Genomic DNA, 103,416 nt, shown 5'->3' on the forward strand with positions numbered 1-103,416 from the left:
GATGAAAACGGGAATGCAGCTATTTTATATACACCTACATGGAGCGAGTTCAAGAAAAACGGAGGCGGACCAGGCAGCGGCCTTGGTGAGTTTGACGAACCCTACGGCGTTGCGGTAGATAAGCAAGGGAATTTATATGTAGCGGATAGCAACAACCATCGCATCCAGAAGCTATTGATAGCAACAAATAAATGGAGCAAGTGGAGCAAAGACTACGACGGTCCAGATGTTCCCGATAATGGTTACGGAAGCGACCTCGGTGAGTTTGATTATCCAACGGGTGTTGCAATCGACCACATGGGCAATGTGTATGTCGCCGATTACAACAATCATCGTATCCAGAAACTAGCCAAATATATGCCCCTCTCAGCAGGCGGCTTTCATTCCGTCGCTATTCAAACAGATGGCAAAGTATGGACGTGGGGAGCGAATAGTAGTGGTCAACTTGGACTCGGAGATGCTGGGTTTGAAACCAATCGCAAAACTCCTGTGCAAGTAATGAAAGAGGACGGGACTGGTTTCATCGCAGTCCAAGTTGCCGCAGGAGGCTCTCACACTGCAGCATTAGATCCCGATAAGCATGTATGGACCTGGGGGAGTAACACAGACGGTCAATTGGGAAGTGCGGGATCAAGTCGAAACAAACCTTACAGGGTAGACAATATAGCTGATGTAACTGCAATTGCAGCAGGTACGTCTCATACTGCAGCTCTGAAGGGAGACGGCACTGTATGGACGTGGGGATCCAATGGAGAGGGTCAATTAGGACTTGGAAACCTAGAGGTTCGAGCGGCTCAACCTAAACAGGTCATGCTAGCAGATGGAACAACCCCGTTAATCGCCAAATCCATATTTGCTGGATACAACCAAACATTAGCCATTGATTTGAATGGTACGCTTTGGATGTGGGGTTCCCAAGGTGACAGTGCGAATACATATTTGCCCGTGAAAGTAACTCACAGTGATGGTTCGGACTTTAAAGCTGTGGCTGCTGCAGCTGGTCTGAAATTTACAGTTGCTTTAGACGATACCGGAAAGGTATGGGTGTGGGGATACAACGGCACTGCAGGGGCATTGGGAATTGGCGTAGTCGACAATGGTACAATTCATTATCCACTCACACAAGTAAGCGGACTTACGGATATAATAGCGATTGATGCAGGCTCTATGCATACACTCGCTTTAAAGCAAGATGGTACAGTCTGGGCTTGGGGAAATAATGAGAATGGTCAGGTGGGCAATCTAAGCAACGTGAATAGTTCTGTACCTGTCAACGTGCTCAATCAAGACGGGAACATCTTTCGCAATGCTGTTGCCATATCCGCAGGGGGGGATAATACGGGGCATTCCCTTGCAATGAAGAAGGACGGCTCGATCATCGCCTGGGGTACTAATGAGGCTGGGCAATTAGGAAATGGTAAGAACGTTGGTAAAAATTATGCAGAAGTTGTTGCAGGATCAACTTTCACCGTAACCTTTGATTCGCAAGGGGGTAGTGAGGTAGTACCTCTATCCGAGATTACGAAGAATACAAAGATTACAGCGCCAGATGCTCCGACAAGAAAAGGCTATTCATTTGCTGGTTGGTATACAGATTCAGGATACAATGTACCTTGGGTTTTCGAGGCAGATACCGTAACGGCCAATCTGATCTTGTATGCCAAATGGAAGGACCAAACCTACTCAATTACACCAATTAGTAATCAGACGTTATCGGAATTAACTGTTGGTTACGCGAGCGGCACCCAGGAAACGAAGTCAATTGCGATCACTCGTACTGGAACTGGCGTCCTGGAGAATGTATATGCAGCTATAAGTGGAACGAATGCAGGAAGCTTTGAAATTACGGCACCTCAGGTGACCAAGCTGGATAATGATACGCCATCTACGGCTTTCTCAATAAAAGTAAAAGATGGATTGGCAGCAGGGATCTACACGGCGACGGTTACAGTAAAAGCAACGAACATGACCGATGTTGTGTTTAACGTAACGCAAACGGTAAAAAAATCATCGGATCCTGATCCAATACCGACCTATACAATTGCACCAATTAATAATCAGACGTTAACGGAGTTAACTGCTGGTTATCCGAGCGGCAGTAAAGAGACGAAGTCGATTACGATCACTCGTACTGGAACTGGCGTCCTGGAGAATGTATATGCAGCTATAAGTGGAACGAATGCAGGAAGCTTTGAAATTACGGCACCCCAAGTGACCAAGTTGGATAAAGATACGCCATCTACGGCTTTTACGATAAAAGCAAAAGATGGATTGGCAGCAGGGATCTACACGACGACGGTTACTGTAAAAGCAACGAACATGACCGATGTTGTGTTCAACGTAACTCAAACGGTAAAATCACCTACCCATTCGAATCCTGATTCAACGCCAACTACAGGTTCGCCTTCAACATCAACCAAAGAAGAGATCGTGGTGGATGTACGGGCAGGAGAAGGAGATGTCATATCCAAAACGCCGATCACTCGTACAACAGAGCCGAACGGCATGGTGAAAGACGAAGTCATCCTTACCTCGGAGCGTGCGAAAGAAGCGGTTGATCAGTTAAAGAATAAAACGGATAAAACCGCACGTATCGTCATTCCCGACGAAAAGGACAAAGTATCGCAGATTGATGTGAAGCTTCCTGTTAATGCAATAGGTACATTGGTGGCTGGGCAAGCAAATTTCGAAATCTACACGAACAATGTCCGTATCGTGATTCCAAGAGAATCTTTGGATAACTTCAATAAGGACCTCTACTTCCGTCTTGTACCGATTAAGCAAGATAGCGAACGGAAATTAGTTGAGGAACGGGCGAAGAAAGAAGAGCAGATAAGGGAAATTGCCAAGGGACAAGAAATTAAACTCTTAGGCCGTCCGATGACGATTGATACTAACATGCAAAGCCGTCCCGTGGCGCTTGTTCTTCCGCTGAAGGACAGCTTGCCGCAGAATGAAGCCGAGCGCCAAGCGATCTTGGATAATCTTGTTATCTTCGTTGAGCATAGCGACGGCACCAAAGAACTGATTCGCGGCGAATTGGTTGCGTACAAGCAAGGCGAGAAGGGCATCCGATTCAGCATTAACAAATTCAGTACGTTCTCCATGGTCTATATGAAAGGCATAGGAACGCATAAACCGTATATTAATGGGTTTATTGACGGCACTTTCGGTCCTGAGAAAACCGTAACCAGGGCTCAAATGGCGGCAATGCTCGCACGAAACCTTGAAACGGCGTACAAAGGTAATGGAACTTCGTCCTTCAAGGATATCGATGTGTTGCATTGGGCATTCCAAGACATGGAGATCGTAAATCAGGATGGCTTAATGCAGGGCTACACAGATGAACGCTTTGGCCCAGAGGAAGGTATAACAAGAGCGGAGATGGCTGTCATTGTGGATCGCTGGATGGCGAAGCAAGGCAAAGCGAGCGGCAGCCCAGATCACGACACGATCTACACGGATCTTACCGATAAGCATTGGGCATATCAAGCGATTATGCATGTTCGCGGTTATAGCATTATGGAAGGTTATCAGGGCAATGCCTTCGCTCCGAACCAAAAGCTTACCCGCGCTGAAGCGGTGAAAATATTAAATCGCCTGTTCAATCGCGGGCCGCTGTATGGCGTCAAGTCACCAAGTTTTACGGATGTGGCTAGCAGCGATTGGGCATTCTATGAAATCGAGGAAGCAGCCAAAGCGCATCAATGGGTGAAGGACGACAAAGGCAAAGAGATTGAAAAATAATAGAATTAATCAATAGGTAGAAGGTTATTCTTCAAACATAACATTGTTTGAAGAATAACCTTCTATTTCTTTTAAGGATTAATGGCTCTCCTTCGCTCTGTCTGCTTTCTTTGTAAGCCCAAATTGCAAGTTGGAAAAAACAACAGCCACCCCTACCAGAAGCGCCGTACATCCAATAAGCAATGGCAGGACGAAGGTAAAAGCTTGTTGCATTGGATTAATTCCAATGCAATCTAGTTTGAAGAGCTTGAAGGAAGGTTTCATTGGATAAACTCCAATGCATAATCTAAAAAGCAGGCTTTTTTGAGGTTTATGAATATTTCATTGGATTATTTCCAGTAGAAGCTTGCAATAGGGCCTATAATGGCTGATTTCATTGGACAAATTCCAATGCGAAGAAGAATTAATACCTGTTTCCGAAACGGATAAGCAATAAAATTCCACCCCGCACAATAGAAAGCATACCCTCAGAGTTTAAGAAAAATTTTATATTTAACCCCACTTCTTTTTAAATAGTTGTCCTTATCCTAGAGTAAATGAACGATTAGGAGGACACTAAAATGAAGAAGTGGGTTTTTGTGCTTGTTATTCTTGTACTGGCTGGCTATGGAGTTGCTCAATATAAATGGAAAGCCGTTAACGAGAAAACACAGGAAGAAACCAATCCAGCTCCCAAAATGACTCTTCAAATGAAAGATCTTAAAGTGACAAAAGATCAGATTTATAAAGGCAATTTGTTGTTGGTTAATAAGGATTATCCCGTGCCCTCAGGCGGCGATGTGTCCGAAGCGGTCACTCTGCTTGAGCATAAGGAACTGCTGAACGGATTTATTGTGCTGGATAAAACGATACAGTTGTCGCCGGACTTGGTGAAAAAATTCTCAACAATGATTGGAGCCGCAGCAAAAGATGGGGTTAGCCGATTTCTAATCAGCAGCGGTTATCGGAATCATAAAGAACAAAATAAGCTCTATCAACAAATGGGGGCTAAATATGCACTGCCAGCTGGCTATAGTGAACATAACTTAGGTCTATCGCTTGATATTGGATCTACGCAATCAGAAATGAGTCATGCTCCAGAAGGAAAATGGCTGATAAAAAATGCATGGCGTTACGGGTTTATCTTACGATATCCGGCTGACAAAACGGCAATTACAGGTATTCAGTTTGAGCCATGGCATTTCCGTTATGTTGGTTTGCCGCACAGCGCAATTATGCAGGAAAAGAATTTTGTTCTGGAGGAATATTTGGATTTTTTGAAAGAAAAGAAGACCTTTACGACTGTAGTAGATCATCAAACCTATGAGATTTCTTACTATCCTGTCGCCCAAAACAAAACGATCCCTGTGCCAGCGAATGGCCGCTATCAGATATCAGGGAACAACGTGGACGGTGTCATTGTAACCGCGTTTAATTAAACAAAAGTGATACAGGGGTGGAACGAATGAAGTCGATCACAATTCTAATCGCAGATGATGAGCCAGAAATTGCCGATCTGATTGAATTGCATTTGGAGAAAGAGGGCTACTGTTGTCTGAAAGTACCTGATGGGCTGGAAGCTATTGCTGCTATTCAGAGTCATGCCATTGATTTGGCGATTTTGGATATTATGATGCCTAAACTGAATGGTTTTGAAGCAACAAGGCAAATTCGGGCTCAGTACCATCTGCCTATCATTTTTCTAAGTGCGAAAGGGACTGACCTTGATAAAATTACAGGCTTAGTAAGCGGAGCGGATGATTATATGACCAAGCCTTTCAATCCGATGGAATTGGTTGCTCGCGTGAATGCTCAGCTGAGGCGTTCGAAGCAGTTGAATCAGCCTCCAGCCGCAAATAAAACTGTTTTGGAAGCAGGTGGCATGTTTATTTATCCTGAACAACGCACGGTTAGCCTATATGGTGAAACGATTGAAATAACTCCAAAAGAGTTTGATATTCTTTTCCTGCTGGCCAGTTATCCGAAGAAAGTTTTTAGCGTTGAGAACATTTTTCAGCAAGTGTGGGGCGAAACCTACTATGAAGGCAGCAATACGGTCATGGTGCATATTCGCACCTTGCGGAAGAAGCTTGGCGAAGACATTCATCAAACCAAATTGATCAAAACCGTTTGGGGTGTGGGGTATACATTCAATGGCTGAAATAACCCAAAGCTTTCGATTCAAAATGATTCAACTTTTTGGTTTAAGTATGCTTTTCTCCGCTGCCATTACTTATATGTTCTATAAAGTGCTCCAGTTCTACTATTATACGACCAAGTTCGAAAATCCATTGACTAGAATCCGGTATTTGATCAGAGATATTGGGGACATTAACTTCTTTTTGCTTATTTTCATACCACTCTCGTTTTTGTTTTTCTTTCTCCTCACCAACCGATATGCGGCTTATTTCAGTGAAATATCCCGTGGAATCAATCAGCTTGCGCAGGGTGACTTCAACAGTCGTATACATATTCCGTCCAAAGATGAATTCGGGCATATTGCCAGAGACATCAATTTGGCCAGTGAGCAATTGCAGCAGGCCTTGGAGAGAGGAGATTTTGCAGAAAACAGCAAGGAACAATTGGTCTTGAATTTAGCTCATGATCTGCGTACGCCGCTGACTTCCGTTTTAGGTTATTTGGATTTCATTCTTCAAGACGATCAATTAACGGCAGAACGAATCAAGCACTATACGAGCATTGCCTATGCCAAGTCTCAACGTTTGGAAAAGCTCATTGACGAGCTATTCGAAATCACTCGAATGAATTATGGCAAGCTGACCATTGAAAAAAAGCAAATCGATCTGAGTGAACTGCTCATCCAGCTTAACGAGGAGTTGTACCCTGCCTTTGAGAAAAATAACGTAACATCCCGTTTGAATGTGACTCCGCATTTGACGGTATGGGGTGACGGTGATCTGTTGGCGCGCGTATTTGAAAATCTGCTGACGAATGCGGTGCGCTATGGAAAAGAAGGCCAGTTTATTGATATTAATTGCCAAACTGACGAAGAAGAGCTAGTTGTTCAAGTGGTCAATTATGGGTATTGCATACCTCCGGAAGAGCTTCCCTATATCTTCGATATGTTTTATACCGGCGATCAGGCGAGGACTCATCGTGAAGGGAGCACGGGCCTGGGCTTGTCCATTGCAAAGAACATTGTCGTGCAGCATCAAGGCACAATTACGGCCAAGAGCACTGTCATTTGCACGCTTTTTGAAGTGCGTCTTCGGCAAGGAGGAAGCGGAGAATGAAGAAGTGGCATTTATGGCATGGCGTTAGGGTGAAGAAACAGATAAAGAAATGGACCCGAAAGGATGGATCCGCGGCTTTGATGTTTCTCATGCCGAGCGTTTTCGGATTTGGGCTATTTTATCTGATCCCTTTTGCCGTTGGCGTGTTCTATTCTTTGATGGATAGCACGGTAGACAGCCATTTCGTCGGATTGGCTAATTACCGCGAGCTGCTCGCGAGCCAATCCTTCCGAAAGGCGGCATCCAATACGTTCTATTTCAGTGTCATCAGTGTGCCGCTAATCCTTGTCCTGTCGCTAGGCTTGGCGATTCTGTTGAGTAAACAAATTTACCTGCGAAAATGGCTGCGAACTGCTTATGTGCTGCCGCTTGTCGTTCCCGTCGCCTCGATCATTCTAATCTGGCAGATGTTGTTCGATTGGAACGGCTCCTTGAATGCTTGGCTAAGCGGCTTTGGATTCGAACGTGTGGATTGGATGAAGACCGATGCGGCTCGAAATGTCATCATCATCGTTTATTTATGGAAGAACATCGGCTATAACGTGATTTTATTCTTGGCAGGTCTGCAGCAAATCCCGAAGGATTATTACGAAACCGCGAAAATTGAAGGGGCAGGGCGTTTATGGCAGTTTGGCCGCATTACACTTGTCTATTTAACATCTACACTGTTTTTTGTTGTTATCATGTCGATTATTAATTCGTTTAAAGTATTTCGGGAAACGTATTTGATCGCAGGCGATTATCCGCATGACCGTATATACATGATGCAGCACTATATGAACAATATGTTCACGTCGCTTAATATTCAGAAGCTGACTGCCGCGGCGACCTTGATGGCCGGCTGTATTCTTCTGATCGTCATGGGATTGTTTGCGCTTGAACGCCGATATCGGCAGTTCATGGAATAGGGGGAAGGCTGTGTCAGTTGCTAAATTATTGCAAAAAAGTGTGTTAACGGTGGTCATGGGCGCTATAGCAGTCCTGTTATTAATGCCCATTGTGATTACTTTCACAAATTCGTTCATGACAGAACAAGAAATTGGTATCAATTATGGACCGATAGGCCAGATGAACAAAGCGGCTGAAGGAAGGCCAAATCCCTTTGTAAATTTAAAAATCGTGCCGGATCAAGTGACCTTGGAGCAGTACGGCAAGGTGCTCATAGGCAGTCCGAGGTATCTGGCGATGTTCTGGAATTCGGTATTTATGGTGGTGCCGATCATCGCAGGACAAACCCTCGTAGCAGCGCTTGCTGCATACGCGTTCTCCAAGCTGCAATTTCGTGGCCGGGACCATTTGTTTCTTGTCTATGTCATGACAATGCTCATGCCATTCCAAGTGACGTTAGTGCCGAATTACATGATGGTGGATAAGCTTGGGCTGCTGAATAGTACGAGTGCGATTATCTTGCCTGGCATCTTCGCAGCTTTTGGTGTGTTCATGCTCAGACAGTTCATGCTGGATATTCCATATGCCTATATCGAAGCGGCTAAGCTGGATGGAGCAGGACATTTGCGAATTTTCTACAAGATTATCTTGCCAATGATTAAACCGGGTATGGCTGCACTTGTTATTCTCTTGTTCGTCGATTATTGGAACATGGTGGAGCAGCCGCTTATTTTTCTGGACGATCCCTTCAAGCAGCCATTGTCGGTTTATTTATCCAGGATAAATGGGGAGACGGGGATTGCATTCGCTGCATCCATGCTCTACATGGCTCCGATGGTACTGTTGTTTCTGTATGCAGAAAAGTATTTCATAGAAGGCGTTCAATTGTCTGGCATTAAGGGGTGATGGTGGAGTTGAGGTTTTTGAAGCAAATCGTATTCATTGTTTTTATAGGATTGTTATTATTTTTTACGCTGTTCAGCAACACGCTGCAGTCATTGACTTTGCCGAAAGTGCGAACAGAAAAAGCGGCTGGCGGCAGTCTTTTATTTACGATTGAAGGCCATGGCAATCTGTATCCGATCGCCGAAGCGAGATTATCGAACCCAGCAGGCTGGAAGGTTCTCCAGATTCTTGTGAAAGAAGGTGATCGTGTGAAGAAGGGGCAAAAGCTAATCGTTTATGATAGCAAAACGGCCGAACGAGAATTAGAAGATGAAATAACGAACTTAGAGAAGCAGAAGATTGAGTTGGAAATTGTTCAAGATCAGTTCATCCAGTCGACCGCGCAAGGGGATGAACTTAAGATTCGGGATGCAAGACGCAATATCCAAACGCGTAAACTTGATCTAGGCACGCAGGAACGAAAAATCAACGAGTTAAAGGATCGACTGACTAGGCAGCAGGAAATAACGGCACCGTTCGATGGCATTATTAACAAAGTGAATGCGATTGAAGGCGTAACGTCAGCCAGAGAACCGGATGTTCTTATCTCGAATAGCAGCTTAGGGTATCGATTGGATATTCCTTCCAATTCAAAGTTAATTGCCAGCTTAGGGATTTCGAGCGGAGAAAAGATAGAGGTCAAGGTACATACAGCAGCAGATAAAGACCAAGAACAACAAATGCGTATGATCGATGGCACGATTGATGAAGTGGCAAATTTACAACCTCGCACCGAGAGCTCATCTGGTGAAGGAGCTGAGCTCTCTCCAACGATTTCGCAGAAGGTTCTGCGTATAAAGGTCAATGATTCTGAGCTGAAAGGGGGTGAGAAAGCAGAGATCAAATGGGAGAAACGCTCACACCAAGAGGGGCTTGTCATCTCCAATGAGGCGATTCATCAAGACCGTGACGGCATGTTTGTTTATAAAATAGACGAGCAGAGGGGGGCTTTAGGCAATGTCTTTGTTGCTCGTAAAGTCCGAATTCAGTCCAGTGAAGCGAATGGCAAAGAAACAATGATTCAAGCGGATAGCCTCTATAAGGATGACCTGATGATTATGGAAAGCAGTGAACCTTTACAAGACGGCAACCGTGTACGCTTGCAATAGATATAACTCAAGGAGGCATTTATTCGATGAAAAAGTGGATGTATATGATTTCAATTGGTATTTTAGCAACGTCAATGACCGCATGCAGTTCTGGAGGCAGCGAGAAATTGGCAAATACGGAGAAACCGGCAACCAAAGAGGGGAAAAAGGTCGTTACTTTAGCGATGCAGCTATGGCCTTCAACGATGCAGGAATCGAGCCTATTTTACCAGACATTAGAGAAAAAGTTTGAAGAAAAGTATCCGGATATCGATCTGCAAATTCAGATTTCAGAGGATTATGAGAAATACAAAAAAACGACGAATACAGCCTTGCTTGCAGGGAAAGGCCCGGATATCTTCGAAATAAGCAGTTTGCCTATCGACGATTATGTGAGCAAAAAGCTTCTTCTGAACATGGATGAGACGATGGCGAATGACAAAACATTGAATAAAAACGATTTGCAAACGAACATTCTGGAGGCATTGAAGCAGAGTGGCGGTTTGTACGCGATGCCTATCGGGTTCTCCCTGCGTGCTTTCGTAGGCGACGGGGACATCCTTAAGAACGCAACTGTCAACGATAAGAATTGGACCTGGACGGAATTTGCAAAGATCTCGAAGAAACTGGGGGAAAGCAGTAAGGAACGCCGGTACGCTTTAGCGAATGATCCTCCTGAGCTCCTTCTGCAAGAATTGATCGTGGATAAATATTCAGAGTACGTTGATCATTCAACGAAAAAGGCAAAGTTTGATTCTCCCTCGTTCGTGGGCGTGATGCAGCAAATTAAGAAAATGTACGATGACAAAGTCATGACTTCAGAACCGGCGGATATAGGCAAACAAATGTTCTATTCTACTATTCTGCAATCACCAGAGAACTTTATTAATGGTCTGCATCAAATCTTTGCAAATCCGAAACTGCTGCAAAAACCAGAACAAACAACTCGTGCGAGGATTATCACGGATTCCCGTTTCGCCATTCAAGCTAAATCTACGGTGAAAGAGGAGGCTTGGAAGGTGATTGCCTTCTTCCTATCCGAAGAAGGACAATCCCTGCAAGGAAGACATGGATTTTCAATGCTTAAATCAGTGAATGAGAAGCAGTTGAATGACATTCAGAAACAAGTTAAAAGCGGAAAGTATATGCTTCCTGACGGAAAAGCACCCAAAGTGTCAGATGAAGAATTTACGAAGTTCAAAGAGTTCATTCATACAGCGAATAACTATTCGGATGCAGACGGTAAAGTGATTTCCATGATAGGAGAAGAGTCGGCTTCCTTCTTTAGCGGACAAAAGTCTGCGGAGGAAGTAGCCAAGCTGATCCAGAACAAGGTGACCACTCTCTTAAACGAATAGCAAACATAGAAACTGAAGCAGCGCACCTCTTGCGCTGCTTTTTTCAAGTTGTACCCCAATTAGGGAACCAGAAGAAGGTCTGTCTTACAATTTAGATTGTTTGCGGTAGCTTAGAGGCGAGATGCCCGTTATTAATTTGAACGTCCGTCCGAAATGCGAAGCATGATCAAATCCGACCATGCCTGCGATTTCCGTAATATTATAGGAAGAGCTAACAAGCAGCTCACGTGCTTCTTTGATTCGAATGTTGTTGATATATTCAATGAGTGTAAAACCGATTGCATCTTTGAAGGTTCGGCAAAGGTAGGAAGAGCTTATGTCAAATTGCTGTGAAATATCACAGAGCTTAAGTGGCTCCATATAATGAACGTTTACATAACTAACGATATCCAGCACTTTCTTGTGCGTTCGGTTGGATTCAATCACCACCCTAGTTTCGTCACTGTCGAATATTTTGCGATTCAGATAGAGAAGTAATTCCACCAACAAGAGGTGCTGATACTGTTCATATCCGCGAGCTTGCTTCTTCCCCTCATGAATCATCTTCTGAAAAAGCTGTTCAATGAAGAGCTGATCCTTCCCAATCGTCTTCAAGGCATGGTAATCACTTGTGAAAAGCTCAAGCAGTTTCTCACATTGACCGTCGGTGCAGAAATGCTGTAGAAACTCTTTTTTGAATAGTAACGTGACTCGTTCATAGGTATTGTTGTTAGAATTTACTAACTTATGGATTTCGTAAATATTCATAAACAATAGAGTTCCCGCCACAACTTGATAAGTTCTCTCACCGATAACATAATAAAAATCCCCGGATACTAAATACAAAATCTCATAGGCATCATGGTAATGTCTCGAAGGCATGCTGGTATACATCTGTTTCTTGCGACTGATCTCGAAAGAAGTAGATTCATAATATACGGGATTCATAAAGCACCTCCTAAGAGAATTGTAGACTTAAAATTCAATTAAAAGCAATATTTGTATAAAAAATTAATGTTCGCAAGAATATATGTGCTGTTCGGCCAAATGTTCTGGGATATACTCTAAGTGTATTTGCTAACGGATAGCAAAGAAAGGGGGCATTTAATAATTCGATATGAAGATATTGCAAGCTGAATAGGTTTTACGGACAGGTTTACAGCGACGATGATTGGAAACTCAAATGAAGAATGAAGAGAGGGATGGACGAATGCCTAGCAACCAACCGTATCTCAAGATCAGATGGTCCTCTATTACCCGTGTCGCGCTTATTTGTTTGCTGCTTGCCATGGATATGATAGGTCTTGTCTCGAAAGCTGAGAACGCGTATGCAGCTCAAGAAACGATTGCGCAGTGGATATTCAATAACAAGGGTACAAATGGCGTATTTCCTGCTACTGGCGGTGTTTTCCAGACGACTTCATCCTTACGCGACGTAGGTACAAATACGAACGAGTACGCTTACGAGTCCGGCGAAAACAGCGTACGCAACCAAGGCTGGAATAGCGGAATAGGCACCAAATATTGGCAAGCAACCGTTTCCACAAAAGGCTACGAAAATATTCTGCTCTCCTCCCAACAAACCTCATCTAGTACAGGCCCCAAAAATTTTAATGTGCAATACAGCACAAATCAACAAAATTGGTTAGATATTCCGGGCGGAGCCCTAGTTCTAACGCAAAATAATTTCAACTGCTCTAACAATTCCTGCAAATTGACAAATCTTCCTTTGCCTTCAGGAGCTAACAACCAAGATGTGCTCTACATTCGGTGGGTCGTTAATTCCACCACAAGCGTAAGCGGAGGAACGGTGCAAAGCACGGGATCCAGCCGGATTAAAGATGTCAGTATAACCGGAACACATAGTGGCGGGGATCCAGGCAGCACGCCTACGCTTGACGTAAGCAAAATTCCTGCTTCTGGGGCTGTAGATATCTCTCTCACGACCGACATTACCGTTAAATTCAACAAATTGATTCAGCTGGACACCACTTATCAGGCTGCAATCACAGATAATAATGTGCCGCTTAGCGGTGTTTCCGCCTCACTTCTTGGCCAAGATACAGTGAAAATCAGTCATCCAAGCTTGGCTGCTGGCAAAACCTACAAGGTGACCCTCCCTAAAGCACTCATTAAAGGAGCAGCAGACGGTTTGACACCGAGCAATGATATTGTTTGGAGCTTCAAGACGAAATCTCCCGATACGGGAGCTAAAACACCTACGCTGCTTAATATGACATTTAATGGGGACCCAAAGACAAGCATGGCTTTCGACTGGTATACGGTGGAAACGGTTAAAGGTACTACCGTCCAAGTTGTTGAATCCACGCAGGTCATTGACAACCAATTCCCTGAACAACAGGCTGTTTCGTTCGCAGGCAGTGCAACTGTCATTGATACGTTAATGACGTCAAGCGATAGAAGCTCCAAAAATTATAAAAAATTCGCCAGCCACAAAGCGATTGCAAGCGGGCTCAAACCTGGAACCAAGTATACTTACCGGGTTGGCAACGGCGATGCGGATGGATGGAGCGAGTTGGGTTCATTTACAACGGACACAGCAACGAATCAGAACTTTCATTTCCTCTATGCGACAGACTCGCAAGGTTCAACCAAGTCGAATTTCGATTTGTGGCAGGATACGTTCAAGCGAGCGATTGAGAAAGCCGGTGATCCTAAGTTCATGCTTCTCACAGGAGACTTGACGGACGACGGTGATTTGGAGCAGCTCTGGCAATGGTTCTTAGGCGCACCCAAAAAGGAATTTGCCAACGTGCCCTTTGCTCCGGTTCTTGGCAATCACGAGGTAGAGGATTATCCGAATAATAACTTCTTCTACCACTTTAATTTGCCAAAAGATGTTGGAACGGGTGCACATGATGGAGCGGTGTATGCGTTTGAATATGGAGATGCGCTCTTTATGCAAATGGATGCTCAATATGAAGGCCAGGTTAATCCCTACCAAGCAGATGCTCAATTCACTAAGCAATTGGAGTGGATGCGGAACCAAGTGGCGAAGTCTGATAAGAAATGGAAGTTCGTCTCCATGCATAAGGGCGCTTATTCTTCTGGGGACAATGCATCGGCAGAAAACGAACGGGTTAAATTTTACCGTAAATATTTGATTCCCGTTTTTGATGAGCTTGGCGTAGATATGGTATTTGAAGGACATGACCATATGTATATGAGATCTTACCAAATGCTGAATAACGCTAAGGTTAATAATGTCATTATAGATGAGCAGGGCAATGCAGTGAATCCTCAAGGATCGGTATATTTGATGGGCAACTCAGCCGCTTCTAAATTCTATACGCTGAATCCCAATGCAGATACGTTCTTTGCAGCAAAAAACCTTCAGCCAAACAAGAAAATGTTTGTGGATGTTTCCATAACAAGCGATGTATTGAAGTTTACCTCATATACGGCAGTTAAAGATCAACCTCTCGCTGTTTACGATGCTTACAGTATCAAACGGTCGGATGGAAAACCTAATCCAGTAGTCAATTCAGCTGCGGTAAGACAGTCTGGCAACCGTGCCGCCATTACGTGGAATGCTCCTGCAAGCAGCACAGAACCGGTGAGAGGCTACCGCATTTATGAGAAAAACGAGAAAGTCAGCACCAATTGGAGTGTCTATGTGCCAGCCGTAAGTGGACAGAACAGCTACAGTTTTACGGTTAATGGGATAGATCCTGCCAAATCTTATAATTTTGTTATTAAGGCAGTTGGCACAAGGAATAATTCGCTGGGAACTGAAGCAGGATTTCCGTGATACCATCTGAAAAGTAGAAATAGTCCATATTTTAGTCGAGATTATTAATGGGCATGAGTTGTCAATCATTATATGATTAGGCCAAAGCTGCTTGAACGCAATGGATAACAGTGTTTCAGCGCTGCGGAGTACCCCTTGGAAGGAAGTCTCCGCAGCATTGAATGCGCTTTAAAATAGTCACTTTTATCCTAAAAGTTTAATCGCTTTAATTTGCGAATGGCATGAAAGGGGGGACAGTGACACCGCATCATTTCTGAATGATTCGAATCGTAGGGAGAAAAATAATCAATTGGAGGTATTAACATGAATATGACCAAGGTAAAACCCGCTAAAAGCACGTTGAAATTGTGCTCTATTGCTGTGCTTTGCTTCACTTTTATTTCGGCACCGTTGCTTTCACCTGCATTAGAGCAAAAAGCGGCTGCGGCTGGTGAGCAAAAACCTTTTCCACAGCAAGTAAGTTATCCTGGCATTACAAAACCTAATCATGTCACACAAGCCCAATTGAATACAGATGTCGCTACTTATTATAATTCGTGGAAGGCCAGCTATTTGAAAAACAACTTGTCCTCCTTGCCAGGCGGGTACTATGTGAAAGGGGATATAACGGGAAGCGCAGATGGGTATAAACCACTCGGCTCCTCCGAAGGTCAAGGGTACGGCATGGTGATAACTGCGTTAATGGCAGGTTATGATGCGAATGCCAAAACGATCTACGACGGTCTTTATAAAACAGCCAGAGCTTATAAAAGCTCTCAAAATGCGAACTTGATGGGTTGGGTGGTAGCGGATGCCGCAGGCGCTCAAGGGCATTTTGACTCGGCAACCGATGGGGACATCGACATTGCTTATTCCCTGATTCTAGCCCATTATCAATGGGGGTCCGCAGGTACGATCAATTATTTGGCAGAAGCCAAAAAGATGATTACAAGTGGGATCAAAGCCAGCAATGTTACGGACAACAAACGACTAAACCTTGGCGACTGGGATGGCAAAAACGTCTTGAATACGAGACCTTCGGATTGGATGCTCAGTCATTTAAGAGCCTTTTACGATGTTACCGGTGATCAAGTTTGGCTAGATGTTATTAATAATCTTTATTCGGTTTATACTTCATTCAGTGCTTCTTACTCGCCAAACACGGGGCTGATTTCTGACTTTGTCGTTGGCAATCCTCCCCAACCAGCGCCGAAAAATTATTTAAATGAGTTTCCAGAAACCAACGAATACAATTATAATGCGGCTCGTGTTCCTACAAGAATTGTTATGGACTATGCGTTATATGGAGATGCGAGAGGCAAAACGATTGTTGACAAAATTGCTACTTGGATTAAAGGGAAAACAAGCAACAATCCAAACAATGTGAAAGATGGCTATAAGTTGGATGGAACGGTGACAGGTTCCGCTAGTGGACCTGCAGGTGTTTTCGTCTCGCCATTCATTGCAGCAGCCGTATCGAACAGCAGCAATCAAGCATGGATTAATGACGGCTGGGACTTTATGAAAAGCCATAAAACTGGCTATTACGACGATAGCTTTACGATGTTGAACATGCTTTTCATCTCGGGCAACTGGTGGAAGCCAGCAGCTGGAGGAACAACTCCCGATACGCAAGCGCCTACAGCACCAGCGAACTTGACAGCAGCCGCTTCATCCAGCAGCCAAATTAATTTAACTTGGTCAGCTTCAACTGACAATGTTGGCGTTACCGGATATCAAATTTATCGTGCAGGCACACAAGTTGGAACTTCAACAACTACTTCTTACAGTGATACTGGACTCACTGCTTCCACCTCATACAGCTATACGGTCAAAGCTATTGATGCAGCAGGCAATCTTTCCGGGGCAAGCAATACAGCAACTGCTACTACCAACAGCGGAACGACACCGCCATCGAATCTAGCTCTGAACAAGACAGGTGTATCGAGTTCAAATGAATCAGCGAGCTATGCTGCGGCAAAAGCCTTCGATGGCAACGCAACAACCAGATGGGCGAGTGTCGAAGGGGTTGATCCTCAGTGGATCTATGTGGATCTTGGTTCTGTGAAGAAGATTAGCCAAGTGAAACTATCTTGGGAAGCTGCTTATGGGAAGAGCTACAAGATTCAAGTATCTACAGATAGCGGAACTCCTACGAATTGGACCGATGTTTTTTCGACAACTACGGGGAATGGTGCGATTGACGATATTTCAATTGCCCCTCAGAATGCCAGATACGTAAGACTGTATGCTACAGCTAGAGGGACTTCCTACGGATATTCGTTGTATGAATTTGAAGTATATGGGACAGATTCCTAAGTCAGAAATATTTCAAAACAAAAAGCGTACTCGATCAGATCTGATCTGATCGAGTGCGTTTTTTGCTGTTCACTCAAGGAATGATCGGGTTATTTGAAAACAAGAAATATGAAACGAAAAAAATTCTCTTTTTTAATCGGGACTTCGCCTTTATTCTTGATTAAGACAAAAGAGCAAGTTTCAATTGCCGAGTCGTACGATTAATTGAGAAGGAGATCAGATTCATTGAAACCACTCATTCAACTACTGCATTTTGGCTATCATCAGGCGATGAGCTGCATTTTTCCTGTCGCGATATTTGGAACTTTAGCTCTCTCGAGTGTAATAGAGGTACCTTTCATTCATCGATATGATGCCATTCTACTCATCCTGCTTGGCGTGCAATACTTCATGTTCCGCAGCGGATTAGAGACACGTGATGAAATCAAAGTCATCTGTATTTTTCACATCATTGGCTTGCTGTTGGAGATGTATAAAGTATGGATGGGATCGTGGTCATATCCGGAACCTGGGTATACGAAATTGCTCGGTGTTCCGCTTTATAGCGGATTTATGTATGCAAGTGTAGCAAGTTTTATGTGCCAGGTGTGGCGGAGACTGCGGATGGACATGACTGGCTGGCCTGGGCTCAGAGCTTCGGTGCTGCTAGGAGGAGCCATCTATCTCAACTTTTTTACGCATCATTATATTCCCGATTTTCGTTGGTGGTTAACAGCACTTGTGTTTATTGTCTTCTGGAAAACATGGATCCTATACCGGGTACGGACTACAACTTATCGTATGCCCTTAACTCTCGCTTTTTTCATTGTAGGCTTTGTCATTTGGTTAGCAGAAAATATAGCCACTTTCTTTGATGCCTGGCAATACCCTAATCAGCACGAAGCTTGGCGGCTCGTTAGTTTCAGCAAGATCAGCTCATGGTTCCTTCTGGTAATCATTAGCGTCATCATCGTTGCTCAACTTAAATATGTTAAAGCTAATCGAACAAGGGATACGCATACTGGTAAAATTACACAAATGTAATGATTTGGAAGAGTAAATAACGTATAATTTAACAAAAGGCTCCGGCAGCTGAAAGGGGGAACCCCAATTGAGAGTTATTAAACATGTAGTTAAAAATCCTTCTGGCATAAAAATCATTTCGTTCATGATTATAATGATTTTAGTTTCGTTAAATAATACAATTAACTTATTACATAATAAAGAGAGCGTAATTCTACTCTCCGTGTCGGTAGCGGTATTACTATTGTGTTTAGTTACTTTGTTATTGTCATTGCACAGAACCTTTAAGAAACCGGCAGAGTTAACCCTATATAATGAAAATATTATTTTAAACGGGCGTACCATTCAAGCGAAGAAAATTAAGGTAATAATGAAGATGGGATACTTTAAATCTATTATTGGAATAAAGCCATATGGGAGAAGTATTGTCCCAAGCAATATGTGTTTTAGATTTTCAAAAGAAGAAGAAATAGGCATTGCGGATATAAGTAATTGGGCACAAAAAAACAATGTGGAGATAGTAAACAAATCTTTTCTTAGATGGATATAAAATTGGGCAGGAGTGGTAGCAATGGCGCGCGTTTTATTTATTAATGGTGGATCAGAAGGACATATTAATCCTACGATTGGAGTTGTGCAAGAACTTATTTCACGTGGAGAGGAGGTCGTGTACTTTTGTATTGAAGCATTCCGGGAGCGTATAGAGAAGACGGGAGCTTCCGTACGGACATTTGACGATCACAAATTTATTAAAGCCTTTATCTCAGGTGGAAGAGATTATTTACTCGAAAGAATCAACGGTCTTTTGCTTACGGCAGATATCGTCATACCAAGCGTTCTTGAACAGATCAAAGATGATGAGCATTTTGATTACATCATTCATGATTCCATGTTTGGTTGTGGACATTTACTTGCGCAAATTCTTAAGCTTCCCGCGATCAATTCCTGTACTTCTTTTGCTCAGACCAAAGAATCATTCGATCAAATGTTGGAACAGCTTTCTCTAAAAATTCCTGCAGAAATCGTTAAACCTATATACGATAAATTTCAAAGCCTGACGGTTATGGTGAAGGGCAAATATGGTGTGGAGATCCATTCCCCTTACGAAGTGTTTTGTAATCCTGCACCACTTACACTCGTTTATACAACTAGGGAGTTCCAACCTAAGGGAGAAGCATTCGACCAAACTTACAAATTTGTAGGCCCATCAATCTCTTCACGAGTAACGCAAGAAAACTTCGACCTTTCTGCCATCAAGGAGAAAAGCCCGATTTACATTTCACTGGGTACTGTCTTTAACCAAGCAATTGATTTCTATAAGCTTTGTTTTGAGGCATTTGGGAATACGGATCATGCCATTGTCATGTCTGTTGGGAATAGAACCCAAATTTCTGATCTAGGGGAAATCCCTAAAAACTTCATCGTAAAAAATTATGTTCCACAAACGGATGTCCTGCATTTCGCTAAATTATTTATTACACATGGTGGAATGAACAGTACTCAGGAAGGCCTCTACTACGGGGTACCGCTAATTGTAATCCCACAAAGCGCGGATCAGCCGATCATAGCCGGCCAAGTCGCCAATATCGGAGCAGGCATTAAATTACAAATGGAAAGCTTGACTGCCAATCAACTACGTGAAGCCTCAGATCATGTGTTAAGCTCCTCATCTTTCAAGAATGCTGTTGCGAATAGTAGGGAATCCTTGCGAAAATCAGGTGGGTATCATCAAGCTGTTGATGAGATTTTGGAATTTACAAAACAAAATCCGAAGTACAAGCATTGAAAACAATAGTGCTGCCCCAAGCGGCCCGGATTATATTTAAAAAAGTAGCTCTAGACATTTGACTGAAGCAGGCGCCGCGGCGACCTGCTTTATTTATTGAAATAACGGCAGAATAGGATAAGGTAATACTTCTGAAATTAGCCAATACAACACCCTTAATATGTCAATATTGTATACCGACTACATTTTATCATCGCTTATAATAGTAAGCATAGTCCTCAATAATAAAGAGGGAGTTGTCCATAATGAAGATATTAATCATTGATAACGAACAACACTCTCGTGAGGCAATTAAGTTGTTAGTTAATTGGTGTTCCTATGGAATCAAGGAAATTTTTGAAGCATCAGACTCATTAGCAGCTGAAAAAATTACTATTGAAAAGCGCCCCCATTTAATTATTTCTGATATTGAGAGACATAATGAAAATGGTCTCCTTTTTTTGTTGTGGGTTTCTTATAATTATCCTGAAACGTTAATTATCATAACAACGGGACATGTTGGATTAAATGTTATCAAACATATAAAAAATGTATTTGGAGTTATCGTCAAACCAGTGGATCAAGAAACTATAGTCAAAATGATTGTGAAGGCTGTAAATGTAGTCAAAAAGTAAACACCACTTCGTTTCAAACTTTAGATGAGTTTGTTCTTGTCTTTGAGTTCAAAGTCAATTCCTTCAAGCTATTCCAATTTGCAATTACGGTTCCGGCGATAATCGTCAATACACCCGCTGCAGTAACCCAAGTGGTTGTCTCCCTATAAAATAGCATACCAACGATAACTGCAATTGGCGGCGATATATAGAGCCAAGTTGATGGAAAGAAAGGATTCGTCTTAGCCACAAGCCAATAGAATAGACTATGTCCAACCATAGAGCCAATAACGATTAAGTAAAGAAGAGATCCGGTTACTTTAATTGTTAATAACGACATGATGTGAACGTGTTCTGTGAATGAAGACAACACAAGAAGAAGTAGGCCCCCATAGATCATTTGGGCGGCATTTAGCGCGATGGGCGATTCCTGCGAGAAGCGTTGAATGACTCTTTTGGAGTACAAGGCAGATGAACAATAGCAGAACTCCCCGATTAATATGGCCATGCTGCCGATCAGCCACCATAGATTAGATGTTACTGTAAGGTTCGGAAGAAGCAATAAGACAACTCCACAAAATCCGATTATACAACCTAATATGGTTGTAGGTGTCGTCTTTTGCCGCATCACAAAGGTCTGTATAAAGAGTATCATGATCGGCCCCGTAGCTGACAGTACGGCAGCGATGCCAGAGGAGACATATTGCTCCGCCCAGTATAAGGTGGAAAAAGTAGCAAACGTCATCCCGAGTCCTGTAAAAAACATTTCTTTGCGGAATAGCATAGAGAAGCTGGCTTTCCGCCTACCTGCCATCCAACATAATAAAATCAAACCAGCGACAAAAAAACGAACCCCCGCAGAAAAAAAAGGTGGTGCGGATGCATCAACACCGATTTTAATCGCCAAAAAGGTTGTGGCAAAAATCAGACATACGACTAAGTAATTAAAAATAATCATGGATGTTCCCCCTCATAGTTAGTATCATACTAGATAGATAACAGAACAGATGAAGGGAGTAGAACAGATGAATGAAAAGGGAATGGCGGCAGATGACGGAAAACGGCTGTTCAAACAAGTGTATGATCACGTTATCCATCGCATTGAGCATGGAGAATGGAAGGCACATGAGAAGCTGCCTTCCATTCGTCAACTTGCCGAGGAGCTAGGCGTACACCGACTAACGGTATTTCGGGCATATCAGATGCTGAAACACAACGAGAAGGTCTATGTGAAGGAGAAATCCGGTTATTATGTAAATCCGAATGATCCTGATCGAGTTGTATTGGAGTATGGGGAGGATCAACCGATTGTAGCCTCCGGGAAGCTAATAAACTCCTTATCTGACATACAACGAGTATCCGCAGCCTATCAGTTCTCCCAAGCACTGATCGATCCTAATTTGCTTCCGAATCTTTTCCTTTCTGACTATGTAAAGAAAGTGTTTGACCTGTATCCCAAATTAATGGGCACATACTCTACCGTTCAAGGGGACGAGGAGCTTCGCGAAGTTCTTAGCCGCTATATGATGCAGAATCACCATACTCAGCTCCAGGCAAGCGATATCATGATTACAACTGGAGCGCAGCAGGCCATTGATTTATTATCACGGATATTCATTAGCCCGATGGATGCTGTTATGATAGAGCGTCCGACGTATAGTGCAGCGATTGATATTTTTCGCCAACAGCGAGCACGGTTTATTCCTGTCGACATTCACCACTATGGCTATGATATAGCGAATGTCGAGAGGTTAATGAAGCAGTATAAACCGCGATTTTTCTATATGAACCCCACCTTTCATAATCCGACGGGGTATACAGTTCCCTCATCCCAACGAAAGCAACTTGTTGAATTGGCAGAACGGTACCGGTGCTTGTTAATTGAAGACGATGCATTTCACGACATGCATTTTGATGGACCGCCTCCACAGCCTTTGTTTACTTATGATACTGAGGGATGGGTCGTTTATCTCCGCAGTTTCAGTAAATATGTGGCGCCAGGCTTGCGGATTTGTGCTATTATAGCGAGTCCAACTGTAATGAAACTGCTGTTTACTGCAAAATCGCTAGCAGACAATGGATCACCGTTAGTCAATCAGAAAATCTTTCTCCACTATTTTCAATCGGAGCGATTGCAGCAACACATAGAGAAGCTGCGTATTGCTCTCCAAGTCAGAAGGGATATTATGGAGAAGGAGTTGACTCCTACCGGTTGGAATTGGGTCAGCCCAAGAGGAGGACTTAATTTATGGATAAAATTACCGGAAGCTATTCCTGTTGAACAGTTTTTGAAAGAATGCATGCAGCAATCTATCTCCTTCGTCCCAGGTATCATTTGCGATCCGCTAAGGAAAATGCGTTCTCAGATTCGCTTGAGTTATTCCTTTATCAATGAGAAGCAATTGCAGCAAGGTGTCAAAAACCTTGTAACCGTTGCTGATCGCTATAGTTAACCATACCATAGAGGCGGTCTAGAAGATTCTGCTAAGGGACAGAAAAATAGTGCAACCATTTATAATTAAAATCGTCTAACAGTTATACAAATAATGGAATTATGTAGGGGGTAAGATGCGACTTAAATTAAGCCTGCTTTTTGCTTTTTTAATTTCTTCAAGTGTATTTGTCGGTAGTGTTTCAGCAGATTGGGCAAATATGTTTGTTGTCAATGACGGAAAAATATTCATTATATCCGAAGAACATTTAGCTCCAAAACAAATTGGTTTGAGAATAGGCAAGGTTACAAAATATTCCGATCGAGAAGGTACGTATTCCGGAAACTTTTCCAATCGATATGCAAAGGGAACTGGATATTATGAAATTATTGGCGTTGAGGTAAATGAAGCAATTGCGATTAAAGATGATAAGGGTTTGTATATTAAAGCAACTTATGGCGGTGAATATGCAGGGGACAGGTATACTGGGATAGACTTTTTTCCATATGTTCTCGCGGTGCTCTTAGTGTTTATTAGTGGTTATTTAATAAGGAAGAAAATTAAACTTTAGCTGAATAAACGACAATTCAAGGCTGCCGGTCATCGGTAGCCTTTTCGTACGAAAGGGCAGCATTTTCATGCTGCTTACAATTGTGTTCGAACTATTATAGAGCGCTTTCACGATGAATTCAATGGACAAAAACGATTCCTTGTTGTGGACTTTTTTCACTATGAATAAGCCTTGCAAGTTGATCCTTTTTTGTGTGAAAATCAGTTTACAGGCGGTATGAAAGAAGGGGAGGATGGTGTCGATGCTAAAGTTCAGGTCCATTCAATTCAAGTTATTCGTAACGTATTCCATCCTCATCACAGCCATCGTAGCCATTGCAGCTATTTCATTTTATTACTATGTCTCGGACATTTTAAGCAAAAGAGATTCGGAATCTATTTTTCAATCGACGACTTATATTTCCACACAGCTCGATTCGCTCATTCAGAACATCGACAACGCTGCTGTCAAGGTCATTTTCTCGGACGACATCAAGCAATTATTTTTTGAAGAAGATAATCCGGTCGACCCAACGATTTCCTCTTACAATGTTAGAAAAATGAACGATTATATTTTTTCGATTATGGGTCCAATTCAATTGGATTGGCAAATTAATCTTTTTGATATGAATGGGCGCTTTTTTGGTACAGGCAATAATTCCGTCAGCAAGCTTTACCCAGGCGGGAAGATGAACACTATTACATGGGTCAAAGATACGCTTGCTGCCGACGGTGCGAAGGTGATTTCACCTCCTCATTCGGATGAATGGGACAGTTCGGGCAAGACGGTTATTTCTTTGGCTCGCGTCTTCTCGTGGGCTTTGGGCGGAAAGCAGCAGGGCATCCTGGAAATTCAACAAAGCTACACCGTTATGGCTAATTTGATTGGAAAGCTTATGGCTGAGCCTAATGGCGGGGCTAGTGTAAATAAATCGATATATATTTATAATCAGGCAGGGAATCTGATCTATCCTTATAGCAATCAGCCCAACGCATATCCGGAGTTCTATTGGAAGCAGCTGCAAAGAGAGAATCTGGCAACTGGCACATCAACGATTAACAATCCGCTTAATAAGCAGCGTGAAATTATGGCTTATACGCATTCGAACTACACCGATTGGATTGTTGTGGCCGTAGAATCAGAAAATGTGCTGCTGCAGCCTGTTGAGACGTTTCGCAATTCGATGTTTATCGCTGTGTTCGGCTTGCTGCTGGTTACCTTAATCGTCTCGTTCTTCGTTGCGAGGGGGTTGACGCTGCCTATTAAGGAAATGCACAAGTCCATCCGCGCACTGCGGGTCGATACGCTGCTGCCGTCATCACAGATCGAAAGCAATACCAGCTTGAATGAACTGGATATTCTGAACACGTCGTTCAAGCGAATGTGCATTCGACTACAGGATTCTATTGAAGAAGTCATCCAGTCGCGTTCGCAGGAAATGCAGGCCCGAATGGTTGCCTTGCAGTCGCAGATGAATCCTCACTTTCTCTATAACACGATTACGCTGATCAGCATCATGGCCGAGGAGAAGGAGGATCATGATATCGTAAAGGTATGCAAGCATCTTTCGAAAATGCTGCGCTACATCTTATCCAATCATGCGAGGAACGTAACCATGTCGGATGAAGTGGCATATGCCGCGAGCTATTTGACTTTGATGCAGATTCGATATGGCGAGAAGCTAAGATTTCAAATTGATGTCGATCCAGCCATGATGGAGGTTGCCGTACCGATTCTAATCATTCAACCGATCGTGGAAAACTGTATGAAATATGGTATTCATGTTGCTCCGCCTTGGAAGATCGAGTTGACTGGAAGAACAGATGGGGAGAAGTGGACGATACATATTCGCGATTACGGCGGAGGCTTTACCCCTGAAGCGCTGCAAGCCTTGTCCCAGCCAAAGCTGAATTTGTATGCTCAGGAATCGCAGGGAAAAGGGTTGGGACTCAAAAACATTGCTGAGAGACTACAGCTTTTGTACGGAGAAGAAGCCATTTTCGAAGCCTCCAACCACCCGGAAGGCGGGGCATGGATAGTGATAGGCGGCTTGATTCAGCAATCGGACCAAGATTCTAAACCATCAGAGGAGGAGCTGGCAGGATGAGAGCAAACACGAAGGGGTCCTACCGAATTCTTATAGCGGAAGACGAACCCCTGATCATGAGAAATATCGCCGCGAAAATTGAAAATGCCACGGATCAGTTTGAAATTCTGTATGCTGAGAACGGAAAAGAAGCTTTGGATGTGATTGAAGCCTTGCGGCCGCAGGTGCTTTTTACGGACATTCAAATGCCGCAGATGAACGGAATTGAATTGATTAAGCAGGTTTCCAGCAAATATCCACGCATTCAGATTGTTGTCATCAGCGGGCATGACGAATTCGATTACGCCCAGCAGGCGCTCCGCTACGGAGCCAGAGACTTCCTGCTTAAGCCGCTCGATGCTGATGATATTAAAAAAACGTTATCCCGCTTATGCGCTCAGCTAGATCAAGAAAAAGCATTTTCCCAAAAGGAACAAGTGCAATCCGCTCTTCAAACAGGAGAGATCCTTCCACAGCATGCAGCTTTGCAAGACAGTGTTTTTCAGCTTTTTCTAATTCAAATCGGGCATTTGGCGAATGCTTCGTATTCGTCTGGACTAGCTGGATTTTTTGATCATTTATGGATGAAGGTGAACAGAAGCAAAGCCATTCCAACCCTGCTTGGAGACGCAGAAGACTGGTGGCTGGTGGACCAACTATCCTTCCACGGCAAGTATCTTGTGATCAAAACAGAGGAAGCGGTCATGCAGCAACCTATTGTTTGTGCTGATGCTTTGATGGCAGCGGTTCGCGAGCAAGTAGAGCCTTATCCCGTCACCATCGTTTATGCAGCGGAGCCTGCAAAACTGGAGAAATTGTGGAGCACCTCACAAGGATTGAGAGTCGCCATGGAAAAAGGGCTCGCTCCCGGTAGGTCGGCTATCTTCTCGAACACCGGCAAAGTAAGGGATTTACCGTCGGCATGGATCGATCCCAACACCCAGCACAAGCTGGTCTCTTTCATCCAAGGAAATAAGAGAGTGAACTTCAACAAGGAGCTGTGCAGCTTATTCGAGCATTGGACCGTGGAAGCTTACCCGCAAAAATGGATCGAGAAAAAATTGCAGCATCTCATTCAAATTGTCCATCAGCAGGCGATTCATTTCTCTGATGAGGAAATATTCCATCTGGAGTACGATATGCTGAATACCCTCTATACGGCTGCCGATTTCCCGAGCATTTCCGAGAGAATTCTGACCCTTTTAGTAAACACAGCCTTTCTAAATGAGGAGCATCTTTCGGAAGGAGCTGAGGAGTTGACCCATTCAATCGAGAGCTACTTAAAGACAAACTTTGCCCATCCGATCACGCTGGAGGATATTGCGGCCAAATTCAATTTCGACTCCTCCTACTTAACGAAAATTTTCAAAAAATACAAGCATATGACACCAATAAAATACTTAATCTCGCTGCGTATGGACGAGGCCAAGCGCTTGATACAGCAGCATCCAGAGTTAAGCTTTAAAGAAATTGGGGCGATCGTTGGTTACCCGGATTCACATTATTTCAGCCGCATCTTCAAGAATATGACTGGACAAAATCTATCGGACTACAGTGAGGGAATGAAGCTGCAAGGTGAATAATAAGGTGAAAAAAGTCCATCGCAACTAGCGCATTTTGTGCATCGAAGACAAAATGAAAACGCTTTATAATTCAGAGGCAGACGAAAAATAGTCTGAAAAAAGCTTAGGGGGAATGAACATTGAAAAAATCTCTTCTAGTGATGCTTACCTGTATCTCGACATTTTCACTTGTGATCTCAGGCTGCGGCAGCAGTTCCAAAGATGCAGCAAGCTCAGTGAAACCAGCAGAAAGTACAGCAGCAACGCAAGCTCCAACAGCAAAGCCGGAGGCAGCCAAAAAGGATGTAACGATTACAGTTGGTGCTTCTCAAAACTGGATTAAAGACATTGACCGTAAGCTTGCTGATCAATTCACACAAAAAACCGGCATAAAAATTGATTTTCAGGTGAATCCGGATGATCAGTATATCAATATTCTCAAAACCAAGATTGCGACGAAAGAAGCGCCGGACATCCTCTATATGGCGAGCGGCATCGGAATTGACAGCTTTCAGCCGGAAAAGAATTTTATGGACTTATCGAACGAGCCTTGGGCAGCCAATTATACAGACTGGGCCAAAGCGGGAGCAAGCATTGGCGGCAAGATCTACGGATTCAACACATGGTCTGTTGATGGTTGGGGCTTGCTTTACAATACGGATATTTTTGCCAAGTACAACTTGCAACCGCCAAAAACGTATGCAGAGTTTACGCAAATTTGCGATACGCTTCTAAAGAATGGCATCACACCGATTTTCGAAAATGCCAAAGATGAATGGCATCTGCCAATCTGGCTGCAGGAATTGGCTGGAGCTGCGGTCAAAGAAGATCCGGGATTCATCGATAAATTGAATAACAATACAGGGAAATTTGCCGACAGCAAAGTGTTGGCAACCGGTCTGGGTCAATACAATGAGATGAACAAAAAGGGGTACTTCGGCAAAGACGCTTTATCGAACGAATGGACCAAAGGCTATGAAGCTATGGGGTCCGGAAAATACGCGATGGATCTCGTCTATACGACCTATCAACAGGAAGTATTGGCGAAGTTCCCGAACTCGGGTGCGGATAAATGGAAGATGTTCCCGGTTCCAATGGGGGACAATACAACATTTGGCCATTCTGCCGGAGGGATTATCCGCGTTGTGAATAAAGAAACGAAAAACATCGATTCGATTCGTCAATATTTCGCTTTCCTATCCAGTCAGGACAATTTAAAAGCATACTATACGGAGCGCAAAGATTTAGGCCCGATTTCTTTTAAAGGAATAGTAGTTGCACCTGCAACGCAAGCTCTGCAAAGCGTACAATCCATTGCCAGCTCTCAGCTTATTGATTTAAACGATTCCGTCAAATTCTATGGGGATTCAGGGGCTATCATCGCCAAGGCGATGCAAGACATGTTGTTTGGCAAATTAACACCGTTAGATGTCTTGAAAAAATTGGACGACAACAGAGAAAAATCTTTCAAAGCAACTGCCAAATAATTGGATGGACATCAAAGCGGGTTCGCCGGTGAGCAAAAAAAGCATATTCTAGCGTTCACCGGCGCCGCTTGTCCTTCTGACTTTACTGACATATGGCTAATAGGAAGCAGGGGCGATATGAATACTAAGAAGATTTACCCATTATATTTTCTAATATTACCGGTAGGCATTTATACACTTCTGTACTTTACCCCAAGTTTATTCAGCTTTTACTACGCTCTGACCGACTGGAATACGTATAACGAAAACATGCGCTTTATTGGGCTGGATAATTTCAGGGATATGTTGAAAGATCGCGCGCTTTACTGGGAATATATTTCACATACTTTTGAATTTGCACTTTCGACTACACTGTTGAAAAATTTGCTGGGCTTATCTTTAGCTTTGCTGTTGAACGAAGGACTCCGCACGAAAAATGTGCTCCGATCGATCTTTTATTTGCCCGTAACGATCTCTCCTCTGATAATCGGGTTGATTTTTTCCTCGGTATTCGATTCGAGCCATGGCTTAATCAACAATTTCCTAGGCTATATTGGACTGGAGAGTTGGAAGCATGCTTGGCTGGTAGATGTAAAATTCGCCATGCTTTCCGTTGTTTCGGTAGAAACATGGAAGTTTATCGGCTTTAATATGATTATTTATTTGGCCGGCTTGCAAACCATCTCGCGCTCTTATTATGAGGCGGCTTCCATAGACGGTTCAAGCAAATGGCAGCAGCTCATTCATATTACACTGCCCCTTATCATGCCTGCGATTACGATTAATCTGATATTGAATCTCATCAACGGTTTTAAGGTATTTGATCTCATCTTTGTCCTTACCAAAGGTGGTCCCGGCAATACGACAGAAGTTCTGAACACCGCTGTTTTCAGAGAGTTTTCTTCTGGGCGCTACGGCTCAGCGACAGCCATTGGTATTATCCTGTTTTTAATGACCACCTTGATTGCGCTCTCTACGCTAAGCCTGCTGTCCAGGCGGTCGGAGGTTAGCGAATGAAAATTTTCAAAGAAGTTTCGGTATGGTTGCTCACGTTAGTCATTTTGATTCCTTTATTTTTGGTCGTTATTAATTCAGTGAAAACATCGGCGGAAGCGGATTCAATGAATCTCAGCTTTCCCAAACACATTCAATTTAATAATTACGCGACAGTTATAAAAGAAGGGAAAATGATCCGCGCTTTTAAAAATAGCATGATCATTACCGTCGGTTCGGTACTGCTTACGAATATCGCGTCCGCCATGGGGGCTTTTGTTCTGTCCAGAAGAAGAACACAGCTCAATAAAATGCTGTATTACTATTTTATTGTTGGCTTGATCGCACCTGTCAATATGATACCGACGATTAAGATTATGCAATCCTTGCACATCATGAATACGTTTCAAGGAATCATCTTACTTTATTCGGCATTGATGATGCCCTTTACCGTCTTTCTCTATTACGGATTCATTCATTCCGTCCCAAGAGAAATGGATGAATCGGCGGTGATAGATGGCAGCAACGCTTGGCAGCTTTTTTTTCGAATTCAATATCCGCTGCTTATGCCGGTGACGATTACTTCGCTGCTGATTAATTTCATGAATGCTTGGAATGACTTTATCCTGCCCCTATATGTATTTAACAAATCGACGAATAACCCGATGACACTGGCCGTTTATAACTTTTATGGCACCTATATATCCAGCTGGAATCTAGTATGCGCGGCAATCGTGCTGACCACGCTGCCGATTGTCATCGTGTATTTATTTGGGCAGCGCTATATTGTATCAGGCATGCTTTCAGGTGCGGTGAAAGGCTGATTCCATAGGAGTAGAGTGTCGCAGCGGAAATAATTGTCCATAGGAGGGAAATCAATGGAATCAATGGATGCAAGGGAGCGCCTCAGTTTAAATCAAATCACAACGGAGCGCTGGAGCTTGAAGGAAGCGGTCGAGGGAAGCGCCCGAGCGGGAATTCCTTGGATCGGCTTATGGCGCACAAAGTAACCGAAACAGGTCTTGCTGAAAGCAAGCGGTTAGTGCGTGACGCTGGATTAAGTGTATCCAGCCTATGCCGAGGGGGAATGTTTCCGGCGGCTAGCGCGGATGAGCGCCGGACCAAACTAGACGATAATCGCCGTGCTATCGAAGAGGCTGCCGAGCTGGGTGCTGAGGTGTTGGTGCTGGTTTGCGGGGCTGCTCCTGACCGGGATATAGACAGCGCACGGCAATGGGTGGAGGAAGGCATTGCTGAGCTTGTCCCTTATGCTCAGTCTCATGGAATTCGATTGGGGATCGAGCCGCTGCATCCGATGTTTGCCGCAGAACGATCGGTGGTCGTTACTTTAGCCCAAGCAAATGCTATGGCCGAGAAATTTACGCCGCAGCAGGTTGGCGTTATTATCGATGTGTTCCATGTATGGTGGGACCCCGACTTGTATCCTCAAATTCAAAGGGCAAGCGGACGAATATTGGGCTTTCACGTTTCTGATTGGATCGTACCTACGCCGGATATGTTGATGGGACGGGGGATGATGGGGGATGGCGTGATTGAGCTGAGACGAATACGCAAGGCGGTGGAAGCGGCAGGGTACCAAGGGCCGATTGAGGTAGAAATATTCAATCAAACGATTTGGGATCAACCGGGAGACGAGGTTCTGGCTTTGCTGAAAAAGCGTTATGCAAGTCATGTCTGATGATTCGGGAGGAACGCCGCAATGAGCAATCGTAGAGTGATCGATCTCTCCATCCAAGGAATTCATTTGTATGAGGTCAAACATGAAGAAGGGGATGTGATTATGGAGCATGACCATCCTTTCCATGAAATTCTATATGCATTGGATGGCGAGGGTCAAATTACACTTGACGGAAAGCAGTTGGATTTCAACAAGGACCATGGCGTTGTGATCGTCCCGTTCTCGCCGCATGCGGTAGTATCCGATTCCAATCTGACGATTCTCGTGCTCGCCTTTGATGCACAACTGCTGGACATCTCTGTACAAAAAGAGCTGCTCGCCGTCTTTTTCAACGTTTCCAGCTTGATCCGCTTGAATCCATTTCTCGGCAGCGAGCTTCGGCAGCTGCTGCGGAAAATGCTGTTCGAGCTGTCTCGCGGAAATCCGCTGAATTTTTTCGCCATGAAGCTTAAATTATCCGAGCTGCTGCTTGTGCTTGCAAGGGCGCAGCAGCCTTCGCACGTTATTGACGCGGACAGCTTGCGTGCGGAGAAGCTGCGTCTTTATATTGATACGCATTACTTTGAAATTCTGCATTCGAACGATATTTCCGTCAAATTGGGCATGAGTACCAGGCATGTTACTAATATTTTTAAAAAGCAGTATTCGATTACGCCGATTCAATATTTGACTGAGGTCCGAATCGAAATGGCCAAAAAAATGCTTGTCGAAACGGACAAGGAGATTGTCTGCATTTGCTTTGAGGTGGGTTTTGAAACCTTATCCAGTTTCTACAGAATGTTCAAAAATTATATCCAGATGTCCCCAAACCAATATCGGGTCGTCCATCGGGTGCGGTCCAGAAATGAACAGGTTTTAGTATGAATGGTGATCGATAAAACGTGCACTGTTTTTAGTAACAAATTTCTGATTTTCGGAAGCTTAATTTTTTTATTTAACCTATTGTTAAATAAGGGAGTTCTTATCTCGTTTAATTGCCAACGCTATCTTAGAAGAACTTCCCAAAAATTAATTAGGAGGTGCTTTAAGAATGTCAACGTTCAAATCAAGACAAAAAGGCTATGTCTGGGGGTTATTGTTGGTGTTTGTGTTGTCGGTTGCACTACCGACAGGATTAAGTGGTCCGACTACAGCGTTTGCTTCCGAGCAAGCGGATGACTGGGCGGCGATTCAGAGCCTGCTCTCTGGCATTTCACCAACCGTTACTACACCGATTAGCGGCGTGCAAACGAAAAATTACTCGCCGGGTCAGCTTCTAGGTAACGGGAATATCGGTGTGGTGGCCGGCGATACCGTCAGCAGTCAGAAATTTTATTTTGGCAAGAACGATTTCTGGGGGAATGCCATTAAGAATCCGACGGATACAGCCAATTCTCCTTCATGGCAGCCGTCAATCTTGTCCGCCGGCGGACTAACGATCAATTCTCCTACTGCTGGCACGAACCCAGCTTCAGTCTACAGCATGAAACAGGATATTCAGAACGCCCAAGTCATTACGAACATGCAGTTCGGCAGCACGACCGTAACGATGAACTCTTGGACAGCAGATTCGGACGACGTGTTCGTTACCGAGTTATCAAGTCCAGCTGGGAGCAGCGCTGTCACGATAAACGCGGATTTATGGGTGCCGGATAAAATTACGATATCCAACGTCTCACAGGACAATAACAGCACGTATCCGTATTCAAGCGGGATTACGAGCGGAGTACTTTGGGTCTCGCGCGAGAACAATTTGAATGGCGCCTCCGACTATAAGTCGCGAATTGCCGTAGCGACTAAGCTGTTAGGGGGCTCCTTCAGCGGTACGACGGACGGCACAGCGGATGCCAAAGGAACGTTTACTTTGAGTCCGGGGACAACCGTGCAGCTTATTACGACTATCAAAAGCGGCATCGGAATCGGCAGTGCAGCCCCATCTTTAACTACCGTGAAGAATAATGCAATCAATGGCGTGAATGCCTTAACCGCAGCGAATATCACAACGCTGAAAGCCGAACACCAAACCTGGTGGAAGGACTTCTGGATGAAATCCTATGTGAACCTGAATGACAGCGTCATGAATAAATTTTATTTTGGCGCGCTTTATGTGTTGGGGGCTTCCAGCAGAGCGAACAGCGTTGCGCCGCCATCGATTTGGGGCAACTGGATAACCAACGATATACCTAATTGGGGCGGTAGATATTTCTTGAATTACAATGCGGAGGCGCTGTATTATGGAGCTTTCTCCAGCAATCGCTCCGATTCGGTATTGCCTTATAGCAACGTGATTGTGAAAGAATCGCCATTTCAGCAAAATAAAACGGCTTCGGCGGGTTATAAAGGTATTTTGTATCAAAGGAGCCTTGCGCCTTACAATTTAATTACAACTCCGCCTTCCATTAATACACCCGCTTCATCCAAGGATTGGACGAAACTTCAGGACCAGAAGTCCGATGGCAGTTTCGCGGTGATGCCGCTAATCTGGTATTACGAGTACACAGGGGATAAAACCTATTTGCAAAATACGTTATATCCGCTTGCCAAAAATATTGAAGCGTTTTTTCTCGATTATGTAACGAAAGTGGATCTGGGCGGCGGGAATTATAAATATGATATCCAGCATAGCTCGGCACATGAAGGCGGAGACGATTTGAATCCTGCCATCGACATTGGCTTTATCAAAAGATATTCCCAATTCCTGATTGATGCGAGTCAAACGTTGGGTGTGGACGCGAACCTAGTAGCTAAATGGCAGGATTTGCGCGATCATATCGCTGCTTACCCTACCCAGAATTTCACGGTGAACGGTGTGGCGAATACACCAGTTTATGTGTTAATGGAAGTTATGGGACCTAACGATGCTGCTCCCGCATACATCTACGTTGATGGACAGCCGGTTCAATTGGAAGGCTCTGTTTTTCCAGGAGAATCTTATGTCAGCACCGACACGGCATACAAACAAACCGCTACAAATACGCTAAGCTATATGCATCCTTGGACTTTAACGGGATACAGCAACCATAACGGCTTCCCGAAAGTTTGGCCGATTGCGGCAAGATTAGGCTGGCCTGCAGCGGATCTGTTGAGTAAGTTCAAGGCATCTCTGACGAACACGACTTCGACCAAGCTGTGGAGAGCAAGCAATGTAACAGCTTTTGAAGGCGGAGGCGGTATCGAGACATCTGGAGCCATTGAGGGTGTGAATTCGATGCTGATGCAAACGGAGAACGGTGTGATCAAGTTATTTCCCGACTGGCCGACGAGCAATGACGCTTCCTTTAAGCGGCTCCTAGCCAAAGGCGGCTTCGAAGTGTCGAGCGCATTATCAAGCGGAGCTGTAAGCAGTATTCAAATTAATAATGTGAATAAGCAGCAAATCAGTTTGCCTGTCACGATTAAAAATCCGTGGAGCAGCGGTACACCAAATGTACAACCGCTTGACTCGAATGGAAATCCTAGCGGAAGCGCATTTACGCCGACAGTAAGCGGTGGCAATATTACATTCAGCGCGGATTACAATCAAAAATACCAGATTACCATTGGCACATCTACACCGACACCGACGCCAACAGTAACACCAACTCCTACGGCAACACCGACGCCAACAGCAACTCCAACTCCTACGGCAACACCGACTCCTACTGCGACACCAACGCCGACACCGACTCCTACCCCAACGCCAACAGCAACTAATTATGAGGCGGAAGCGGCTACCTTGAGCGGTACGGTAGGGATTGCCAGTTGTTCTTATTGCTCCGCAGGCAATGCGGTCAATAATATTGGAAACGGCACGACAAATTATGTGACCTTTGCCAATGTCAATGTCGCAGCGGCAGGGACTTACACGATGAAAATCAATTATTTAACCAACAACACCAAGACCTATTATATAAGTATTAATGGCGGTGCTGGAACAGCTTACCCTTTAACGGGCACTTCTTGGAGCACGACTTACAATACGACGATCTCCATCCAGCTGAATGCAGGGAATAATACGATTAAATTTTATAACAATACAGGCAGCGCGCCGAATCTGGATAGTATCGTTATTCAGTAGGTATTGCCGGGAACAGAACCCTATTCTGTCAAAAAGATCGCTTGCTCCATTAGCCTATTTGGCTTAGTGGAGGGCGGTCTTTTTTGCCATTTTGGAAAGTAGGAGGGTCCCATTTTTGAGAGGGGTTGAAGAGAAGGGCTTGTTTCATTGGATTAATTCCAATGGAAGTTAGTGTTAGCAGCTTAATGGCGGATTGCATTGGATAAACTCCAATGCATAATCTAACAAGCGGCTATTTTGAGGGAAAATGAATGTTTGCATTGGATTAATTCCAATGAATGCTGGAAATCAGCCCTCTAGAGGCTGATTTCACTGGACAAAATCCAATGAAAAGGATAAATATCCATGGCAGAAGGGCTTTTGCCCACTACTAGCCATTTAATTTAACTATATTAACTATTAACTGCACTAATCATCGTTAACCAACTTTTTGGCTCCCACAGAAGAGACAGATCCACCCTAATCGGAGGACAATTGGAAGGAGGGAGAATTGCATGATCAGCTGTCTGAAAACAGGATAAAATCAATTTCCATAATAAAGAATGCAGTTCCTATATGCATAAGACTTATTCGCTTTAGCTGACTTATGATATGAATATTCCTTTACTTGAAGGCAATGAAAGGGGAACTACAAATGGCAGAATATACAATCGGAATCATCATGAACGGAGTAACTGGCCGGATGGGAACCAATCAGCATCTGATCCGTTCTATCCTTGCAATCCGCAATCAGGGCGGGGTGAAGCTTGCCAGTGGGGATGTGCTAATGCCCGATCCGATTTTGGTTGGACGGCAAGAGCATAAGCTGCAAGCGCTGGCGAAGACGCATGGCATTGCGCGTTGGAGCACGAACCTTGACGAATGCTTGGCAGATGAACGTGACCAGATTTATTTTGATTCGCAAATGACGAGCTTCCGTGTAGATAGCATTCGCAAGGCAATTGCTGCAGGCAAGCATATTTATTGTGAAAAGCCTACGGCCGCTAACTTGGAGGAATCCTTGGAGCTGGCACGGCTGGCCAAGGATGCCGGCGTAAAAAATGGCGTTGTGCAGGATAAACTCTTTCTACCAGGGCTGTTGAAGCTAAAAAGGCTGATCGATGCCGGATTTTTCGGTCACATTTTAGCTGTGCGGATGGAGTTTGGCTATTGGGTGTTTGAGGGGGACTGGCAGCCAGGACAGCGTCCATCATGGAATTACCGGAAGGAGGATGGCGGCGGCATTATCGTGGACATGTTCGCGCACTGGCGCTATGTGATCGATCATTTGTTCGGGAAGATTCGCAGCGTCTCTTGTCTGGGAGCAACCCATATTCCGCAGCGATGGGATGAGAACGGGAAAAGCTATGCCAGCACGGCAGACGATGCGGCTTATGCAACGTTTGAGCTGGAGGGCGGCATTGTGGTGCAGGCTAATTCCTCTTGGGCGGTTCGCGTGAACCGAGAGGATTTGCTGACGATTCAAGTCGACGGTACGGAAGGCAGCGCAGTTGCGGGCTTGCGTGATTGCAAGGTGCAGCACCGGGTGAATACGTGTAAACCTGTTTGGAATCCGGACATTCCGAATCCGTTCAATTTCAGGGAGTTGTGGAGTGAGGTACCGGACAACCAACTTTTTGATAACGCATTCAAGATACAGTGGGAAATGTTTCTGAAGCATGTTCATGAAGATCAGCCGTTCCCATGGGATTTGCTTGAAGGTGCCAAGGGAACGCAATTGTCCGAGCTTGCCCTGCTTTCATGGCAAAAGCGATGTTGGTTGGATGTACCGGAACTGGAGCTCTAGGAGGGAAGCGGAATGGTTACGTTAAAGCTGCCGCATGAAGACGGCTCATTACATGCCTATACCACGCAAAGCGCAGGATCTTATGCGGGAAAAGCTGGAATTACTGGAAAGCCACTAAAAAGCCGCATCGCTTTCTCAGCGGCGCATGTCGTTTGTGATCCGTTGGCTAATACAGATCCGCTCGCCAACGCTCAAGTGGATTGGGATGCGACAATGGCATATCGTCGCTACTTGTGGTCGCTTGGGCTTTCCGTAGCGGAAGCGATGGATACTGCCCAGCGCGGCATGGGTCTAGGATGGGAAACGTCAAAAGAGCTGATTCAACGATCGGTCGCCGAGGCGCGTGCAGTGGGTGGACATATCGCCTGCGGTGCAGGTACGGATCATTTGATTCCCAGCTCGCAAATTACGCTTGCCAGCATTGAGCAGGCATATGAAGAGCAATGCGCTTTTGTGGAAAAGCAAGGGGGACAGATTATCTTGATGGCGAGCAGAGCCTTGGCCCGTTCTGCGAAAGGACCGGAAGATTATGAGCGGATATACGGCCGAATTCTGCGTCAAGTATCTCAGCCAGTCATCCTCCACTGGCTGGGAGATATGTTCGATCCGGTGCTAAAGGGCTATTGGGGACATGACAGCCTAGAGCAGGCGATGGACATATGCTTGCGTATTATTCGGACACATGCCGATAAAATCGACGGCATCAAAATCTCTTTGCTTGATGCGGACAAGGAAATCGCAATGCGCCGTCTTCTTCCGCAGAACGTTCGCATGTATACGGGTGATGATTTCAATTACCCAACATTGATTGCAGGAGATGAGCAAGGCTACAGTCATGCTTTGCTTGGCATTTTCGATGCGATTGCTCCTGCAGCCGCAGCCGCAATTCAGGCGCTGGATGAAGGGGATTTAAACGAATATAGCTTGCTGCTTGAGAAGACGGTGCCATTGGCGCGGCATATTTTTCAAAAACCGACCTCATCTTATAAAACGGGGATTGTCTTCATGGCGTATTTGAACGGTCATCAAGGGCATTTCCGGATGATTGCGGGAGCCGAAAGTTCCCGCTCGGTTATTCATCTTGCGCGTATATTCACCCTGGCTGATCAAGCAGGTCTTCTGACTGACCCTGAGGAGGCTGCCAAGCGAATGCAGCAGGTACTCCTGCTTTCAGGCATTCATTAACTTTCGTTAATTGGAAGGGGTCGAGCGATGTCCATGGATGCGGATTTTATATGCCAGCTGTTGTTTTGGCAAGAGGAGCAATGGGAACGCTGCGGCAATGACGACTCACAGAAGAATATCGATTGGATTGGAGGACTCAATATGGAAACGGAACCAACAGCAGTCATGGATTGTTTGCATGTTATCGACGGCAAGTACGTTCCATCGCACAATCAAAAAACGTTTGTGAATACGAATCCGGCTACGGAACAGATGATCGGCAGCGTAGCGGAGGGAGGCAAAACGGAAATCGATTGGGCGGTGGCAGCCGCAAGAAAAGCCTACTATGGCGGGTGGAAGAACAGTAAATGGAGTGAAAGGGCAGCCATTCTGCGCCGTATCGGTGAGCTGATCCTACAGCGCAAGGATGAATTGGCCATGCTGGAGTCGCTCGATACCGGGAAGCCGTTATCGTTGTCAACAGCCGTAGATATTCCGCGCGCAGCTGGCAGCTTTCACTATTTCTCGAGTCTTATCTCGACGCTGGGAACGGAAGCTTACCCGATGGAAGTTGGAGCGCTCAATTATGTGATCCGCAAGCCTATTGGTGTCGTAGGCTTGATCTGCCCTTGGAACTTGCCGCTTCTGCTGCTTAGCGCCAAGCTGGCTCCTTGCTTGGCGATGGGAAATACCGTCGTCATCAAGCCGGCGGAATGGACGCCAATGACGGCAACCGTGCTTGCGCAGATATGCAAGGATGCCGGTCTTCCTGACGGCGTAGTTAATATCGTTCACGGCTTTGGCAAGGATGCCGCAGGCGAAGCGTTGGCGGAACATCCAGATGTGAGCGCAATCGCTTTTACAGGCGAAAATCATACAGGCAAACAGATTATGAGAGCGGCGGCAGGCAATTTGAAAAGATTGTCCTTCGAGCTGGGCGGGAAAAATCCGAACCTTATTTTTGCGGATTGCGACCTCGATAAGGTTGTGGATACGACGATTCGTTCCAGTTTTATTAATCAAGGCGAGGTGTGCCTCAGTGGTTCGCGGATCTATGTGCAGCGAGCCATTTATGAAACTTTCTTGCAGCGTTTTGTAGCCAAGACCCGCGAACAGGTTGTCGGCGATCCGATGCAAGCCCAAACGAACATAGGCGCCTTGATAAGCAAGGAGCATTACGAGCGCGTGCTCCGTTATATCGATCTTGCCCGTGAAGAAGGAGGTACGATTGAAACAGGCGGCAGCAGAGTCAAGGGTTGCGAGAAAGGCTATTTCGTCGAACCGACGATCATTACCGGTGTATCCCAAGATTCCCGCGTCGTTCGGGAAGAAATTTTCGGTCCCGTAGTGACGATTCAGGTATTCGATACCGAGGAGGAGGTCATCCGGCAGGCCAATGATTCGCATTATGGATTAAGTGCTTCCATATGGACCAATGATGTCAGCTGCGCATTTCGGGTAGCCGAGCAGATCGAAGTCGGATTAACTTGGGTCAATACGTGGTTTCTCCGTGATCCGAGAACGCCTTACGGCGGTGTCAAAGAGAGTGGGATTGGACGGCAGGGCGGCATGTACAGCATTGATTTTTATAGCGACATCTCGACGATTTGCATGAAGTATTAGAGCTGACGGAATGGAGTGAGACGCATGGAGAAAATAAAGGTGATTCAAATCGGACTTGGCGGCTTTGGAAAGTTTTGGCTAGGCGCCGTATTGAATGTGGAAGAAGTGGAACTGGTCGCCGTGGTGGATATGGAAGAGAGTAATTTAGCGGTGGCGGCCCAAAGGTTGGCAGGGAGAAATATTCCGCTGTATCAAGACCACACAAAAGCGCTGCGCGAAGTGAAGGCAGATCTCGTGCTGCTAATTACACCGCCACATACGCATAGAGCTTTAACGATCGATGCGGTGGAAGCCGGCATGCATGTGATTATGGAGAAGCCGGTCTCCAGCAGTTACGAAGATGCCGTTGAAATATATAAATTCGCCCAAACCTGCGGCAAATACGTCATGGTCAATCAAAACTACCGCCGCAGACCCGTTATTCAAGCGCTCAAAGCTTGCGTGGATTCAGGTAAAGTAGGCACAATCGAAAATGTGGAATGGCGGTTTTCCTTGGATCACAAGAATATCGAACTTACCGGTTGGCGCCGGGCTTTCAATGACATCATGCTGAAAGAAATGAGCATTCATCATTTTGACTCCGTTCGATATATTCTCGGGACAAATCCGATTACGGTCTATGCGGAAAGCATGAATCCTACTTGGAGTCCAATCAATGGCGACTCAGTGACCGCAGCTGTGTTTAACTTTGAAGACGGCGTATTCATGACTTACTTTGGAAGTTGGGTGAATAAGGGGAAGAGCACTTCATGGAACGGAGATATTATTCTTACGGGCAGTCAAGGAGCTATTGAGCTGAAGGACGATGTACCTCAGATTGTTTTACCGGATGGTACGCGGGAGAATATTCCGATTCCTGTCTTTGAATTCAATGATTCGGATTATCTGGAATATTCAATCGGAGATATGGTCGATGCGATCCGAGAACGCAGATTACCTGCTACGCATATTGGAGACAACCTGATTAGCTGGTCGATGGCATGCAGTGCGGCGGACTCGGCGAAAAGCGGCATGAAAATAAAAATAGAGCCACTAAAGGAGATCTAAACATGGAATCAACGATTAACGTTACCGTATGGAATGAATTTAGACACGAATTGAATTATGAGCCAGCGATGAAAATATATCCGCAAGGCATTCATCGCGTCATTGGAGATTATTTGAGCAAACAGCGATTAAACGTTACTACAGCAACCTTGGATGAGCCGGAGCACGGGCTGACCGATGAAGTGTTGAACCGCACCGATGTGCTTGTCTGGTGGGGACATATCGCAGGCGATGAAGTACGGGATGACATTGTTGAGAAAATACACGATCGTATCCTAAATGGGATGGGACTCATCGTACTGCATTCAGCTTCCCAATCGAAAATATTTAAAAAGTTGATGGGCACCTCGTGCAATATCAAATGGCGGGAAGCCAACGAGAAGGAACGCATCTGGATTCTCCAACCGAACCACCCTATCACCGAAGGGCTTGGAGAGTATATCGAGCTGGCGGAAGAGGAGATGTACGGCGAGTTTTTTGATGTCCCGGCGCCGGATGAGCTCATTATGGTGAGCTGGTTCCAGGGTGGAGAAATATTCCGCAGCGGTATGACTTATACGAGAGGCAAAGGGAAGATTTTCGTCTTTAGACCTGGGCACGAAACCTCGCCTACGTACCATAATCAGGAAATCCTGAAGGTGATTGCGAATTCTGTCCACTGGGCCGCACCAGTGAAGGGTACGACAGTGCCAGTCTTCGGCAACGTCAAGCCGCTGGAGGAGCTTTAAACGCTGCAAATTATAATGAAACGGCAGAGATGCCGTTTTTTTGTGTTTTTTAGCAATAGAAAATTAGCAATAGAAAAGAAATGACGTTATTTTCTATATGGTATTATGGAATATATATCCGGATAAAGAGGTGTATTTAAGTGAATTATACCGAGCTAATAGAGTCATACAAAAGAGATTTGCAGCGTTATTCCTTGGATCAATTAAGGTATATATCCGAGCTGGGTGTTTGGTCGTTGGGCCAAATGTATGATCATTTGATACTTGCTGCGCTCGATTACCTTGACAAAGTGGAAATATGCGCTTCCTCAAATGAGGAGCAAATTCAAGGGAAAACAGAAGGCGGCGCGCAATTGTTTGCTATCGGTGCATTCCCTCCGATCAAAATCAAGCTGCCGGACGGTCCCGAAAATAATCCCAGTAATTCTGAAAGTAAAGACGACCTTTTGAATGGACTCGATTTAGTAGTAAAGAGAATGTCTGAATGGGAAGCGAAATTAGATGCAATAAACCCAAATTATAAAGTCAAACATGACGGCTTTGGATGGCTCAACGCGCGCGAGTGGCTTGATTTGGCAAGTATGCATTTTCACCATCATCTGCGCCAAAAGGATGAACTGGTTCAAAAGCTTGTTTAAGGAAATAAAAGACCCCCAGAATCCACAATAAAGTGGAAATGAAGGTCTTTGCCTGTTCTTATTCTTGTGGAATTTCGTTAAAGAAGGTTACATCTTCAATTGGCAGCCTTGTTGTAGGACGACCAGGGGTAGCAGCCTTGCCGATGGCTATTAGCATAACCGGAGTGTAGCGGTCTGAAATACCAAAAGCTTCTACGAACTTTCCTTTGTCGTAGCCACCCATCGGGACTGTATCATAACCTTTGGCACGAGCGATATTCATGAGCTGCATGGATACTAATCCGCAATCGACATTGACGATTTGGCGAATGGCTTCCTGTGGCATACTTGCAAACATGTTTGTATAGCGTTCTATAAAAGAACTGGCTGTTTGCTCAGGCATGAAACCTGCATCGACTGCTTGGCCATAAATCTTCTCGGCCAATTTAATATTCTCCAAGTCGCCGAGTATGGCAATGATAGCCGAAGCCTCGACCACTTGTTGTTGGTTGAACGCAATTGGAAGCAGCTTCTGCTGAAGTTCGGGCGAGTCGATCACAAGAAAGCGCCACGGCTGCAAGTTAGCGGATGAAGGAGCCAATGTAGCTTCCTGCAATATTTCGGTTAATTCCTCCCGGGAAATCTTGACTGCTGGATCGTAGTTTCGGACGGAGCGGCGTTCTCGAATAACATCGGAAAAAAGTTGTTGTTCTAACAGCTGGGTTGGTTGCAAATCGGACATGGTTTCTCTCTCCATTTCTATATTTAAACTAACTTCATTTATATCATAAAGCATGACATTAGTGTTAATGTCAAGAAAAAATGAGTCAGTGATGCGTATAAATAACATAATCCTAATCAGTCATGACCGATCCCCATGAGAATTTACAAAATGTATGCCTAATATGGTATATTAAGTGTGTGAAATTAAAACCAAACAATGAGAGGATGTTTATTCTTGGCAAAACTTACACCTTATATTATCTCTGAGGACTCGAGAGCTCAAGCTGCATTCTACATTAGCTCGCTCGGCGGAGAAGTTGTGTCCGTTATGACGCATGGCCAAATGGGCGATGAATCAGAAGCAAACAAGGACAAGGTCATGCACATGTGTATTGCTGTCGCGGGAGTTAACCTGTTTTTGAGCGATTTCGCTGGCCATAGTCATGGGAATGGTTTGAGTTTGAATCTTGAATTCGCTTCGGAAGACGAGGGCCGCGATGCCTATACCAAGCTTTCGGATAGCGGTAATGTACAATTCCCTTTCGGAGAGGCACCTTGGGGCGGCTTTTTCGGACAGTTCGTGGACAAGTTCGGTGTGCCCTGGATGATTACCGCTCATTAGTCCAATAATTTCAAAACTGTTAAAAATAACCTGATATTGACTTAAAGGCAGCCAGTAATTGTGGCTGTTTTTTTGCCATTATAGAAAGTCTTAATTTTTAGGAGAGGATTGTGGTGTTGCTCTTTTGAAAGTGTGCAAATTTATGGAGAGGGAGCCCCACTTTGTGAGAAGGGATGAAGTGAGAAGTAGATTGCATTGGAATTATTCCAATGCAATCAAGTTTGAAGAGCTGGAAGGACGATTTCATTGGATAAACTCCAATACATAATCTAAAAAGCAGCCATTTTGAGAGTTAATGAATAATTTCATTGGATTATTTCCCGTGCAAGCTTGCAATAAGCACTTTGACGGCTGATTTCATTGGACAAATTCCAATGGAGAAGAAGAAAGCCTCTTGGCTTTATTTCTGCTTGGCCTGAGCCTGTTTCTGGGCATCATCCGCTTGTTTCGCTTGCAGTAATTGTTCTTGTCCTTTATCTTGAATCGTCTTAAGTGCCTCATCAGCTGATTTCTTCCCATCGATGACGGCTTGAATTTCTTGATTGGCGAGCATGCTGAACGGCTGGTAGAAGCCAACTGGAATTTTCTCGTAACCTTTATAGCTCTTGTCAGGATTAGGTTTCAGGAGATAAAATGGCTCAAGATTATGGCCGTTTCTCTCTTTGGAGTATGCGGTGCGAGTCATCAGGCTGTTAGAAGACTTGGACATGACTCTAGCAAATTCGTCGCTGTTGATATATTTGATGAATTCCCAAGCCGCACGCGTATTCGGCGACTGGGCATTGATACCGAATAGATTGGATACGGAAACCGTGTTAGAAAAGTCCGGATTTTGTGGATCAATGGGAACCGTGACGATATCCCAATTGACAGGCTTCACATCTTTCAGACGGTCTTTAGCCTCTTGCAGAGTTTGCATCATATAGTTGCCGTCAATCGTCATTGCAACCTTGCCCATAGCGAACAAATTTTCTTTGAGATAATCCTCGTACATGCGCGGCGCATTAGAATCGTTGTTTTGATTTTTGGGCATGTACAACGCACCGGATTTCAGAGAGTCGACGGTAAGCTGAAGAGCTTTCTTCCAGGCATCTGTCTGGATCGTCAGCTTCATCTGCTCAGGATCGATGTAATCCAGACCCAGCGTCGTGCCGATGCTGCTCATATATTGATAGGCGACTCCTTCGCGCATGTAAGAATAAGCGGAAAATCCATAAATTCGCTGATCTCCCTGACCATTGGTCGGGAATCGTTTGGCGAGATTAATAACATCTTCCCAGCTCATCTTATTTTTCGGAAGTTCTATGCCATACTGCTCGAAGAGATCCTTATTATAGAATAGAGCCTGGCTGTAGAAGTCTGGTGAAAGTCCATATAATTTGCCTTCTCCTTTGAGCTTAATCGTCTCCAGAGTAGCTGGAAGGATCTGCTCCACATCGAATTTATCCTGCTTAATGACATCGTCCAGCGCATACAGACGTCCTTTTTGTACGAACTTTTCCAGTTGGTCGGTGCCGTTAACGAGGATAATATCCGGCTTTTCTTCCTCAATGAGTTTATCTAGCGCTTCTTGAGGATCTTGGCCAGATCCATAAATGCCTTGATTTGAGATAACCTCTACGTCAATATTCGGATTTTTGGCCATGAAAAGATTGCCGTACTGTTGGTAAAAGGAATTTTTGTCATAATACATCACTTTAATCGTTGCTTTCTCGTCTTTCCCCAACTTCTTAAGCGATCCATCTTCTCTTGAACTACCATCAGCCTTCACCGAAAAATTACACCCTGTCAGCGAAGCAGTTACCGCAATGGCAGCAAGTGTACACATCCAACGTTTCATTTGATTCCCTCCATCTTTATCTATTACCAAATATAGTAATATTTCCTTCACTATCATACACATATCGGATTGATAATACAAATTATTCCATAATTAGTAGAATAGAAGATTGTTTTGTCGAATTTAAAGGCTCTCCAATCCGTAGGGATGGGGGAATGGTACCGACTCTTTTCTGATAATGGGGAAAAGGGCTGCCATTCGGCAGCCCTTTTAACAGTGAAATCACTTTTTTCGTTCAACGGATGAATGTGACTGAAGAATCTCGAGCGGATTTAAGTAAAATCCCCTCGTCTGACGTGAATATGCGCGCGATCGGATCTGCTGCTTTCAGCAGCAAGTGACCTGAACTGTCCAGCAGAACGACGCCGTAGTCATCGTTTTCGCCAAACTGGCATACAAGCCGATTGTTCAATACTTGCACATTGGCGACCGGTGTTGTCCATACGAGCGGATCATCCCCGTTCGGATCGGCCTGGTACAGCTCGAATCGGTTCGCGTCCTTCTTGGTTGTATAAAATACGTTGCCATCGATACTGTCAAACCAAGATACAGCATGGTCGGACAGTTTCATTTCGCGAGTCCCGTCTAGCGCGGACGAATATAAAGCATTGTCCTCATCTTTTACATAGTATAGCTTGTTATCGATAAGCCGGAACCAGCTGACGTTCGAGTCGATAATTTTATTGCTTTTATTCGTTTGTAGATTGATTTTGTAAATCTTATTTGCATCGGATTTGCTGTGTGTAGCAAGCAGGTACACATCGTCTCCTATGACGGCTGTAGATAAAGCATTAACTCCTACGTTTTCAACGTCACCGTTGTTAATGACATGACCACCGTATATTACGCTCGGATCCCCGACGCTCTTGGGTTTCGCTACATCCTGCCCCGGAGGCAATAATAACAAGTTGTCGCGTGCTAACGCCGCTAAGCCCAGTTTAACAATCAACGTACCATATAGCGTGTCGCGGAAGTCCATATATCCAAAATACCCCGAGTTCAAAGACTCTGCTTTCCGGTCAATACCAATTTTCACGAACTCGTCGTGACCCATAAAACCTCCCCCAAGGTGATAGGTAAACCACAGCGTGTTGTCACGGATTTGAAAGGATAAAGGAGTATGCTGAAGATCAAAACTCCCGATGTCATAAGTATATATCTCCTGCTTAAGTGATGGCTGCTGCACGGGAACCCGATATACATGGTTTGTCGTACCCGTCGTCTCGACGAAGTAGTAATCCCCCTTGAAAAGGGCGACATCGTTCTCTCCGGCATAAGCAGGGAGGCCGACAGTTTGCAGCTGCGGATTAAAAGATGTGATGCTGAGGCCCTTGGCATCGTCCCACCGGTAATCCCATCCGAACTCGTTGTGCGCAAAGCCCCATGTCAACGGAAAATACGTCATATCCCGGAAGCTTAGCAACGGGTATTCTTCTTTGGAATTGTCAATCGTCTTCCCGTTGATCGTGACGGAGGATGCTGGAACCTCCGCCGCGTAGGCGGCTGCGTTGCGACGATCGGTCTTGTATGGCTCATACGAGGAGGTCACTTGGCTTTGCTTAATAGTCAAACCTTCGCTCGGAGACCAATTCGCCTCCAAACCAAGCAGTCTAGTATCGTTCCACGTCATCGGAAAATAGGTGATATCGCGATAAACCAGCAACGGGTATTTGCGGTATTGATTTTCCACCGTGTGACCGTTCAGGTTCACTACAAAATCCGGCAGCGTTACCCTCACGCTCATATCTGCAGCTCGACTATGTCCCGCAGGCGCCAATAAGCTTATGCATATTGAAAAAACGACCGCATTTCCGGCCCATTTTGTTCTCATCATTGTCTCCGCTCCTCTCGGTTGATATATACGCTGGAACATGGTAAAAAGTTACAGCTCGCTTTTGCTAGATCGTGAATGGAGACTATCATGGATCTAGTGCCTTTTTTCAAGTAAAATTGTGGTAAAATATTGCTGATAACATCGATTAGATAGCCTAAAGAAATGTTTGGGAGTGAGGCAATGGAATTTGAAATCCACATTACGCTCAATGATTTAAAGCTTGACGAGAAGGATGCTTTTATAAGCATTTGTCAATCGGAACGATTGAAACCTGTTATGATCATCTTGGATCATGGAAATTACATCAATCAACCGATGATTACAGGAGTTATCCACCGTACAGATTTTCATGAAGCTAATAAAGAAATTGAAAAGATTGCAGATAAGTTTCAAAATAACGGCTTTATAGTTGTTAGAAAAAAAATAGAAATTTCTCCAAAGGAAGAAGAGTATTTTCACCAGCCAATCATCAAAAGTTCTAAACCTTATTTTGAATGGCATGGCAAAGTACAGGTTGATGATGTTGCTATGTTAAAAAATTTATGTGAAGGTCATGGCGGACATATTTCAAGAAACTCTTTAAATGTGAATGGGAAAGTGAGATTTATAACCGTCAGAGAATATGAAAGTGCGCAACAGTTTTACGATCGAGTAGAAAAGATACATACCATTTTGAACGTAAATAAAATAGAGCTATTGAAAGAACAATATGAATTATGTATCTATGACAGTAGGGAAGAGTTGGACAGCGGATGGATTTCATAATTTTATTGGCGGGGGACACATATGAGTGGAATGAATAAGGTAAAAGATTTGAATGATGAGGTAAGAGAGCTCGTTGTTTTAGAAGCGCTTTTGAGAAGAGTATCTCTTGTGCACATGCCATTTGTATTAAAAGGCAGCTTGCTAACGAGACAATTTATGGACAACCGAGAAATTCGGTCCGTGGAAGATATAGACTTTTTGTATGCAGGCAAGATCAAAGACGTTGAACATGCGCGTGAAACATTTACAAATTGGATGATTCAAGTGACCGAACTGGACCTAAACGACGGGATACGATTTAGAAGTTTTCGAGACAATGCATTTTGGCGATATATCGATTATGCAATGGCAGATGATTTTCCGACGGTTAATACGGATATTGCCTATTATTTCGAAGGGGAAGAAGGGGAAGCGCGTCAGTATCACGAGTTTTGTCTGGATGTTTCCTTTAACTTAGAACTGGGAATAGAACCCGTTTCTATAGTATATCAATCTGTATTGGTTGATAGCTTCTTTGTTCCGTTCACCGTTCCGCTTTCAATCCAGGTTGCTTGGAAACTGCATCAAACAATAGTGAGACCTAGGTTTAAAGATCTTTATGATCTAAAACATTTATTATCACATCCAACTTACGACCAGAGTGCGCTTAAGGAAACCTTACAGGCTCTCGTCAATGAATGCAATATAGATCGGGCTATTACAAAAGCTGATATAAAAAAGATACTTGTCGACGATTTATATGATCTCTATCCTTTATTATCCGAAGATTATGATTTGAAAAAGTATGCTGGAAACATGACTCTTGACATATATTTTATGCAAATTGTGACTGATTTACGTAAAAAAATGGATCTATCCGGGATAAATGCGGATGCTTTTGAAAATCTACCAAGTCCAACATAACATTTTTAACTAATTTGAACCTTTAATGGAGATAGGAGGACAGGTACAAAATGAAAATATATGTGATTATCCAAACCATGGTGTTGGCTGCCCTACTTGCTGCAGGCTGTGATCATTCTATACCGGAAAATGTTCCAACTTCCCAGCAAACGCCTGAAACGAAGCCCGCTCAAGTTGTGTTGGAGGGTTTTCCCATGCCATTAACAAGCGGAAATCGCATATATTTTTATCATGAAGGCGATATGACGGGATGGACGATCGACCGTCCACCCAATGCCAGCGTCAGAACGGGGCTGCAAGTCTATCGTACGGATACCCGTGGTGGAAATTGGGCTTACACTCAGCTGCCAATCGAGCAGTCATGGGAGGCTGAAGTGGATCGAGATCATCTCCTGACATCACTTCATCAAAATGGCCCTTCTTTGATCATGCTGCAATCGGAGCCAAAAGAGAATCTGACACGAAAAACGCTGTACCGATCAGAAGACAATGGAACAACCTGGACCTTTGATGGTGACTTAACATCCAGTATCAGCGGGGAAGTCGCTTCAATGATGATTCAAGAGGATGGAATAGGCTATATCACCTCCTCCTACAAAATGAAGGATGTGATTCCCTTTTATCGCACAACGGATAGCGGGAAGAGCTGGATCGTACAAGAGTTTCCTCATCAGAGGGACTTTCAGTTCGCAGTGGCATATCCACCAGAACTTGGCGAGGATGGGGTGGGAACGGTCAGAGTCGATTATACAAAGGAACAGGGAACGGATTCTGTTTATTACGAAACCACAGACAACGGCTCAAACTGGCATCTCTTCGAAACGGCATCGATCCTGCGATTTCATGGCGACCCAGCTGCTCTTGATACCATAAAACGCTTTGCCGACCATTGGTTAGCTCAAGATGAGCAGAAAGTCGGCAAGCTGTTGGAAGTGGGAGCATCCGTATCGTGGATTACTTCAATGAAGACGCACAGATATACGTTTATCAGAGCATATCCGCCTTCAAATGAACCAGATCAGGATCAGCTATGCGTCGGGCTTCAATACCAAACGGATGTAAAAGACGATCCGGCTATTGGAACTATGGCGGTCTGTGTGCGAAAGCAAAAAAGCAGCAATGAGTGGAGAGTCTACATGTTGGATTGATGGACTCATGCTGAAAAGGTTTATCTCATAGCAGTAGCAGATTGTCCTTCAACAACGTGATGAGCGATCAGAGTTTCGCTTGGGATGTCTTGATTGTTAATCTTATTAATCAATAAATCTGCCAGTCTTGTGCCTATTTCATTCACATTATAATCAACTGTTGTAATTGCCGGATTAATGTACTTCAGCACATCGATATTATCAAAACCCATAAGACCGATTTGCTCAGGAACTTTGATTTTACGATCATTTAACCATTTCAGCACTTCAAGGGCATATACGTCACTAGAACATAGAATCGCGCTTGAAGAATCCGTCGTATCCATCAAGGTTTCTAATTCGGCTAAATAGTTCTTCTGGGCGATAATGTCAAACCGCATATCAGGGGTTGCTTCGCAAGCTTCAATAAAACCGTTATAACGTTGTTCGGGAACATGAATATTTTCTTTTCCTTTCCTCATTAGCGGAGGACTTATGTAGATCAAACGGCGGTACCCTTGTTGGATTAAAAAGGAGACAGAGTCCTGGATGGCTTGTTTGTCATCGATCCAGATGTAGGGAAAAGGGCCGTTAAGGCGATTCCCGAATGTCACAATAGGCGTTCGAGAGCGAAGCAGGAGAGATTCGAACTTTTTGTTGAAATTTGCCGGGAGCAGTGCGATGCCATCAACTCTACGGTCTAATAAATTATTGATATACTCCAATTCGAGCTCTTTGTCGCGATGAGATAAGACCAGATATACGATATACCCCCGTTTGCGGGCTTCGGCTTCGAAAGCATGAAAGAGTTGGGAGAAAATACGATTATGGATATCGAAAAGTACAATACCCAAGGTTTTCGTATGGCCTTTAACGAGGCTTTGGGCCAAAAAATGAGGGCGATAGCCGAGCTCTTCAGCAACGCGCAGTATCTTCTCGCGCGTTTCAGGATGAATACCTGGGCGATTGTTTAAGGCTCTATCCACCGTTCCCCGTGTAACGCCACAGAGTTCCGCGATTTGCTTGCTAGTTATATTCATACCAATTGTGGCCTCCTGACCAAGGAATCATTTGGTCTAATCCTAGCGTAACTGAAGGGCAAGGTCAATACTTCGTGCTCGTGAACGATATAGAAAATGGTAATGTAGGAAAGCTGGTTTATATTTTAAATAAAGCGTTTACAAATTTAGAGTCATTTGATAAGATGGATTCGTTCACGTGCACGATCCATGTTGTGGAGCTCCAATATTACCACAGTGATGTAAGATTAGTGTCTGAGGGACGCCTCTGACCACTAATTGGTTTTCCGCTATTTTTTTTATTAATTTCCGTTCACGTGCACGAACCTTCAAGCGACCATGAACAACAGCGAAGACAGACATCTGGCCGCACCGGAAGAGAGTATTTTCGGGAGTGTGGAACCACAATCTGTTAAGGATGGTGTTGACAATGAGAAAGGTCTGGGTCTTTCTAATCATTTTTTCACTTGGATGGTCGTTAGTCGCATGCAGCTCAGGGGAAGGGTCCTCCAAGTCAAACCAAGCGGAGCTTACCTTAGTTTGGAGCAAGAATGAAGCATCCGATGAACAGTTAACTACGATTTTGGCAGAGTTTAATAAGCTTAACCCGGATATTAAAGTGAAGCGAGTTGAAGTGGTCAACAGTAGTTGGGCTGATTATTTCAATAAAATTCAAACGATGATTGCTGGCGGGAATTCGCCTGACGTGATTCGGGTCGCTATCGAAGGTATTCAGATGTTTGCTAAGCAAGATCTGCTTCTCCCGCTGGATTCCTATATGAAAGCTGATCCAGCAGCCATGGAGAATTATAATGATCTGCATCCCAAGCTCCAGTCGCCATTTGTCATCGACAATAAAACGTATGGTTTTGTTTGGGACTGGAATAATGTTGTGATGCATTTCAACACCGATCTCCTCAAACAAGCTGGGCTATCCACGCCGAATAAGAACTGGACGAAAGATGATTTCCTCCAGTATGCGCAGAAGCTTACCACGGAGAAGGACGGCAAAAAGACGTTTGGCTTTGCCATTCCAAACTACTATTTTGGGGCATCAGCATGGTTGTTTAATAATAACGCAAGTATACTTAACGACGATATGACTACAAGTAAGCTGGATGATCCTAATGCCATCGAGATGATGCAATTTTTTCAAGATTTAATCTATAAATACAAAGTCGCACCAGTTCCAAGTCCCAAAGATGATGCAATACAGATGTTAATGAATGGTCAGGTTGCCATGATGTCGGCTGGAAAATGGCCCTTTGGCACGTATGAAAAGAATAAATTTACGAACATTGACGTGCAGTTTTTACCAACGTTCAAGACCAATAAAGTTATTTTTGGTTCAGGTGCATTCCCCGTATTGAAATCGACGAAATATCCGGAAGCGGCCTACAAGCTTTCAGCCTTTCTTGGTGGTGTGTACTCCCAGAAGACAACACTTTCGAATACATCAATCCCAACGCGTATTTCTGTCATGAATGAAGTGTTGCCTAAGACACCGGCGCAGAATTGGAAGGTATATGCGGAGAGTGCCGATATTGCCAAAGCCGTTGAAGCCCCGATGCAATATGGCGAAATTCAAGGTGTATTCGATCGACATGTGTCGGAAATTCTGTCTAACCAATCCGATGCGGCGACGGCAATGAAGAAGGCCAAACAAGAAATCGATGCCATCCTGAAAAAATGACGCTGAATCCGTGTGCCAAGGGCGATCAAAATGATCGCCCGGCACCCCGATTCATAGGAGGGAGCAAGCATGTTAGTGAACCGTACGCGGTCCAACATGATTATTGGGTTGTTATTTTTGGCCCCAGCGTTGCTGTTTTTCATTCTATTTATTGGTGAACCCGTCGTCGCAACGCTCTATCTTAGTTTTACGAAATACAACGTCCTAACACCGTCCCGATGGACCGGTTTCGCCAATGTGAAGCATCTCTTCAGCGATAGTCGGCTGTGGTTGACCTATGGAAACACACTCAAATACATCGCTATTTTAACGCCGATGCATGCGATTCTTGGACTGCTAATTGCGCTTGCGGTGAACAGAAATATTTCTAAAGGGTGGAAATATGTGTACCGGACGATCTTTTATTTCCCGGTACTCGCAACATCAGCAGCGGTAGCCGTCGCATGGCAATTCATCTTTAACACAGATTTCGGTATTTTGAATTACTTTCTTGGCAAGTTCGGTATCGATCCAATTCCATGGATGCAATCTCCCAATTGGGTTTACTTGGCTGTAGCTATTTATAGTTTCTGGAAATTTATCGGCAATGCTTTTCTGTATTATTTGATTGGGCTGCAAAGCATTCCGGAAGCGCTCTATGAAGCGGCCGAAATCGACGGCGCCAGCAGCATCCAACGATTTTTCGCCATCACCGTACCGATGTTATCACCGACTATTTTCTTTGTTCTTGTTACAACACTTATTGGTGCGATGCAAATTTTTGATGAACCGTACCTTATTACCTCTGGAGGGCCTGGAGATGCATCCCGATCGGTGAATATGTATATCTATGAGGTTGCGTTCCAGCATCATGATATGGGATACGCCTCCATGTTATCGCTCAGTTTGTTCCTTCTCATACTGTGCGTGACGATTATTCAATTCTCGTTCAGTCACAAATGGGTGAATTATGATCGCGAGTAAGAGAGAGAGGAGTTGATGATTGTGGAGGTATCGTACCAACAGATGTTAGGGACTGCCAGAAGAACAAGGAAACGGATCGGTCTGGGACGAATTGTTTTGGACGGCGGCTTGCTGATTCTGTCCTTTCTCATGCTAGTTCCATTCTTGTGGATAATCGCCACCTCGCTCAGGCTGCCGAAAGATTCCTTCTCACTGCCGCCAGCGATATTTCCAACTGCTTGGCATATTAGCAACTACGCAGAGGTGTTCGCGAAGGTACCGTTTGTCGATTTTATCTCCAACAGCTTGAAAATTTGCGTAATTATTGTGATCGGACATATCTTTATCTCGAGTATGGCAGCTTTTGCCTTCTCACGTATTGCTTTTCCCGGTCGAAATGTGCTCTTTCTCATCTTTCTCTCTGGTCTTATGATCCCAGGGCAGGTAACAATTATCCCTCAGTTTATCATGATGTCGAAGCTAGGGTTGATTGATTCCCATTTGGCGCTCATCCTGCCTGGACTTATCAATCCGTTCGGCATATTCATGATTCGGCAGACCATGATGTCGATATCGTTCTCCTTCGATGAAGCCGCATATATGGACGGAGCTAGCCGGTTATGGGTATTTCTTAAAATCATTCTTCCCATGTCATTCCCTGCGGTAGTCGTTACATCGGTCATTAGCTTTATCGCGCATTGGAATGACTTTTTCAGACCGCTTATTTTCTTGAATTCATTCGAAAAAATGACGCTGCCGATTGGGATGACGGCTTTAACGGGCGCGTTTGGCACGGGGAATTTATCGGCCATCTTGGCGGGAGTTACCTTATCGCTTATCGTACCGCTGCTTTTTTACATTTTCGGTCAGAAATACCTATTGGATGGCATGACGGCGGGCGGTCTTAAAGTGTAGAAACGAGCAGAAATCATGCAAGCCAAGTAATATAAGGAGGCATTTTCCATGGCAAATGAAAACAGGTTTACATATACAGGTGCAAAAACAGGCGAAATTTCCTTTCCGCTTGGGGGCATTGGAACAGGCAGTATTGGTCTAGCGGGCAATGGCAGGCTTATTGATTGGGAAATATTCAACCGGCCGAACAAACTGAGTTTTAATGGATTCTCGTTCTTCGCGGTAAAGGCTGAACATAATGGCGAGGTCAAATTAACAAAGGTACTTCATGGGGATATGAAAGCGCCATATACGGGTGAGGGAAAAGGGAAATATGAGGGATATGGCTATGGACCTAGGAGGGAAAATATGGCCGGGTTCCCTCACTTCGCGAATACGTCGTTCAAAGGCCAGTTTCCGTTCGCAGAAATGACATTCGATGATGTGGAGGACCCCATAAGCATCAAAATGACCTCATTTAATCCTTTTATTCCGCTAAACGATCGAGACTCGTCGATTCCTTGTGCGATTTTCGAATATGAAGTAAGCAATCGTTCACTGGATGAACTGGACATCAGCGTAGTTGGCTGCATCACGAATCCATTTCATAAGGGAGCCTATAACGAAGCCTTCGAGGTTCACAATCGTCATGGAATTCTCATGTCCTCTATGCACTATCAAGATACGGAAGCTGAGTTTGGCAATCTCACGTTAATGACTGACCATGAGGATGTGAGCTGCCAATCCTATTGGTACCGCGGGGGATGGTTCGACAATTTGACCGTGTTTTGGAAGGATTTTCGTAGGCCAGGCCGCTTTCAAGAGAGAAAATATGAGGGCCCTCGCGAACTCGATCCTCTGAGAATGCACGAAAAACATCAAGATGTCAGCCTGCTTAGCACCCATCGCACGATCGCTCCTGGGGAAAAGGCGACGTTTCGATTCGTCTTAACATGGCACATCCCCAATTGCGTTAACTTTTGGAATCCGGGCAAGCTTGATGGAAAAGAACAATTGCCTACTTGGAAAAATTATTACGCGACGCTGTTTCGCGACTCCACGGATACGGCGAACTATGTTATGGATCACTATGATCGGCTGTATGCAGATACTCGGCTGTTCCAAGAGACGTTGTTCCGTTCAACACTTCCGGATGAGGTTCTTGATGCTGTCAGCAGCAACATTTCAATATTGAAATCATCTACCGTGCTGCGGTTGACCGATGGAACTCTCTATGGATTTGAAGGCGTGCATACGAACGAAGGCTCTTGCGAAGGCTCATGCACGCACGTATGGAACTACGAACAAGCTACGGCGTTTCTGTTCCCGGCGTTAGCACGGTCAATGAGAAATATCGACTACAAATATGCCCAATTTGAAAATGGTAAAATGGCATTTCGCCTCATGCTTCCAGCCGAGCGAACGACACTTGAAAATGATTTTAGAGCGGCTGTCGATGGTCAAATGGGAGGGATTATCAAAACCTATCGGGAATGGAAAGTATCCGGTGATACAGAGTGGCTGGGCTCGATCTGGCCGCAGGTTCGGAAAGCGCTGGAATATGCTTGGGAACCGACGAATGAGGACCAGTGGGACGCCGATAAGGATGGCGTCATGGAAGGGCGTCAGCATCATACGCTGGATATGGAACTATTTGGACCGAACTCTTGGTTGACATCTATGTACTTGACCGCACTCAAAGCTGCAGCAAGCATGGCAGATGCATTAGGTGAACAGGATAAAGCGGAAGAATACGAAGCAATCTGGCTGCGAGGGTCCTCTTGGGCAAATCAACATTTATTCAATGGTCAGTACTTTCATCAGGTGGTTAATATCCAGGATAAGTCTATCCTCGAAAAATTCGGAGCCGAAGATGTTTATTGGAACGAGGAGTCAGGTGAGCACAAGTACCAAATCGGCGAAGGCTGCGGTATTGATCAAGTGCTTGGTCAATGGTTCGCCCACCTTGCGGGATTAGGCTATGTCCTTGAGCCTCATAAGGTGAAACAGGCGCTTCAGTCGGTGTATGAGCACAATTACATCGAGAATTTACGTGATTATCCTAATGCATGCCGTATCTACGGTTTGAATGAAGAGGCAGGGCTTATGATTTGTACATGGCCGAAGGATAACAGCCCTATCGTTCCGGTTCCCTATGCGGATGAATGCATGAATGGATTTGAATATCAGGCGGCCTCGCATATGATCTATGAGGGACTTGTCGAGGAAGGGCTTGCCGTCGTGAAGTCCATACGCGATCGCTATGATGGAGAGCGCCGTAACCCATGGAATGAATTTGAATGCGGAAGCAACTATGTACGATCGATGGCTTCATATGGGTTGCTTCTTGCGCTAAGTGGTTTTGAATATGATATGGTACAAGGACATATCGGCTTCAGTCCAAAATGGCAAGAAGCAGATTTCCGCTGCTTCTGGAGCTTGCACGAGGGATGGGGCGAGATTCGCGTAAATCACGAGCAAATTGAATTCGAAGTGCTGAGAGGTCAACTCAAACTGGCTAGCTTTGGATGTGATTTACTAGCAGGGAAAACCGTCAACAACGTTACGATCGGTGGCAGGAACGTTAGCTTTGTTTTAACTGAAGGAAGATTGATATTGAATGAGCGAATCGTTCTTGAACCGCAAGCCGTACTTCTTATACGGTATTAAGTTTACTGGAGGTGATACCTATTGGCTGCGAATGATGTGATTTCAACAGCTGTTGAGCAACTACGCCATGTTCCTGGCGTAAAAGCGATTGTTTTAGGCGGATCAAGAGCACGTGGAACGGAGACTGTGGAATCCGACATTGATTTGGGCCTATATTATCAACCAGATCAGCCTATTGATGTGCATGCGCTTGATCTGATAGCAACGTCACTTGATGAGGAGCGACGCAAGGGTCTGATCACGCCAATTGGCGAATGGGGACCATGGATTAATGGCGGTGGGTGGTTAAAGTCGGGAGGCTTGCCACTCGATATTCTTTATCGTGATATGGAGCGAGTATCAAGCGTAATTGACGATTGCTCGCGAGGCCGCATAGACATTCATTATCAACCGGGGCATCCGCATGGATTTTGCACGTCCATCTATATGGGAGAAGTGGCTTCTTGTAAACTGCTCTGGGATCCTGATGGGCTTGTCATGGCCATGAAGCAACGGACGGATCCTTATCCTGCTGCATTGCGGCAAGCGACGATCTCGAAGTTCATGTGGGAAGCAGATTTCTCAATTGCTAATGCCAAAAAAGCACAGAGTCGCAACGATGTTTCCTATGCGGCTGGTCATCTTTTTCGGACTGTAAGCTGCTTGGTTCAAGTGCTTTTCGCTTGCAACGGCGTCTACCTACTCAATGAAAAAGGGGCCGTAGCTCAATGTGGTCAGTTTTCTGCTGTCCCAGCCAATTTTGAGCAGCGCGTGCGGGAAGGTTTTGCTTGTTTGTCGGCTGAACGGGCGGGCATGACTGAAGCGGTTCGCATCTTTGAATCGCTAGTTCACGAGACAGAAGCATCTGCTTCTTAGTTCGGAGCTGAATGAGGGCAGATGCCGTTTAAGCAGAAAAAGGTCGGTAACCTACATAATGAGTAGGTATCGACCTTTTTCGTTTCGATCAGGTTAGAGCGGTAGCGGAATATTCTGGCATGGATCCGGATAGAAATAGAGTAATAGGTTGTCCATTATTCTATGAAACGGATGGTGCTGGTATTCATGACTACTTCGAATTGGCGGCTCACTCTGATCATTGGCGGAATGCTGATTGCTGCTGTCTCTATATGGTTCCTAGCATCACAGTCCATTCGGCCAACGCAGATAGCGGCGGATTCGAGAGAAACCCCTCCGATACAAGGACCAATTCCCGAATTTAAGGAACAGCACCTGCCGGTTCTATCCTTAGAGGTACCGAACGATGCGTTTACTAAACAACAAGAGCTGCCAAATCTTATGACACCGCTGGCCGAAGAAGCGAAAGTCACTGTTACTCCTACAGCGACACCGATTGCCACCGTGATGGACTCCGTCTATAAGACAGCACCTACAACCACACAAATAAGCATTCCTGTCCTGAATTATCATAGTGTAACAGTCCAGCCCGGCAATACCGCTGCCATCACTCCGGCAAAATTGGAGGAGCAAATGCAGTACTTAGCTGATCAGGGATATAAGACATTAACGTTGAAAGAATTCATCGATATTTGGGAAGGTGGAGAGAAACCGACTGCCAAGGTTGTACTCTTAACCTTCGACGATGGGTACAAAGATAATTACACAGCCGCGCTGCCAATTCTTGCTAAGCATAATTTTCGTGCAACGTTGTTTATATCACCAGGTATGGTTGAAGACGGCTATTTTTTGAATTGGGAAGAAATCAAAGAAATGCACAAGGGTGGATGGGACATCCAGCCACATGGAATGACTCATCCGAATCTTACAAAGTTGAACGCAGAGAAGCAAACGTTTGAAATAACGGAAGCAAGACGTCAAATTGAGGAAGAACTTGGGATTACTGCTGACGTATACTGTTACCCGTTTGGGGAGCGAAACCAGACTACCTTGCACATATTAAAGGAGCATGGGTTTCGCTATGCGTTTACGATTGAGCAAGGAATGGCTAAACCTGACCAGAATCCTCTCTTAATTCGCCGATTGTTTGTTAATGGGGAAGCAGGATTGAGCAGTTTTAAGTCTCTTTTGAAATGAAAAGCAGTTCCAGGCTACCATTCCCCCGCGGCAAGCTTCCACTTACATTTGACATTGGTTTGACATCAAACTATAATGCGATTATGGAAACTAGAGATGCTATTTCATTAATCTCCAAAATTAGAGAGAAAGTTAATCGGTTTATTGTAGCAGAGATGGTGAAGCATGGGATAGATGGTATTGGCACTTCGCATGGTGATATCATCTATGCACTATTTGAGAAGCCTAGGCTTACTATGGCGGACATTTCGAAAAGGATTAATAAGGATAAATCTACGGTCACAGCACTAGTTGACAAGTTGGTCCGGCTTGGATATGTGACAAAAGAAAGGGATAGAGAGGATACGAGGGTTGTTTATGTTGCGTTAACCAATCAAGGGAGTGAACTAGAAACGATTTTTGAATCTATATCGAAAGAAATGTTAGACCAGTTCTACTTAAACATTTCTGATAAAGAAAAAGAAGATTTGCTGAAAGTTTTAAAAAAGATTTATCAAAACTTTTAAATTTTTTTCGATAAATAGTTTGATATAAAACTAAATGACAAGGATGAGATTATCGTGAGAGATTTTACGAAAGAATTGCCAGATCATATGGAGAAATACGTTGGGGAAAACGATTTGTTTCTAGAGATATTTGAAGGAGAGAACCTCTCGATAGCAGATAACAATAGGCCTCCTTTGCTTTATGTACACGGTGCTTTCACAGGAAGCTGGATGTGGAGCAAATACATTCCTCATTTTATCAGTGACGGGTGGAAATGCTATGTCATGAACTTGAGAAGCCACTACAAAAGCAGGCTGCTGGATATGACGAAGATAACTTTCGAAGATTATTTGGAGGATATCAAAGAGGTTATCGCGGAGTGTGGTGTTCCGCCGATTCTTATCGGATTCAGCATGGGTGGGATCTTGAGCCAGAAGTTGGCTGAAAATGTCGAGATCGCCGGTTTGGTATTGATCGATTCGGTCATCAGTAGAGAGGTTCATGAAGTAGTACCCTATGAGGAATTAGACCAGACGAGACCTGGCATCATTTTGCCTGCCCCAACCCGTGAAGAGCTTTCAAGCATAGATGAAACGAAAGATGACATTGAATTTCAAAGAAAGTATCTGGCCATGGAGTCATCGAAGGCATTTACATCTTTTGTTTTTTCAATCGAATCAAAGGGTATATCAATAGACAACAGCTCGATTTCTTGCCCGTGCTTGGTTGTCAAAGCAGTAAACTGTGATGATGACGACCGACGGGGTAGAGTGACAGCGGAGCACCTCCGTGCTGAATACAAAGGGCTTTGGAACACGACGCATACCGGCGTACTCGTAGGGCAGAGATATATGGAATCAGTAGATACTATCATGGATTGGTTAAGAAGATTTGGTATTTCCCTACCATAATAGATCATTTGTACCTTACTGAAACCATAATATTCTGCTAGATTAGTATCACACAAAATTGAAAGTTATCTACTGTATTGCTATTTATCAGGCCAAATAACCCCTTTTTTGAGTCATAAAAATATGGAAAAATCAAGGAACTTTTGAAAGCGTCCTCCGTCTAATGAAGTGGGAAGGAGTGAGCGAATGAATAAGAAAAGGATATTCGGTTTAATGGGAGGGGCTGTGGCCGCAGCAAGTTTAATTGTGGCATCTGGCGCTGTATCTGCTTCGTCCGATTCATCCAACTCACAGGTCATTACAATCGTCAAGGATGCCCCGTTTTATGCCCAAATGTCCGAAGATGCGGCAACAGGTGTTTTAAGTAGTTTTCAAACGCTTAAGGTCAAGGAAACTACAGGTGACGGTATGAACGTTTGGTACAAAGTGGATACATGGTTGGGTGAGCAGTGGATTCCAAGAAAGCCGGGTATGGTAGTGCTCGGGGAAATTGAGTCCGTGAACGAAAAGATGCATACGCTGAGAACGGAGTTGGTTTATGATGCGCCGTACTCCGAAGAGCAGAAAATCTTGTCTCTTCCTCCCCAAGAGGTGCGTATTACAGGGCGTTATCATAACTGGTACCGAATCAATCTGACAGACGGGGTGCCGATGTGGCTATATTCTCCTTTGCTTTTGGAAGAGATCAAGGAAGAGCCTGCCGACTGGGATATGCTGCTGACCCGTGACGAACAGCTGTACGAAATTCCATATCTTACAAAAGCGCCAATTATTCTCGCTCCACAAACCGTTCATGTCCTCACCCAATGGTATACCGGAAAAGAAGGATACCGTTTTCGGGATATCGTTTGGTACAAGATTCAAACGGATCAAGGGCCTCGGTGGGTGCTGCCAAACGGCGAAAAAGCCGGCATCAAGCCGGTACAGGAGTCCATTACGCTACCTACTGGGGGCTATGGCTCATCCGCACCTGAATCGAATGATCGTTCCATCTGGCTCGAACCGGGGAAGAAACTGGAAGCTTCAGCTCGCTGGGGGGATTGGTTTCAAATAAAGACGGATTCTACCGGAACGGTTTGGGTCAATCCGAGCTTGTCGCTTCATAAGCGGCCTCTTGGAACCGTAGCCTCTAGTGAAATTTTATACTTGACCAAGGACACGGCCGCTTATACATATCCTAGCCCTGATGCTATTGCACATCCCAAAGGTTACTATGCCCCGCAGGAGGTGAAAAGCATCGCAAAATGGTCTGGTGACGGCATTCTGGACTGGTATTTATTCCGCGGATTCGAAGGCGATCTGTGGATTCCAAAGCCGCGGAACGACACGGACAGCTCGTTAGTCGGAAGCTGGAGAGTATACAATTGGGATCAATGGAGAGAGACTGAAGGATTCAAAGGAATACCTTTTGCACTGACTTTGATGAAAAATTCCCAGCGGCACGGCTTCTACCAGGACGAAGGCATTCCATTCACGCTGCGTGCCCAAAATCTTTCAAATCAATCGTTGACCGTAACTCCTTCGCCAGAATTCGAATTGCAAATTTTTAAGCTTAATAATGAACCTGAAGAAGCTCTGAAGCATCTGGAGCAGCAGGAGCTCGTATGGACCAGAAAGCTGCCTCCGTTCGCAGCGACAGTTCTCGAAAATTTGAGCTCGCAATCGATTTTCATCGAGTGGGATCAGAAAGGTACAGAAGGGAAAGTATCGGCCCCTGGTGAGTATGCCATGCGAATCGTTCCTGTTTCCATTCATTTTGAGATGGGTGGGGGAGGGACAAGGACCGTAACAAATGATGACATCCAGAAGATTATCGGTGATCCCGTAGTTTTTGCTATTTTGCCAAACGAATGATGCTTTACTGAAACGATGCTATTGGGTTGGGGTGATAGGGTGAATATAACAGGTTTGAATCATTTTTTGTTTTCGGTTTCTAATTTAGACAATTCTATTGTGTTTTATGAAAGCGTTTTTGGTGCAAAACTGTTAGTGAAGGGGAGAAGGACGGCCTATTTTGATTTAAATGGGATGTGGCTTGCTTTGAATGTAGAAAAAGACATTCCTCGCAATGAAATAAACCTCTCTTACACGCACATCGCTTTTTCAATTGAAGAAGCAAACTTTGTTGATATGTATGAGAAACTAAAGAAATTGAATGTAAATATCCTATCAGGTCGTCCTAGAGATGAAAAAGATAAAAAATCAATTTACTTTACAGACCCAGATGGTCATAAGTTCGAATTTCATACAGGTACTTTGCAAGACAGATTAGCTTATTATAAGCAGGAAAAAAAACATATGGAGTTTTTCAATTAAAATGATGTTGACACGACACCAAATGGTGGCCTATTATTAAATAGACACCAAATGGTGTCGTATTAGGGATTATCGCCTCGTGGACGCGACGTCCGAATAGAGCCGCATACTTTAAGCGGGTGGTGATGGTGATATTAACGGCTGTCCCTTGGTAATAATACGTAGGAGAGGGTGTTGTGAGCGAAAACAACCAGTTGCGGGATGTGTTTGATGCAGTTGCAGATCCAACTAGGCGCCAATTGATTCGTATATTAGCAGAGGCAGAGGAGCTGCCGCTTCATGAGTTAACGGCACAGTTTCAAATGGGCCGTACAGCGGTATCTAAGCATTTGACAATTCTTAAAGAAGCCGGACTGATACTTGACCGAAAAGTCGGCAGAGAAACGCGATATAGGCTAAACGCCGCTCCACTTAGAGAAATTCAAGATTGGGCGGCTTTCTACAGCAAGTTCTGGAGTACGAATATGTTGCGTTTGAACCAACTATTAGAGGAGGAAGAAGAATGAGTTTAACATTATCCTTGGATTTTCAGTACACGACATCAATCGAAAAACTTTGGTCCGCATTAACCGATTCAAACAAGCTTGCCAAGTGGGTCATGGACAATGATTTTAAGCCGGTCGTAGGACACCGTTTTCAATTTCGCACGCAACCGACCGAATGGTGGAATGGCATTATTGACGGCGAAGTGCTTATCGTGGACCCACCAAACCGGTTGTCCTATACGATGGTCAGCGGCGATAAGCTGACGGCCACTTGGACGCTGCAGGATTTAGGCGACGGAAAGGTTAACCTTCATCTCGAACAAACTGGATTCTCAAATACGCAAGGACTCGAAGGCGCTAGGTATGGCGTTAGTAAATGGTGCAGCGAGCTTGAAAAGTTGTTGGAACAATAATCGCATGAACTTGAATAACATAAACCGGCTGCATGAAGTTTGCAGCCGGTTTTATGCAACATGAATGGTATAATGTGAATATAAGTAGAAATTAATTTGATCGGAAGGATGTTAAGCATGAGCGAATCGAATCAGGAGTATATCGTAATCTCGGGTGCGAGGGAAAACAATCTTAAGAACGTATCTTTGCGCATTCCCAAGCGGAAGATCACGATCTTCACCGGGGTATCCGGATCTGGCAAGTCATCGATCGTCTTCGATACGATTGCCGCAGAATCCACGCGATTGCTGAATGAGAATTTCAGCTTGTTCGTGCGCAATTTCCTACCGCGCTATCCGCAGCCGGATACGGACGCTATCGAGAACCTGAGCATGGCCGTGATTGTAGATCAGAAGCGGCTGGGCGGCGGTTCCCATTCCACGATGGGCACGATTACCGATATCTCTCCCATACTTCGACTTCTCTTCTCCCGAGTGGGCCAGCCCTATGTTGGACAAGCCAACATGTTCTCGTTCAACGATCCGCAAGGGATGTGTCCCGAGTGTAGTGGGATCGGTCGCAGACTGTCCGTCGATATGACCAAGGCGGTGGATACGTCAATGTCGTTGAATGAAGGGGCAATCATGCTGCCAGGCTATACGGTGAACAGCATGGATTGGTCGATGCTCGTGCAATCAGGGTTCTTCGATCCTGACAAGAAACTGAATGATTATTCGGATAATGAGCTAGAGCAGTTGCTGCATGGCAAGGCGAGGAAAGTGGAGATGCAGTTCGCCGGGAAAGCAGTGAATATAACCGTAGAAGGCATCATCGAGAAGTTCACTAACAAGTACATCAAGCAGGATGTGAAGACGAAGTCCGAGCGTACGCAACAAGCTGTTGCGCCGTACATCTGCGAGGGTCCATGTTCCAGTTGCCGCGGCGCGAGACTTAGTCAGGCTGCGCTTGGCTGCAGGATCAATGGACTCAACATTGCCGAGCTATCTTCCATGGAGGTCGGGCAACTCATCCGCGTCATCCGAGAGATTGACGACGCGATCGCCGCGCCGGTCGTCAAGTCGCTCACGGAGCGGCTGCAGCATCTGGTGGATATCGGACTTGACTATTTGACGCTGGACCGTGAGACGGATACCTTATCCGGCGGCGAGTCGCAGCGCGTTAAGATGGTGAAGCACCTGAGCGGCAGTCTGGTGGATGTCACTTACATCTTCGATGAGCCCAGCGTTGGCTTGCACCCCCGTGATGTACATCGGTTAAATGGATTGCTGCAGAAGCTGCGCGACAAGGGCAATACCGTAATTGTCGTCGAGCATGATCCTGATGTGATCAAGTTGGCAGATCATATCGTCGACGTCGGGCCTCACGCCGGCAGCCGCGGCGGTACCATCGTGTATGAAGGAAGCTTCCAAGGCCTGCTGGAGTCAGGTACACTGACAGGCACTCATATGAAGCGGCCGCTCCATCTGAAGCACGACTGCAGGCAGCCCTCCGGCAAGCTGTCCATCAAGGATGCCAACCTGCACAATCTTCAGAACGTGAGTGTAGATATTCCAACCGCAGTGCTGACCGTAGTTACGGGTGTCGCTGGTTCGGGCAAAAGTACGCTGATAAACGAAGTATTCTTAAGCAAGTATTCCGATGCGATCGTCATCGACCAATCCGCGGTAGGAGTATCAACGCGCTCGAATCCCGCGACCTACACGGGCATTATGGATGAGGTACGCAAGGCGTTTGCTTCTGCGAACAAGGTCAATCAAGGCTTGTTCAGCTTCAACTCCAAGGGAGCATGCGAGAACTGCCAAGGGCTGGGTGTAGTGTATACAGACCTTGCATTCCTCGACAGCGTGAAGCTGCCATGCGAAGTATGCGGAGGTAGACGTTTCAAGGAAGAGGTGCTCGCCTACAAGCTGAACGGCAAGTCCATAGCAGAAGTGCTGGAGATGACTGTGGAGCAGGCATTGAATTTTTTTGAGTTGAAAGAGGTTGTGCGCAAGCTCCAGGCGATGAGTGATGTGGGGCTGAACTATATTACCCTTGGTCAACCGCTCAGCACGCTCTCTGGCGGGGAATGCCAGCGCATCAAGCTGGCAAGCGAGCTGCATAAGAAGGGCAGCATCTACGTAATGGACGAGCCGACGACCGGCCTGCATATGTCAGATATCGGTCACCTTCTGGAGATCATGAACCGCTTGGTGGATGCCGGCAATACAGTGATCGTCATCGAGCACAACCTTGATGTGATCAGCCACGCGGATTGGATTATCGATATGGGACCAGATGGAGGCAGCAAGGGCGGCCAGGTGGTGTTCGAGGGCACACCTTCGCAGATCATCCAGGCGGAACAGTCGATTACGGGAAGATACTTGATGTAATGATTTGAAAATAAGTGATAAGAAGAGGGGGGCTTCCATGATGACAAATAGTAAATTGAATCCTAAGGTTGATGGATTTTTAAATAAGGCCAAAACCTGGAAGGAAGAATATGAAAAGTTGAGAACTATCGTTCTTGACTGTGAGCTGACCGAAGAATTCAAGTGGATGCATCCTTGCTACACGTTTCAGAATAAAAACATTGTTTTGATACATGGATTTAAAGAATACTGTGCGCTTCTGTTTCACAAAGGTGCCTTGTTAAAGGATACTCATGGTATCCTAATTCAACAAACGGAGAATGTACAGGCGGCGCGCCAGATTCGATTCACGGATGTTCGAGAAATAGATGCAATGGAGACCATCTTGAAAGACTACATTCATGAAGCCATTGAAGTAGAAAAAGCTGGTTTGGAAGTGGATTTTAAAAAGAATACAGAATTCATAATTGCTGAAGAATTTCAAAATAAATTGAATGAAATCCCCGCCTTGAAAACTGCTTTTGAAGCATTGACACCTGGACGGCAAAGGGCGTACCTTCTTCATTTTTCGGAACCCAAACAATCCAAAACTCGAGAGACGAGGGTTGAAAAATACATGCAGCAAATTCTGAGTGGAAAGGGATTAAATGATTAGGGCGTGGATGTAAAAATAAAAAACCGTGGTCGATTTATCGAGCACGGTAATCAATATCATCAGATAAATGAGTCAAGATCGTCATCTTTAAATTCTATTGGTCCGACATCCATTTGGAATGATCCGTCAGGATAGAGAAGCGGACTTTCTTCCATGTGATCGTTAGAATACTTCTCGACATGGCTGACTTTCATTTGCAAAGTATCCGTGAAATCGATATGGGCAATTGCTACCCAATAGGCATAATCGTTTAGCTCATGGAGCGGAGTAGCTACGGACTGACCCAAGTGGTTGTCAACAACAGCGCGTACTTTCATTGATTTAAAGCTCCCGGTTCCGTTGCTCACTGCGCTATATGCTGCAAAAAGCACATAGTTCAGTTCTTCCGGACGGTGAATCACTATCGTCTCTTTTCCACTTCCCATTGCATCGCCATCTAACTGGATATAAGGCATTTTACTGGCTGAGCCGAGTTCCTTGTAATAGACTTTTCCCACAACAGAATTCTTTGTTATATAGAAGCAATATAAATCCAGATCATTTTCTGTCTGCCATTCCAAGGATGCCGTTACTTTCGTTGACTTTTGAATGCTGATGCTTTCCTTCTTCTTCAATTCCACGTTAAATTGTTTAATGGGTTTCTGCACGGCAGCGGCAGCGACTTCTTGCTTAACTTCTTCTGATACATGAAGTCCGAAGTTTCTGACTAGTGCCGTTAATCCTCCGATGAAGCCGCTTCCAACCGCATTAAACTTCCATTCGCCGTTATGTATGTAAATTTCTCCAACTACGATTGCTGTTTCATTCGTAAGATCTTGTCCGAAATGAAAGCGGGCGATTTCATTCCCGTCCTGCGGATTATATAGTTTGCACACGGAATCCCTAACTTTGGCAAACGATTGACCGTTGTTTTCACCGTCGTGAATCGTTAACGTGATAGCAACCTTGGTTACATCCTTTGGCATGACGGATTGAACCATTTGAATTGTTTCTCGGTAGCCATAAACGTTTTCGGAATGGATGACAGACTCATTTCTACTAATCGGTTGATTATAGAAGACCATATCTTCGTCTCTCGTACATACGCCATTTGCGTCCAAAAGGAAAGCGGAAGCGTTAATATCGATAGCGGGATCGTCACTTTGCCAATCCAATCCTATTGCTATTCCCGGTAGATTGCGTCCTTTTGTCACATCAATTTTCTGCCCTTTGGTAATGATCAAGAAGATCACCTCTATTCTGAAAAATAACCATCACATTCCATGTTATACCATATTTACAAGATTGCATAGTTTTGATGCATAGAGCTCCAGGAAAGCATTTAAAGAATACAAAGATAAAGTAGTAGACCGCCGAAATGAATCAAAGTTGTAAAAGCACAATAACAGACAATAAACTCCACCAGACGGAACAATATTTTCCATCGTCATCCGTTGTGGAGATTTTTATAATTAACAAAGACAGCGCTTACAAATTTTATAGGCAGAGGAGGCAATATTTTGTTTCAAACCATGAGATCATTAGTTAAACGAATTCGTATGTATGCAGCCGCTTCACTCGCAGTAATTCTTGCAGTTTCCATCGGGTTTCCCGCACCTGGGGCCGAAGCATCCAGCATTCGCAGTGATTACAAGGCTTATGCGATGGCTCCACTGACCAAAATAACGGATTGGAATGCATTCCGCAACCAGCTGATCACTCTGAAGAATAACAATATTTATGCGCTTACCACAGATGTCTGGTGGGGGGATGTTGAGCAGGGCGGCGACAACGTATTTAACTGGGCTTATTACAAAACGTATGCCGATACGGTGCGTGCTGCTGGCCTGAAGTGGATTCCAATCATCTCCACGCATCAATGCGGAGGCAACGTCGGTGACGACTGCAATATCAAACTTCCTACCTGGCTCTGGAGCAAGGGCACTCAGGATCAGATGACAATGCGCAGTGAAACCGGCTACTACAATAACGAGACCTTGTCTCCTTGGTGGACAGGCACAGCGACGCAATACGATGAGCTGTATGCATCATTTGCTACGAACTTTAGTGGCTACAAGGATATAATTACCAAAATATATCTTTCCGGAGGCCCGGCGGGTGAGCTTCGCTTCCCATCCTATAATACGGCCGATGGCTGGAGCTACCCAGGGCGCGGCAAGCTTCAGGCGTATACCGATGTGGCGAAACAAAGCTTCCAGAGCGCCATGAACGTCAAATACGGAACTGTATCTGCTCTTAACAGCGCTTGGGGGACGAGCCTGACTGCCTTTTCTCAAGTCAACCCGCCGAGCGATGGTGACAACTTTTTCATCAATGGCGTAAATTCCACGTATGGCAAGGACTTCATGACGTGGTATCAGAGCGTATTGGAGAAGCATCTGAATACGATTGCTGCTAAAGCGCACAGCCGTTTCGATCCCGTCTTCGGCGTTCCGATCGGTGCGAAGGTAGCCGGGATTCATTGGCAAATGAACAGCCCAACCATGCCGCATGCTGCTGAATTCGGCGCAGGCTACTACAATTACAGCACGCTGCTGGATGAGTTCAAGAGATCCAATCTCGATCTGACTTTCACTTGTTTGGAAATGACCGACAGCCAAGCTTATACAAGTCCTTATTACTCCGCTCCTAAAACATTAGTGATTCAAGTAGCGAATCTGGCGAACCAGAAGGGCATTCGCATCAATGGCGAGAACGCACTGCCGATCAACGACGGAAGCGGTTATCAAAATACGGCCGAAATGCTGTTCAACTACAATTTCGGAGGCTTCACACTGCTTCGGATGTCCAGCCTCGTCAATGGAGACGGCACGAAGACCGCATTGATGGATGCATACCGGGATGCGATTGCAATGACTCCGATTCCGGTTACTTTCATCGTGAAGAACGCGCCAACCGTTTCGGGGGACAGCGTATATGTAACGGGAAGCCGCTGGGAAATGGGCAACTGGACGACAGGTCTTTATCCCCTCAAGCTGACATACAACAGCTCCACGGCTGACTGGCGAGGCACGGCCAATATTGGAGCTTCCCGCAATTATGAATTCAAAGCCATCATCAAGGATAGCGCAGGCACTTTCAAAAGTTGGGAGCCCGGAGCCAACAATACGTGGGCGACACCAACAGCAGGAACGAACTATACGATAACGTGGTGATTTCCTGAATAATTTAATCGTGCTGTTCTTCACCGCTATACAAAAACGAAAAGGCTAGAGGATGAAAGATAAATCCTTTAGCTTTTTTCATACCAAAATGACACATTAATCAAAATAAATTGATTATTAGATTGCATTTGAATTCGAATTGATATATATTGTTGTTAAATCAAAAATAATTGATTAAAGAATCGGGTGAAAACAATGAAAACCATTATTCCTATACACGAAGTAACTGTAAAGACTGCGCTAAATGATTCATTTTTCGAAACTTATGAAACCAAATTTAAAGCGTTGGCGGATCGCAAGAGACTACAGATCATGTATGAGCTAACCCAACGGGGAAAAACATGCGTTTGCGATTTATGCGACATTGTGGAAATGGCTCAATCCAAATTGTCGTATCACTTGAAGATCCTGTTGGATGCTAAGCTAATTACCAAAGAAATCATCGGCACATGGAGTTACTACGAGATCAATAATAATGAGGTTAATGCATTACTCTCAGAGCAGCTGTGCTGCATTTTTAGACCAAGCGGTTCCTAATTTTTTTTGTGCTTTAAATCAATTTTTTTTGATTAATATATCAATATTTGATAAACGAAACTATAACTCGGAGGTATTAAAATGAATCAAAATCCTAGTATATCCAGAGCGAAATTACCTGTAGCCATTATAGGTGGTGGACCTGTAGGTCTCGCCGCGGCAGCGCATCTAGTCACACGTGGGGAATCCTTTGTACTATTTGATGCGGGTCATGCAGTGGGAGCTAGTATACTTCAATGGGCTCATGTACGTCTCTTTTCACCATGGGAATTTAATATTGATAAAGCAGCTAGGCAGTTACTTAACTCATCCGGTTGGATTGCTCCGAACAATTCTGATATTCCCACGGGGCTAGAGATGGTTGAACACTATTTTAAACCTTTTGCTGAATTGCCTGAAATCAAACCTTTTATCTACTTGAATGCAAAAGTGGTTGCAGTTAGCCGAAAAGGTCTAAATAAAGTTAAAACACATGGCCGAGATGACCTTCCGTTTGTTTTGCATGTTGAGATGAATGGTGAACGTCATATCGTAGAGGCCAAAGCAGTCATTGATGGTTCCGGTACCTGGACGAATCCAAATCCAATCCTATCCGAAGGAGTCTGGACAACAGAAGAACAATCTTTCAGCAAACAAATATTCTATGGGATTCCCGATGTTCTGAATGAGCACAAAGATCGATATCGTGGAAAGAAAGTGCTTGTCGTGGGCAGCGGTCATTCTGCGATTAATACACTTTTGGAGCTTGGAGAGCTCAAAGGACAAATACCAGAAACTGAAATTGTTTGGGTCCTAAGAAAATCTAACTTGGAAGACGTTTATGGTGGAAGAGAACTAGATCAACTTGCAGCAAGAGGAGAACTCGGAACTAGGATTCAAAGGCTTGTCGAATCAGGCAATGTGAAAGTGATAACGCCATTTCATATTCACGAGATAAAAAAGAATGAAGATAAACTTCAGGTAGTCGGCGCTTTAAATGGCGAATTGCTTCAAATCAATGCGATTGATGAAATTGTTTCAAATGCCGGTTCTCGTCCCGATTTCTCTTTTTTAAGAGAAGTTAGAGTGATCGCTGATCCTAGTCTTGAAAGTACAATGGAACTAGCACCTTTAATAGATCCTAATGTTCATAGCTGTGGTACTGTGAGACCTCATGGAGAGAAGGAATTACGTCAACCAGAAAAGGACTTCTATATTGTTGGAGCGAAAAGCTATGGCAGAGCACCAACTTTCTTGATGGCGACGGGGTATGAACAAGTGAGATCCGTTGTCGCTGCCATCGTAGGTGATCGCGAAGCCGCAGAAAGAGTAGAACTTGAACTACCAGAAACAGGGGTATGTAGTATTCAAAAAAACTCTTGCTGTGTTCCTGAAAAAAGTGAGGCCGTTGAGGTGGATCATGATGGCGTCAGCTCTTGTTGTTCACCAGTCACCCAACCAATCACCACAAAATCCTCCTGAGATAAACCCTTAAAACCGAGTGGGATTGACAAAATGAATATATTCCAGTAATTTGAAATTAGATAAATATCTAATTAGGTGGATGATAAACTTACTTTGACGGGCTGGTCTTACCGAGTTCAGTTTTGATTAGCAAATTATTATCAGCTTTATAAGTTCTTACAGGTCCAACAAGTCGTGGACTAGATTGGGGGGGATCATGTCAACAGTAGGAATCTTAGGAGTAATCCATGACAATGAATTACGTAAGAGGTATCATTTAACTTTGGAATTAATAAAGGAGTTAATTCTAGAATTTAAACCAGATGTTATATGCGGTGAAGTACTTCCCGACAGTTGGGAGAAATACAAAACCGATTCCACACATCGAGGATATTGGGGCGAACCTGCAAGCGAGTACTGGGATTTAATTTTTCCCTTATGTGAAGAATTGAAATATGAATTTGTTCCTATTGATTGGGTGGAACTTGATGTTTGGATGGATTTTGATCCATTCAAGAATTACAGTGAAGTACAACGAAGTGCATTGAACGCTGAATCAGAGCAATGGTTTCAGAAACAACTTTCCACATGGAATTCCAGTGCTATTCCCTTCAATTCATTGGAATACGACAATATAACCAAACAAAAATATACTTGGTTAGAGCAAATCAATCCTGAGTCGCATGTATTTCGATGGGAGTGTAGACATCTAATAATGATTCAACGAATAAAAAACGCAATTAATAAACATCCAGGGAAACGAGTCTTGTGTATAGTAGGTGCAGACCATAATCATGCGATATACGAAGGTTTGGCTAAAAACAAGGATATACAACTTGTATATCCTTTAAAATAGTTAGAATTAAGACCGGGACTCTTTGGAATAGGGCGGGGCGGTTTATTTATTATTGTTTGATTTTGAGTGAAAATGGTACGGCATTCAACGGGAAGGATATTCCAATGATAGGGCATATATTATTTATTATGGAAATGGTTCTCGTAGGTGGGAAAGAAAAGATGATGTCTAACTTAATAAGAAAAAATAAGTGAATGGGATGGTGTAGAATTTGAAAAAGTTCCTTCTTGGGTTAATTTGTGGAATTACCATAAGTGCAACAACAGTTGTATATGCTTCAGATACGATTCAAGCATTTTTGTACCCTGTTAAATATGCATTTAACGGTGAAAATAAAGAAATGAACAGTGATTACCAAACTTTAAATTATAACGGACATGCCTATGTACCTATACGCTTTCTCGCAGAAAATATAGGGGCTACCGTAGAATTTAATAACGAAAAGCAACAGATTTCCGTTGATTACGAAACTGCTAACGGTTTAAATCTAAAGGATGGTTGGAATGTTGATTATATCACAGTAGGAAACCTTAAATTGTTTAATGAGGGTAATCACACAAAAATAGTTGGTCAAGTAAAACTAAAAGAAGGAAGAGGTTATGGTCTACATGTAGTTTTATATCTAAGATTCTACGATAAAAATGGAATTTTAATCGGAAAAGCAAGTGTGAGCAATATTCAAATGGATGGAGGGCAGATTAAAACTTTTGAAGCGGTCGGTGAAGGGGATTTTTCCAATTATTCAATAGCTACGTTAGATGCTTCTTATGATAAATCGGGTCCTTCTTCAAAGGGATTCCCGCCTGGAGAGTTAAATGTTAAGGCTGAGAGCAATAATATTTCAGTTGGAGACCTTCGGTTAACAAGTTTGGATAGTTTCACAAGAGTAAATGGGCATATATCGATATCCAAAGCGTTAGATTCAAATGAATATAAGGTATCATTGTCTTTTTATGATGAGACCAACCAGCTAATAGGTACTTCCTTAATTGGAGATGTGGATTGGACAGTATCAGGAGGCGTAGGAACTTTTGAAGCAATAGGTTCGGGTAATTTTACAAAGTATAAAACTGTAAAGTTAACGGTAGATCATTTATAAGAATTTAATTGTTTAATTAGTTGAATTCTAAATATTACAAGATCATATATGTCTATGAACGTTAGTTGAGCGCAACATGCAGCAGTTAGCGATCTGCAGTTGCTCTATTTTCATAATTTTGCTGATGCGATGAAGAAAAATCATGCAGTTTATTTGTTTGAATCGTCGCGGAAGAAAAATAAACTAGGAGAATATAGTTTTAGACAGAGAAAATAAAGTATTTTCTTAGTGATTAGGTTAAGATAAGTCCCCTCTTTAAGCACTAAATGCTAACCGCGTACGTTCCTTAATTACTAATTGGAAATGGAATATAATGAGGAGGACGTAGCCCAAGCGAAAGCGCGGGAGCGTCTCTTTTTATTAAACTACCATGAAAGATCGATTAAGCTTTCATGCTCTTTGGTGCATCAATGAGATGCATGGATGAAAGGGCAGGGTGGCGCAGCCATTATACTTTGAAAATAAGATACAGTTCACCTCCCTATGTCTAACGGCAAGTTTTCTTTCGGAGCTTCAGATGTGACGCCGTAAACGTTTCTCAATTCATTACACTGTGGATTCACGGAATGGAATGAACTACGTCTTCTACGACAGGGTGAGCAAGCCGCCGGCGATTGATCGAATCGATTTGGGACTATGAAAGAAACTCCGAAAACCCACTACATTCAAGGGTTTTCGGAGTTCTTTTTTTAGAGTCAACCCTGAGCAAGGCTGGTCTTCATTTCATGGATTTTTTGGAACGTATGGACAGACTTCATCTTCTCATCATCGTCCTCTGCGCGGAGATACCACTCCACGAGCCTGTATCCGAATACGAGAAGGATTAGCTCGTAGACGCAATGATCAGCGATAGGGGATACTTCCGTATACTCCGAAAAGCCTTTGTAATACGCAGGGACACATCGGTGGTAGTATTCGACCATGTGATCGATATCCGCTTCATCCGCAATCAGGCTTGCGAGATCCTCGCCCAAGTAGCCCCATCCGCATGTATCCCAGTCGATGAGCGCGATTTTCCCATCGGCATAGATCAGGTTGGTCACCCAGAAATCCCGATGGCATAGAACGAGGGGCAATTTTTCAATGCGGGCGAGTATCTCGTCTGCGTTCTCATCAATGTCGATGAGCATTTGCCGAACGTGTTGCGGGAATTCGCAGTCATCTGAGCGTATATAATCGTAGACGAACGGCCATGACCGGTAATGCAGATACGTATTCTTCATAAAATCCGCATGGCTCAAGTTGGTCAGCCTTTGCAGCACAACGGGCTGCTCCACATACAGCTTGCCTTGATAACGACCTAACTCCAGCGCTGCCTGTTCATACATGTCACCGGTCAAGTCTAAGCCAGATACGCCATCGATATATTCCAGCCACAGCTGGAATTCATTTTCTTCGGCATTGATCTCTGCATGATAACATGTCGGCCAGCGGAAGGCATCCGAGAACGTCGCTCCCAAGTCAGATGCATAGAGATCATATTCCCGGCGCCATGAACCCAGATCACCGTAACGCTCCCATTTCTTCTGAATTTTTAGCACGATACGGTACGGTAATTTTTCGCCATCCGCGGATTCGGCAATCCCCGTTACCAGGCGCACATTTCCTACAGTTCCGCCCTGTAACAGCTTGGTTTGGCAGTCGGCGGAGATGATATCCTTCTTGAACCGTTGGTTTAAGGAATAGATCAGCGTTTCGAGTTTAATATTCATTTCTTCATTCCTCCATTTTTCTTCTTTTGCTTGCTCCATGTGGTGTTCGTTTTGTTGCGATCCCTCTTGCCGATGACGGAGCTCGTTTTATCCTGAACATACTTGTTCTCATGCTGCTGGGCAACATAATGCGCCCATCGTTCACGCGGCAACGAACCGTCAGCAAGTCCGGCGAGAACGGCACAGCCTGGCTCGGCCTGATGGCGGCAATCTGTAAATCGGCATTGATGGAACCATTCTTCCACATCGGTAAAGCTTACGCGAATGCCTTGGTCGGCATCAAAAAGCCCAAGCTCACGCATACCCGGCGTATCGATGACCATTGAACCGGAGGGGAGCAAGAACAGCTGACGATGCGTTGTCGTATGCCGCCCCCGACTGTCCACCTCCCGGATCGCTTGAACCTTCATAACGTCCTGTTCGATCAACGCATTGAGTAGAGACGATTTACCAACGCCGGACATGCCGAGAAAGACGACTGTTTTACCAGGCATCAAGTAGGGAGCGAGTTCATTCAGTCCCAATCTTGTATGACTGCAGATCGCGTGAACCGGCACATCAGAGATGCTTTGTGTGATAGCTGTGAGCGGGAGATTATAATTTTCAACAAGATCAACCTTGGTCAGAATGACGACCGGCTGGCCGCCACTCTGCCAGGCTTGTGTCAGGTACCGCATGATGCGAGTAACGTTAAAATCCCAATTTAGAGAAGAAAGGATAAACACGTAGTCAAAGTTGGTTGCAACGACTTGTTCCAGCACGGTTTTGGCATAGCCTGCAGCATGCCCTGAGTAATCCGCGCGTGAGAACTTGGAGCGGCGAGGCAGTACTTTAACGATAAGAGAATCTCCACTCTCATTGTAGTGTAGTAAGACAAAATCACCGACGCACGGAAAGTCTACATGAGTTTCCACCTTGCGATAAAACGCACCTTTGAGTACCGCCGTTACTTCGCCGCGCTCGGTCATAACCGTGAAGCGCTCGCGCCGAAGCTCCGTCACCCTGCCGGGCAATAATCCATCGGAGATTGCTTCTACTCCTGTGTAGCCATAGGTTTTCAAATCTATCATTGTTTTTGTGTTAGCTCCTTTAATATTGTTTTTTGGACGCAAAAATGCCACGGACAAGCAGCCTCTAAAGAAGCTGCTGTCGCGCGGCATCAAGACGCAAAAAGATACGACCTGCATCGTATCCTTCAAACAGCAATATTCACGAAAGGTTACTTTGGATGGCATACCAAATAAAACGGGCATTTTCCCCCTTTTTTCGCGCATGCCAACTATTCAGTTTCTAAGACCAAACCACCATATAAGTAGTTGCCATTTAAAAACATCTCCCTTCGTGTCAGGAACTTGCTTATCACTAAGCTGTCTATAAAATAACCTTATTTGGAAAAAAAATCAATGCCGAATACGGTTAAACGTAAATTATCCTACCACTTATCATAAGCTTAGCATATTTACAGCTCTCTCGACGCTCCAATAACCCATGCTTTAATCGTAGTGAAGTGTGAGAGAAAGAATTGCTGTGGGTGAGTCAATAATTATTCGGGATGGTATATTTCAGAGATCGGCGAAATTGCAGAAAGCGAAAAAATTCATTGTATACTCGTAATTTAAATATACAACTAACATGAAATAACTAACTTTAATGCTCTGTGGTGCAAATATCAAATGCATGGAAGGCTAACGGGTAACGTTCAATAAATTGGCTTTTACCACTTTTGAGTAAAATTTTCTAAGTACTACACTACATTAGACTAGCAATGGCATTGTCTTAACAAAACCTTCAGAAAAAAGGGCGTAACTTTTCACATGTTCGCTCGTCTATCTTTTAAAAGGAAATATCTGGGAGTTGGAGTTTGCAAATGAAACGAAGGTATTTGTATGCCGTGTTGCACTTAGCACTTATGCTGGCTACTATTGTATACGCGTCACCAGCGAGCGCCAATTTACCTATTTCCAGCCTGGTGGTGCTTAAGGGTGTGCCAATATACGACGATAATCGCGATACAGAGCATCAGGTTGGGGTGATTTCCGCAACACAGGAAGTTATTGTCAAGGAAACGGTGCCGAAATGGGACGAGAATGAGGAAATCAAATGGTTTCTAGTTGAGACGTGGCTTGGCGACAAGTGGATTCAAGCTAGTGATAAGGTGGCAACTGGCGGCTATCGCCAATTGGATCGCGTCATCACTTTGGTGCAGGATACTGCGCTTTTTGATCTGCAAAAAGACGAGATCCAAACGGGTATGACGATCAAACCGCAAAAGGTAAAGGTTGTTGGAATTTATAACACGTTCAATTATCGGGTATCCAACGCGACATCGGTCGGTTTGAGCACCCTAAACTGGTATCAGATTGAAACGGAGTTCGGCGTCAAATGGATTCTCGAACCCTTTATTTGGGAAGATGTGAAGGAGGCGGACGTTTCGTTCGATGTTATACTTTCGAAAGCTGCAAGCATGTATCCGTATCCGCTGGCTGTTAAGGAGCAGGAGGAAATGGTTGATCCTGGCAAATTCCCTGCCAAGGCATTATGGATGAAGGGCGGAAGGCCATTCGAAAACACCATTTGGTTGAAGGTAGCGCTGCCACACAAAGAAAGATGGTTACTGCTGGACAATGACATCAGCATGCAGGTTACGCTGCATACGGAGACACGAAAGTTCAGCGCACCCTACGAGCAGTTTGAGCAAACCGACTTGCTGCAGCCCGGTACCTATACGATTTTTACTAACTTGGGAGAATGGTCTTGTGTCGAGACAGATTCAGGAAAGTTTTGGATTCGCACGAACAGCGCAATGCAGGGTGCTTAAATTACTATAATAATAGGGATTCAGTGGCTGGCTCAATTTCAACGAACAGGAAGTAGGCAAACGATGCCCTTTACCTTCGCACACCCGACGTATGCTTTTCCCTTAAAATTCATTAGCCCAAGATGGTTTAGTTTAACTGGCCTTGTGCTGGGGAGTATGGCCCCTGATTTTGAATATTTTCTCGCTTTGGAACCGTATCAGACGATTGGCCACTCGTTTGCGGGATTTTTCCTTCAGGGGATCCCGTTATGTTTGTTGTTTGCATATCTTTTTCACACTTTTGTTAAGGAATCACTCGTGCTGCACCTGCCATCTATCTTAGACATTAATCGTAGAGGGTACAGCCTTTTATCCTCATGGGGTTTACCAACGCTTTCGGCTTTCTCTCACACATAGCGCTCGATGCATTCACGCATGAGGGCGGTTATATGGTTCGGCATCTTATCATTTTGCAGTCTATTGTTGTTTGGAACCTGCCGGTCTATAAAATATTGCAGCATACACTATCGATGATAGGAATAACGATTGTAGTTGTCGTCATAGGATTGGCGCTTTACAAGACAGTATCCGATAAAAAAACGCTTCCAACAGTTACGTACAAACAGAAGCTGTATTATTGGAGTTTTGCCGTGATGGGCGCAGTCTTCGTTACAGTGTGCAAGCTAATATTTACCTCAAGCGGCAATATCATCGGAATCTTGGTCGTAGCGCCAATTACCGGCTTCTGTTTAGGAATACTTCTGACATCCTTATTTTGGAACACAAAGAGAAATCGGACAAGGGAGGCAGTCGATGGTTAACGGATCTGCGGCTTCGATCAGCTAACGGACGGCAGTTTTTCTTGTTGTTATTGGAATAAATCGAAACTCAATGAAGCATTACATTATCAATAAATATCAACATCCCAAGGGGCAGCCGACTAAAACCGGCTGCCTTTCCCTGTTAACGGGCAGCAGTTTAGTTCTGGAAAAATCAGGGTCTCGATTATCTTTCCCTATGTGGAACAGAATAAAGATTCATGATATCCTTTTATTCGTCCAAGAAATTAAATTAATTGAATCGTCGATTGGGGAGGACGTTGTGTGAAACAATTGGTCACGGCGAATCTCGCTGATGAATTTATAAAAAATCAAAAGGTATTAACCGCTATCGGGAATGAGACCAGGCAAGCCATCCTTTTGGCCATGATTCAAGGACAACAAGAGCCAGGAATGCGTGTGGGCGAGATTAAGGAAGAAACCCATCTTTCCCGTCCAGCTGTATCCCATCATTTGAGAATATTGAAAGAAGCACAAATTATAAGCGTTCGTAAAGAAGGGACTATTAACTATTATCGTCTGGACACCAAAAGCAAGCTTAGTTTACTAAAAAATTTGGTGGAACAAATCGAGATACTACTTTCTCAATGCGAATAAACCGCGTTTCAGCAAGGGAGGGGACGAAAATGAACAATGTCATCGAAGCAGTGAATGGAATTAAAATTCCCCAAGTGGGCTTTGGCGTGTATAAAATAAAAAAAGGAAAAGAATTTGAAAGGGCGATTCATGAGGCTATTCAAGTTGGTTATCGTCATTTCGATACAGCTAAAATATACGGAAATGAAGAAGCCTTAGGACGAGAACTTCAAAAAAGTGGGATTCCTCGTGAACAATTTTTTATTACCTCAAAAGTTTGGACCACTGACCTCGGATATGAGGAGACCAAAAAAGCCTTTGAACAAACCTGTAAAAAACTGAATGTAACGTATCTTGATATGTACCTTATTCATTTTGCTGGTCCTCTTTATCTGGAGGCATGGAGGGCTATGGAAGAGTTATATTCGGAAGGGAAAATAAAGGTGATCGGTGTTGCGAATTTTGAGATTCACCACCTTGAGCATATAATGAAGCACGCCGTAATTCCGCCAATGATTAATCAAATCGAGACTCATCCGGAATTTCCGCAAAATGAAATGCACGAATATCTGGCACGGCATCGGATTCTACATGAAGCTTGGGGACCGTTGGGGCAAGGAAATAAAGCGTTATTTGACCATCCGGAGTTAACCGAAATTGCCTTTAATCACAAAAAGTCGGTGGCACAAGTCATCTTGCGATGGCATCTTCAAAGGGGGACTATTGTAATCCCTAAATCCTCAAACCCCCGAAGAATAAAAGAAAACAGTGAGATATTCAATTTTGAATTAGCAGAAATAGAAATGAAAAAAATAGATCGATTGAATACGGGCAAAAGGTATTCGGTAAATCCGACTGGTTATATGGTTAATCCATTTTATATAAAAATGATGAAGCTTTTTATAAAATAAATCCCCTAGCCAATGTGAAAACAAAGAATACGATGGGCTTCAGCACAGGAGCTCCTCATCGATCGATGGTTCCTTAATATGCACCATAACTCTGACCAGATACTCCTCCGGATTTTGTAGCGACACCTCATCCTGCAAATACTCCTCGTAAGCATCACCAATTACAACATATTGTTTCTTCTCCATGTAATCAAAAATTTGCGGATAGATTTTATCTGTATCTCCGTAATCCGCCCGGGTGTACGAAACCAAGTAGAATCCCTCCGGCATATATTCTTGTTCATGAAAATGAGTTTCAATGCGACTAAACATATGGGATACCATATCTCCGTCTTTCTTAAGTAAATCCTCCTTTTTAACAATAACGCCATTTGGATATCCAATTGGCGCATTCTCCCTCTGCAGACGCAGTTGAAAATCATCCCAGAGATCTTCGGGAAATTGCTTCTTGGATGCGTGAACGCGGCAACTCAACAGTACAGGAACCCTAGATTGCCGGATCACCTGCATATAGCTTGTGTTTACATGGATCGAATGTTCAATATTCTCAGCTCGCATGCTGATCATTTGCCCTATTCGCTCAAGCCTGGCGATCTGCAATTGGATAACCTCTTCCTGTTTTCGTAGAAATTCAAGTGTACTGGCAGGAGTTCGATGGCTCAGATGCTCTCGAATTTCCTCAAGAGACATGCCAAACTCCTTGAAGACATGAATCATTCCGATCGTATCCAACTGACTGCGATAGTAATAGCGATACCCGTTGTCAGCAACAAATGCCGGCTTGAACAGCCCAATACGATCATAGTAAATCAGTGTTTTGCGTGGAACATCTGACATTTTGGAAAAAGTACTTATGGATAGCATTTCGGTTTGATTCATGGCTGCCTCCCAAAAATAGAAAAACGGTATTGACTGTATAGTTACTATACAGTTTATGATAACATCTATTGAGACACTTCATCAACATGCTGAAAAAAAGTTTTTAATCACAAAAGAGGAGAATGTGTATGTTGGAAAATGTTTCAAAGTGTGAGGGAGTACAAGAAGAATGCATGCCTGAATCCACTATAAGTCGAAGGAGACGAACTACCCATGCAAATGATGGAAACTGATCGATTGAGGTTAAGAAATTTTTACGTGATGGATGCTCAGGCATTTTTGGAATATGCGGCTAATCCCAGAGTGAACTGCTTCCTTAGTGATAAAGTTTCGACAATGGAAGAAGCAGCTTTAAAGCTTCAAAATAGAAGCTGTGAAGACTCATATATTGCAGTCTGCCTGAAAGAGAGCAATGCACTAATAGGAGAACTATTTTATCTGCAGGAAGAACCTGATACGTTTAACATTGGATGGAATTTCAATGCAAGATATGAAGGAATGGGATATGCTCGTGAAAGCGTGGAAGCTTTTTTAAATTATCTCTTTACGCAAAAAGAAGCCAGAAGGCTGTATGCGTATGTCGAGGATGATAACTTAAGATCACAAAAACTATGTGAAAAATTAGATATGCGCAAAGAAGGTTGTTTTATAGAATTTGTTTCTTTTACTGAATACGAAGATGGGACACCCAAATATGAAAACACCTTCCAATATGCATTGTTAAAAAGAGAGTGGCTCCAAAAGCATTCAAACCGGACTTGTTTTGAGTAGTGTGCAAGAACAGGGGCTATTTGATGTTTACTCAGAATTTCAACCACCGGAGAAGGCGTAACTGTTCCTGGGCAGTTGGTACTACTGGGCGACGCACAGCCAAATCCCTGATATGGTTAAAAGATGTCGTTGAGTATAATTCCAGGAAAACAGAAAAAGTTGAGTACTTCAAAGGGGCTCTAAAGTATAGTCGTCACATCACGTGAAAACACCTCTGAAAAAGTAGTTTAGTTATATGAATTGTGTAAATATTCTATTTTTAAAATAAAATTTATATAATATAATTTCAGAATAAAATTAGTTTTGTAAAACAGGACAGGTGAAGTATTTTTCAAAGGCGTCATACCGACAATGCGTTTGAACACTTGAATGAAGTATGAAGTGTTAGGAATAATCTCAAAGCAATGAGTTCAATTTGCATCTTCGATCCAACTGCATGTTCATTTCAGCGCATATCGAAGTTAGTGATTGATTTTGACGGGGAATAAGCACTGGCTCTGGGCAGAAAGCCGTAAATTCTATCGGCCAGAAAATTACACATTGAAATACATATTCACAAAATCCGTATTTTATACATATGTATCCCAAGGTCTATCAACTCTTAATTTGGATTCTGTTTCTGTCGGACGACACAAACATTATCCCCATAAACGACACAAACATTGTCCGATTATTTTTTCTTATTTCATTTCTTTCCCCGTACCACGCGTTCGCCGCTTAAAAAACTACAATAAGCATTTTTATTAGCTGTATTAGCTGCTGCATTATTATTCTTAAACCAATAGAATTCAATTTTGTCTCCAGCAGCTTGTTGAGGAAAATAATAAAACACACACGGTATTGATATTACCTCTTTTGGTATATTAGTTAGAATACTTTTGCCCAGTTTAATTCTTTCAATATTTGATTTAACATATTGCAGGATATCAAAAAATGATGTTAAAGCTATTGTATTAATAAAATGATTTAGTATCCACGTTAAGGGGTTAAGGATGGGATGGGGATGATTAAGGAGATTGCATATGATGATGATTTACACTTATTGCTACTGAAAGTTAACAATTAAAAATGGCAATATAAAAGACGACCTCCTCTAAATGCACTGGAAGCAAACAGGTGTTCCTATTTTTGGGAACACAATCTAACTATATCATTCGTTCAACCACAAATTCAATGGTGGTTTTTTTTGCGTTTAAGAAAAGAATAATGAAGAGAACCGAAGGCGATGTGCTCTCGGTTCTTTTTTGATGAGGATATAACGTAGAGATTATATATTTTACATTTGTGAATTCTGTAGCCGCTCATACTCTCTGAGGGGTTATTTGCGTTGTTAGCGATACAGCGGCGGACAAAAAGAACCTTGCGAGGGTTAGTCGCAAGGCGATTCAAAATTTTCACTGGGTAGAGTACTTGAATTCTTTCCATACTTCATTATCAGTTTTTATATTCTTTTGTATATCCTCATAATTAATCTCAAATTCCGCATGATCGCCTATAACATGTGCAATTTCTACGCTAATCACTAATGAATCTTCAGTCAAGTATGTCTTAATCTCAGACTCAATCGAATCTGCATTGTTTAACATTTCTATCCATTCTTCATTGGTGTATCTCTCAAGCGCATCTCTTTGTTCTAAAATGGTTGATTTTAGCCTTCCTTTTTTAAATTTTATTACAAAATCTTCATCAATATTAATAAAGTCTTTTAATTTCAAAGCGATTTCTTTTTTCATATCAATATTCGTAGTGTAGAACTGGTCTACAGGATGCGCTGCACCTTCATAATAACTATATCCAGAATATTGAATACTCATAAGGTTTTTGCTTTTCCATGTAATGCGATAATTAATATCCCAGCTTAAACTATTAATTTCTTCCTGCGAAAAATCCTTCAAATAGCCATATGCATTATCTTTTATTATCTGGTTAATTTTATTTTGCTTAACTTTATCACTTAAATTATTAATCTGTGGATATTGTATTTTAATGTTATTATTCGTATAGATATCTGTTACAATTTTATAATCTGTGCGGTTTGAAACATCTGATTCATCGTTACCTCCGTCCGTTTTCTCTTTTGTATAGGCTAGAGGATCTGGTGTTGATTTTGATGTTACTGTTGTAGTACTAATGATTTGATTATAAGCATTAATATCCTTATCAGTGCCACATGCTACCGCTAACGAAGAAAAGAGTATTAAAAGAACTGTCAAAATACTTATTTTCACTTAAAATGCCCCTTTCTAATGTTTTAGCTAATAATGATAGTTTTTATGTTAACTTTTCAAAATCCTAAAAGGGTCGCTGTAATTAATTAACTCAATTTGAATGCTTAATATGCTTAACCCACTTTTTAGGAAACAAATTATTTAACATTTTCACTCACAATTTTATATGCCTTTTGTCTCTCAGACCAGCCGTTAGGTAACCCATTTATATTTTTCCCATTTACTTTTATAGAGACAGTCAAAATCGCGGAATCCCCCTTATCGGCAGTAGGGTTAATATTCTTATATTCGCTCCAAAAATATCCTGCTGCCTCCCACGGGTAGTTATTAGCAACATAAGAATAGCCATCATCTAAGATTTTTGGATCAAGTGCTCTTTCAGAAAATTTTTCATAAACATCTTTACCTGTTATTTGGATATATCCTGCACCTCTATATTTCGACCCATCTCCAGGCTTTGAGTTTCCATTACGGTTATCGTACTGTTTAAAGTACACCTCTTCAGGGTCATTATACATCTCGGTCAGTCTAGCTCCGTATGCCGATTCAACCAAAGTCTGAGCAAGAAAGTGTCTAATTCTTGCAGTTGTAGTAATATTGTATTTTTCTAATGTAAGATTTAAACTATTTACCATACTAACATTAACATTTTTAAAACCAATGTTTTTGAGCTGATTAGCAGTAACGTAAGTTTTTATGTTGTCATTTGATGGTAATTTAATTGGATCACATTCAACCTTCTGAATCACATGTTCTATGCCCTGAAGGATCAGTCCGAGTTAACGGATTATTCTCCACATACGTATACAAATTCAAACTGAGCGGATTATCAATCTGCCCTTCATACGTATCCTTATTAATAAACCGCCCCACACTTGGATCATACCATCTAGCCCTCAAATATTGCAGCCCAACCTTATCATCCATCATCTCGCCGCTATAACGGAACGGCTGCGCTACTGCTTCTTGCGTCGTAATCGGATTGCCCCACATGTCATAGGTATACGTATTTAGCGTATTACTTGATGCGTCTGTTAATCCCACAACATCGCCATGCCCGTTCTATCTTTGATATCTTTGTATGGATAAAAAGAAGGAATTCTATTTTCTGGAGCGTCTAAAGTAATAGATTGCCCACAGAATAGCATTCCTGAATCCTCTGAGATAGCGGTAGATGAATAAAGAGCCTGCCGCTACCACAAACAGTCCCCAAAATGAGAATAGCTTCAATTTGTTCGTTCCTTTCAGCAATAGCAAGATACTTCCATCTTACCATTCCAACTCACTTCCGTCTGCACTGGCATCACTATGAGGGGTTATTTGCGTTGTTAACGATACAGCGGCGGACAAAAAAGAAACCTTGAAAGGCTCGAAGCCAGTCAAGGTCTCTAGTAATCAACAAAGGTTAATAATACTCAACCCATACTTCTCCATCTATTAATTGCACCTGATGAAGTAATTCAAATATGCTTTGATAGACAGTTAGTGTCTCTTGATCTAATTCTGTTTTATTGACACTTTGAAGATTGTTCAACGCATCGCCTAAATCAGGTATTCTCCATGGCGTCTCTTCAAACCAACCAGTATCCGTATGATAGTAATATGAGAGCCCACTCCAACCGTTTTTAGTAGGTTGTATAGCCGCCATAATTGAATCAAAATAACCAATCCAAGCCTTAAGCTGAACTTTTTGACCATCGAAATTTTCGAAATAGAAGATGATCTCCGGTTCACCCTCATAACCAGTATAAAAGTCTTTAACTTTTTCCATTGAGACACCTCCTTTTCTTATGGAGCAGGCCAATGACCTGAATCTAAGAGCGTTTGTTGTTCAGGCGTCGCTACTCCATTTTGTCTCGCACTTACCGCATCTTGCCACTCTTTGCCGGTTGCTCAGGGATATCCTTCAACATAAAGGAAACGAAAGCATCTTCATCTTGAAACTGAAGCGCTTTATTGCACTTCTTTTCGAAACCAATTGTAGATGAAGGTTTGCCGCTCAAGGTACGACCACAAACCGATCCCGCATAAGCTCCAGCGAAAAGTTCTAAGTGATCGGGCAACTGAAGTAATTTATTGTAAACGGAGTTGTACAAGTGTCTGGCACCCTCCTCTGCTGTACCAGCAAGTTCCGTCCGGCCAACATCACCGACCATCAGCGTGTGCCCAGTAATGAGGAACCAAGGCTCCTCGCCTCGTACCCGATCCGTTACAATGATGGAAATATGCTCTGGTGTATGACCTGGTGTGTGAAGAAATTTGAGAATGGTGTTTCCTGCTACAATCTCATCACCATCTTTAACAGGCATAAAATCAAAATTAGTTTCTGCCGACTGATGCAGCACATACTTAGCCCCAGTTTTTCGAGCTAACTCCCTTGCTCCTGAAATATGATCCGCATGTAGGTGTGTATCAATGACATAACTGATATCCATTTTCATGTTTTGTGCTTCCTGCACATAAAAATCCACCTGATCTTCCATCGGATCAACAACCACGCCTTGAGATTGACTTCCACAACCGAAATAATACGAGGCTGCAATAGGGTTACGATGTAAATATTGTCAAAAGATCATATCCATCTTCCTTTCTAATCACGAATTCGTTCTATTATCAATGCACAGGCCCTGTCTATTTCATTCACAGTTGTATAGCGCCCAATTGAAAACCGCACAGTACCAACAGCAACTTCCTGAGATAACTTCATAGCCTTTAGTACAGGTGATATCTCTATACTTCCCGTATGGCATGCTGAACCGGTGGTGGCAGCAATTTCTGGGATCTTTGCTAAAATCTCTTGTCCAATCATGCCAATAAAACTGACGTTTAACGTATTTGGCAATCGCTTGTCTGGATGTCCGTTCATAACAATGCGATCTTTAAATGCATCCGATAACTTTTTCCAAAATAGGTTCGATAATGTCTGGATTTCCTGATGATGATCATTTCTTCTGTAAGCCAATTCTGCTGATTTCCCTAGACCTACGATGAAAGGCACATTCTCGGTACCTGCTCTTCTACCCACTTCATGACTGGCTCCGTGATTGTGTGGAGTAATCACAGTTCCTTCTTTAATGATTAAGGCACCAACGCCTTTAGGAGCGTAGAGTTTATGACCGGCAACTGTAAGCAGATTCACATTCATTTCATCCCAATTAACATCGATTTTCCCTATAGATTGCGCCGCATCGGTATGTAGAATGATTCCTCTTCTACTTGTGATTTCAGCAATTTCCTGGAGGGGTTGGACTGTTCCTACTTCATTGTTAGCATGCATAATAGACATAAGAATTGTATCCTTCGTTATTGCTGCAGCAAGATCTGAGAGGTCCACCAACCCATACGCATCCACATCTAAATAAGTAACCTTAGCTCCGATGGATTCAAGAAATACGCACGGATTAAGAACAGAAGGATGTTCAACTTTTGTTGTAATGATGTGATTCCCGCGATGTCTATTGGCAAAATAGGCTCCCTTGATAGCATGATTATTGGATTCGCTACCACCACTGGTGAAGACGATTTCGCTTGTTTTGCAATTTAGTAACGTAGCAATGCGCTGTCTGGCAAGATCGATGGCCACTTTAATCTTCTCAGAAGCCCAATGAGAGGAAGATGGATTACCATAGTAGCTCGTTAGAAATGGTAACATTTCCTCCAAAACTTCCGGATCAATCGGCGTGCTTGCATTATAGTCAAGATAGATGCGATTCTGTTCTGTCTCATTTAGCCTTGTTGCCATTCATACACTCCCTCTTCGACGCGAAATGCTTGATAACCATGTTCGTTTAAATAGCGTGCTGCCTGAGCGGCATATACACAATAAGGTCCACGACAATATGCAGCGATATGAATGTTTAGTGGCAATGTGCTCATTATATCTTCTAGATCACTTAGCGGAATTGAAATCGCACCAGGAATATGGGCAGCTTCAAATTCTTCTTTTGGGCGTACATCAATCAATATCACACTGCCGTTATTCATTTTTTCCTTCAACTCGTTTAAGTCTAAGGTTTGGACATCTTGAAATTGATCAGACAATGACTCTTTCAACGTGCGGATATCAGCCGACTGTGACTCTGCAACATGCCACAGTGCATGAAGAAGCTCGGCAATGACGGGGCTGGCAAGCTCGTAGTAAATATAAGTCCCTTGTTTACGATTTTTGACAAGTCGCGATTCAACTAAGACTTGAAGGTGTTTAGATATATTGGCAAGGCCACTTCCTGTTGTCGCGGCAAGATGCTCCACTGATTTGGGGCCTTGCGAGAGTAAATGAAGTAGTTCCAACCTTTTGTCACTTGATAGTGACTTTCCCACTTTGGCAATATGCTGATATAAGCTATCCTTGAATGCTCTACTTCCAGCCTCTATATGTTCCATGGACCCTCCACATATTCAACTTATTAGTTGAATAGTAAAATATATTGTGTTATTTGTCAACGGCTACCTAACACAAACAATCATGTTCATTTAAAATAAAGTTTGGACTGACACAATAAATAAAACCGCGGTAGCCTTGGACGTAGAAAAACGTCCTATACTACCGCGGTTTTATTAAATTATTATTTCTCGTTAGTAACTGCATTATTATAATATCGATCAAAGTCGCAGCATTAGTGTACTTCTACTACCACGCTACCGAATAGTTTTTCATCTATATAAGCTTCTAATCTCCATAGACCTTTTGAAGGTAACGACATCGTTGTCGGCATTTTACCTACTTTTTCATTATCTTTAATAGCAGTATTTGGAATACCAATTCCACCCTCAAAAACAGTAACTTTTTCTCCTGTTTGTTTGCTAACTCCGATTATCTTTACTTTTTCACCAAACAATTTCTGTGTTTCTTCTGGTGTATCAGCCCAAAAATGCCACATATATTTTTGTTTTTTTCCAGGATATAACCGAACTACCTCTGAATCGTTATAAATAAATCCAATTTTTCTTTGTTCTCCTATCAACATATAATCGTCAGTTTTAAACATGCTGCTTACTTTCCAGTTCTCGTCTAATACGTTTGGACTTTCTTTGATCACTACGTTGGAATCAGTTTTAGAACAACCAATTAAGAAAATCAGTAAAACTAAATAACCTAATCTCAAAACCATAATGTCACCTCCTATAAATAGACGAAAATTTATCCACTAGCATGTTCAAAACTTATCACAATACCCAATTTTTAACAATAAAAAATTCACACTGCTCCCGTTATCTTAATGACAGATCGTCAGTTTAATACTATTTTTTGTGGTCTTATTATCTTCACTGAAGAACTCAATCTAGGATTGAGTTCTTATTTGGTGATGCCCACACCAGATGAATGGTGTTATATAGATACCTTTCCACACGGTGAATACTTACTTTTGACTTCGCGAGAATATCCATGATATCCCGATCGAGATGACAACCCACTAATCGGTTGAACATAGGCTCTATTAACTTTTGGGTTCTATTAATCCATCGATTCGAACTAAGACCATGCTCCATTAACAGTATTTGGCCACCTGGTTTGCAAAATGAGTTTAATGATTCCAATACTTGAACAGGATTGTCATAGCCGCAAAAAGATAATGTGGATACGATTGTATCAAATGAGTTCTCTGGAAACGAGAGTGATTCAATGTCTGATTGCATGAACGTCGCCCGAATTCCACTCTCTGCCGCAGAAACTTTGGCTTTGGACAACATTTCACTACTAAAGTCTACAGCTGTCACCTCAACATCTTTAGGGTAAAAATTAAAATTTGCTCCAGCACCGACGGCAATCTCCAGTACCTTTCCCTTTGCGCTGCCTAGCAATGTGGATCGCCATCTACGCTCAGATTGTTTCTTTCTTCTCATCTCATATATGTTGGATTGTTTATCGAATTTACGGATTAATTTTTCTTTACTCACAGCACACCTCCATTAAACGAATGAATCCAAAAAAATGGAGTGCCCAACCGTTGCCAGTTTGCACTCCATTTATCAATCTAAGATTACGTGTAATTTAAATGTTTGTTTTCTACATCTACTGATTTTAAATATTCTTTCACAGCTACTACCGCTTCATCTATCGTGTTTGCTCGAATCGTGATGATTTCTTGTTCGTATTTATTCATAGCGTGTTCATATCGCGGATCATAATAATGCTCCAATAAGAGACTAACTGCCTTCTCAAATTGATCTTCATGGAGAGCTATTTCAATCTCTTTCGCGATTGGTGTGTGGATTCGGTTCTTTATACGACTGAAGGATTTAAGCAACTCTACCTTGTTTTCCAAAGGTCGATAATTCTCAATGATATGACGAGCACGCTCACGAATAGGCATCTCAATGTAAAGTTGTGGACCTGTATCCTTTTTGCTAACAATGAACTCAGGAATGACCGCTTTTCCAATCCGCTTACTTTCTCCCTCAATCAGAAAATAGGGTGAATCCTTCAACTGAAGAAGGTTAGTAACGAGATGGGCTTCAAATGTCTTCTGATTGTTTGCTTGGAGGCCGACATGACCGAAAATTGAACCTCGATGCCCTGCAAGAGCTTCTAAATCCAGTACAGGATATCCATCTTCTTGTAAACGTCTTAATATCGCTGTTTTTCCTGCTCCTGTATTCCCCGAAATCACACATACGCGAGGTTTGAAATCCATCTTCTCAAGCGTATCAACTACCCATCTACGATAGGAACGAAAGCCTCCTGTTAAACGGTAGGTTCGGATACCCATTAACGCTAGAACTGTAGCAGAAGAATGACTTCTCATACCACCGCGCCAACAGAAAACCGCTTTCTGTTCTTTGATCCCTTCAAACGTTTTTATAAAAGCCGGCAATTTGGCCGATATGATCTCCAGACCTCTATCTTTAGCAGCCTGAACACTCACTTGTTTATATATGGTTCCAATTTCTGCACGTTCGTTATCATCAAAAAATGGAATGTTTATGCTTCCTGGAATCGTCGCGTCCTGAAACTCGGAAGGCGAACGAACGTCGATCATAACTAACTCTTTTTTGTCTCTAAGAGCTAATAATTCTTCTATGGTGATGTCTTGAAACAATGAATTTCGCCCCTTTGAAGTTTTCAAAAGAAAACTAGCATAGCATTAGCTTAAATGACCACAATACGGCCCGAATGTTCTTCTGTGATTTCCCCGATCATACTTGCATCGACCCCAGCAAGTTTCAACTTACTAAGCAATTCATCAGCCTGGTCTCCAGCCACGGAAATTAGAAGGCCTCCGGATGTCACTGCATCACATAAGATCCATTGACCGATCTGATCTAACGTATCCGGGAAAGTAACTGAATTCTGTACATGGGCGAAATTATTCTTTGTGCCCCCAGGAACAAAACCTTCTTCAGCCAACTCCCTTACTCTCGGCAATAAAGGCACATCATTAGCGATAAGGCGAATGCCGACTCCGCTACCTTTTGCCATTTCCAGAGAGTGTCCGATCAAGCCAAAACCGGTAACATCTGTGCAAGCATGCACCTCAAATGGTTCCATCGTCTCTGCAGCCGCTTTATTCAGTGTAGCCATGACCTGTGTTACTCGCTCTACTTCCTGATCATTTAATCTATCCTTCTTAATCGAAGTGGTCAAAATACCTACACCAATTGGCTTCGTCAGAATCAATTTATCTCCTGGAATCGCTCCTGCATTAGTACGTATCTTCTGAGGATGTACCAACCCGGTAACAGCAAGTCCGAATTTAGGCTCGTTATCGTCAATGGAATGTCCGCCTACGAGTGTAATACCGGCTTCCTTCATTTTATCGCCTGCGCCACGTAATATGTCAGCTAACACATCTTTGTCCAATGTTCGAATTGGAAATGCTACGATATTTAGCGCGGTAAGCGGCCTGCCTCCCATGGCATAAATATCACTAATCGCATTCGCAGCAGCTACTTGTCCGAACGAATAGGGATCATCCACGATAGGGGTGAAAAAATCTACCGTTTGCACAAGCGCGAGCTCATCGCTTAGTTTATAAACACCGGCATCATCACTGGTGTCAATGCCCACAAGAAGGTTTGGGTTTGGAAGAGCTGGAGGTAATTTCTTAATTACTTCTGAAAGATCTGCTGGACCAATTTTACAGCCGCATCCACCCTTGGTTGAATAGGATGTAAGCTTAATTTTATCAGTTGTTGACATTGTGTGCCTCTTCCTTTCTTAAATCAGCAGGAAATATGGTTTATATTTAAAATTATCTTCTTCTCGATATGATACCATCATAACCTATTTACCTGACCATAATCTAATCTAAGGTAAAACAAAAAACTTCAGCTATCAGAGAAGTTAGTTGAAGCTTTCTGTATAGTTTATTGCAATTTCCGCACTGAGTAGATCATCAAGTGGAATCCAATCAATCCCATCTTCGTGTGATACTTTTAATCTTCTAAATTCCTGATCAATTTGAGTAATTAGACCTGTAATCTGCCGGTCACCATTTTCATCATATATTTTCAAAATAATAAATTTCTGGTCTTGAAGAGCTTCACTAAGAACTTTTGCTAATTTTTCATTCTCTCGATTAGCACTACTTTTCATTTCCTCACACCTTCACAAGAACAATGGTTCGTAAAAATAGTATACTCTTGTTATTCCATGAGGTAAAGGTATGTTTAATTCAAATGTACGCCAAAAAATCGAAAGCGATTTTAGCTGAGCTTTTGATTTTTTTGGATTCCCCTCTTCTCAAGACAATCGAATATATCCATTTGATTTTCATTTCTATGTTATAATCATAACAAGATAAATCGACTGGCAAACCAGAGATTAGCACTTGTGCTAATCTCTTTATTTTGTATTGGAGGGATTTTAAATGACGGAAAAAAAGAGTATCAATCCTTGCACGAAGATCGAATCTTTATTGGAAGCGCTGGGGATGTAACCAGATTGATCGAAGAAGAGCAGTGTGACGTAATTGTAGACTTGCGGGCAGAAGTGGAAGAAATCAGCTTACCGGAGTACGTTGAACGTATTCACATCCCACTAATTGATCAGCAAGAAAGTCAGGAAGAGCAGATTCTCAGCGCGGCGAACGAGGTGGTTCGTCATTATCGCGAGGGAAAAAAAGTAGCGCTACACTGTGCTGCTGGACGAAGTCGTACGGGAAGTGTAGCGATTGTAACACTATTAAGCTTAGGATTATTTTCAGATATTGAAGATAATTATTTCCTTGTTTTCTACACTAACTTTAGTCTGCAACAATAATGATTCGTGGAACCACGCCTCATCTAGTTGATTGGTACTATGCATATGTTAAATGCTTGCAATTTGAGACTGAATCTCTGGAACAGGCTCAGCTGACATTGTTAGTACAGCCAATTTCGCTTGTTCGGATATCGTGACAAGGCATCCATAAGCTTGAGCCAATACTTGACGTAAAGGTATTCTGTACTCATTCTGAAGCAACAAATCAAACTTTTCTAAGGTTTTATTTAATAAATCAACATCAGTTGTATCATCGTAATAAAGAAGTCCGCAAATGGTAATGCCAGCATTAATAAGCGATTCATTTGGAGATTCTATAAGATCTATTGCTTTAGAATGTACGTTTCGAGTTCCGATCTTTTTGGCAAGACCAATAGCAACTGATATTATAAGCCAAAAAGACTTAAGTGATGGAGTTGTTGTCCATGTTTCTAGCAGCTCTTCACCAACCTTCGGGCGTATTTTTGAAAGCAATTCCAAAGCTTTTGCCAAATTGTTATTATTAAAAATAGAAATCTCGGCACCATGTAGATCTTCCAAAAAGTTCGCGATTATTTTCATTTCCAGATAAAGATAGGGAAGAGCAAAAGTTACCAATTGTAGTAGTATCCATTGCTCCCGTTGCGTTACTGTTTTTAAAATGGGAACAATTGATTCTAAAAGTTCTATCCCGTATTGACGACTCAATACAATTACAAGCATTACTTCTGTATGACGCATTATATCAAATTCTAAATACTCTAATTGCAGTTGTACTAGCTCAACCCAGAACCTATCCCTTTGCTCCCATAAGCTTTCAAATCGTGACGAGATTAATGCCTTAGCCAAAAAAAATGCAAAATGTTGAGAATCCTTGAATGACAAGCCCTCATGAGTCTGGACAAGAATTTTCACTTGGATGGCTAATGTAACCTCTTCACTATCTATTTCAGCTGACAGAGGAGGAATCTTTGGAGCTTTGGTACTGTACATACGATGTGCGATTTCACTGAGTACTAACTCACATTTTGGATGAGCCATTGAAAACTTCTCGAGTGCGTCTAACTTTAGTTGATCAATTTCGAACATAGCAGCCATCCAACTCCTCAGCAGCTTGATTGTAATAAACAAACTAATAATTAATATAGTAAAATAATACCATATACAAGAGTTTTACTGATAGATGCAAGTAATATAGGGACTACGTTTACTTTAAGAATTCAATTTAATATTTACTAAATTTATTCTATCCCCCGTCCAATAAAAACAAAGCAAAACACCGCCTTATTTAGCGATATTTTGCTTCCATACACAATTATACTCTCTTTAGTTTACAGCTACTCTTCCTCGCCTAGTCAGCATATTTGTTCTTGTCACCTTAACCACAAAACACCAATTTTATTTTCAGAGCAGACTACATTATGACCTATGTCTTGTTCGTTCAACACATTTCCTTACTTTTTCTACCCAATTGAATAAAGAACGGATTTAAAGCAATTTATTAATTTTGTATTCCGCTTCCATTAAAGATTTTCTCGCCTGCTAGAGATATTTACGAGCTTCGTCACTGTCTCCTTTTGAAAGACTTACTTGGGAATGTTTAATTGTTAAAATTATTTCGCTTAAGGTGTATATAGCGACTTCCCTGCTAGTCATTATTATGACTCCCCCAATATTCACTAAACTCCTAAAGAGCTGCCGCGGGTACTAAATACCATCTCGGCAACAGCGATAAAAGACGCTAACAAAGAAATCACAAATAAAAATCAGAATGTACACAAAAAAATTGAAGTTGCGTAATGCAACTTCAATTTTTTTGTGAATTCATCGGCAATCGGAACAAATTCTTGACATAGAGAAATGACAAGAATTTGTTCCGATAAAATAAAAAAACCACAGTTTCTGTGGATGCTTATCGGTCTATTTTCTTGTCACTCGACAGCTTGCTAATGTCGGATTCTCGTAAAAATAAAACAAAAGCAACTGTTGCAGAATAATTTCCGTGATTTTCTACTTTTAATTAATGTTTCCCCGCTGATTTAATTTATCTTCAATAGAAATAAAAAACGCTTGGAATTATTCCAAGCGCCTTTTCTCAATTATGGATTTTATTTTCTCCAAGTCTTTACGATTTGCCCTTTTTATCATCAACGACATAAACGGAGAAAACAGCATCGAAAATCCAGCCGGATTACCTTTGTTTCTTAGTGTCATCCGAGTCAAATTGTCTCCTTTGGCTTCCCAAGTATAGGTGGTTTCCATAGGGAAGGGGCCGTCGTCCGTACGCATGACGAGTATTTCACCAGGAACATATTGTGTAATTTGATACACATAAGCAAGTTCTCTACCTAGAAAGCTGGCCTTAAAAGCAATCTTAGAACCAAGAGCTAGCGGTTTCGGCGTTTGCCATTGGGCTGATTGAATATTTACATACCATTCAGGTGCACGATCGGGATTAGCCGCATATTCAGCAACAACGGCTAGTGGACAATTGATGGTAATCTCAGTGAATACATCGACCATTAGGCTAATAGCTTCTCGATGGGCTGCCAGTAGTTTGTATGCCAACCGGATGCGAGATGCTCACCCGTTCCGTCTGGGAAACTGGAATGCTCAAATAGAAGTACCGTTTCTGAACCTTGAGCCTTCAACTCAAATTTGACGATAGAATACAAACCTTCTTCCCAATTCGCCACCCGCCAAGCCTGTACAACACGCTTGTTTGGCACCAACTCAATATTGCGCCCCAGTATCATTCCGCCAAAGCAGGAAAAAGTTCCGCCTTCCTCAGCATGAATAACTGTCGCGGCTCCTCCGGTTGCTTGACTAAATAGCTCACTGCTAGTTAGGATGTTATACACTCGTTCAGGCGCAGCTTGGAAGCTAACTTCTTGACGAATCACGCTGTTCATGATTAAGCACCTGCCTTTAACTGCTCATCCTTGCTTAAGAGCCATTGTTCCAGCATCTCGACAGTCATGCTTTTCAACATATCCCCGTGATCGTGAATGGCGTGATGCCACATGGCCGCCTCTACTTGATAGTTATTTTCACCTTTAGTTGTAAAACCGCAATTGCAAGATAATGTTTTCATAACAATATTTCGTCTCCTCTTCATGTGGGAAAATATGATTTTCTTTAATGCATAGTTTGTTCAGACCACGGATCGACTCCCGGATCTTGACCTTGAGCAACCGACTGCAAACGCGACATATAATGCGTCCAGCCTTGAACATGTGAAGCCACCTCGGTTACCGGCAAATCATAGTGCGTCAATACTAAGAGTGTGCCGTTACCTTGAGGCGTTAATTTGAACTCAACCGTACTGGAGCCTGGCGGTACAATTTGGGATTTCTCCCAGCCCCAAGACATTACGATCTTCTCGTTAGGGACAATTTCCTTATACTCCCCCATCGCAATGTCGCTGCCGTTTACATCAATCCGGTATTTTCCCCCGATACTAGGATCAAGCAATACATACCGTCCCATCCAACGGACTAATTTCTCCGGATCAGTAAAAAATGAAAACAGAGTCTCTGGACGGCATTCAATATAAATTTCTTTCTTAATCGTGTCGCTGCTGCTGATTGAACTCATGTTTGCTCCTTTCTTCTGCTTCCGCCGCTTCTTTCAAACGCAACAAACTGTCATCCCAGAAGCTCTCAATATAGTGCATCAATTCGGCGAATCCTTCCCTCCTAATGCCATAAAATCGTTTGGTGCCAGCTCGCCTAACAATGACGAGACCTGCTTCTTCAAGAACTTTAAGATGCTGTGATATCGCTGGTGCTGACACGTCAAAATGCGATGCAATGGCGCTGGAGGCCAGCTCCCCATCACGGACGAGATGTAAAATATCTCTGCGCCTTGGCTCCGTTAAGGCTTGAATGGCTTTATCGATCATGCCTTTAATTTAGCACACACTTAATTAAGTGTCAACTTAATTAATAATGGTTTATTCTTCTATTATTTTGTACCGGTTTGCAAATAAAAAAAGGTACAGCCTGATCCAATAAAAGAGAAATACCGCTGCTGTAGCGCCCTTGATCAAGTCTCCAGTCTTGCACATGGATCCTTACCAAGATTATGAATTCTACAACGTGCCTAAGTGGATAATGTAGGCACTTTTGTGTCATTGGACACATGACATGTCGGTTGACAAGAACTTGATGTCATAAATGACAAGAACTTGATCCCATTCCCGAGCCCCCGAGGCCAAGCAAAAAAGCCTCACGTTTTTAGTTGAGGCTTTTTACAACTCCGAATATTTTATTGGTGCATTTATATTTCTAACATATTTATCAATATAGCGTTGTTCTTCTTTATAATTGGCAGGATAACCTTTTTCAGAATCAAAATATCGCATCGAGTATTGCTATTGGTTCGTGCCATTTCTCAATTTTATTATTAATACGCAGCTTAGATTTACAATTTACTATTTTACTATTTTCTTGCACTTTCGAATTGTATTTCAATATAGCAATTTTTGAAAATGCAAAAACGCTCCTCGTCTTATTGAGACGAGAAGCGTTTGCTTCCGGTGCCACCTAACTGGTCGGGAAGGCTAATTTAGGATCATCATTTGCATGATAGTCTTGATGGAAACGCCTCAAAGCTACGATCCTCTCACTCCCGTTGCTTCCGTATTTCCTTCTGCACTTGCCGCAACGCCTTCTTCGAGCCACGCTCCATGTCGTGCTGAAACTTGCGGTCTTTATAGCTGGTGAACAGCGTATTCAGATCATATCCCGTAGGATACAACTCGCTGGCTCGTAGTTCTAAGGATACCCGCTTGGCATGCACCTCTACGAGCTGCCCTTCAAATAAAACCGTCATATGGTTGAAGCTATCTCGGCCTTTGTACACGATCGCGGGTTTATCATGCTCTAATAACCGCACACGATCACCCATCCCGTACTCCTCAAGTACAACTTCCGTTTCATCCGTATGTGCCACTACCGGCTTCTTCATCACTTTACTTTCATGAAGGAGATCCAACCGATAGTTCTTACTCTTCATATACAGCTTCGCCCGCCCCAATACCTCATCTTTCAACTCCATCCTCTTCGAGATCCAAAGCGCATTGCTCTCGCCCGATTGCCCAATCAGTAGCTTATATTGCGGCTCTAAGGTCTCGTTGTCGAATGCCATGGCTGCGTTCATGAAATCCGGATGCCGTTCCGAAAATTCCTTAATCTCTCCATAGTGCGTGGTCGCAACCGTCATACAACCCATTTGGTAAAATTCTTCCAGAATCGCAATGGCCAGTGCCGCACCCTCATTGGGTTCCGTTCCGCTACCAATCTCATCAAACAACAACAACGTATTCCGATTCGCTTGGCGCATGATCTCGGCTATATTTTTCATATGGGACGAAAAGGTACTAAGCGCATTCTCCAGGCTCTGATTATCCCCGATATCAACGAACATACGATCAAACACAGCCACTTCGGTAGACGTATCCGCCGCGATGTGAAATCCGGACATCACCGCCAGCGCGATCAAACCGACCGTCTTCAGGACAACCGTCTTGCCCCCCGCATTCGGACCCGTAATGACCAAACTGCGATATCTATCGCCAATTTCAAAATCCAGCGGAACCGCACCTCCGGACAATAACGGATGCCTGCATCGGACCAACTTAATCGTCCCGTGGTCGTTCACTTTAGGTGCGATTCCATCCATGCTTTTGCTAAATTTTCCTTTGGCGAAAATCATATCGTACAGACTAATCAAATCAATATTGACCGTTATCGGCTGGGTTTGATTTGCGACTAAATCCGATAGAGCCGACAGAATCTGAAGCTCCTCCATCCCCTCCTCCATCTGGAGACCCGAAAGCTCTGCGTTATACTTGGCAACAGTTAACGGCTCCATAAACACCGTCGATCCCTTGGAAGATATTTCGACAATCGTTCCAGCCACTTGATGCTTATAGGCAGCTTTAATCGGGATGGTGAAGCGGTCATTTTTTTTGCTGACAAAAAACTCCTGAATAACCTCCTTGTTCGCGCTGTTCTTCAGAAACTTTTGCAGCTGCTCCTCAATCTTCGCCTCGGCAATATCAATATGCTTGCGGATTCGTCTGAGCTCTTTACTCGCCCCGGAGTCCACCCGATTCCCTTTAATAGCTTGGTGAATTGCATCTTCAATGTTCTGGAAATCCCACATGGAGTTCGCATAAGCACTTAGCTTAGGAGCGTAGAATTCCTTCTCGGTCATGAACTTCTTGACTTTCCGGCAACCCCGGAGAAAATCAGCAATGGCAATCAGTTCGGAGGGATCCAGCACCATCCCTTTGTCCAGCTTCTCCATCATGAATTTAATATTCGAAATCCCCAGCAGCGGCACATGTCCCTCGGTATCCAGAATCGCGCGGGCTTCCGTTGTTTCAAGGAGACGTTGCTTCACTACTTTGAGGTTTGAACTTGGTTCGAGCTGATGGATCAGTTGCTTGCCCAGACTGCTTACACAATAGCTTTGGACGACTGTCTTCAATTCGTTATATTGTAATTTGTCCTTTGTACTTGGATTCATCTTTGCATTCTCCTCACGATTGGGTGATCATGATGAAGATCCCTGCACCATAAGATTTCAACGTTTATGCCCAAATAAGCGCAAAAAAAGCTGCGGGAAACCCACAGCTCATTACACTCAATTTACATGACGTTACATATAGATAAAAGCCATCAGCTGACAAGGGATTTGTGTCCAAAGCCGCAGTGTACTTCCTCTGTTCGAGTCATGGTTCATGATGTATTCGCAGGGTTCTTCATAGGTAACTTAAATAAAACTATCATATAGGATTTTAAGAAACGGTATCCCGCTTCACCTATAGAATAGAATGTTATCTTCTTAAGTTATGCCTGTTGAAAACCTGCTACACTCATAAAACACCTCGTAGGGAATGTGTCTTGCATTGAAATCGTATGATGTAAGTAGGATATATGATTTGATGTGGGAAGTCAAGGGTTTAATGACCGCTAGTCAATTCTTAAATAATCATTTGGCTGGTGGAATACTTTCCGAAGTATTTGAACTATCCTGCCCGAAGCGCCAAAGACCACCATGCTCTACTGCCCGTTACTTCAACGATCAAGAGCAGGCCCACAGCAGCGCCTGCTCCTGGCTTATTATTCTGCTATTGTTCCCAGTTAGCGGAAAGAATTATATTACTGTTAAAATTTGATTTTTATGATGGTTGTCGTGATCGTTAAATTCGTGAATGATGTAAAGCAAGGAATAGGGTGTGCCGGTGTGCGGGCAAGTTTCTACTCCGTTCGCGGTAACATGTTTAGAAACAACGTCTGAATCGGCTAACAGTATTTCAACCAGCTGAAGACGGGTTAGCTTAAATTCATCGAGCAGGCGATCTTTAGAAATTCCCGATCTGGCATATTCATAAGCTATTTTGTTAAATGAATCGAAATCCGGAAATACCATTCCTTCACCATTTTTAATCGCTGGTATAATCGTCGAGATGAGGTAATTATCCCAACTTTTAAGATGCGAAATAATTTCTCCTACTGATGCTTTTCTTTCAGCGATAGGTTGTAACCAAATGCTCCCGTGTACATCATGAAAGGTATCCGTCCACTCTGTAAATTCTTTATACCGAAGAATCGTACTTATACTCAAGCTAATCATATTGGAATCTCCAATTCGTCTTGGAATAATAACCCATTAATATGATACCGAACATAAGTTCGTTTATGAAGGTGTAATATTTAACTATGCTGCCCGTTACTTCAATAGTACCTGCCGCGGATGCTGGCAGCCAATGATATGGTAACCAGGCCAAATTGGCCAGGGGCTTTGCATTATACGATAGATTAGCCTTCCTTGATTAGCTTCCATGATTTTTTTGAATATACTAACCAAACCTTATAATCACTTATTTCTTCTCTAAAATCGTAAACTTTGTCCATATCCGTGAAATGGCCAATAGCAGCTATCGGTATCTTTAATTCGATTGAATTTTTTACAGTTTTTGATAAATCAATGAATAATCCATCTCTGGTGGATTCTAAAAGCACTGATGAAATTTCCTCTGGGATATTCTCAAGTATCCTTCCAGTTAACTTTTGAAGTTTATAGATAACAACTTTAGACAAAAGCATTTCATAATCAGGTAGATTCGTGACATAGAGCTTGTTAAACCAACCATCATCATGTGCATAATAAGCAAATCTCAACATTGGCAAACTGTGCAATGGCCTAGCAAGATGACTAAAAAATAATAACTCTGCAATTTGAATGTTGCTTAATACATCCAATTCCTCCTCGCTAGAGAAATCCACCCAACAAAAATCTCCATACCCATAAACATAATCCTCTATCAGTTCATTAATTTCTTGCTTCGTAACATAATCAAATCTAGAATGTTGATTCCATAGTGTATTTACAAAGTTATGTTTAAGTAATAAAAGGTTTTCCGGCCTATTATGTACACAGTTCATAAATTCATTAAATTCAATTCCGTACGAATAAAAGCAATTATTCTGATGCTCACTACTTACATATATCAAATCCCTAATTATCTTGTTTTTCTTCATGAGATTTGCCCCTCAAAATGAACGATTGTTTTATGTATTTTATAACCTTATATTACTACATTCAGGATGGGCTTTGTGGGATACAATTACACTATGCTGCCCGTTAACGTAATGGAGGCTGCCGTTTGTATCGGCAGCCTCGTTTAGTTCAATATTGTGCTATAGTTTCCGTTAGCTTAATATCTTAGGATCAACGAATATTGCTTACCTTGCGGCAAGATTTTTAAGATCTGAGTCAGTAATTCCTAATTGTTTACCTTCTTCTGTAACGCTATGGCTAAACTGCATTACATTATTATGGGCAAAATATATGTACTCAACGTACGGTTCATTTTCAAATACAACAACCGTGTAAAATGACGGTAATTTAATCCCCCAGATTCCTTTAACCGATTTAATTTCATTCTTCTTATAATGTTGTTCATTCAAAAGGTAGTTAGTCACTTTGTTCGCATAAATTATCTTGTTTGCTTGTACGTAAAAGAAGGGCGTGATGAGAACTCCAATTACTAATAAGGCTGCTATCCATTTCATTATTTCAATGTAACAGCCCCTTTCTACTTCCCAACACTTACTGTTCACTAACTTATTCGATACTTACCTATATTTTTCCTTTGGTATAGCAATAGCCCCATTACTTGTTAAACTAATCTACCCGTACGGAATAGGCTACCGATATTAAGTCAGCGGTAGCCTGTTGTGGTATTCT

89 protein-coding genes and 3 pseudogenes (1 of these 92 only partly in view) are annotated in these 103,416 nt (G+C 43.3%); 60 read left to right on the plus strand and 32 right to left on the minus strand.

Features of this window, described 5'->3' with window-relative positions:
- The 8 genes from BC351_RS02360 to BC351_RS02400 form a co-directional block, all read left to right on the plus strand.
- Positions 1-3,747 carry the 3' portion of an RCC1 domain-containing protein gene (locus tag BC351_RS02360; protein ID WP_158081957.1) on the plus strand. It extends 750 nt beyond the left edge of the window, so only the last 3,747 of its 4,497 coding nucleotides appear in the window; its start codon lies beyond the left edge, outside the window; the stop codon is at positions 3,745-3,747.
- A 560-nt stretch (positions 3,748-4,307) separates the two neighbouring features.
- Positions 4,308-5,165, plus strand: coding sequence for a M15 family metallopeptidase (locus tag BC351_RS02370; RefSeq protein ID WP_079409096.1), 858 nt, complete (start codon positions 4,308-4,310; stop codon positions 5,163-5,165).
- Between the two features lie 26 nt (positions 5,166-5,191).
- On the plus strand, positions 5,192-5,887 hold the full coding sequence (locus BC351_RS02375) for a response regulator transcription factor (RefSeq protein WP_079409097.1): 696 nt from the start codon (positions 5,192-5,194) through the stop codon (positions 5,885-5,887).
- On the plus strand, positions 5,880-6,980 hold the full coding sequence (locus BC351_RS02380; RefSeq protein ID WP_079409098.1) for a sensor histidine kinase: 1,101 nt from the start codon (positions 5,880-5,882) through the stop codon (positions 6,978-6,980). Before BC351_RS02375 ends, BC351_RS02380 begins: the two co-directional genes overlap by 8 nt.
- Positions 6,977-7,888, plus strand: a complete 912-nt coding sequence (locus BC351_RS02385; RefSeq protein WP_208629544.1) for a carbohydrate ABC transporter permease — start codon at positions 6,977-6,979, stop codon at positions 7,886-7,888. Before BC351_RS02380 ends, BC351_RS02385 begins: the two co-directional genes overlap by 4 nt.
- Positions 7,889-7,943: 55 nt before the next feature.
- Positions 7,944-8,774, plus strand: a complete 831-nt coding sequence (locus tag BC351_RS02390; protein WP_167388001.1) for a carbohydrate ABC transporter permease — start codon at positions 7,944-7,946, stop codon at positions 8,772-8,774.
- A 17-nt stretch (positions 8,775-8,791) separates the two neighbouring features.
- Positions 8,792-9,922: an efflux RND transporter periplasmic adaptor subunit gene (locus BC351_RS02395; RefSeq protein WP_341865966.1), complete on the plus strand. Its 1,131-nt coding sequence runs from the start codon at positions 8,792-8,794 to the stop codon at positions 9,920-9,922.
- 26 nt (positions 9,923-9,948) lie between these two features.
- Positions 9,949-11,259: an ABC transporter substrate-binding protein gene (locus BC351_RS02400; RefSeq protein ID WP_079409101.1), complete on the plus strand. Its 1,311-nt coding sequence runs from the start codon at positions 9,949-9,951 to the stop codon at positions 11,257-11,259.
- 84 nt (positions 11,260-11,343) lie between these two features.
- On the opposite strand, the gene BC351_RS02405 is transcribed toward BC351_RS02400, so the two are convergent.
- Positions 11,344-12,186, minus strand: a complete 843-nt coding sequence (locus BC351_RS02405) for an AraC family transcriptional regulator (RefSeq protein WP_079409102.1) — start codon at positions 12,184-12,186, stop codon at positions 11,344-11,346.
- A gap of 262 nt (positions 12,187-12,448) precedes the next feature.
- Between BC351_RS02405 and BC351_RS02410 the strand changes: the two genes are divergently transcribed.
- From BC351_RS02410 to BC351_RS02435, 7 genes and pseudogenes are all read left to right on the plus strand, one after another.
- Positions 12,449-15,010, plus strand: coding sequence for a metallophosphoesterase (locus BC351_RS02410; RefSeq protein WP_144028241.1), 2,562 nt, complete (start codon positions 12,449-12,451; stop codon positions 15,008-15,010).
- 411 nt (positions 15,011-15,421) lie between these two features.
- Positions 15,422-16,594: pseudogene (locus tag BC351_RS43160) on the plus strand (family 8 glycosyl hydrolase); the annotation flags it as partial.
- A gap of 51 nt (positions 16,595-16,645) precedes the next feature.
- The gene (locus BC351_RS43165; RefSeq protein ID WP_244208867.1) at positions 16,646-17,308 is read left to right on the plus strand and encodes a discoidin domain-containing protein; all 663 of its coding nucleotides are present in this window, start codon (positions 16,646-16,648) and stop codon (positions 17,306-17,308) included.
- A 225-nt stretch (positions 17,309-17,533) separates the two neighbouring features.
- Positions 17,534-18,331: a DUF817 domain-containing protein gene (locus tag BC351_RS02420; RefSeq protein WP_079409105.1), complete on the plus strand. Its 798-nt coding sequence runs from the start codon at positions 17,534-17,536 to the stop codon at positions 18,329-18,331.
- Between the two features lie 67 nt (positions 18,332-18,398).
- Entirely contained in the window at positions 18,399-18,860 is a 462-nt protein-coding gene (locus BC351_RS02425) for a hypothetical protein (protein WP_079409106.1), read from the plus strand.
- Between the two features lie 21 nt (positions 18,861-18,881).
- Positions 18,882-20,096 (plus strand): macrolide family glycosyltransferase, encoded by a 1,215-nt coding sequence (locus BC351_RS02430; protein ID WP_079409107.1) that lies wholly within the window; start codon positions 18,882-18,884, stop codon positions 20,094-20,096.
- A 245-nt stretch (positions 20,097-20,341) separates the two neighbouring features.
- A complete protein-coding gene (locus tag BC351_RS02435; protein ID WP_079409108.1) occupies positions 20,342-20,710 on the plus strand; it encodes a response regulator in 369 nt (122 codons plus the stop codon).
- A gap of 13 nt (positions 20,711-20,723) precedes the next feature.
- Here BC351_RS02435 and BC351_RS02440 read toward each other — a convergent pair whose 3' ends face one another.
- On the minus strand, positions 20,724-21,647 hold the full coding sequence (locus BC351_RS02440) for a DMT family transporter (RefSeq protein ID WP_079409109.1): 924 nt from the start codon (positions 21,645-21,647) through the stop codon (positions 20,724-20,726).
- A 67-nt stretch (positions 21,648-21,714) separates the two neighbouring features.
- Between BC351_RS02440 and BC351_RS02445 the strand changes: the two genes are divergently transcribed.
- From BC351_RS02445 to BC351_RS02525, 16 genes and pseudogenes are all read left to right on the plus strand, one after another.
- Complete coding sequence (locus BC351_RS02445; RefSeq protein WP_079409110.1) at positions 21,715-23,142, plus strand: aminotransferase-like domain-containing protein; 1,428 nt, start codon at positions 21,715-21,717, stop codon at positions 23,140-23,142.
- 115 nt (positions 23,143-23,257) lie between these two features.
- Entirely contained in the window at positions 23,258-23,692 is a 435-nt protein-coding gene (locus BC351_RS42865) for a hypothetical protein (protein WP_079409111.1), read from the plus strand.
- A gap of 241 nt (positions 23,693-23,933) precedes the next feature.
- Positions 23,934-25,778: a cache domain-containing sensor histidine kinase gene (locus BC351_RS02460; RefSeq protein WP_158081958.1), complete on the plus strand. Its 1,845-nt coding sequence runs from the start codon at positions 23,934-23,936 to the stop codon at positions 25,776-25,778.
- Entirely contained in the window at positions 25,775-27,340 is a 1,566-nt protein-coding gene (locus BC351_RS02465) for a response regulator (protein WP_079409114.1), read from the plus strand. Before BC351_RS02460 ends, BC351_RS02465 begins: the two co-directional genes overlap by 4 nt.
- A gap of 119 nt (positions 27,341-27,459) precedes the next feature.
- The gene (locus BC351_RS02470) at positions 27,460-28,806 is read left to right on the plus strand and encodes an ABC transporter substrate-binding protein (protein WP_079409115.1); all 1,347 of its coding nucleotides are present in this window, start codon (positions 27,460-27,462) and stop codon (positions 28,804-28,806) included.
- 117 nt (positions 28,807-28,923) lie between these two features.
- Positions 28,924-29,802 (plus strand): carbohydrate ABC transporter permease, encoded by an 879-nt coding sequence (locus BC351_RS02475; RefSeq protein WP_079409116.1) that lies wholly within the window; start codon positions 28,924-28,926, stop codon positions 29,800-29,802.
- A complete protein-coding gene (locus BC351_RS02480) occupies positions 29,799-30,602 on the plus strand; it encodes a carbohydrate ABC transporter permease (RefSeq protein ID WP_079409117.1) in 804 nt (267 codons plus the stop codon). Before BC351_RS02475 ends, BC351_RS02480 begins: the two co-directional genes overlap by 4 nt.
- A 54-nt stretch (positions 30,603-30,656) precedes the next feature.
- Positions 30,657-31,477, plus strand: a pseudogene (locus BC351_RS02485) (sugar phosphate isomerase/epimerase family protein).
- 21 nt (positions 31,478-31,498) lie between these two features.
- Positions 31,499-32,341, plus strand: coding sequence for a helix-turn-helix transcriptional regulator (locus BC351_RS02490; protein WP_079409118.1), 843 nt, complete (start codon positions 31,499-31,501; stop codon positions 32,339-32,341).
- 166 nt (positions 32,342-32,507) lie between these two features.
- Positions 32,508-35,513: a glycosyl hydrolase family 95 catalytic domain-containing protein gene (locus tag BC351_RS02495; protein WP_079409119.1), complete on the plus strand. Its 3,006-nt coding sequence runs from the start codon at positions 32,508-32,510 to the stop codon at positions 35,511-35,513.
- Positions 35,514-36,147: 634 nt separating this feature from the next.
- Positions 36,148-37,299, plus strand: coding sequence for a Gfo/Idh/MocA family protein (locus tag BC351_RS02500; protein WP_079409120.1), 1,152 nt, complete (start codon positions 36,148-36,150; stop codon positions 37,297-37,299).
- 12 nt (positions 37,300-37,311) lie between these two features.
- Positions 37,312-38,484: a dihydrodipicolinate synthase family protein gene (locus BC351_RS02505; protein ID WP_079409121.1), complete on the plus strand. Its 1,173-nt coding sequence runs from the start codon at positions 37,312-37,314 to the stop codon at positions 38,482-38,484.
- Positions 38,485-38,625: 141 nt separating this feature from the next.
- Positions 38,626-40,086, plus strand: a complete 1,461-nt coding sequence (locus tag BC351_RS02510) for an aldehyde dehydrogenase (protein ID WP_079409199.1) — start codon at positions 38,626-38,628, stop codon at positions 40,084-40,086.
- Between the two features lie 24 nt (positions 40,087-40,110).
- Positions 40,111-41,133 carry a Gfo/Idh/MocA family protein gene (locus tag BC351_RS02515; RefSeq protein WP_079409122.1) on the plus strand — a complete coding sequence of 341 codons (1,023 nt, stop codon included), beginning with the start codon at positions 40,111-40,113 and terminating at the stop codon, positions 41,131-41,133.
- 2 nt (positions 41,134-41,135) lie between these two features.
- A complete protein-coding gene (locus BC351_RS02520; RefSeq protein WP_079409123.1) occupies positions 41,136-41,861 on the plus strand; it encodes a ThuA domain-containing protein in 726 nt (241 codons plus the stop codon).
- A 140-nt stretch (positions 41,862-42,001) separates the two neighbouring features.
- The gene (locus tag BC351_RS02525) at positions 42,002-42,499 is read left to right on the plus strand and encodes a DinB family protein (RefSeq protein WP_079409124.1); all 498 of its coding nucleotides are present in this window, start codon (positions 42,002-42,004) and stop codon (positions 42,497-42,499) included.
- Positions 42,500-42,557: 58 nt separating this feature from the next.
- Here BC351_RS02525 and BC351_RS02530 read toward each other — a convergent pair whose 3' ends face one another.
- Positions 42,558-43,220, minus strand: coding sequence for a nitroreductase family protein (locus BC351_RS02530; protein WP_079409125.1), 663 nt, complete (start codon positions 43,218-43,220; stop codon positions 42,558-42,560).
- Between the two features lie 216 nt (positions 43,221-43,436).
- Here BC351_RS02530 and BC351_RS02535 point away from each other — a divergent pair, with 216 nt between their 5' ends.
- Entirely contained in the window at positions 43,437-43,823 is a 387-nt protein-coding gene (locus BC351_RS02535) for a VOC family protein (protein WP_079409126.1), read from the plus strand.
- A gap of 400 nt (positions 43,824-44,223) precedes the next feature.
- Here the strand turns inward: BC351_RS02535 and BC351_RS02540 are convergent, their stop codons facing one another.
- Both BC351_RS02540 and BC351_RS02545 read right to left on the minus strand, forming a co-directional pair.
- Complete coding sequence (locus tag BC351_RS02540) at positions 44,224-45,663, minus strand: ABC transporter substrate-binding protein (protein WP_079409127.1); 1,440 nt, start codon at positions 45,661-45,663, stop codon at positions 44,224-44,226.
- Between the two features lie 235 nt (positions 45,664-45,898).
- Positions 45,899-47,497, minus strand: a complete 1,599-nt coding sequence (locus BC351_RS02545) for a DUF5050 domain-containing protein (RefSeq protein WP_158081959.1) — start codon at positions 47,495-47,497, stop codon at positions 45,899-45,901.
- Positions 47,498-47,677: 180 nt separating this feature from the next.
- Between BC351_RS02545 and BC351_RS02550 the strand changes: the two genes are divergently transcribed.
- Genes BC351_RS02550 through BC351_RS02560 form a run of 3 tightly spaced genes read left to right on the plus strand, consistent with a single transcriptional unit; the run spans position 47,678 to position 50,313 of the window.
- Positions 47,678-48,262 (plus strand): hypothetical protein, encoded by a 585-nt coding sequence (locus BC351_RS02550; RefSeq protein ID WP_079409129.1) that lies wholly within the window; start codon positions 47,678-47,680, stop codon positions 48,260-48,262.
- A 21-nt stretch (positions 48,263-48,283) separates the two neighbouring features.
- Complete coding sequence (locus tag BC351_RS02555) at positions 48,284-49,165, plus strand: nucleotidyl transferase AbiEii/AbiGii toxin family protein (protein ID WP_079409130.1); 882 nt, start codon at positions 48,284-48,286, stop codon at positions 49,163-49,165.
- Between the two features lie 50 nt (positions 49,166-49,215).
- Positions 49,216-50,313, plus strand: coding sequence for a WD40/YVTN/BNR-like repeat-containing protein (locus BC351_RS02560; RefSeq protein ID WP_079409131.1), 1,098 nt, complete (start codon positions 49,216-49,218; stop codon positions 50,311-50,313).
- A 20-nt stretch (positions 50,314-50,333) separates the two neighbouring features.
- On the opposite strand, the gene BC351_RS02565 is transcribed toward BC351_RS02560, so the two are convergent.
- Positions 50,334-51,332 carry a LacI family DNA-binding transcriptional regulator gene (locus tag BC351_RS02565; RefSeq protein WP_079409132.1) on the minus strand — a complete coding sequence of 333 codons (999 nt, stop codon included), beginning with the start codon at positions 51,330-51,332 and terminating at the stop codon, positions 50,334-50,336.
- A gap of 409 nt (positions 51,333-51,741) precedes the next feature.
- Between BC351_RS02565 and BC351_RS02570 the strand changes: the two genes are divergently transcribed.
- The 14 genes from BC351_RS02570 (at position 51,742) to BC351_RS02635 (ending at position 67,159) form a co-directional block, all read left to right on the plus strand.
- Positions 51,742-53,004 carry an ABC transporter substrate-binding protein gene (locus BC351_RS02570; protein WP_158081960.1) on the plus strand — a complete coding sequence of 421 codons (1,263 nt, stop codon included), beginning with the start codon at positions 51,742-51,744 and terminating at the stop codon, positions 53,002-53,004.
- 69 nt (positions 53,005-53,073) lie between these two features.
- The gene (locus BC351_RS02575; RefSeq protein ID WP_079409134.1) at positions 53,074-53,967 is read left to right on the plus strand and encodes a carbohydrate ABC transporter permease; all 894 of its coding nucleotides are present in this window, start codon (positions 53,074-53,076) and stop codon (positions 53,965-53,967) included.
- A gap of 21 nt (positions 53,968-53,988) precedes the next feature.
- Positions 53,989-54,861: a carbohydrate ABC transporter permease gene (locus tag BC351_RS02580; RefSeq protein WP_158081961.1), complete on the plus strand. Its 873-nt coding sequence runs from the start codon at positions 53,989-53,991 to the stop codon at positions 54,859-54,861.
- A gap of 48 nt (positions 54,862-54,909) precedes the next feature.
- On the plus strand, positions 54,910-57,510 hold the full coding sequence (locus BC351_RS02585) for a GH116 family glycosyl-hydrolase (RefSeq protein ID WP_079409136.1): 2,601 nt from the start codon (positions 54,910-54,912) through the stop codon (positions 57,508-57,510).
- A 21-nt stretch (positions 57,511-57,531) separates the two neighbouring features.
- Positions 57,532-58,365: a nucleotidyltransferase domain-containing protein gene (locus tag BC351_RS02590; RefSeq protein WP_079409137.1), complete on the plus strand. Its 834-nt coding sequence runs from the start codon at positions 57,532-57,534 to the stop codon at positions 58,363-58,365.
- A gap of 186 nt (positions 58,366-58,551) precedes the next feature.
- Positions 58,552-59,541, plus strand: a complete 990-nt coding sequence (locus tag BC351_RS02595; RefSeq protein ID WP_244208857.1) for a polysaccharide deacetylase family protein — start codon at positions 58,552-58,554, stop codon at positions 59,539-59,541.
- Positions 59,538-60,047, plus strand: a complete 510-nt coding sequence (locus BC351_RS02600) for a MarR family winged helix-turn-helix transcriptional regulator (RefSeq protein ID WP_244208858.1) — start codon at positions 59,538-59,540, stop codon at positions 60,045-60,047. The genes BC351_RS02595 and BC351_RS02600 overlap by 4 nt, the downstream gene beginning before the upstream one ends.
- A gap of 54 nt (positions 60,048-60,101) precedes the next feature.
- Positions 60,102-60,938: an alpha/beta fold hydrolase gene (locus BC351_RS02605; protein ID WP_079409138.1), complete on the plus strand. Its 837-nt coding sequence runs from the start codon at positions 60,102-60,104 to the stop codon at positions 60,936-60,938.
- Positions 60,939-61,124: 186 nt separating this feature from the next.
- Complete coding sequence (locus BC351_RS02610) at positions 61,125-62,792, plus strand: hypothetical protein (RefSeq protein ID WP_079409139.1); 1,668 nt, start codon at positions 61,125-61,127, stop codon at positions 62,790-62,792.
- A 15-nt stretch (positions 62,793-62,807) separates the two neighbouring features.
- Positions 62,808-63,254, plus strand: a complete 447-nt coding sequence (gene fosM / locus BC351_RS02615; RefSeq protein ID WP_425270894.1) for a FosM family fosfomycin resistance protein — start codon at positions 62,808-62,810, stop codon at positions 63,252-63,254.
- 176 nt (positions 63,255-63,430) lie between these two features.
- Complete coding sequence (locus tag BC351_RS02620; protein WP_079409141.1) at positions 63,431-63,760, plus strand: ArsR/SmtB family transcription factor; 330 nt, start codon at positions 63,431-63,433, stop codon at positions 63,758-63,760.
- Positions 63,757-64,152, plus strand: coding sequence for an SRPBCC family protein (locus BC351_RS02625; RefSeq protein ID WP_079409142.1), 396 nt, complete (start codon positions 63,757-63,759; stop codon positions 64,150-64,152). Before BC351_RS02620 ends, BC351_RS02625 begins: the two co-directional genes overlap by 4 nt.
- Positions 64,153-64,269: 117 nt before the next feature.
- Entirely contained in the window at positions 64,270-66,525 is a 2,256-nt protein-coding gene (locus BC351_RS02630) for an ATP-binding cassette domain-containing protein (RefSeq protein WP_079409143.1), read from the plus strand.
- Between the two features lie 40 nt (positions 66,526-66,565).
- Positions 66,566-67,159: a YdeI/OmpD-associated family protein gene (locus BC351_RS02635; protein WP_079409202.1), complete on the plus strand. Its 594-nt coding sequence runs from the start codon at positions 66,566-66,568 to the stop codon at positions 67,157-67,159.
- Between the two features lie 59 nt (positions 67,160-67,218).
- Here the strand turns inward: BC351_RS02635 and BC351_RS02640 are convergent, their stop codons facing one another.
- Positions 67,219-68,388, minus strand: coding sequence for a TerD family protein (locus BC351_RS02640; RefSeq protein WP_144028254.1), 1,170 nt, complete (start codon positions 68,386-68,388; stop codon positions 67,219-67,221).
- A gap of 282 nt (positions 68,389-68,670) precedes the next feature.
- Here BC351_RS02640 and BC351_RS02645 point away from each other — a divergent pair, with 282 nt between their 5' ends.
- The 5 genes from BC351_RS02645 to BC351_RS02665 all read left to right on the plus strand — a co-directional run bounded on the left by BC351_RS02645 (position 68,671) and on the right by BC351_RS02665 (position 74,258).
- Positions 68,671-70,314, plus strand: a complete 1,644-nt coding sequence (locus tag BC351_RS02645; protein ID WP_079409203.1) for a family 14 glycosylhydrolase — start codon at positions 68,671-68,673, stop codon at positions 70,312-70,314.
- 204 nt (positions 70,315-70,518) lie between these two features.
- Complete coding sequence (locus BC351_RS02650) at positions 70,519-70,860, plus strand: ArsR/SmtB family transcription factor (RefSeq protein ID WP_079409145.1); 342 nt, start codon at positions 70,519-70,521, stop codon at positions 70,858-70,860.
- Positions 70,861-70,941: 81 nt separating this feature from the next.
- Positions 70,942-72,321, plus strand: a complete 1,380-nt coding sequence (locus tag BC351_RS02655) for an NAD(P)-binding domain-containing protein (RefSeq protein ID WP_079409146.1) — start codon at positions 70,942-70,944, stop codon at positions 72,319-72,321.
- A gap of 199 nt (positions 72,322-72,520) precedes the next feature.
- A complete protein-coding gene (locus BC351_RS02660; RefSeq protein WP_079409147.1) occupies positions 72,521-73,159 on the plus strand; it encodes a hypothetical protein in 639 nt (212 codons plus the stop codon).
- Between the two features lie 211 nt (positions 73,160-73,370).
- Positions 73,371-74,258, plus strand: coding sequence for a stalk domain-containing protein (locus BC351_RS02665; RefSeq protein WP_079409148.1), 888 nt, complete (start codon positions 73,371-73,373; stop codon positions 74,256-74,258).
- Between the two features lie 695 nt (positions 74,259-74,953).
- On the opposite strand, the gene BC351_RS02670 is transcribed toward BC351_RS02665, so the two are convergent.
- Together BC351_RS02670 and rsgA are read right to left on the minus strand one after the other, a co-directional pair.
- The gene (locus BC351_RS02670; protein WP_079409149.1) at positions 74,954-75,970 is read right to left on the minus strand and encodes an aminoglycoside phosphotransferase family protein; all 1,017 of its coding nucleotides are present in this window, start codon (positions 75,968-75,970) and stop codon (positions 74,954-74,956) included.
- A complete protein-coding gene (rsgA, locus tag BC351_RS02675; protein WP_244208859.1) occupies positions 75,967-77,223 on the minus strand; it encodes a ribosome small subunit-dependent GTPase A in 1,257 nt (418 codons plus the stop codon). Before rsgA ends, BC351_RS02670 begins: the two co-directional genes overlap by 4 nt.
- A gap of 614 nt (positions 77,224-77,837) precedes the next feature.
- Here rsgA and BC351_RS02680 point away from each other — a divergent pair.
- From BC351_RS02680 to BC351_RS02705, 4 genes and pseudogenes are all read left to right on the plus strand, one after another.
- Positions 77,838-78,788, plus strand: coding sequence for a hypothetical protein (locus tag BC351_RS02680; protein WP_079409150.1), 951 nt, complete (start codon positions 77,838-77,840; stop codon positions 78,786-78,788).
- A gap of 63 nt (positions 78,789-78,851) precedes the next feature.
- Positions 78,852-79,588, plus strand: a pseudogene (locus BC351_RS44235) (DUF4184 family protein).
- A 282-nt stretch (positions 79,589-79,870) separates the two neighbouring features.
- Positions 79,871-80,203, plus strand: a complete 333-nt coding sequence (locus tag BC351_RS02700) for an ArsR/SmtB family transcription factor (RefSeq protein ID WP_079409154.1) — start codon at positions 79,871-79,873, stop codon at positions 80,201-80,203.
- Positions 80,204-80,232: 29 nt separating this feature from the next.
- The gene (locus BC351_RS02705) at positions 80,233-81,093 is read left to right on the plus strand and encodes an aldo/keto reductase (RefSeq protein ID WP_079409155.1); all 861 of its coding nucleotides are present in this window, start codon (positions 80,233-80,235) and stop codon (positions 81,091-81,093) included.
- A gap of 39 nt (positions 81,094-81,132) precedes the next feature.
- On the opposite strand, the gene BC351_RS02710 is transcribed toward BC351_RS02705, so the two are convergent.
- Positions 81,133-81,972, minus strand: a complete 840-nt coding sequence (locus tag BC351_RS02710) for a MerR family transcriptional regulator (protein ID WP_079409156.1) — start codon at positions 81,970-81,972, stop codon at positions 81,133-81,135.
- A gap of 213 nt (positions 81,973-82,185) precedes the next feature.
- On the opposite strand from BC351_RS02710, the gene BC351_RS02715 reads away from it, so the two are divergent.
- Entirely contained in the window at positions 82,186-82,743 is a 558-nt protein-coding gene (locus BC351_RS02715) for a GNAT family N-acetyltransferase (protein ID WP_079409157.1), read from the plus strand.
- Between the two features lie 1,394 nt (positions 82,744-84,137).
- Here BC351_RS02715 and BC351_RS02720 read toward each other — a convergent pair.
- From BC351_RS02720 to BC351_RS02775, 12 genes are all read right to left on the minus strand, one after another.
- A complete protein-coding gene (locus tag BC351_RS02720; protein WP_079409158.1) occupies positions 84,138-84,971 on the minus strand; it encodes a PdaC/SigV domain-containing protein in 834 nt (277 codons plus the stop codon).
- A gap of 137 nt (positions 84,972-85,108) precedes the next feature.
- A complete protein-coding gene (locus BC351_RS02725; RefSeq protein WP_079409159.1) occupies positions 85,109-85,720 on the minus strand; it encodes a hypothetical protein in 612 nt (203 codons plus the stop codon).
- Entirely contained in the window at positions 85,704-86,015 is a 312-nt protein-coding gene (locus BC351_RS02730; protein WP_341865967.1) for an RHS repeat-associated core domain-containing protein, read from the minus strand. Before BC351_RS02730 ends, BC351_RS02725 begins: the two co-directional genes overlap by 17 nt.
- A 361-nt stretch (positions 86,016-86,376) precedes the next feature.
- The gene (locus BC351_RS02735; RefSeq protein WP_079409160.1) at positions 86,377-86,742 is read right to left on the minus strand and encodes a hypothetical protein; all 366 of its coding nucleotides are present in this window, start codon (positions 86,740-86,742) and stop codon (positions 86,377-86,379) included.
- A 91-nt stretch (positions 86,743-86,833) separates the two neighbouring features.
- On the minus strand, positions 86,834-87,454 hold the full coding sequence (locus BC351_RS02740) for an MBL fold metallo-hydrolase (RefSeq protein ID WP_244208860.1): 621 nt from the start codon (positions 87,452-87,454) through the stop codon (positions 86,834-86,836).
- Between the two features lie 107 nt (positions 87,455-87,561).
- The gene (locus BC351_RS02745; protein WP_079409161.1) at positions 87,562-88,713 is read right to left on the minus strand and encodes a cysteine desulfurase family protein; all 1,152 of its coding nucleotides are present in this window, start codon (positions 88,711-88,713) and stop codon (positions 87,562-87,564) included.
- The gene (locus BC351_RS02750) at positions 88,698-89,354 is read right to left on the minus strand and encodes an ArsR/SmtB family transcription factor (protein ID WP_079409162.1); all 657 of its coding nucleotides are present in this window, start codon (positions 89,352-89,354) and stop codon (positions 88,698-88,700) included. The genes BC351_RS02745 and BC351_RS02750 overlap by 16 nt, the downstream gene beginning before the upstream one ends.
- A 233-nt stretch (positions 89,355-89,587) precedes the next feature.
- Positions 89,588-90,082 carry a DUF4871 domain-containing protein gene (locus BC351_RS02755; RefSeq protein WP_144028245.1) on the minus strand — a complete coding sequence of 165 codons (495 nt, stop codon included), beginning with the start codon at positions 90,080-90,082 and terminating at the stop codon, positions 89,588-89,590.
- Positions 90,083-90,248: 166 nt separating this feature from the next.
- Positions 90,249-90,869 carry a class I SAM-dependent methyltransferase gene (locus BC351_RS02760; RefSeq protein WP_079409164.1) on the minus strand — a complete coding sequence of 207 codons (621 nt, stop codon included), beginning with the start codon at positions 90,867-90,869 and terminating at the stop codon, positions 90,249-90,251.
- A gap of 83 nt (positions 90,870-90,952) precedes the next feature.
- On the minus strand, positions 90,953-92,011 hold the full coding sequence (gene mnmH, locus BC351_RS02765) for a tRNA 2-selenouridine(34) synthase MnmH (RefSeq protein ID WP_079409165.1): 1,059 nt from the start codon (positions 92,009-92,011) through the stop codon (positions 90,953-90,955).
- 50 nt (positions 92,012-92,061) lie between these two features.
- The gene (gene selD / locus BC351_RS02770) at positions 92,062-93,111 is read right to left on the minus strand and encodes a selenide, water dikinase SelD (protein WP_079409166.1); all 1,050 of its coding nucleotides are present in this window, start codon (positions 93,109-93,111) and stop codon (positions 92,062-92,064) included.
- Positions 93,112-93,255: 144 nt separating this feature from the next.
- Positions 93,256-93,507, minus strand: a complete 252-nt coding sequence (locus tag BC351_RS02775) for a YolD-like family protein (protein ID WP_079409167.1) — start codon at positions 93,505-93,507, stop codon at positions 93,256-93,258.
- 237 nt (positions 93,508-93,744) lie between these two features.
- On the opposite strand from BC351_RS02775, the gene BC351_RS02780 reads away from it, so the two are divergent.
- A complete protein-coding gene (locus BC351_RS02780) occupies positions 93,745-94,173 on the plus strand; it encodes a protein-tyrosine phosphatase family protein (RefSeq protein WP_279628298.1) in 429 nt (142 codons plus the stop codon).
- 48 nt (positions 94,174-94,221) lie between these two features.
- Here BC351_RS02780 and BC351_RS02785 read toward each other — a convergent pair whose 3' ends face one another.
- The 10 genes from BC351_RS02785 to BC351_RS02830 form a co-directional block, all read right to left on the minus strand.
- Positions 94,222-95,241: a hypothetical protein gene (locus tag BC351_RS02785; RefSeq protein ID WP_079409169.1), complete on the minus strand. Its 1,020-nt coding sequence runs from the start codon at positions 95,239-95,241 to the stop codon at positions 94,222-94,224.
- A 987-nt stretch (positions 95,242-96,228) separates the two neighbouring features.
- Entirely contained in the window at positions 96,229-96,675 is a 447-nt protein-coding gene (locus BC351_RS02790) for an SRPBCC family protein (protein WP_079409170.1), read from the minus strand.
- Positions 96,675-97,064: an SRPBCC domain-containing protein gene (locus BC351_RS02795; RefSeq protein ID WP_079409171.1), complete on the minus strand. Its 390-nt coding sequence runs from the start codon at positions 97,062-97,064 to the stop codon at positions 96,675-96,677. Before BC351_RS02795 ends, BC351_RS02790 begins: the two co-directional genes overlap by 1 nt.
- Positions 97,065-97,066: 2 nt before the next feature.
- The gene (locus tag BC351_RS02800; protein ID WP_079409172.1) at positions 97,067-97,246 is read right to left on the minus strand and encodes a DUF1059 domain-containing protein; all 180 of its coding nucleotides are present in this window, start codon (positions 97,244-97,246) and stop codon (positions 97,067-97,069) included.
- Positions 97,247-97,290: 44 nt separating this feature from the next.
- Positions 97,291-97,749 carry an SRPBCC family protein gene (locus BC351_RS02805; RefSeq protein ID WP_079409173.1) on the minus strand — a complete coding sequence of 153 codons (459 nt, stop codon included), beginning with the start codon at positions 97,747-97,749 and terminating at the stop codon, positions 97,291-97,293.
- Entirely contained in the window at positions 97,718-98,056 is a 339-nt protein-coding gene (locus BC351_RS02810; protein WP_144028247.1) for an ArsR/SmtB family transcription factor, read from the minus strand. Before BC351_RS02810 ends, BC351_RS02805 begins: the two co-directional genes overlap by 32 nt.
- A 722-nt stretch (positions 98,057-98,778) precedes the next feature.
- On the minus strand, positions 98,779-100,689 hold the full coding sequence (locus BC351_RS02815) for an endonuclease MutS2 (RefSeq protein ID WP_079409174.1): 1,911 nt from the start codon (positions 100,687-100,689) through the stop codon (positions 98,779-98,781).
- A gap of 630 nt (positions 100,690-101,319) precedes the next feature.
- Complete coding sequence (locus BC351_RS02820) at positions 101,320-101,799, minus strand: DinB family protein (protein WP_079409175.1); 480 nt, start codon at positions 101,797-101,799, stop codon at positions 101,320-101,322.
- 185 nt (positions 101,800-101,984) lie between these two features.
- Entirely contained in the window at positions 101,985-102,707 is a 723-nt protein-coding gene (locus tag BC351_RS02825; RefSeq protein ID WP_079409176.1) for a hypothetical protein, read from the minus strand.
- Positions 102,708-102,911: 204 nt separating this feature from the next.
- Entirely contained in the window at positions 102,912-103,241 is a 330-nt protein-coding gene (locus BC351_RS02830; RefSeq protein ID WP_079409177.1) for a DUF3139 domain-containing protein, read from the minus strand.
- Positions 103,242-103,416: the final 175 nt, after the last annotated feature.

The organism is Paenibacillus ferrarius (genome assembly GCF_002027705.1).
GTDB lineage: Bacteria > Bacillota > Bacilli > Paenibacillales > NBRC-103111 > Paenibacillus_E > Paenibacillus_E ferrarius.

Excerpts from the sequence above, each read along its gene's own strand:
- BC351_RS02515 (WP_079409122.1), top strand. The coding sequence starts at position 40,111 with ATGGAGAAAATAAAGGTGATTCAAATCGGACTTGGCGGCTTTGGAAAG.
- fosM (WP_425270894.1), top strand. The coding sequence starts at position 62,808 with ATGCTATTGGGTTGGGGTGATAGGGTGAATATAACAGGTTTGAATCAT.
- BC351_RS02815 (WP_079409174.1), bottom strand. The coding sequence starts at position 100,689 with ATGAATCCAAGTACAAAGGACAAATTACAATATAACGAATTGAAGACA.
- BC351_RS02820 (WP_079409175.1), bottom strand. The coding sequence starts at position 101,799 with ATGATTAGCTTGAGTATAAGTACGATTCTTCGGTATAAAGAATTTACA.
- BC351_RS02385 (WP_208629544.1), top strand. The coding sequence starts at position 6,977 with ATGAAGAAGTGGCATTTATGGCATGGCGTTAGGGTGAAGAAACAGATA.
- BC351_RS02430 (WP_079409107.1), top strand. The coding sequence starts at position 18,882 with ATGGCGCGCGTTTTATTTATTAATGGTGGATCAGAAGGACATATTAAT.
- BC351_RS02390 (WP_167388001.1), top strand. The coding sequence starts at position 7,944 with ATGGGCGCTATAGCAGTCCTGTTATTAATGCCCATTGTGATTACTTTC.
- selD (WP_079409166.1), bottom strand. The coding sequence starts at position 93,111 with ATGTCAACAACTGATAAAATTAAGCTTACATCCTATTCAACCAAGGGT.
- BC351_RS02490 (WP_079409118.1), top strand. The coding sequence starts at position 31,499 with ATGAGCAATCGTAGAGTGATCGATCTCTCCATCCAAGGAATTCATTTG.
- BC351_RS02680 (WP_079409150.1), top strand. The coding sequence starts at position 77,838 with ATGAAACGAAGGTATTTGTATGCCGTGTTGCACTTAGCACTTATGCTG.
- BC351_RS02545 (WP_158081959.1), bottom strand. The coding sequence starts at position 47,497 with ATGATGAGAACAAAATGGGCCGGAAATGCGGTCGTTTTTTCAATATGC.
- BC351_RS02600 (WP_244208858.1), top strand. The coding sequence starts at position 59,538 with ATGAAAAGCAGTTCCAGGCTACCATTCCCCCGCGGCAAGCTTCCACTT.
- BC351_RS02610 (WP_079409139.1), top strand. The coding sequence starts at position 61,125 with ATGAATAAGAAAAGGATATTCGGTTTAATGGGAGGGGCTGTGGCCGCA.
- BC351_RS02445 (WP_079409110.1), top strand. The coding sequence starts at position 21,715 with ATGAATGAAAAGGGAATGGCGGCAGATGACGGAAAACGGCTGTTCAAA.
- BC351_RS02560 (WP_079409131.1), top strand. The coding sequence starts at position 49,216 with ATGAAAATATATGTGATTATCCAAACCATGGTGTTGGCTGCCCTACTT.
- BC351_RS02715 (WP_079409157.1), top strand. The coding sequence starts at position 82,186 with ATGCAAATGATGGAAACTGATCGATTGAGGTTAAGAAATTTTTACGTG.
- BC351_RS02505 (WP_079409121.1), top strand. The coding sequence starts at position 37,312 with ATGGTTACGTTAAAGCTGCCGCATGAAGACGGCTCATTACATGCCTAT.
- BC351_RS02655 (WP_079409146.1), top strand. The coding sequence starts at position 70,942 with ATGAATCAAAATCCTAGTATATCCAGAGCGAAATTACCTGTAGCCATT.
- BC351_RS02705 (WP_079409155.1), top strand. The coding sequence starts at position 80,233 with ATGAACAATGTCATCGAAGCAGTGAATGGAATTAAAATTCCCCAAGTG.
- BC351_RS02825 (WP_079409176.1), bottom strand. The coding sequence starts at position 102,707 with ATGAAGAAAAACAAGATAATTAGGGATTTGATATATGTAAGTAGTGAG.
- BC351_RS02575 (WP_079409134.1), top strand. The coding sequence starts at position 53,074 with ATGTTAGTGAACCGTACGCGGTCCAACATGATTATTGGGTTGTTATTT.
- BC351_RS02830 (WP_079409177.1), bottom strand. The coding sequence starts at position 103,241 with ATGAAATGGATAGCAGCCTTATTAGTAATTGGAGTTCTCATCACGCCC.
- BC351_RS02480 (WP_079409117.1), top strand. The coding sequence starts at position 29,799 with ATGAAAATTTTCAAAGAAGTTTCGGTATGGTTGCTCACGTTAGTCATT.
- BC351_RS02630 (WP_079409143.1), top strand. The coding sequence starts at position 64,270 with ATGAGCGAATCGAATCAGGAGTATATCGTAATCTCGGGTGCGAGGGAA.
- BC351_RS02370 (WP_079409096.1), top strand. The coding sequence starts at position 4,308 with ATGAAGAAGTGGGTTTTTGTGCTTGTTATTCTTGTACTGGCTGGCTAT.
- BC351_RS02795 (WP_079409171.1), bottom strand. The coding sequence starts at position 97,064 with ATGAACAGCGTGATTCGTCAAGAAGTTAGCTTCCAAGCTGCGCCTGAA.
- BC351_RS02750 (WP_079409162.1), bottom strand. The coding sequence starts at position 89,354 with ATGGAACATATAGAGGCTGGAAGTAGAGCATTCAAGGATAGCTTATAT.
- BC351_RS02785 (WP_079409169.1), bottom strand. The coding sequence starts at position 95,241 with ATGTTCGAAATTGATCAACTAAAGTTAGACGCACTCGAGAAGTTTTCA.
- BC351_RS02645 (WP_079409203.1), top strand. The coding sequence starts at position 68,671 with ATGAGATCATTAGTTAAACGAATTCGTATGTATGCAGCCGCTTCACTC.
- BC351_RS02375 (WP_079409097.1), top strand. The coding sequence starts at position 5,192 with ATGAAGTCGATCACAATTCTAATCGCAGATGATGAGCCAGAAATTGCC.
- BC351_RS02745 (WP_079409161.1), bottom strand. The coding sequence starts at position 88,713 with ATGGCAACAAGGCTAAATGAGACAGAACAGAATCGCATCTATCTTGAC.
- BC351_RS02775 (WP_079409167.1), bottom strand. The coding sequence starts at position 93,507 with ATGAAAAGTAGTGCTAATCGAGAGAATGAAAAATTAGCAAAAGTTCTT.
- BC351_RS02755 (WP_144028245.1), bottom strand. The coding sequence starts at position 90,082 with ATGGTTTTGAGATTAGGTTATTTAGTTTTACTGATTTTCTTAATTGGT.
- BC351_RS02440 (WP_079409109.1), bottom strand. The coding sequence starts at position 21,647 with ATGATTATTTTTAATTACTTAGTCGTATGTCTGATTTTTGCCACAACC.
- BC351_RS02540 (WP_079409127.1), bottom strand. The coding sequence starts at position 45,663 with ATGAAACGTTGGATGTGTACACTTGCTGCCATTGCGGTAACTGCTTCG.
- BC351_RS02405 (WP_079409102.1), bottom strand. The coding sequence starts at position 12,186 with ATGAATCCCGTATATTATGAATCTACTTCTTTCGAGATCAGTCGCAAG.
- BC351_RS02520 (WP_079409123.1), top strand. The coding sequence starts at position 41,136 with ATGGAATCAACGATTAACGTTACCGTATGGAATGAATTTAGACACGAA.
- BC351_RS02805 (WP_079409173.1), bottom strand. The coding sequence starts at position 97,749 with ATGAGTTCAATCAGCAGCAGCGACACGATTAAGAAAGAAATTTATATT.
- BC351_RS02510 (WP_079409199.1), top strand. The coding sequence starts at position 38,626 with ATGGAAACGGAACCAACAGCAGTCATGGATTGTTTGCATGTTATCGAC.
- BC351_RS02650 (WP_079409145.1), top strand. The coding sequence starts at position 70,519 with ATGAAAACCATTATTCCTATACACGAAGTAACTGTAAAGACTGCGCTA.
- BC351_RS42865 (WP_079409111.1), top strand. The coding sequence starts at position 23,258 with ATGCGACTTAAATTAAGCCTGCTTTTTGCTTTTTTAATTTCTTCAAGT.
- BC351_RS02670 (WP_079409149.1), bottom strand. The coding sequence starts at position 75,970 with ATGAATATTAAACTCGAAACGCTGATCTATTCCTTAAACCAACGGTTC.
- BC351_RS02530 (WP_079409125.1), bottom strand. The coding sequence starts at position 43,220 with ATGTCCGATTTGCAACCAACCCAGCTGTTAGAACAACAACTTTTTTCC.
- BC351_RS02570 (WP_158081960.1), top strand. The coding sequence starts at position 51,742 with ATGAGAAAGGTCTGGGTCTTTCTAATCATTTTTTCACTTGGATGGTCG.
- BC351_RS02495 (WP_079409119.1), top strand. The coding sequence starts at position 32,508 with ATGTCAACGTTCAAATCAAGACAAAAAGGCTATGTCTGGGGGTTATTG.
- BC351_RS02550 (WP_079409129.1), top strand. The coding sequence starts at position 47,678 with ATGGAATTTGAAATCCACATTACGCTCAATGATTTAAAGCTTGACGAG.
- BC351_RS02585 (WP_079409136.1), top strand. The coding sequence starts at position 54,910 with ATGGCAAATGAAAACAGGTTTACATATACAGGTGCAAAAACAGGCGAA.
- BC351_RS02555 (WP_079409130.1), top strand. The coding sequence starts at position 48,284 with ATGAGTGGAATGAATAAGGTAAAAGATTTGAATGATGAGGTAAGAGAG.
- BC351_RS02635 (WP_079409202.1), top strand. The coding sequence starts at position 66,566 with ATGACAAATAGTAAATTGAATCCTAAGGTTGATGGATTTTTAAATAAG.
- BC351_RS02475 (WP_079409116.1), top strand. The coding sequence starts at position 28,924 with ATGAATACTAAGAAGATTTACCCATTATATTTTCTAATATTACCGGTA.
- BC351_RS02565 (WP_079409132.1), bottom strand. The coding sequence starts at position 51,332 with ATGAATATAACTAGCAAGCAAATCGCGGAACTCTGTGGCGTTACACGG.
- rsgA (WP_244208859.1), bottom strand. The coding sequence starts at position 77,223 with ATGCCCGTTTTATTTGGTATGCCATCCAAAGTAACCTTTCGTGAATAT.
- BC351_RS02500 (WP_079409120.1), top strand. The coding sequence starts at position 36,148 with ATGGCAGAATATACAATCGGAATCATCATGAACGGAGTAACTGGCCGG.
- BC351_RS02625 (WP_079409142.1), top strand. The coding sequence starts at position 63,757 with ATGAGTTTAACATTATCCTTGGATTTTCAGTACACGACATCAATCGAA.
- BC351_RS02460 (WP_158081958.1), top strand. The coding sequence starts at position 23,934 with ATGCTAAAGTTCAGGTCCATTCAATTCAAGTTATTCGTAACGTATTCC.
- BC351_RS02410 (WP_144028241.1), top strand. The coding sequence starts at position 12,449 with ATGCCTAGCAACCAACCGTATCTCAAGATCAGATGGTCCTCTATTACC.
- BC351_RS02595 (WP_244208857.1), top strand. The coding sequence starts at position 58,552 with ATGACTACTTCGAATTGGCGGCTCACTCTGATCATTGGCGGAATGCTG.
- BC351_RS02660 (WP_079409147.1), top strand. The coding sequence starts at position 72,521 with ATGTCAACAGTAGGAATCTTAGGAGTAATCCATGACAATGAATTACGT.
- BC351_RS02735 (WP_079409160.1), bottom strand. The coding sequence starts at position 86,742 with ATGGAAAAAGTTAAAGACTTTTATACTGGTTATGAGGGTGAACCGGAG.
- BC351_RS02710 (WP_079409156.1), bottom strand. The coding sequence starts at position 81,972 with ATGAATCAAACCGAAATGCTATCCATAAGTACTTTTTCCAAAATGTCA.
- BC351_RS02810 (WP_144028247.1), bottom strand. The coding sequence starts at position 98,056 with ATGATCGATAAAGCCATTCAAGCCTTAACGGAGCCAAGGCGCAGAGAT.
- BC351_RS02790 (WP_079409170.1), bottom strand. The coding sequence starts at position 96,675 with ATGGTCGATGTATTCACTGAGATTACCATCAATTGTCCACTAGCCGTT.
- BC351_RS02465 (WP_079409114.1), top strand. The coding sequence starts at position 25,775 with ATGAGAGCAAACACGAAGGGGTCCTACCGAATTCTTATAGCGGAAGAC.
- BC351_RS02380 (WP_079409098.1), top strand. The coding sequence starts at position 5,880 with ATGGCTGAAATAACCCAAAGCTTTCGATTCAAAATGATTCAACTTTTT.
- BC351_RS02800 (WP_079409172.1), bottom strand. The coding sequence starts at position 97,246 with ATGAAAACATTATCTTGCAATTGCGGTTTTACAACTAAAGGTGAAAAT.
- BC351_RS02435 (WP_079409108.1), top strand. The coding sequence starts at position 20,342 with ATGAAGATATTAATCATTGATAACGAACAACACTCTCGTGAGGCAATT.
- BC351_RS02740 (WP_244208860.1), bottom strand. The coding sequence starts at position 87,454 with ATGGAAGATCAGGTGGATTTTTATGTGCAGGAAGCACAAAACATGAAA.
- BC351_RS02400 (WP_079409101.1), top strand. The coding sequence starts at position 9,949 with ATGAAAAAGTGGATGTATATGATTTCAATTGGTATTTTAGCAACGTCA.